This window comes from Nonomuraea helvata (assembly GCF_039535785.1).
GTDB classification, from domain to species: Bacteria; Actinomycetota; Actinomycetes; order Streptosporangiales; family Streptosporangiaceae; genus Nonomuraea; species Nonomuraea helvata.
Map to the genome: position 1 here is coordinate 56,013 of NZ_BAAAXV010000011.1, position 115,343 is coordinate 171,355.

98 protein-coding genes and 1 other RNA gene (2 of these 99 cut by a window edge) are annotated in these 115,343 nt (G+C 70.7%); 47 read left to right on the forward strand and 52 right to left on the reverse strand.

What is annotated here, in order from left to right; genetic code table 11:
* Both ABD830_RS48210 and ABD830_RS48215 read left to right on the forward strand, forming a co-directional pair.
* A protein-coding gene (locus ABD830_RS48210) for an RNA-guided endonuclease InsQ/TnpB family protein (protein ID WP_345002320.1) crosses the window boundary here: on the forward strand, positions 1–778 show its 3' portion. Its footprint begins 422 nt before the window's first position; 778 of the gene's 1,200 nt are visible here — the last part of the coding sequence; the start codon falls outside the window, past its left edge; its stop codon occupies positions 776–778.
* Positions 779–843: 65 nt separating this feature from the next.
* The gene (locus ABD830_RS48215) at positions 844–1,209 is read left to right on the forward strand and encodes a CocE/NonD family hydrolase C-terminal non-catalytic domain-containing protein (RefSeq protein WP_345002321.1); all 366 of its coding nucleotides are present in this window, start codon (positions 844–846) and stop codon (positions 1,207–1,209) included.
* A 55-nt stretch (positions 1,210–1,264) separates the two neighbouring features.
* Here ABD830_RS48215 and ABD830_RS48220 read toward each other — a convergent pair whose 3' ends face one another.
* From ABD830_RS48220 to ABD830_RS48245, 6 genes are all read right to left on the reverse strand, one after another.
* Positions 1,265–3,022, reverse strand: a complete 1,758-nt coding sequence (locus ABD830_RS48220; RefSeq protein WP_345002322.1) for an RNA polymerase sigma factor — start codon at positions 3,020–3,022, stop codon at positions 1,265–1,267.
* A 28-nt stretch (positions 3,023–3,050) separates the two neighbouring features.
* Positions 3,051–4,241, reverse strand: a complete 1,191-nt coding sequence (locus ABD830_RS48225) for an FAD-dependent oxidoreductase (RefSeq protein WP_345002323.1) — start codon at positions 4,239–4,241, stop codon at positions 3,051–3,053.
* Positions 4,238–4,960: a maleate cis-trans isomerase family protein gene (locus tag ABD830_RS48230; RefSeq protein WP_345002324.1), complete on the reverse strand. Its 723-nt coding sequence runs from the start codon at positions 4,958–4,960 to the stop codon at positions 4,238–4,240. The genes ABD830_RS48225 and ABD830_RS48230 overlap by 4 nt, the downstream gene beginning before the upstream one ends.
* 63 nt (positions 4,961–5,023) lie before the next feature.
* Positions 5,024–5,233 carry a hypothetical protein gene (locus ABD830_RS48235; protein WP_345002325.1) on the reverse strand — a complete coding sequence of 70 codons (210 nt, stop codon included), beginning with the start codon at positions 5,231–5,233 and terminating at the stop codon, positions 5,024–5,026.
* Positions 5,220–6,137 carry a hypothetical protein gene (locus ABD830_RS48240; protein ID WP_345002326.1) on the reverse strand — a complete coding sequence of 306 codons (918 nt, stop codon included), beginning with the start codon at positions 6,135–6,137 and terminating at the stop codon, positions 5,220–5,222. The genes ABD830_RS48235 and ABD830_RS48240 overlap by 14 nt, the downstream gene beginning before the upstream one ends.
* Positions 6,134–6,859 carry a hypothetical protein gene (locus ABD830_RS48245; RefSeq protein WP_345002327.1) on the reverse strand — a complete coding sequence of 242 codons (726 nt, stop codon included), beginning with the start codon at positions 6,857–6,859 and terminating at the stop codon, positions 6,134–6,136. The genes ABD830_RS48240 and ABD830_RS48245 overlap by 4 nt, the downstream gene beginning before the upstream one ends.
* A 203-nt stretch (positions 6,860–7,062) precedes the next feature.
* Between ABD830_RS48245 and ABD830_RS48250 the strand changes: the two genes are divergently transcribed.
* Positions 7,063–8,325, forward strand: a complete 1,263-nt coding sequence (locus ABD830_RS48250; RefSeq protein WP_345002328.1) for a helix-turn-helix domain-containing protein — start codon at positions 7,063–7,065, stop codon at positions 8,323–8,325.
* Positions 8,326–8,550: 225 nt separating this feature from the next.
* Positions 8,551–9,345, forward strand: coding sequence for an SAM-dependent methyltransferase (locus tag ABD830_RS48255; RefSeq protein ID WP_345002662.1), 795 nt, complete (start codon positions 8,551–8,553; stop codon positions 9,343–9,345).
* 45 nt (positions 9,346–9,390) lie between these two features.
* Here the strand turns inward: ABD830_RS48255 and ABD830_RS48260 are convergent, their stop codons facing one another.
* On the reverse strand, positions 9,391–10,209 hold the full coding sequence (locus ABD830_RS48260; RefSeq protein ID WP_345002329.1) for a DUF4253 domain-containing protein: 819 nt from the start codon (positions 10,207–10,209) through the stop codon (positions 9,391–9,393).
* 108 nt (positions 10,210–10,317) lie between these two features.
* On the opposite strand from ABD830_RS48260, the gene ABD830_RS48265 reads away from it, so the two are divergent.
* Positions 10,318–10,899 (forward strand): HAD family hydrolase, encoded by a 582-nt coding sequence (locus tag ABD830_RS48265; protein WP_345002330.1) that lies wholly within the window; start codon positions 10,318–10,320, stop codon positions 10,897–10,899.
* Here ABD830_RS48265 and ABD830_RS48270 read toward each other — a convergent pair.
* Together ABD830_RS48270 and ABD830_RS48275 are read right to left on the reverse strand one after the other, a co-directional pair.
* Positions 10,893–11,549, reverse strand: coding sequence for a TenA family protein (locus ABD830_RS48270; RefSeq protein ID WP_345002331.1), 657 nt, complete (start codon positions 11,547–11,549; stop codon positions 10,893–10,895). The two genes, ABD830_RS48265 and ABD830_RS48270, sit on opposite strands and share 7 nt — an antisense overlap.
* A 108-nt stretch (positions 11,550–11,657) precedes the next feature.
* Positions 11,658–12,797, reverse strand: coding sequence for a TIGR03118 family protein (locus tag ABD830_RS48275; protein WP_345002332.1), 1,140 nt, complete (start codon positions 12,795–12,797; stop codon positions 11,658–11,660).
* Positions 12,798–12,918: 121 nt separating this feature from the next.
* Here ABD830_RS48275 and ppgK point away from each other — a divergent pair, with 121 nt between their 5' ends.
* Entirely contained in the window at positions 12,919–13,644 is a 726-nt protein-coding gene (gene ppgK, locus ABD830_RS48280; protein WP_345002333.1) for a polyphosphate--glucose phosphotransferase, read from the forward strand.
* Positions 13,645–14,012: 368 nt separating this feature from the next.
* Here ppgK and ABD830_RS48285 read toward each other — a convergent pair whose 3' ends face one another.
* The gene (locus ABD830_RS48285; protein WP_345002334.1) at positions 14,013–14,444 is read right to left on the reverse strand and encodes a GbsR/MarR family transcriptional regulator; all 432 of its coding nucleotides are present in this window, start codon (positions 14,442–14,444) and stop codon (positions 14,013–14,015) included.
* 6 nt (positions 14,445–14,450) lie between these two features.
* Here ABD830_RS48285 and ABD830_RS48290 point away from each other — a divergent pair, with 6 nt between their 5' ends.
* A complete protein-coding gene (locus ABD830_RS48290; RefSeq protein WP_345002335.1) occupies positions 14,451–15,941 on the forward strand; it encodes a CocE/NonD family hydrolase in 1,491 nt (496 codons plus the stop codon).
* Positions 15,942–16,048: 107 nt separating this feature from the next.
* On the forward strand, positions 16,049–19,924 hold the full coding sequence (gene hrpA, locus ABD830_RS48295) for an ATP-dependent RNA helicase HrpA (RefSeq protein WP_345002336.1): 3,876 nt from the start codon (positions 16,049–16,051) through the stop codon (positions 19,922–19,924).
* Here hrpA and ABD830_RS48300 read toward each other — a convergent pair.
* Positions 19,914–20,516 carry a Uma2 family endonuclease gene (locus tag ABD830_RS48300; RefSeq protein WP_345002337.1) on the reverse strand — a complete coding sequence of 201 codons (603 nt, stop codon included), beginning with the start codon at positions 20,514–20,516 and terminating at the stop codon, positions 19,914–19,916. The genes hrpA and ABD830_RS48300 overlap by 11 nt on opposite strands.
* Positions 20,517–20,622: 106 nt before the next feature.
* Positions 20,623–22,626, reverse strand: a complete 2,004-nt coding sequence (locus ABD830_RS48305) for a catalase (RefSeq protein ID WP_345002338.1) — start codon at positions 22,624–22,626, stop codon at positions 20,623–20,625.
* Positions 22,627–22,702: 76 nt separating this feature from the next.
* On the opposite strand from ABD830_RS48305, the gene ABD830_RS48310 reads away from it, so the two are divergent.
* Complete coding sequence (locus ABD830_RS48310) at positions 22,703–23,356, forward strand: HAD family hydrolase (RefSeq protein WP_345002339.1); 654 nt, start codon at positions 22,703–22,705, stop codon at positions 23,354–23,356.
* 35 nt (positions 23,357–23,391) lie between these two features.
* Here the strand turns inward: ABD830_RS48310 and ABD830_RS48315 are convergent, their stop codons facing one another.
* The 4 genes from ABD830_RS48315 to ABD830_RS48330 all read right to left on the reverse strand — a co-directional run bounded on the left by ABD830_RS48315 (position 23,392) and on the right by ABD830_RS48330 (position 27,457).
* Positions 23,392–23,718, reverse strand: coding sequence for a DUF5709 domain-containing protein (locus tag ABD830_RS48315; RefSeq protein ID WP_345002340.1), 327 nt, complete (start codon positions 23,716–23,718; stop codon positions 23,392–23,394).
* Between the two features lie 36 nt (positions 23,719–23,754).
* A complete protein-coding gene (locus ABD830_RS48320; RefSeq protein WP_345002341.1) occupies positions 23,755–24,315 on the reverse strand; it encodes a hemerythrin domain-containing protein in 561 nt (186 codons plus the stop codon).
* A 50-nt stretch (positions 24,316–24,365) separates the two neighbouring features.
* Entirely contained in the window at positions 24,366–25,619 is a 1,254-nt protein-coding gene (locus tag ABD830_RS48325; protein WP_345002342.1) for an MFS transporter, read from the reverse strand.
* A gap of 104 nt (positions 25,620–25,723) precedes the next feature.
* The gene (locus ABD830_RS48330; protein ID WP_345002343.1) at positions 25,724–27,457 is read right to left on the reverse strand and encodes an ABC transporter ATP-binding protein; all 1,734 of its coding nucleotides are present in this window, start codon (positions 27,455–27,457) and stop codon (positions 25,724–25,726) included.
* A 71-nt stretch (positions 27,458–27,528) separates the two neighbouring features.
* Between ABD830_RS48330 and ABD830_RS48335 the strand changes: the two genes are divergently transcribed.
* Positions 27,529–27,948 (forward strand): MarR family winged helix-turn-helix transcriptional regulator, encoded by a 420-nt coding sequence (locus tag ABD830_RS48335; RefSeq protein ID WP_345002344.1) that lies wholly within the window; start codon positions 27,529–27,531, stop codon positions 27,946–27,948.
* A gap of 138 nt (positions 27,949–28,086) precedes the next feature.
* Here the strand turns inward: ABD830_RS48335 and ABD830_RS48340 are convergent, their stop codons facing one another.
* A complete protein-coding gene (locus ABD830_RS48340; protein ID WP_345002345.1) occupies positions 28,087–29,112 on the reverse strand; it encodes an amidohydrolase family protein in 1,026 nt (341 codons plus the stop codon).
* 165 nt (positions 29,113–29,277) lie between these two features.
* On the opposite strand from ABD830_RS48340, the gene ABD830_RS48345 reads away from it, so the two are divergent.
* Together ABD830_RS48345 and ABD830_RS48350 are read left to right on the forward strand one after the other, a co-directional pair.
* On the forward strand, positions 29,278–31,377 hold the full coding sequence (locus ABD830_RS48345) for a M6 family metalloprotease domain-containing protein (RefSeq protein WP_345002346.1): 2,100 nt from the start codon (positions 29,278–29,280) through the stop codon (positions 31,375–31,377).
* 70 nt (positions 31,378–31,447) lie between these two features.
* Positions 31,448–33,973 carry an ATP-binding protein gene (locus ABD830_RS48350; RefSeq protein WP_345002347.1) on the forward strand — a complete coding sequence of 842 codons (2,526 nt, stop codon included), beginning with the start codon at positions 31,448–31,450 and terminating at the stop codon, positions 33,971–33,973.
* 4 nt (positions 33,974–33,977) lie between these two features.
* Here ABD830_RS48350 and ABD830_RS48355 read toward each other — a convergent pair whose 3' ends face one another.
* Complete coding sequence (locus ABD830_RS48355; protein WP_345002348.1) at positions 33,978–34,850, reverse strand: hypothetical protein; 873 nt, start codon at positions 34,848–34,850, stop codon at positions 33,978–33,980.
* 73 nt (positions 34,851–34,923) lie between these two features.
* Between ABD830_RS48355 and ABD830_RS48360 the strand changes: the two genes are divergently transcribed.
* On the forward strand, positions 34,924–35,706 hold the full coding sequence (locus ABD830_RS48360) for a tyrosine-protein phosphatase (protein ID WP_345002349.1): 783 nt from the start codon (positions 34,924–34,926) through the stop codon (positions 35,704–35,706).
* Positions 35,707–35,720: 14 nt separating this feature from the next.
* On the opposite strand, the gene ABD830_RS48365 is transcribed toward ABD830_RS48360, so the two are convergent.
* Together ABD830_RS48365 and ABD830_RS48370 are read right to left on the reverse strand one after the other, a co-directional pair.
* Positions 35,721–36,761 carry a Gfo/Idh/MocA family oxidoreductase gene (locus tag ABD830_RS48365; protein ID WP_345002350.1) on the reverse strand — a complete coding sequence of 347 codons (1,041 nt, stop codon included), beginning with the start codon at positions 36,759–36,761 and terminating at the stop codon, positions 35,721–35,723.
* Between the two features lie 27 nt (positions 36,762–36,788).
* The gene (locus ABD830_RS48370; RefSeq protein WP_345002351.1) at positions 36,789–37,688 is read right to left on the reverse strand and encodes a proteasome assembly chaperone family protein; all 900 of its coding nucleotides are present in this window, start codon (positions 37,686–37,688) and stop codon (positions 36,789–36,791) included.
* A gap of 111 nt (positions 37,689–37,799) precedes the next feature.
* Between ABD830_RS48370 and ABD830_RS48375 the strand changes: the two genes are divergently transcribed.
* Positions 37,800–38,195 carry an ankyrin repeat domain-containing protein gene (locus tag ABD830_RS48375; RefSeq protein ID WP_378520750.1) on the forward strand — a complete coding sequence of 132 codons (396 nt, stop codon included), beginning with the start codon at positions 37,800–37,802 and terminating at the stop codon, positions 38,193–38,195.
* 182 nt (positions 38,196–38,377) lie between these two features.
* The gene (locus ABD830_RS48380) at positions 38,378–39,277 is read left to right on the forward strand and encodes a terpene synthase family protein (protein WP_345002353.1); all 900 of its coding nucleotides are present in this window, start codon (positions 38,378–38,380) and stop codon (positions 39,275–39,277) included.
* A 9-nt stretch (positions 39,278–39,286) separates the two neighbouring features.
* Here ABD830_RS48380 and ABD830_RS48385 read toward each other — a convergent pair whose 3' ends face one another.
* On the reverse strand, positions 39,287–41,395 hold the full coding sequence (locus ABD830_RS48385; RefSeq protein WP_345002354.1) for an ATP-binding protein: 2,109 nt from the start codon (positions 41,393–41,395) through the stop codon (positions 39,287–39,289).
* Positions 41,396–41,648: 253 nt separating this feature from the next.
* On the opposite strand from ABD830_RS48385, the gene ABD830_RS48390 reads away from it, so the two are divergent.
* Together ABD830_RS48390 and ABD830_RS48395 are read left to right on the forward strand one after the other, a co-directional pair.
* Positions 41,649–42,110 carry a GNAT family N-acetyltransferase gene (locus ABD830_RS48390; protein ID WP_345002355.1) on the forward strand — a complete coding sequence of 154 codons (462 nt, stop codon included), beginning with the start codon at positions 41,649–41,651 and terminating at the stop codon, positions 42,108–42,110.
* Between the two features lie 41 nt (positions 42,111–42,151).
* On the forward strand, positions 42,152–42,997 hold the full coding sequence (locus ABD830_RS48395) for an MIP/aquaporin family protein (RefSeq protein ID WP_345002356.1): 846 nt from the start codon (positions 42,152–42,154) through the stop codon (positions 42,995–42,997).
* A gap of 15 nt (positions 42,998–43,012) precedes the next feature.
* Here the strand turns inward: ABD830_RS48395 and ABD830_RS48400 are convergent, their stop codons facing one another.
* Together ABD830_RS48400 and ABD830_RS48405 are read right to left on the reverse strand one after the other, a co-directional pair.
* Entirely contained in the window at positions 43,013–43,861 is an 849-nt protein-coding gene (locus ABD830_RS48400) for an ABC transporter permease (RefSeq protein WP_345002357.1), read from the reverse strand.
* Positions 43,858–46,440: a CocE/NonD family hydrolase gene (locus ABD830_RS48405; protein ID WP_345002358.1), complete on the reverse strand. Its 2,583-nt coding sequence runs from the start codon at positions 46,438–46,440 to the stop codon at positions 43,858–43,860. Before ABD830_RS48405 ends, ABD830_RS48400 begins: the two co-directional genes overlap by 4 nt.
* 102 nt (positions 46,441–46,542) lie before the next feature.
* On the opposite strand from ABD830_RS48405, the gene ABD830_RS48410 reads away from it, so the two are divergent.
* Both ABD830_RS48410 and ABD830_RS48415 read left to right on the forward strand, forming a co-directional pair.
* A complete protein-coding gene (locus ABD830_RS48410; RefSeq protein WP_345002359.1) occupies positions 46,543–47,331 on the forward strand; it encodes a class I SAM-dependent methyltransferase in 789 nt (262 codons plus the stop codon).
* A 74-nt stretch (positions 47,332–47,405) separates the two neighbouring features.
* A complete protein-coding gene (locus ABD830_RS48415; RefSeq protein WP_345002360.1) occupies positions 47,406–48,584 on the forward strand; it encodes a hypothetical protein in 1,179 nt (392 codons plus the stop codon).
* On the opposite strand, the gene ABD830_RS48420 is transcribed toward ABD830_RS48415, so the two are convergent.
* Positions 48,542–49,573 (reverse strand): copper resistance D family protein, encoded by a 1,032-nt coding sequence (locus ABD830_RS48420; protein WP_345002361.1) that lies wholly within the window; start codon positions 49,571–49,573, stop codon positions 48,542–48,544. The two genes, ABD830_RS48415 and ABD830_RS48420, sit on opposite strands and share 43 nt — an antisense overlap.
* The gene (locus ABD830_RS48425) at positions 49,570–50,208 is read right to left on the reverse strand and encodes a copper resistance CopC family protein (RefSeq protein WP_345002362.1); all 639 of its coding nucleotides are present in this window, start codon (positions 50,206–50,208) and stop codon (positions 49,570–49,572) included. The genes ABD830_RS48420 and ABD830_RS48425 overlap by 4 nt, the downstream gene beginning before the upstream one ends.
* 49 nt (positions 50,209–50,257) lie before the next feature.
* Here ABD830_RS48425 and ABD830_RS48430 point away from each other — a divergent pair, with 49 nt between their 5' ends.
* On the forward strand, positions 50,258–51,022 hold the full coding sequence (locus tag ABD830_RS48430; protein WP_345002363.1) for a class I SAM-dependent methyltransferase: 765 nt from the start codon (positions 50,258–50,260) through the stop codon (positions 51,020–51,022).
* A gap of 90 nt (positions 51,023–51,112) precedes the next feature.
* On the opposite strand, the gene ABD830_RS48435 is transcribed toward ABD830_RS48430, so the two are convergent.
* The 3 genes from ABD830_RS48435 to ABD830_RS48445 all read right to left on the reverse strand — a co-directional run bounded on the left by ABD830_RS48435 (position 51,113) and on the right by ABD830_RS48445 (position 54,131).
* A complete protein-coding gene (locus ABD830_RS48435) occupies positions 51,113–52,072 on the reverse strand; it encodes an AurF N-oxygenase family protein (protein ID WP_345002364.1) in 960 nt (319 codons plus the stop codon).
* Positions 52,073–52,135: 63 nt separating this feature from the next.
* Positions 52,136–52,735 carry a TetR/AcrR family transcriptional regulator gene (locus tag ABD830_RS48440; protein WP_345002365.1) on the reverse strand — a complete coding sequence of 200 codons (600 nt, stop codon included), beginning with the start codon at positions 52,733–52,735 and terminating at the stop codon, positions 52,136–52,138.
* Between the two features lie 58 nt (positions 52,736–52,793).
* Positions 52,794–54,131: a sensor histidine kinase gene (locus tag ABD830_RS48445; protein WP_345002366.1), complete on the reverse strand. Its 1,338-nt coding sequence runs from the start codon at positions 54,129–54,131 to the stop codon at positions 52,794–52,796.
* Positions 54,132–54,304: 173 nt separating this feature from the next.
* Between ABD830_RS48445 and ABD830_RS48450 the strand changes: the two genes are divergently transcribed.
* From ABD830_RS48450 to ABD830_RS48460, 3 genes are read left to right on the forward strand one after another with little or no spacing between them, the layout of a single operon-like run.
* Positions 54,305–55,480 carry an acyl-CoA dehydrogenase family protein gene (locus tag ABD830_RS48450; RefSeq protein WP_345002367.1) on the forward strand — a complete coding sequence of 392 codons (1,176 nt, stop codon included), beginning with the start codon at positions 54,305–54,307 and terminating at the stop codon, positions 55,478–55,480.
* Positions 55,477–56,493 (forward strand): acyl-CoA dehydrogenase family protein, encoded by a 1,017-nt coding sequence (locus ABD830_RS48455; RefSeq protein ID WP_345002368.1) that lies wholly within the window; start codon positions 55,477–55,479, stop codon positions 56,491–56,493. Before ABD830_RS48450 ends, ABD830_RS48455 begins: the two co-directional genes overlap by 4 nt.
* Complete coding sequence (locus ABD830_RS48460; protein WP_345002369.1) at positions 56,493–57,980, forward strand: AMP-binding protein; 1,488 nt, start codon at positions 56,493–56,495, stop codon at positions 57,978–57,980. Before ABD830_RS48455 ends, ABD830_RS48460 begins: the two co-directional genes overlap by 1 nt.
* On the opposite strand, the gene ABD830_RS48465 is transcribed toward ABD830_RS48460, so the two are convergent.
* The 4 genes from ABD830_RS48465 to ABD830_RS48480 all read right to left on the reverse strand — a co-directional run bounded on the left by ABD830_RS48465 (position 57,962) and on the right by ABD830_RS48480 (position 63,030).
* Positions 57,962–58,936, reverse strand: a complete 975-nt coding sequence (locus tag ABD830_RS48465; RefSeq protein WP_345002370.1) for a helix-turn-helix transcriptional regulator — start codon at positions 58,934–58,936, stop codon at positions 57,962–57,964. The genes ABD830_RS48460 and ABD830_RS48465 overlap by 19 nt on opposite strands.
* A 17-nt stretch (positions 58,937–58,953) precedes the next feature.
* Positions 58,954–60,744 (reverse strand): alcohol dehydrogenase catalytic domain-containing protein, encoded by a 1,791-nt coding sequence (locus ABD830_RS48470; protein ID WP_345002371.1) that lies wholly within the window; start codon positions 60,742–60,744, stop codon positions 58,954–58,956.
* A gap of 51 nt (positions 60,745–60,795) precedes the next feature.
* Entirely contained in the window at positions 60,796–62,232 is a 1,437-nt protein-coding gene (locus tag ABD830_RS48475; RefSeq protein ID WP_345002372.1) for an Nramp family divalent metal transporter, read from the reverse strand.
* Between the two features lie 66 nt (positions 62,233–62,298).
* A complete protein-coding gene (locus ABD830_RS48480; protein ID WP_345002373.1) occupies positions 62,299–63,030 on the reverse strand; it encodes a GNAT family N-acetyltransferase in 732 nt (243 codons plus the stop codon).
* A 111-nt stretch (positions 63,031–63,141) separates the two neighbouring features.
* On the opposite strand from ABD830_RS48480, the gene ABD830_RS48485 reads away from it, so the two are divergent.
* Complete coding sequence (locus ABD830_RS48485) at positions 63,142–63,534, forward strand: SSI family serine proteinase inhibitor (RefSeq protein WP_345002374.1); 393 nt, start codon at positions 63,142–63,144, stop codon at positions 63,532–63,534.
* A gap of 216 nt (positions 63,535–63,750) precedes the next feature.
* Here ABD830_RS48485 and ABD830_RS48490 read toward each other — a convergent pair whose 3' ends face one another.
* The 4 genes from ABD830_RS48490 to ABD830_RS48505 all read right to left on the reverse strand — a co-directional run bounded on the left by ABD830_RS48490 (position 63,751) and on the right by ABD830_RS48505 (position 67,303).
* Complete coding sequence (locus ABD830_RS48490; RefSeq protein ID WP_345002375.1) at positions 63,751–63,972, reverse strand: hypothetical protein; 222 nt, start codon at positions 63,970–63,972, stop codon at positions 63,751–63,753.
* Positions 63,973–64,421: 449 nt separating this feature from the next.
* Positions 64,422–64,586, reverse strand: coding sequence for a hypothetical protein (locus ABD830_RS48495; RefSeq protein WP_175587364.1), 165 nt, complete (start codon positions 64,584–64,586; stop codon positions 64,422–64,424).
* A 211-nt stretch (positions 64,587–64,797) separates the two neighbouring features.
* Positions 64,798–65,826 carry a dipeptidase gene (locus ABD830_RS48500; RefSeq protein WP_345002376.1) on the reverse strand — a complete coding sequence of 343 codons (1,029 nt, stop codon included), beginning with the start codon at positions 65,824–65,826 and terminating at the stop codon, positions 64,798–64,800.
* Between the two features lie 10 nt (positions 65,827–65,836).
* Complete coding sequence (locus ABD830_RS48505; protein WP_345002377.1) at positions 65,837–67,303, reverse strand: flavin-containing monooxygenase; 1,467 nt, start codon at positions 67,301–67,303, stop codon at positions 65,837–65,839.
* 94 nt (positions 67,304–67,397) lie between these two features.
* Between ABD830_RS48505 and ABD830_RS48510 the strand changes: the two genes are divergently transcribed.
* The 4 genes from ABD830_RS48510 to rnpB all read left to right on the forward strand — a co-directional run bounded on the left by ABD830_RS48510 (position 67,398) and on the right by rnpB (position 70,692).
* Positions 67,398–68,198 (forward strand): Nif3-like dinuclear metal center hexameric protein, encoded by an 801-nt coding sequence (locus ABD830_RS48510; RefSeq protein WP_345002663.1) that lies wholly within the window; start codon positions 67,398–67,400, stop codon positions 68,196–68,198.
* 2 nt (positions 68,199–68,200) lie between these two features.
* Positions 68,201–68,941, forward strand: a complete 741-nt coding sequence (locus ABD830_RS48515; RefSeq protein ID WP_345002378.1) for a zinc ribbon domain-containing protein — start codon at positions 68,201–68,203, stop codon at positions 68,939–68,941.
* Positions 68,938–70,278, forward strand: coding sequence for a bifunctional RNase H/acid phosphatase (locus ABD830_RS48520; RefSeq protein ID WP_345002379.1), 1,341 nt, complete (start codon positions 68,938–68,940; stop codon positions 70,276–70,278). The genes ABD830_RS48515 and ABD830_RS48520 overlap by 4 nt, the downstream gene beginning before the upstream one ends.
* Before the next feature lie 26 nt (positions 70,279–70,304).
* An RNA gene (gene rnpB / locus ABD830_RS48525) (RNase P RNA component class A) lies at positions 70,305–70,692 on the forward strand.
* Here the strand turns inward: rnpB and ABD830_RS48530 are convergent.
* From ABD830_RS48530 to ABD830_RS48550, 5 genes are all read right to left on the reverse strand, one after another.
* A complete protein-coding gene (locus tag ABD830_RS48530) occupies positions 70,689–75,563 on the reverse strand; it encodes a DUF4132 domain-containing protein (protein WP_345002380.1) in 4,875 nt (1,624 codons plus the stop codon). The genes rnpB and ABD830_RS48530 overlap by 4 nt on opposite strands.
* Before the next feature lie 287 nt (positions 75,564–75,850).
* Positions 75,851–76,867, reverse strand: a complete 1,017-nt coding sequence (locus tag ABD830_RS48535; RefSeq protein ID WP_345002381.1) for an NAD-dependent epimerase/dehydratase family protein — start codon at positions 76,865–76,867, stop codon at positions 75,851–75,853.
* Positions 76,864–79,104 (reverse strand): SulP family inorganic anion transporter, encoded by a 2,241-nt coding sequence (locus tag ABD830_RS48540; protein ID WP_345002382.1) that lies wholly within the window; start codon positions 79,102–79,104, stop codon positions 76,864–76,866. The genes ABD830_RS48535 and ABD830_RS48540 overlap by 4 nt, the downstream gene beginning before the upstream one ends.
* A 78-nt stretch (positions 79,105–79,182) precedes the next feature.
* Positions 79,183–80,634, reverse strand: a complete 1,452-nt coding sequence (locus tag ABD830_RS48545) for a hypothetical protein (RefSeq protein ID WP_345002383.1) — start codon at positions 80,632–80,634, stop codon at positions 79,183–79,185.
* Between the two features lie 183 nt (positions 80,635–80,817).
* The gene (locus tag ABD830_RS48550) at positions 80,818–81,360 is read right to left on the reverse strand and encodes a YbhB/YbcL family Raf kinase inhibitor-like protein (protein WP_345002384.1); all 543 of its coding nucleotides are present in this window, start codon (positions 81,358–81,360) and stop codon (positions 80,818–80,820) included.
* 439 nt (positions 81,361–81,799) lie between these two features.
* Between ABD830_RS48550 and ABD830_RS48555 the strand changes: the two genes are divergently transcribed.
* Together ABD830_RS48555 and ABD830_RS48560 are read left to right on the forward strand one after the other, a co-directional pair.
* Positions 81,800–82,321, forward strand: coding sequence for a PH domain-containing protein (locus ABD830_RS48555; RefSeq protein ID WP_345002385.1), 522 nt, complete (start codon positions 81,800–81,802; stop codon positions 82,319–82,321).
* Positions 82,318–83,871 (forward strand): PH domain-containing protein, encoded by a 1,554-nt coding sequence (locus ABD830_RS48560; protein ID WP_345002386.1) that lies wholly within the window; start codon positions 82,318–82,320, stop codon positions 83,869–83,871. The genes ABD830_RS48555 and ABD830_RS48560 overlap by 4 nt, the downstream gene beginning before the upstream one ends.
* 240 nt (positions 83,872–84,111) lie before the next feature.
* Here the strand turns inward: ABD830_RS48560 and sepH are convergent, their stop codons facing one another.
* From sepH to ABD830_RS48585, 5 genes are all read right to left on the reverse strand, one after another.
* Positions 84,112–86,946 (reverse strand): septation protein SepH, encoded by a 2,835-nt coding sequence (gene sepH / locus ABD830_RS48565; protein ID WP_345002387.1) that lies wholly within the window; start codon positions 86,944–86,946, stop codon positions 84,112–84,114.
* A gap of 160 nt (positions 86,947–87,106) precedes the next feature.
* Positions 87,107–87,886, reverse strand: coding sequence for a S8 family serine peptidase (locus ABD830_RS48570; protein ID WP_345002388.1), 780 nt, complete (start codon positions 87,884–87,886; stop codon positions 87,107–87,109).
* A gap of 322 nt (positions 87,887–88,208) precedes the next feature.
* The gene (locus ABD830_RS48575) at positions 88,209–89,486 is read right to left on the reverse strand and encodes a D-arabinono-1,4-lactone oxidase (protein WP_345002664.1); all 1,278 of its coding nucleotides are present in this window, start codon (positions 89,484–89,486) and stop codon (positions 88,209–88,211) included.
* 43 nt (positions 89,487–89,529) lie between these two features.
* A complete protein-coding gene (locus ABD830_RS48580) occupies positions 89,530–90,258 on the reverse strand; it encodes a polysaccharide deacetylase family protein (protein ID WP_345002389.1) in 729 nt (242 codons plus the stop codon).
* 55 nt (positions 90,259–90,313) lie between these two features.
* Positions 90,314–91,516, reverse strand: a complete 1,203-nt coding sequence (locus tag ABD830_RS48585) for an MFS transporter (RefSeq protein WP_345002390.1) — start codon at positions 91,514–91,516, stop codon at positions 90,314–90,316.
* A gap of 92 nt (positions 91,517–91,608) precedes the next feature.
* Between ABD830_RS48585 and ABD830_RS48590 the strand changes: the two genes are divergently transcribed.
* Positions 91,609–92,781 carry a lytic transglycosylase domain-containing protein gene (locus tag ABD830_RS48590; RefSeq protein ID WP_345002391.1) on the forward strand — a complete coding sequence of 391 codons (1,173 nt, stop codon included), beginning with the start codon at positions 91,609–91,611 and terminating at the stop codon, positions 92,779–92,781.
* On the opposite strand, the gene ABD830_RS48595 is transcribed toward ABD830_RS48590, so the two are convergent.
* Entirely contained in the window at positions 92,772–93,722 is a 951-nt protein-coding gene (locus tag ABD830_RS48595) for a ferrochelatase (protein ID WP_345002392.1), read from the reverse strand. The genes ABD830_RS48590 and ABD830_RS48595 overlap by 10 nt on opposite strands.
* Positions 93,723–93,820: 98 nt before the next feature.
* Between ABD830_RS48595 and ABD830_RS48600 the strand changes: the two genes are divergently transcribed.
* Positions 93,821–95,797 (forward strand): prolyl oligopeptidase family serine peptidase, encoded by a 1,977-nt coding sequence (locus tag ABD830_RS48600; protein ID WP_345002393.1) that lies wholly within the window; start codon positions 93,821–93,823, stop codon positions 95,795–95,797.
* Positions 95,797–96,585 (forward strand): inositol monophosphatase family protein, encoded by a 789-nt coding sequence (locus ABD830_RS48605; protein WP_345002394.1) that lies wholly within the window; start codon positions 95,797–95,799, stop codon positions 96,583–96,585. Before ABD830_RS48600 ends, ABD830_RS48605 begins: the two co-directional genes overlap by 1 nt.
* Positions 96,586–96,649: 64 nt before the next feature.
* Here ABD830_RS48605 and ABD830_RS48610 read toward each other — a convergent pair whose 3' ends face one another.
* On the reverse strand, positions 96,650–96,814 hold the full coding sequence (locus ABD830_RS48610) for a hypothetical protein (protein WP_165969927.1): 165 nt from the start codon (positions 96,812–96,814) through the stop codon (positions 96,650–96,652).
* A gap of 223 nt (positions 96,815–97,037) precedes the next feature.
* On the opposite strand from ABD830_RS48610, the gene ABD830_RS48615 reads away from it, so the two are divergent.
* From ABD830_RS48615 to ABD830_RS48630, 4 genes are all read left to right on the forward strand, one after another.
* On the forward strand, positions 97,038–97,691 hold the full coding sequence (locus ABD830_RS48615) for a response regulator transcription factor (protein WP_138693059.1): 654 nt from the start codon (positions 97,038–97,040) through the stop codon (positions 97,689–97,691).
* Between the two features lie 38 nt (positions 97,692–97,729).
* Positions 97,730–98,980: a sensor histidine kinase gene (locus ABD830_RS48620; RefSeq protein ID WP_425567267.1), complete on the forward strand. Its 1,251-nt coding sequence runs from the start codon at positions 97,730–97,732 to the stop codon at positions 98,978–98,980.
* A gap of 309 nt (positions 98,981–99,289) precedes the next feature.
* Complete coding sequence (locus ABD830_RS48625) at positions 99,290–99,589, forward strand: DUF4193 domain-containing protein (RefSeq protein WP_020542847.1); 300 nt, start codon at positions 99,290–99,292, stop codon at positions 99,587–99,589.
* A gap of 77 nt (positions 99,590–99,666) precedes the next feature.
* Complete coding sequence (locus tag ABD830_RS48630; RefSeq protein ID WP_345002396.1) at positions 99,667–100,479, forward strand: hypothetical protein; 813 nt, start codon at positions 99,667–99,669, stop codon at positions 100,477–100,479.
* On the opposite strand, the gene ABD830_RS48635 is transcribed toward ABD830_RS48630, so the two are convergent.
* Both ABD830_RS48635 and paaK read right to left on the reverse strand, forming a co-directional pair.
* The gene (locus tag ABD830_RS48635) at positions 100,468–101,064 is read right to left on the reverse strand and encodes a TetR/AcrR family transcriptional regulator (RefSeq protein ID WP_345002397.1); all 597 of its coding nucleotides are present in this window, start codon (positions 101,062–101,064) and stop codon (positions 100,468–100,470) included. The genes ABD830_RS48630 and ABD830_RS48635 overlap by 12 nt on opposite strands.
* A gap of 3 nt (positions 101,065–101,067) precedes the next feature.
* Positions 101,068–102,381, reverse strand: a complete 1,314-nt coding sequence (gene paaK, locus ABD830_RS48640; RefSeq protein WP_425567262.1) for a phenylacetate--CoA ligase PaaK — start codon at positions 102,379–102,381, stop codon at positions 101,068–101,070.
* A gap of 63 nt (positions 102,382–102,444) precedes the next feature.
* Between paaK and paaN the strand changes: the two genes are divergently transcribed.
* The 4 genes from paaN to ABD830_RS48660 all read left to right on the forward strand — a co-directional run bounded on the left by paaN (position 102,445) and on the right by ABD830_RS48660 (position 108,088).
* Positions 102,445–104,091, forward strand: a complete 1,647-nt coding sequence (paaN, locus tag ABD830_RS48645) for a phenylacetic acid degradation protein PaaN (RefSeq protein ID WP_345002399.1) — start codon at positions 102,445–102,447, stop codon at positions 104,089–104,091.
* Positions 104,092–104,187: 96 nt separating this feature from the next.
* Positions 104,188–105,135 carry an MBL fold metallo-hydrolase gene (locus tag ABD830_RS48650; RefSeq protein WP_345002400.1) on the forward strand — a complete coding sequence of 316 codons (948 nt, stop codon included), beginning with the start codon at positions 104,188–104,190 and terminating at the stop codon, positions 105,133–105,135.
* Positions 105,132–106,658, forward strand: a complete 1,527-nt coding sequence (locus tag ABD830_RS48655) for an FAD-dependent monooxygenase (RefSeq protein WP_345002401.1) — start codon at positions 105,132–105,134, stop codon at positions 106,656–106,658. The genes ABD830_RS48650 and ABD830_RS48655 overlap by 4 nt, the downstream gene beginning before the upstream one ends.
* The gene (locus ABD830_RS48660; RefSeq protein ID WP_345002402.1) at positions 106,655–108,088 is read left to right on the forward strand and encodes an alpha,alpha-trehalose-phosphate synthase (UDP-forming); all 1,434 of its coding nucleotides are present in this window, start codon (positions 106,655–106,657) and stop codon (positions 108,086–108,088) included. The genes ABD830_RS48655 and ABD830_RS48660 overlap by 4 nt, the downstream gene beginning before the upstream one ends.
* Here ABD830_RS48660 and ABD830_RS48665 read toward each other — a convergent pair.
* On the reverse strand, positions 108,021–108,305 hold the full coding sequence (locus ABD830_RS48665) for a DUF4235 domain-containing protein (protein ID WP_345002403.1): 285 nt from the start codon (positions 108,303–108,305) through the stop codon (positions 108,021–108,023). The genes ABD830_RS48660 and ABD830_RS48665 overlap by 68 nt on opposite strands.
* A gap of 78 nt (positions 108,306–108,383) precedes the next feature.
* Between ABD830_RS48665 and valS the strand changes: the two genes are divergently transcribed.
* A complete protein-coding gene (gene valS / locus ABD830_RS48670) occupies positions 108,384–110,903 on the forward strand; it encodes a valine--tRNA ligase (RefSeq protein ID WP_345002404.1) in 2,520 nt (839 codons plus the stop codon).
* 60 nt (positions 110,904–110,963) lie between these two features.
* On the opposite strand, the gene ABD830_RS48675 is transcribed toward valS, so the two are convergent.
* On the reverse strand, positions 110,964–111,482 hold the full coding sequence (locus tag ABD830_RS48675) for an ArsR/SmtB family transcription factor (protein ID WP_345002405.1): 519 nt from the start codon (positions 111,480–111,482) through the stop codon (positions 110,964–110,966).
* 57 nt (positions 111,483–111,539) lie between these two features.
* On the opposite strand from ABD830_RS48675, the gene ABD830_RS48680 reads away from it, so the two are divergent.
* From ABD830_RS48680 to ABD830_RS48700, 5 genes are all read left to right on the forward strand, one after another.
* A complete protein-coding gene (locus ABD830_RS48680; RefSeq protein ID WP_345002406.1) occupies positions 111,540–112,772 on the forward strand; it encodes an MFS transporter in 1,233 nt (410 codons plus the stop codon).
* Positions 112,773–112,835: 63 nt separating this feature from the next.
* On the forward strand, positions 112,836–114,044 hold the full coding sequence (locus ABD830_RS48685) for an AI-2E family transporter (RefSeq protein ID WP_345002407.1): 1,209 nt from the start codon (positions 112,836–112,838) through the stop codon (positions 114,042–114,044).
* A gap of 11 nt (positions 114,045–114,055) precedes the next feature.
* Positions 114,056–114,229 (forward strand): hypothetical protein, encoded by a 174-nt coding sequence (locus tag ABD830_RS48690; RefSeq protein WP_345002408.1) that lies wholly within the window; start codon positions 114,056–114,058, stop codon positions 114,227–114,229.
* Positions 114,226–114,666 (forward strand): dUTP diphosphatase, encoded by a 441-nt coding sequence (gene dut / locus ABD830_RS48695; RefSeq protein ID WP_345002409.1) that lies wholly within the window; start codon positions 114,226–114,228, stop codon positions 114,664–114,666. Before ABD830_RS48690 ends, dut begins: the two co-directional genes overlap by 4 nt.
* 46 nt (positions 114,667–114,712) lie before the next feature.
* Positions 114,713–115,343 carry the 5' portion of a DUF3710 domain-containing protein gene (locus ABD830_RS48700; protein ID WP_345002410.1) on the forward strand. It continues 8 nt past the right edge of the window, so the window shows 631 of its 639 coding nt (coding positions 1–631); its start codon is at positions 114,713–114,715; its stop codon lies off the right edge, out of view.

Sequence of the window (115,343 nt, forward strand, 5' to 3'; positions counted from 1 at the left end):
TGGCGAGGTGGCGATGCGGTGGTCGCGTCAGCTGCCCGCCGAGCCGTCCAGCGTCACGGTCATCAAGGATGCCGCTGGGCGGTACTTCGCTTCGTTCGTGGTTCAGGTAACCGAGTCCGTCTTGCCCGAGGTGGATACCGAGACCGGGATCGACCTGGGGCTGGGCCACTTCGCTGTGCTGGCGGACGGCCGGAAGATCGATTCTCCGCGGTTTCTGCGCCGCGCGGAGAAGAAGCTCCGCAAGCTCCACAAGGCGCTGTCTCGCAAGGAGAAGGGTTCTGCCAACCGGGTCAAGGCCCAGCTCAAGGTCGCCAGGCAGCATGCCAAGGTCGCCGACGCGCGCCGCGAGTTCTGTCACCAGACCTCCACCCACATCGTTCGCGACAACCAAGCGATCTATGTGGAGGACCTGGCCATCAAGGGGCTCGCCCGGACCAGGCTGGCCAAGAGTGTGCATGACGCCGGATGGTCGATGTTCGTCGGCATGCTGGAGTACAAGGCCAGGCTGTATGGCAGGTATTTCGCCAAGGTCAGCCGGTTCTTCCCCTCCTCCAAGCTGTGCTCGGGGTGCGGGGCAGTGGCCGAGAGCATGCCGCTGTCTGTCCGGTCGTGGACCTGCTCGTGCGGGGCGGTCCACGATCGGGACGTCAACGCCGCGATCAACATCCTCGCCGCCGGACGGGCGGAGAGGCTAAACGCCTGTGGAGGGCCGGTAAGACCACTGCTTGCGGTGGCACAGCCCGGTGAAGCAGGAAGCCGCAGAGGTGCCGCCGCATGAGGCGACACGGACTGAATCTCTGGCGTTCACGCCGGGGAGCGTGTCAAAAGAAGGTTGTCACGAACGTGGCCACCCGCCCGCTGGAGATCGTCGCCCGCGGCTGGATCGACGTCCAGAACCGCGACTCGCCCAGCCAGGCCACGCCGCTGCCGCCGGACACGTACGGCACGGTCAAGTGGCTGACGCTGCCGCAGGACTACACGTTCAAGAAGGGCCACCGGATCGGTCTCGTCGTGGCGGGCACCGACTCGACCTACAGCGGGGAGACCGGCACCGGCGCGAACGTCACCATCGACCTGGCCAGGTCCGGCGTCGTCGTGCCGTTCGTCCTGGGCACCCCGCTGGCCGACGTGCCGAAGGACACGCGCACGTTCCGCGGCCCCGACCGGGTCGAGCTGCCGCGGCCCGAGCCCGAGTTCTCGTTCTTCTAGCAGCCTGAGAGGGCCTCGGGCACACGCCTGGGGCCCTCACTTGCAGCAGACGCCCTCACTTGCAGTAGACGACGCCGCGCTCCCTGTCGAGCATCGGCACGCCGTTCTTACCGGCGACCGTCCACGTCACGCGCATGGTCAGGGTGCCGCGCCCGGCGGTGGTGCCGCCGGTGGTCTTGCCGTCGCCCGTGGTCCTGCCCGCCCACCGTACGGTGATCCTGCCCTGCCGCACGGCCGGCCGCGCCGAGCAGCCGCGCTGGGAGAGCGGCGCACGCACCGTGAAGGCGGTCCCGGAGACGGCGATGCCGTTCGTGCCGGTGGCCGAGGTGATCTCGCAGTTCCCCGTGCACGACAGCGAGAACGTTCCGGTGCGCCCGGAGCCCAGCGACACCGACGACGGCGTCAGCCTCGCCACCGGCGGCGCGGGCCTGGGCAGCTCGGCCTTCCTGGCCTTGCTCGTCAGCACCGACCCTCCGACCGGGACGACCTCGGCCACCCAGGGCGAGCCGTTCACGTGGGGCTCCTCCAGCACGCCCGTCTGCGCGGCGGCCTTGGTGAGCGTCGCGGGATGCCGCTGGGCGTTCACGACGGCCCAGACCAGCCCCGCCACCAGCAGGCCCACACCCACGACGAGCCCGAGCCTGGCCACGGCCCTGATCGGCGGCCCGGCCTCCGGATCGTCGTCGTCCGGCCGCTCCCGCCAGAACTCCTGCACGTGCCCGTCGCGCAGCTCGACCAGGTCACCGTTCAGGGTGATCCCGCCGTACCGGATGATGGCCCCGTGATGGTGCTCGTGGCTGTGCCCGTTGCTCGAGCCCTTGACGGCGGTGCTGTAGACGAGCTTGTCGCCGTTGGCTCCGCCGCGGAAGGCCCGGGTGCGGCTCGGCGGCGTGAACGGATGCCGTCCCCGCACGACGTGCCCACTGGCTGGGGCCGCGGGAGGCTCCTGGTCGGCGGCAGCCGCGCCCGCCGCCGACCAGGGCTTTCCCGAGGTCGCCGTCGTGGGGTCGGCGACCGGGACTTGCGGCGTGGCGTCGGCGACCGGGGGAGCCGGGGAAGGGCCGGTCTCCACCAGGGTGCGAGCCTGCACCGGGAAGCCGTCAGCCCGCCAGAGTGGCCCCTCGCCGGGCAACGGCTGCGCCAACGCCAGCCGGTTGGGAAGCGTGCCGGGCAGCGTGGTGATCGGCAGCCGGCGCAGCAGCGCAGCCGCCGACACGGTCCTGGGCGCGGCCCGGCAGGTCGCACAGGACTGGATGTGCCGGCTGATCCTGGCTCTGGCCCGCCGGCCGGGTGCCGCGACCCACTCCGACACCCGCGCCGTCAGGTCGGGGCACCCGTCGTGTCCCCGAGCGGCGATGATCGCGGCGAACCACTCCTCCAGGGAGGCGGCCGCCCGGGTGACCACGGCCCGCACCTCGTCCTCGCGGAGCTCGAAGATCACGGCGAGCTCCGGGTCGGCCAGGCCGTGCCGCAGGGACAGGTCGAGCAGTTCGCGCTGCGGGCGGTCCAGGGAGAGCAGCGCCTCGGGCAGCAGCTCCGACATCCGGCCGGGCCGCGACCACGAGCCGATGCTCGCGGGCGCCGCCACGATCGCCCGGTGCGCGCGGGCCACCGCGTACAGCCAGGGCCGCCGCAGCGCCGGGTCGACCACGCGGTCGGCGTACAGGTGCGCCGTCAGTACCGTGCCGGCCACCGCCTGCTCGGCGTCGCCCGCGGCGAGCTCTGTGCGGCAGTAGTCGTAGAGGCGGGCTCCGTGCTTGTCGCACAGGTCCCGAATGGCCTGGCGAGCGTCGTCAGACAGGGTTCGCCACATCCGGCGCCACCTCCTCCACGGGTCGTCGTCACCTCTTCCCCGGCACGGTGGCCAGGGGTTTGCCAGGCACGGTGTCCAGGAGCGAGGCCTGCGCCAGGTAGGCGCGGGTCGCGTCCGGGTCGCCGGCGATGGCCCGCAGCCCAGCCATGGCCGCCGCCAGCCTGGCGCTGTCGTGCTCCCGCACGCCCGCCAGCCGGGTCTCGCCGCGCGGGACCACGCGTTGCAGCAGCACCGAGCGGCGCCGCCAGGCCCACGCCTCCAGCGCGGCGGGCGGGGCGAAGCCGCCGATCACGGCCGAGATCACCTGGCCCACCTCGGCGGCGTCGTGGATGCCCGCGTTCATGTTGAGTCCGCCGACCGTGGAGGTCAGGTGCGCGGCGTCGCCCACGAACAGCACCCGGCCGCACCGGTACGACGTCAGCACGCCCCTGGACAGCCCGAACCGGTCGGCGCCCGTCACGTGGATCGGCCCGCTCGCCCCCGGCAGGGCCCGGCGGACCAGCAGGGACAGGTTGGCGGGCGACAGCGGCTCGTGCGCGTCGCAGGGGATCTTGAAGATGATCCGCCAGTGGTCCGGCAGCCCGAGCAGGGTGCACGACTGCTGCACGTCCCGCACGTACGTCAGCGGCGCCAGGCTCGGCAGCAGCCGGTCCAGCGGCGAGTCGGTGAACACCCGCAGCGCCTGCGTCGGATAGGCGGACCTGGGGAACGGCAGCCCCAGCGAGCCGCGTACCGTGCTGTGCGCACCGTCGGCGGCGATCATGTACCGGGCCCGCGTCCAGGTGTGGCCGACGCGGACCCGGATCCCTGTGCCGCCTTCCGCCACGCCGTCCACGTGCGTGCCGAACCGCACGTCCACGTCCGGGTAGCCGCTCAGGGCGGCGAGCAGCAGCGGGGTCAGCGAGGCCTGGTCGGCGTGGATCCTGAACGGATGCCTGGTCAGGCCGTTGAGCCGGTTCATGCCCATCTCGGCCAGCACGATCCCGGACCGGTCGCGCCACTGCACGCGGTCGACGACGCGGCCCTTGGCGACGAGCTGGGAGGCCACGCCGAGGTCGTCGAGCAGGTCGAGCGTGGCCGGGTGGAACGTGCAGGCCCTGGTCTGCGTGCTGAGCTCGGTCCCGCGCTCCAGCACGGTGACCGGGATCCCCGCCCGGGCCAGCGAGAGCGCCGCGGTGAGCCCCGCGGGTCCCGCTCCCACCACGATGACGCCGCTCATGCCGCGCCTCCCATGTACCGGCGGTGCGGCACGCGGCCGAGTGTCACGTGCTGCCCGATGGCCCTGGACAGGGCCCACCAGGCAGTGCAGAGGTTGGAGGTCAGCAGGATCCGCTCGTTGCCGGCGCTGAGCCGCGACAGCACGGGCAGCGTGGCCATGCCGGTGCCGGTGAACAGCAGCGCCGCGTCACCGGGCAGCTCCGCCAGCTCGACCTGGCTGATCAGCTCGGGGGGAGTGACCGCGTACGAGGAGTAGCCGTTCTTCGCGCGTACCTGGACGACCTGGGTGACGTTGAGCCCGGCCGATTTCCAGAACCGTTCGGCCAGCTCCGTCAGCCACGGCTGGTACGGCGAGACCAGCACGATGTCGCTCACCTCGGCGTGCTCCATGGCCTCGCGCGTGGCCTGCGTGGCCGAGGCGAACGGCACTCCGGTCGCGGCCGTCAGCTCGGCGCACTGGTCGCGGTCCTCGTCGGGGGCGAGCAGGTAGCGGGGCTCGCTGCAGGCCATGACCATCGCGCTCAGCGGCAGGCCGTCGAACGCGTAGACCATGGTGGGCAGGGCCTCGTTGTAGCTCTCCAGCCGTTCGGCCAGGGACCCGGGACGTACCGGGAAGCGCGTGACGTGCATGTCGGCGCGCGACCCGAGCAGGCGGGTCAGCTCCGGCTCCGCCGAGGGGTTCGCGGGCGCCACGATCACGCCCACCCTCCCGCGGCTCACCGGATACTCCGGGCGAGGACGGTGCGCATATGGGTTCTCCTCCTGTGCGGGAAGGCTGGGGGTTCAGGAAGCGCGGTGCCGCAGTGCCTGGTCGATCTCGGTGATGGCCTCGACGGACACCTGCCGGATGCGGCGCAACCGGTGCACGGTGCGCGCCGGTGCCGGCGGCGGGGTGTCGTCCTGGTCCTCGCCCCAGGACGGCGGCGGCGCGTGCCGCGCCCCGCGCGCGTGAAACTCGTGCGGTTGTGACCTGTGCAGCTCATCGGTGAGCATGACGGCTCCTGTTCATCGCGGGTTGACGCGGCTCGGCGAGGAGCCGGCGACGCTCCGCCGGCTCCTCCTCCGCCGCATGTTGAGATCGAGATTCGGTCTCATGGCCCGACGCCCCGGCGACCCGCACCAGCGCCGCGGCGGCGAGCAGAACGGCGGCCAGGAGAACGGCCACCAGAACGGAGGCGCGCCCGGTCCCGGGCACCTCCAAGAACGGCCGGTCGATCAGCACCATGGCGCCCACCACGCTGATCGCCCCACCCAGCATCGCTCCTCCGCCCAGAGCGACGCCTCCGCAGTGGCCGGCCCGGACGAGCCCGACGCGGCGGGCGGCCACCAGGGCCGCCGCAGTCGCCGCGATCATGGCTGTCAGCAGCCCGGCCGTCTCCACATAAGGCGGCCCCATGACGAGCACGGCGAACGAGGCCGCGCCGGGCAGGCAGATCGTGCCCGCCACCCATGGGACACCGCGCCGCCGCCGGAGCCGCAGGTCGACCGCGTCGCCACGACGCCGCCACGAGGTCGCGGACGACCCCGCGGGCAGCACCGCGAACGCGGCCATCCGGCCCGGCGGACGCTGAGAAAGCCAGCCCCAGGCGCAACCCCTCGAGTCGGCCAGCACGCCAGCCGCTACCGCGCTGGCCGACAACACCGCGCCGACTGAGTCGGGCACGTGCCGCACGGTGCCGGGGGGGTGGGGAAGCGCCGGGGCCAGCCGCACACGCGCCGCCATCGGTCCCGCGGAAAAGGCGGGCCGGCCGTGCTCGGCCACCGGCCGAGCAGGGCCGCCTGATGGCAGCGCCGGCATTCCCGCCCCACCGCACGCGCACCGGAACGCGACGCCCCAGGGCCTGCGGCCGGTGGGCGGCGCGCCGAGCGGCAGCGCGAGCGAGGCGGGCAACATCATGACGACACCGAGGCCCTTCTGCTCACGTTGGGGACGCTGACGCAGACCATCCGCTCCGTCAGTCCGGCCCCTGGTGAGGACGATGTCGACGAACGCGCGCGCGACCTGGCCGGCACCGCACCACCGGCCACCGTACGCGCGACTTTGGAGGCGAGCGCGAGATGCTCGCCGCAGCGACGGCTCACCTTGGCCTCCAGCCCGGCCACCTGGGCCAGCCTGAGCCTCAGCGGCTCCAGCGACGACCGGCGTTCGAGGCCGTCGAGATCGGCCAGCCGGGCGGGCCAGCGCAGCGCGTCGCCACAGCGAGCTTCCACCTCGGCGGGGAGGTCGTCGACGGAGAACCCCTCGTGGCGCAGCCGGGTGGCGATCATGACGGCCATGAACGCCGTCTTGTCGAAGTCGGCCAGCCGTCCGGCCAGGGCCGCGCTCAGCATCCTGGCCCGATGGCTCAGGCAGACCGCACTCCACCCGAGCAGCACCAGCCGATCAGATCCCGTCTCCGTGTGCCATCCGGCCAGCCGCAGCTCGCGGGCCATCCGGTGATGGAAGCGCCAACGGTGGCGGGGGCTGTCCAGCCATACCTCGAGCCCGCCCAGCGGCAGGCTCGCGACGTGCACGCCGGCTCCCACCACCGGCCCCGCCACTCGCGCGCAGATCCGCTGGACCACCTGCTCCTGGCCGGTGGAGGCCGGACCTTCCTGGAACAAGGATTCCGCGGTCATGTCCGGTCACCTCCTCCCCGTCTGGCTGTTAAGCCTCAGTTACCACGCGCTCTGATAGTCCGCTTATATACAGGGCTATGTCAACTCACAGTTTGCGCATAAGTTGATACCTACGCGCGGGGCAGAGCTGGCCCGCATGGCAGGGGACAGTGCGGCCCGCGTCCCTTACGCTGGAAAAGTTCACGGGCGGTAGGAGGTGTGCCGTGGCGAACTTCGCCGAGCGGCTCGATCTCGCGCTGACCAAGCGCGGCTTCACCGGCGCGCAGGTTGCCTCCGCCCTGACGGAGGCGGGCATCCCCATCACCCGCGCCTACGTCAGCCAGCTGCGCACCGGCAAGCAGACCAACCCGACGCTCCAGGTGCTCAGGGCGCTGGCCTCTTGCCTCCAGGTGAGTGTGGGCTGGCTGGTCGGTGACGACTATCTGGAGTCCGGCGCCGTCGAGGACCTCCAGCTGCGCGCGGCCGCCGTCGGCCTGAACGCCTCGGGGCTGTCCGAGAGCTCACTGACCGTCCTGCGCGGCGTGGTCGAGCTGGCGCGCAAGGCCGAGGGCCTGTCCGAGGAGTCCGGGCCCGCCGCCGCCTCCGACATCCCCGACGCGGCCGCGCCGCTGAGCGGGCCGCAGCGCCGGGCGCTCGGCAAGCGGCTGCACGGCCTGCGCCTGGCCGCCGACCTCTCGGTCGAGCAGGTGGAGACCGCCATCGGGCGGGGGACCGCCGCGATCGCGGCCGTCGAGCAGGGCAGGATCGCCCCCGCTCCCATCTCCGTCGAGCGTCTGCTCACCCTCTACGGCGTCGTCGCGCCGCCCATCCGCGAATACGTGCTCTCGCTGGCCAGGGGCGAGCGCGAGGCCGCCTGGTACGACGCGCAGTCGGTGCCGGTCTGGCTGGCCGCCACGTACGCGCTCGAGCAGCGGGCCACCGTGATCCGCACGTACCAGCCCCAGTTCGTCCCGCCGCTGCTGCAGACCGAGGAGTACGCCAGGGCCGCCATCACCGCGGCCGGGCCGGGGACGCTCGGGCAGCAGACGGTCGATGAGGCGCTCGCCCTCGTGCTGGCCCGCCAGGAGGCCGTGGCCGGCGACAGCGGCATCGTGGTGTGGGCGGTGATCGACGAGAGCGTGCTGGCACGCTCGATCGTCGGGCCGCACGTCCAGCTCCGCCAGATCGAGCAGCTCCTCGACCATGCCAAGCGGCCCAACGTCTCGCTGCACGTGGTGCCGATGGAGGAGCCGGCCTACGTGCCGCGCACCGGCCCGTTCACGCTGTGGCGCTTCGCCGAGGCCTTCGAGCCGGACATCGCGTGCGCGCACGGCATCGAGTCGGACGAGATCGTCGCCGACACGGCCGCGGTGGAGGCGTACCACCAGGCTTTCACGAAGCTGTCGGTCACGACGACCACGCGCGAGGAGACCTTCGAGGTCCTGAATTTCCATCGCGAACGGCTTTCGCGTTCTCTCGGAAAGTGATCTCTTTCCCGAATGGGAGATCGTTATTCCCGGTAGAGGAGTTAGGCAGATATACCGAAAACTAATGGCTTTTCCGGTTGTCATCTCTCCCCGAAGGGGGATCATATGTTCTGGGTCATCGAGTGTGGGGTCCGAAAGGATCATCTTTTCCCGAGATAGTGGGCGAGGGGAAAGGGGCAACACTCAATGCGTCAGCGTGCCATCCGAAACCTGGCGAAGCTGGAGATGACCCAAGCAAGGATCACCCGGGTTCTCGACGCTGCCACGGGTGGAAAGAACAATTTCGCGGCGGACAGAGACACGGTGCGCCGCTACGATCAGGCCGCTCCGATCGTGACGACGGCCGCACGGGCCGTGCTGGACTATTTATGCCGTGTGGTCCGTCACCTCGCGACGGCGGGCGTGGACCAGTTCGTGATCGTCGGGAGTGGCGTGCCCAGCGGCCTGCCGGCGGGCAGACAGTTGCACGACGTGGCCCGTGACGCCCTGGGCGCCGCGGTCCCCCGTGTGGTCTACGTGGAGAACGACCCGATGGTGCTGGCCGGAGCCCGGGCGACCATCGAGCCCGTCACCGATCTCGTACGCGTCGTAGAGGGCGACGTACGCGAGATCGACGACCTCCTCGACGACCGGGTCATGCAGACGTTCCTCGACTGGGACCGGCCCATGGCCGTGCTGCTGCTGTCGACCCACAGCCTGAACGACGACGAGTACTTCCACTACGTGATCAAGCGGATCCGGCAGGTGGTGCCGGAAAGGAGCTACCTGTCGCTGCTGCAGACCACGTTCGACGCGATGCCACCGGAGCTGCTGCCGGCCGTTCACGATCTGCTGGCGATGACGCTGCCCGGTCACGCGATCCGGACCAGGGAGGAGGTTGCGGCGTTGCTCGAAGGTCTGGTGCTGCTGGATCCGGGACTGGTGTGGGTCCCGGAATGGCGGCCGAACGGCCTCGACACCGCCTGCGCCGATCAGCCGAGCTCCTCGGGGACGTACGGCGCCGTGGCCCACCTCCCGTGAGCGACGGCCCACCCCCTTTCCCTCAGGGGAGAGGGGGGCCGGGGTTCAGTCCCACCAGAACGACCAGGCGTGCTCGCCGATGATCTGCTCGGCGTAGCCCTCCAGGTCGCCGGGTCCCTGGACGATGTTGTCCGGGCAGAACGTCCAGTGCTCCGCGGCCACGTGTAACGCGTGCTCCGGATCGTCGGGCGGCGCGGCCACGCTCAGATCCAGCGTGTTGAACCCGACGCTCACCACCCGCGCCCCGAACCGCTCCTCCCAGCTGCGCACCACCGCCGCCATCGGAACCATCCACTCGTTGTGGTGCAGCGCGCCCTGCCAGCCCATCACGGCCAGCGCGTCGGCGCCCCGTGGCGCGGCAACCAGGCCGAGCGGCATCCCCTTGACGGACAGCTCCCGCGCGAGCCAGTCGGCGACCGCCTCGGGATCGGCCTTGAGCACGCCGGGCGGGGCAGGGCCGGGACAGATCGCCCCGTACGGCTCCAGCTCGTCCAGCGCGCCCTGCGGCATCTGGGCCACCCACTCCTGCCACACCTCGGTCATGAACCCCTCGGCGGTGAAGTGGCCGATCTGGCGTGGATCGTCCGGCACGATCTGCCCGATCCCCCAGGGCTGCGCCGACTCGTCCAGCAGCACCGGCCACAGGCCGCTGTGCGGGTGCCACTCGCGCACCCGCGCCCAGTCCTCGCCGCTCGCGGCCTCCTCACTCATCCAGAACGCCGGCCTGGCCGCCTCGCCCTGCCCGGTGTAGCCGGGGTCGGGCCAGACCACGTCCCCGGGCGGCAGCGCGACGGGCAGCCTGCGCCCCCCGCCGCCGTCGGCGAACAGCCGGCCCAGCTCGGGTGGCAGCCGGTGATCGTTCATGCCCTACCGTTCCGATACCGAATCCTGTCTCGGAGATGGTAGTGCCGCCGGTCGCCCCGGCACCTTGGGTGGCGCGCGAAAAGCGGATCGCTGTCAGAATGAGGGGCTGTGATCCCCTTTGACGCGGTTCTGTCTGATCTCGATGGAGTGCTCCGCCACTTCGACCACGCGGCCCAGGCGGACATCGAGGCCCGTTACGGCCTCCCGCTCATGAAGACGGCCCTCGACCCCGAGCTGATCATGCCTCCCACGCTCGGCCAGGTCACCGAGGACGAGTGGTTCGAGTCCATCGTGGCCGCGCTGGGCGGCGACGAGCGCGCCCGCCAGGCGGTCACCGAGTTCGCGCAGATCCGGTGCTGGGTGGACGAGGAGGTCAGGGCGCTGCTGGCCAAGGTGCAGCAGCACGTGCCGGTGGTGATCGTGACCAACGCCATGGACCGGCTGGAGGAGCAGCTCGACCAGCTGGGGCTCACGTACTTCGCGGACGACGTGGTGAGCAGCGCGAAAGTGGGCGTGGCCAAGCCCGATCGCCGGATCTACGAGATCGCGGCCGAGCGGGCCGGTGCCGCCCCCGAGCGCTGCCTGTTCGTGGACGACCGGCTGCACAACGTGGAGGCGGCCAGGGCGCTCGGCATGACGGGCGTCCACTACCGGACGTACCAGGACCTGGCGGCCGTACTGACCTACTGACGGGCCCTGCCGGTGGACATGTCGAAGAAGGCCCGCTCCAACTCGACCGCGCGGCGGAACACGTGGAGCACCTCCGTCCGCCGCTGCCCGTCCAGCTCCGCGCCCAGGCGGTCGAGTTCGCCACGCAGGAAGGCCACCCACGCGCGGAACTCCGCGCCCTCGTGCAGTTCGATCCACTCGCGGTGCACGAACCTCTCAGGAAGCGGCTCCCCGGCCCGCGACGCCCATCCCAGGTAGGACCACTCGGCCACGCAGAGCACGGCCACGATCAGCAGATAGTCCTGCGACGCCCGCACCTCGTCCATGAGCCGCCTGAACGCCGCCGTCACCGGCTCCAGCGGCACCTCGGTCCGCCCGCCCAGCTCGGCCAGCGCCCGGTGGAAGTACGTCTTCTCCTCGGTGGTGGCGACCTGCCCGAGGAACCTCCCGTACGGCACCCGCGCCTCGAACGTGTCGGCACTCGCCACGGCCGCCCCGAGCAAGGCCGTGAACGAGTCCACGAACTGGAAGTCCTGCTCCAGGTAGCGCCGCATGTCCTCATCGGCCGCCGCGCCCGTCGTGATCGCCATGGCGAACGGATGCGTCACCACCGCCGTCCACTCGGGCTCGCACTGCTCCCTGAGCCACTCGCTGAAGGTCGCTCCGCTCACACTCCGACCGTACCGAAGTCTTGTCACCGAGGATGACCGCCGCCCCCAGCCTCAAGTCGGCGAGCTGCGCATCCCGCCAGGCTGGGGGCGACGGCGAGCGAGCGCCGGTCAGTACCCGCCGTACGGGTTCTGGGAGGACGGCGAGCTGCTGGGCGCGCTCGACTGGTGGCCCGACGGGTGGTTCGTCGGGGTGCCCGACGGCGTGCCGGTGGACGTCGGCTTGGTGCCCTGCGGGGCGATGATGCCGATCAGGCCGTGCTTGGTGCCGTCGATCCCTGCGGAGAACCACAGGGAGTTCTCGCCGCCGGTGGCGGCCGTCCCGGGCTCCAGGTCCCAGAGGCCGGGCAGCACGATCGGCTTGCCGTCGGAGGTGCGCAACGCGCCCAGGTGCCGCGAGTGCTTGTACACGTGTACGGTGCCGTCACCGAAGTTGCCGACCAGCAGCGCGCCGGAGTACTGACCCCAGCCCTTCGGCGCCGCGGTGATCCCCCAGGGGGCGTTGAGCCCGACTCGGGAGATGCGGCCGGTGACGCGTCCGCCGGCGTTGAAACGGCTCACGAAGCCCTTGCCGGTGCCGAAGATCGGCTTGCCGGTGGACTCGTCACGCAGGGCATAGGCCACCCAGATGCTGCCGTTGGCGACCGCCACGTTGTAGGCCTTGTACGTCCGGGGGACGCCCGGGTCCCTGAACTGCCAGCTCTTCAGGTGGATGGGCTGGAAGTCATCGTCGAAGGCGTGGATGCGCCCACTGGCGAAGTCGGCGGCCAGCAGGAAGGCGCTGTCGTCGGTCTCGACGAGCTCCAGCCCCTTGTAGTCGGCGCCGCGCGTGAAGGCCGCGATGATCGCGTTGGCCGGGTCGACCTCCGCGTTCCAGCCGCTGATGGCGCCGCTCGGGCTGGAGAAGATGAACGTGGCGGGCTTGCCCTTGACGGTGAAGCCCTCGCCCGGGTTGAACACCTGGCCCGTCGGGGCTCCGCCCGGGATGGCCACCTCGGTCTGCTCCTTCTTGCCCGTGCCGGAGTAGACGGTGGCGCTGCCGGTGCCGGTGTTCGAGACCCACAAAGTCTTGCCCATGGCCAGGCCCCACGGGTTGACGACCTTGGGGTCGGTAACAGGGGCTTTGCCCTTGATATCCGACACAAGGTTGATGACGTCGAAACGGTTCCTGGTGGTGGCGTGTGCGGGAGTGGTGAGAGTCGCTCCCAGAACGACCGCAACAGCGCAGAGTGTGATGATGCGTGGCCGCATCCGGTGCCTCCTAGTTAGCGCTTGTGACGCGAGATACGCGGAGGCGTGTGAGACAGGTTCACTCCTTCTGGAAATATCAGGCCGGGAATTTTTCCCGTCCTGAAGGGCAGAAGGGATTGGCATGAACGTGTTGGGCATTGACATCGGCGGCTCGGGAATCAAGGGCGCGCCCGTCGACATCGAGGCAGGCGAGCTGGTCGAGGAGCGTTTGCGCATCCCCACGCCCCAGCCGTCCAAGCCCGATGAGGTCGCCGAGGCGGTAGAGACGATCATCAAGCATTTCGGCTGGAACGGTCCCGTCGGGGTCACGTTCCCCGGCGTGGTCAAGGACGGCGTCGTGCTGACGGCCGCCAATGTGGACCACTCGTGGATCGGCGTCGACGCGGCGAAGCTTTTCGGCGGGGCCACGGTGCTGAACGACGCCGACGCGGCCGGCGTGGCCGAGATGACCTTCGGGCGCGGGCGGGGGAAGCAGGGCACCGTCCTCATGCTGACGTTCGGCACGGGGATCGGGAGCGCGCTGTTCACCGACGGGACGCTCGTGCGCAACACGGAACTCGGGCATCTGGAGCTCCACGGCAAGGACGCCGAGCACCGGGCGTCGGCGCGGGCGCGGGAGGAGCACGACCTCAGCTGGGAGAAGTGGGCCGAGCGGGTGGAGGAGTACCTCCGGCACGTGGAGATGCTGCTGTCGCCCTCGCTGATCGTCATCGGCGGAGGTGCGAGCAAGAAGGCCGACAAGTTCCTGCCGCACGTCCACATCGACACGCCCGTGGTGCCCGCCGCCCTCCAGAACGAGGCCGGCATCATCGGCGCCGCCCTGGCCACGTTGGGCGCCTCCCGCTGACCTGCTCAGTCCGTGCGGGGCCGGCTGGGAGCCACCCACTCGAAGTCCTTGGCCGCGTCCGGCAGGGTGTCGCCGCGGTCAGCACCCTGTCGGCGGCGTTGGCCAGCCACCTCAGGTAGAGGCGGCCCTGGACGGCGCCCAGCGGCGACAGCGCCATGACCGTGAGCCCGTACACGGAGGCGGCGGCGATCACCAAGGAGAGCGTCGCCATCGCGCCTTTGAAGAGCCGGAAGGCGCTGGCCACCCCTTCCAGGACGTCCCCCATCTTGGCGAAAGAGTCCCGCGTGGCCTCGGTGCCGGTGTCCGGCCCGCCGACGCGGTGCGACGGAAGCGGCGGCCTATGGGGGTGGCCGCCCGCCTCGGCGTGCTCACGACTCGGCGGGCCGAGCGGCCGATAGGCCGCGGCGTCGATGCTCGGCCGCCTTGGCCATGTCGCGGCCGAGAAGCTGGAAGAACCGGCTCGTCGTGTCGAGCCGGGCGCCGGCGGGAGTGGCGGCGCCGAAGACGCTGACTCCCTCCTGGGCGGTGCCCGCCCACATCTGGATGGACCGCGCGCTCGCCGACCACGCCCGATACCAGACGTCGTCGTACACGATGTAGCGCTCGCGCCGGCCTTCGCGTTCGCGCTTGACCAGGCCGAGGCGTTCGAGATAGCCGACGGCCTTGGAGATCGACGCCGGGCTGACGCGCAGCCGCTGGACCAGCTCGGCCGCCGTCAGGCCGCCGGTGTCACTGGTGAACAGGTTGACGAGCACCTTCGCCATCATCGGCGGGAGCCCGGTCTGGACCATCATCGCCATGAACCGGTGCTCGAAGGCGCGTACCGCCTCCGGATCGCGGCCGTAAGGGGTGTCGGCGGCGATCGGCTCGGCCGGGGGCTGCTGATCGCCGAGCGCGGCTACCAGGTGATCATGCAGAACTGCCGGGGCACCTTCGGGTCGGGCGGGGAGTACCGGCCGTTCCGCGACGAACGCGAGGACGGGCTGGCCACGCTGGAGTGGCTGGCCGATCAGCCGTGGTTCAGCGGCAAGGTGGCGATGTTCGGCCTGAGCTACCACGGGTACGCGCAGCTCGCCGCCGGGCCGGGCGCGCCCGGGTTCGTCGGGGCGCTGGTGCCGCAGATGGCGGCATCCCGCGTGTACGGCGTGCAACACGGGCCGGCCCTGTGCCTCCAGGGCGTGCTCACCTGGGTCTACCAGCAGTACGTCCAGCACTTCGAGGAGTCGTTCTTCGGAAAGATGCGGGTGACGGCCCGCCGCACGGGGTCGTTGGACAAGGGGTTCGCACACCTGCCGGCCGGCGAGGCGGATCGGGTGATCGCCGGGCGGACCGTTCCCCACTTTCAGGAGATCCTGCGGAACGAGAGTCCCCAGGACGAGTTCTGGGCCGCGATGGACCACGCGAAGCGGGTGCCGGACATCCAGGCGCCCGTGCATCTGGTGGGAGGCTGGTACGACTTCTTCCTGGCCGACCAGCTCGCCGACTACCAGGCACTGCGAGAGGTGGGCAGGAACCCGTACCTCACCGTCGGGCCGTGGCCGCACGCCTCGCTGGACGGCCTCAAGGCCGGGTTCCAAGAGAGCCTCGCCTGGTACGACGCTCATCTGCGGGGCAACCCCGACGCGCTGCGGCCCTCCCCGGTGCGGGTGTGCGTGATGGGCGTCGACGAATGGGTCGACCTGCCATCGTGGCCGCCACCCGCGACGCCGGTCCGCTGGTATCTGCGGGCGGGCGGCGGGCTCTCGCGCGACCACGCCGATGCCGCCGAGGCGCCTTCGCGTTACCGCTACGATCCGGCCGACCCCACGCCCAGCGTCGGCGGGGCGGTGGTGCTCGGCGGCGGGCCCAAGGACAACCGCAGGCTCGAGACGCGGGCGGACGTGTTGATCTTCACCAGCGCGCCGATGAAGCGCCGCACCACCGTCATGGGAACGGTATCGGCAGTGCTGTACGTGCGTTCGTCCCTGGAACACACGGACTTCTTCGCCCGCCTGTGCGACGTGGCGCCCAACGGGAAGTCGATCAACATCTGCGACGGCATCGTCCGGCTCACGCCGGGATCGCCGGTGGACCAGGACGGCGTCCACCGCGTCACGGTGTCCCTGTCTCCCACCGCCCACTGCTTCCGCGCCGGTCACCGGATCCGGCTTCAGGTGTCCAGCGGGGCCCATCCTATGCACAACCGCAACCTGGGGACGGGAGAGCCGATCGCGACCGCGACAGCGATCCGGGTGGCTGACCAGGAGGTGCTCCACGACGAAGGCCACCCCTCGGCCGTCGTCCTTCCCGTCTCCTGAAAGCCTCCGGACGTTCGACCCGATATTCGGATGCGCGTCACCGACACGGTCGGGCAGCATGGGCGGTTGGCTCCGGGGAAGCCGGGCTCAAATATCCTGAAAGCAGTATGGGAACGCCTTCGTTGTCCTCTCCACTGGCCGAGCTCCACTCCCGCCTGCCCGAGCTCATGCCGCGCGACCAGCGGCGGCTGCAGCGCAGGCTTGACGGCATGCGCCGGGTGCGCTCCCGCGACGCCCGCGACAAGATCGTCGCGGAGATCCTCGCCGACGTCGAGCGGGCCGAGCAGCGCCTCGTCCGGCGCCGCGAAGCCGTTCCGGTGGTGACATATCCAGAAAACCTGCCGGTCTCCCAGCGCAAGGACGACATCCTGGCGGCCATCCGCGACCATCAGGTCGTGATCATCGCGGGCGAGACGGGCTCCGGCAAGACCACCCAGATCCCCAAGATCTGCCTGGAGCTCGGCCGCGGCGTGCGCGGGCTCATCGGCCACACCCAGCCCCGCCGCATCGCCGCCCGTACGGTCGCCGAGCGCATCGCCGAGGAGCTCGGCACCGGCCTCGGCGAGGTGGTCGGCTACAAGGTCCGCTTCACCGACCAGGCGAGCGACCGCACGCTGGTCAAGCTGATGACCGATGGCATCCTGCTGGCCGAGCTGCAGAACGACCGCATGCTCGACCAGTACGACACGCTGATCATCGACGAGGCCCACGAGCGCAGCCTCAACATCGACTTCATCCTCGGCTACCTCAAACAGCTCCTGCCCAAGCGGCCCGACCTCAAGGTCGTCATCACCAGCGCCACGATCGACCCCGAGCGGTTCTCGCGCCACTTCGACGACGCGCCGATCGTCGAGGTCTCCGGCCGCACGTACCCGGTCGAGGTGCGCTACCGGCCGCTCGACGAGGACGACGACCAGACCCAGGGCATCGTGAACGCGTGCAAGGAGCTGATCGGGGAGGGCCCCGGCGACATCCTCGTCTTCCTGTCGGGTGAGCGGGAGATCCGCGACGCCGCCGACGCGCTCGGCAAGGCCGAGTTCCGCAACACCGAGATCCTCCCGCTCTACGCCCGCCTGAGCGCCGCCGAGCAGCACCGCGTCTTCCAGAGTCACACCGGCCGCCGCGTCGTGCTGGCCACCAACGTGGCGGAGACGTCGCTCACGGTCCCCGGCATCAAGTACGTCGTGGACCCCGGCTACGCGCGCATCTCCCGCTACAGCCACCGCACCAAGGTGCAGCGGCTGCCCATCGAGCCCATCTCGCAGGCCAGCGCCAACCAGCGCAAGGGCCGCTCGGGCCGCACCTCCGACGGCATCTGCATCAGGCTGTACGAGGAGGAGGACTTCCTCAACCGGCCCGAGTTCACCGACCCCGAGATCCTGCGCACCAACCTGGCCTCGGTCATCCTGCAGATGACCTCGATCGGGCTGGGCGACATCGAGGCGTTCCCGTTCGTGGAGCCGCCGGACCGCCGCCAGGTCAAGGACGGCGTCAACCTGCTGCACGAGCTGGGCGCGTTCGACGGCCACGGCAAGCTCACCGGCACCGGCCGCAAGCTGGCCGGCCTGCCCGTCGACCCGCGCCTGGGCCGCATGGTGCTGGAGGCCGAGAAGAACGGGTGCCTGCGCGAGGTCATGGTGATCGCCGCGGCCCTGTCCATCCAGGACCCGCGCGAGCGCCCGTCCGACAAGCAGCAGCAGGCCGACGAGAAGCACCGGCGCTTCGCCGACCCCGAGTCCGACTTCATGGCCTACCTCAACCTGTGGAACTACCTGCGCGACAAGCAGAAGGAGCTGTCGTCCAGCGCGTTCAGGAGGCTGTGCAAGGCGGAGTTCCTCAACTACCTGCGGGTCCGCGAGTGGCAGGACATCTACAGCCAGCTCCGCCAGTCGCTCGGCGCGCAGCCCAACAGCCAGCCGGCGCAGCCGTACCACGTGCACGTCTCCCTGCTGGTCGGGCTGCTGTCGCACATCGGCGTCAAGGACGTCATCGACAAGCAGCAGCGCGGGCAGGACGGTCGCAGGCCGATGCAGGAATATCTCGGGGCCCGCAACGCCCGCTTCGCCATCTTCCCCGGCTCCGCGCTGGCCAAGAAGCAGCCGCAGTGGGTCATGTCGGCCGAGCTGGTCGAGACCTCCCGGCTCTGGGCGCGGGTCAACGCCAAGATCGAGCCCGACTGGGTCGAGCCCCTTGCCCAGCACCTGGTCAAACGGACCTACTCCGAGCCGCACTGGGAGAAGAACCAGGGCGCGGTGATCGCCCTGGAGAAGGTCACCCTGTACGGGGTGCCGCTCGTGGTGGGCCGCAAGGTCAACTACGGCCGCATCGACCCCGACCTGTCGCGGGAGCTGTTCATCAGGCACGGGCTGGTCGAGGGCGACTGGGACACCCACCACCGCTTCCTCAAGGACAACCGCAGGCTGCTCGACGAGGTCGAGGAGCTGGAGAACAGGGCGCGCCGCCGCGACATCATGGTGGACGACGAGGCGCTGTTCGACTTCTACGACCAGCGGGTGCCCGCCGACGTGGTCTCGGCCCGCCACTTCGACTCGTGGTGGAAGAAGGCCAGGCAGGAGACCCCCGACCTGCTCACGTTCTCGCCGGACATGCTGGTCAACGAGGGCGCCGACGTCAGCGCCCGCGACTATCCCGACACGTGGAAGCAGCTCGGCCAGCGGATGAAGCTGACCTACCAGTTCGAGCCCGGCGCGGACGCCGACGGCGTGACCGTCCACGTGCCGCTCCAGGTGCTCAACCAGGTCAGCTCCGACGGCTTCGACTGGCAGATCCCCGGCCTGCGCGAGGAGCTGATCACCGCGCTGATCCGCTCCCTGCCGAAGGCCCTGCGCCGCAACTTCGTCCCCGCCCCCAACTACGCCAAGCAGGTGCTGGCCGGGGTCAAGCAGGGCGGCGAGCCGCTGCTGGCCGCCGTGGAGCGCGAGTTGCTGCGGCTCACCGGCGTACGCGTGCCGCACGACGCCTGGCAGCTCGACCAGGTGCCCGACCACCTGCGCATCACGTACCGGGTGATCGACGAGCGCAGGCGCACGGTGGCCGAGGACAAGGACCTCGACGCGCTGAAACGCCGCCTCGCCCCGCGCCTGCGGCAGACGCTCTCGCAGGCGGGCGACGACCTGGAGCAGACGGGCCTGCACACGTGGAGCTTCGGGACGCTGCAGAAGGTGTTCGAGCAGGGCCGGATGAAGGGCTATCCGGCGCTGGTGGACGCGGGCGACTCGGTCTCGATCAAGATCTACGAGACGGAGGCCGAGCAGCGCCGCTCCCACTGGCCCGGCGTGCGCCGCCTGCTCCTCCTGAACGTCACCAACCCGGCCAAGTCGCTGCTCGGCGGCCTGTCCAACCAGGCCAAGCTGGCGCTGTCACGCAGCCCGCACGGCGGGGCGGTGGCGCTGTTCGACGACGTGGTGAACGCGGCGGTGGACAAGCTGATGCTCGACGCCGGGGGCCCGGTGTGGGACCCGGTGGGCTTCGACCGCCTCTACCAGCACGTACGGGCGAACCTCTACGACACGGCGGCCGACGTGCTGTCGAAGGTGGAGCAGATCCTGAGCGTGTGGCACGAGGCCGGGGCCCGGCTCGACGCCCTGCGGCCCGGCGCGGCCACGGACGACATCCGCGACCAGCTCGGCAAGCTCGTCTACCGGGGCTTCGTCACGGCCACGGGCTACCGCCGCCTTTCCGACCTTCTCCGATATATCCGGGCAATCGACCGCCGCCTTGCCAAGCTCCCGGAGGAGCCCTGGCGGGACCAGGAGTGGATGGACCGGGTGCACAAGGTCGAGGACGACTATCACGACGTGCTGCAGAAGCTTCCCCCGGCGCGGAGAGGGGATGCGGACGTGGTGGAGATCCGGTGGATGATCGAGGAGCTGAGGGTGAGCTTCTTCGCCCAGACCTTGGGGACGCCTACGCCGGTGTCGGAGAAGCGCATCGCCAAGGCGATGGAGAAGCTCACACCGTGAAGATCGAGGTGTCGAGCTCGAAGTCGATGGGCGCGGGCAGCTTGATCGGCGTGCCCATGAGCGTCGTGTTTCGCACCTGGTAGGCGCCGTGCTTGATCTCGCTGAACACGGTCACGGCCGGCTCGTCGGCGAGCGGATCGATCAGCAGGTAGACCGGCACCCGGCCCAGGGCGTAGAGGCGCACCTTCTCCTTGCGGTCGATGTCCACACTGCTGGGCGAGACCACCTCTGCGGCCATGATCACTCCAGGCGACAGCAGCTCGTTACCCCATCGTTTACAGTCGGGCGACCACATAACGTAGTCGGGTTGGACCGAGTCCCGGGGCCCATCGATGCAGATGTGCGGACCATACGCTCCGTGCCAGCCGCGCTCCCCGCGCAACGGACGCAGAGCGTAGGCCAGTTCGTCGCTTGTCAAGAAATGCTCAGGGGTGCCCGACGGGCTCATGATCAGCTTCCCTTCGATGACCTCAACCCGGAAGCCGGGGAGGGGGGGTAGGACATCGAACATCTCGCGAGCGGTCTGCGGTAGATGCGGAAAGCTCGCGTAGGTGGATTCCGTCTGGTGCTTCTCTTCCATCATGGCGACCATGGAATCTTTCCCTTCGTATTCGAACGGACACGCTAAGTATTCCATCACACGCGCCCTCACGCCACACGAATCGGCCGCCCCGGAGGACGGCCGATTCACGTGCCAGTCACGCCGGGACAGCGCTCACGTCCCGCTCGTAGAAGCGGTGTCCGGCCACCGCCGTAGCGAACTTCTCCGCGATGCCGTCCCCCATCACCACCCCCACGTCGTTGGGCAGCCGCGCGGCCTCGAGCAGCTCCCGCCCGGACCCCACCGCGCCGATGGCCTTGCCGTGCTTGAACGCCTCCTTGACGAAGAACTGCGCCCGCCCCACCGGCGCCAGCGCGGCGCCGTCCGCGGCCACCACCGCGTCGTAGATGACGGAGTTCGCCGCGCTGAGCTGGCGGTCCACCGGGATGCCGGCGACGGTGCCCTCCGCCGGTGCGACCACCTCGCAGATGGCGCCCTTGGCCTCCAGGGACTCGCGCAGGGCCGTGACCTCGCCGGCGTCCGTCCCGTCCGCCATGAGAATCGCGATCTTGCGGGTGGCGACGCTCTGCGGCTGGCCGGTCATGCTGAGCGCGGGTGAGGCGTTCGAGTGGACCTGGGCCATCGGCGGCTCGGGGAGGCCCAGCCCCGCCGCCACCTGCGCGGCCAGGTCCGGGTGGATCTGGCCGAGGTGCCGGACCATGCCCTCCTTGATGTGCGGGCGCTCCACGTGTCCCAGCTCGAACAGGAACGCGGCGACGATGTGCTGCTTCTCCCAGTCGGCCATGCTGTTCCAGAACAGGGTGGCCTGGCTGTAATGGTCGTCGAAGCTGGGGCTGCGCTTGCGGATCTTGGCGCCGTCCACCCGCTCCTGGTAGTGCCGGTAGCCGTCGGCCGCCGCGGGGTGGCCGCCGCTGATGGAGTTCGGCGCGTAGCTCGTGCGCGACTCGTGGATCATGTGCTGGTGGAAGCCGTCGCGCTGGTCGTTGCGCACCTCGTTCACCGGCCGGTTGATCGGGATCTGCGGGAAGTTCGGCCCGCCCAGGCGCAGCAGCTGGGTGTCGAGGTACGAGAAGTTCCTGGCCTGCAGCAGCGGGTCGTTGGAGAAGTCGATGCCGGGCACCACGTTGGCGGTGTGGAAGGCCACCTGCTCGGTCTCGGCGAAGAAGTTCTGCGGGTTGCGGTTGAGCGTCATCCTCCCGATGGGCCGCAGCGGCACCTGCTCCTCCGGGATGATCTTCGTGGGATCGAGCAGGTCGAAGTCGAAGTCGTGCTCCCGCGACTCCGGCACGAGCTGCACGCACAGCTCGTACTCGGGGTAGGCGCCGCGCTCGATGGCCTCCCACAGGTCCCGGCGGTTGAAGTCGGGGTCGTTGCCCTGGATGCGCAGCACCTCGTCCCACACCAGCGAGTACGTCCCCAGCACCGGCCGCCAGTGCCACTTGACGAACGTCCCCTGCCCCAAGGCGTTCACCAGCCGGAACGTGTGCACGCCGAACCCCTGCATGGTCCGGAAGCTGCGCGGGATCGCCCGGTCGGACATCAGCCACATGACCATGTGCAGCGACTCCGGCTGCAGCTGGATGAAGTCCCAGAACGTGTCGTGCGCCGACTGCGCCTGCGGGATCTCGTTGTGCGGCTCCGGCTTGACCGCGTGCACGAAGTCGGGGAACTTGATGCCGTCCTGGATGAAGAAGACCGGGAAGTTGTTGCCGACGAGGTCGAAGTTCCCCTGCGAGGTGTAGAACTTCGTGGCGAACCCGCGCACGTCACGCACGGTGTCGGCCGAGCCGCGCGAGCCGGCCACGGTCGAGAAGCGGACGAATGTCGGCGTCGGCTTCGACGTGTCGTTCAGGAAGGCCGCCGTGGTCAGGTCGCCGAGCGGCTCGTAGAGCTGGAAGATCCCGTACGCGCCGGCGCCCCTGGCGTGCACCACGCGCTCGGGGATGCGCTCGTGGTCGAAGCGCGTGAGCTTCTCCCGGAAGTGGAAGTCCTCCATGAGCGTCGGCCCGCGCTCGCCGGCCCGCAGCGAGTCGTCCGTGTGGTCGACCCCGACGCCTTGGTCCGTGGTCATGGTGAGGTCGTCCGCCGGGACGCGGTGGGCGTCGAGCTGGCGGTCCTTCGTGTCGCGCTCTGATGGCATGAGAAAATCCCCCTTTGTAGGTGTTTGTCAGGCTTTACACCAGTGCCCCTATGGGCAGGTCGAAACAGGGGGATCGATGATCAAGGCTGTGGTGTTCGACGTCGGGGAGACGCTGATCAGTGAGGAGCGGATCTGGGCACGCTGGGCCGAGCGGCTGGGCGTGAGCGGGTTCGTGCTGATGGGCGCGCTCGGCGGGATGGCCGCGCTGGATCGTCCCCACGGCGACGCCTTCGAGCTCATCCGGCCCGGCTTCGACCTCCTCGCGGAGGAGGCCGCATGGGAGCGCGACGACCCCCACGGCCTGCGCAGCGGCTTCGACGCCGACGACCTCTATCCCGACGTGCGCGACGCGCTGGCCGCCATCCGCGCCGCCGGCCACCAGGTGATCATCGCGGGCAACCAGCCGAGCCGCGCCTACGACGCGCTGGTCGCCATGGACCTGCCCGCCGACTCCGTGCACACTTCCGAGGGATGGGGCGTCTCCAAGCCGGCCCCCGGTTTCTTCGCCAAGGTGGCGGCTGTCGCGGGGCGGGAGCCCGCCGAGATCCTCTACGTCGGCGACCGGCTGGACAACGACGTGCTGCCCGCCGCCGCGGCGGGCATGCGCACCGCGCTGCTGCGCCGCGGGCCGTGGGGATACCTGCACGCCGAGCGCCCGCAGGCGGAGGCCGCCGACGCGATCGTCGACGGCCTGCACGCACTGCTGCCCGTGCTCGAACGCCTCGCGTGAGGCGGCCACGGGCCTGACGCCCGCGCCGGGACCTCTCACGGAAGGTTCTCGTCGGGGTCGATGCGGATGGCACGCTCTTCCGCCGACAGGTCGTTGCCGTCGTCGTCGCCCCAGTCCGAGGCGATCTCCTCGCTCTCGGTGTCGGGCTCCAGCCCCTCGTCCGGCTGCGTCAGCCGGTGCTTGGGCCGGGGCTCGTGGAGCCGGTCCCTGGCCTCCCGGCGCAGGCGTTCGTCGAGCGTGTCTCTGTGCTGGGGGTCGTCCTCGACGACTTCGTGGTAGAAGCCGAGGTCGTCGGTCCACTCCTCGACCTCGATCTCCTGTTCGTCGCTGAGGCCGAACCGGTCCGGAGGTTTTTCGGTCATACGCGCCCCCTACCCAGCGATGAGCCCGAAATCCTCCTATGTGGAGTGCCGTAGCGCCTCGGCCAACTCCTTCTTGTCCATGTGGGATCGGCCGGGGATGTCGGCCTTCTTGGCCTTCTCGTACAGCTCGGCCTTGCTGGCCCCCTCGCGCGAGCCGGCCGGGGCCGCCTGCTTGGGGACGCCGAGCGCCTTGAGCTCCTCCGCCCTGCGCTCCTTGAACGCCTTGCCGAGCTCCTTCAGCTGCTTCTCGCCGACCGACTTCGCGAGGGTGGGCAGGATCTTGCTCTCTTCTTCCTTGACGTGGTGCGTGACGGACTCGACCAGCTGATCGAGCGTCTTGCGGAACTCCGGCGTGCCGGGCCTGGCCCGTACGAGCGCGTCGAGGAGGATCTCGGCCTCTTTGTGCTCCTCGACGCTGTGGTGGGCGTCGATGAGCGGATAGACCCGGTCCTCCTCGGCCCGCGAGTGGGCGACCAGGAGGGCGTGCAACTCCGCCACGGTGGCCGACGGGTCGCCTTCCTGCTTCTTGAGCCGCTCGAAGAGCCTCTCCACGGTCCGGTGGTCACTGGTGATCAGAGTGATGACGTCGGTTGCCATGGTGGCCACTGCTACCCAGGTGAACAGCGGCCAATCAAGGGGGAAGCCGGTCAGGCGTTCTCCAGGCGCGGGCGCAGCCGTACGGCCTGCCTGAAGGTCCGGCCGGTCAGGCGGGCCAGCCCGGCGGCGGCCAGGAGCGCGGCCGCCACGCAGGACACGCCGCCGATCTCCAGCGCGATCCGCGGTCCGAGCCCGTCGCTGAGCCAGCCGAGCAGCGGCCCGCCGAGCGCGCCCGATCCCGCGCTGACGATGGACAGTGCCGCGATGACCCGGCCGCGCATGGGCTCGGGGCTGTCGAGCTGGGCGCGCGCCGAGACGGTGGTGTCGAGGGCCACCGCGCCGGCCGCGATCGGCAGCAGCACGGCCCCGAACGTCCACAGCTCCGGCATCAGGCCGCTCACCGCCTGCGCCACCCCGGTCGCGAACGCCGTGATCAGCAGCAGCCGGATCGTCAGGTGGGGCCTGGCGGCGACCAGGAAGCCGCCGAGCACGGTGCCGACGGCGAAGACCGTGGACAGCAGGCCGTACCCGCCGGCGCCCGCCTCCAGCGGGCCGGCGCTCATGGCGGCCATGGTGACCTGATAGTTGCGCCCCACGCTGCCCGACACGAACCAGAGCGCCAGCACGACCAGCAGCCACGGGGTACGCAGCACGTACCCCAGGCCCTCGCGCACGGAGCCGCGCTGCCGCTCGGCGGGCGCGAGCCGGTGGAACTCCTCACGGCGCATGGCCAGCACCGCCGCGACCACCGCGAAGAAGCTGGCGGCGTTGATCACGAACAGCCCCTCGTTCCCCGTGAACGGCAGCAGCACGCCCGCCAGGCTCATGCCCATGATGCGGCCCGCGGAGCTGAGGATCGAGCCGAGCGCCATCGCGTTCGGCAGGTCGGCGGGCGGCACCACCTGCGCGCCGAACCGCCCGAGAGCGGGGCCGCCCAGCGCGGTGATCACGCCGCCGGCCAGCGCGACCCCGTAGATCGGCAGCACCGACCCGACGCCGCTCATCGTGATCAGCGCCAGTACGGCGGCGAGCGCGGCCTGCGCGAGCTGCGCCGCGATCACGACGGGGCGGCTCGGCAGGCGGTCGGCCAGCGCGCCGCCCCACATGCCCAGCAGCAGCGTCGGCAGCGCCTGCATGACGAGGCTCAGCCCGACGCTGGTCGCCGAGCCCGTCAGCGTCAGGATGAGCCAGTTGACACCGAGCACCTGCATCCAGGTGCCGGTGACGGAGACGAGGTCAGCTCCCGCCCAGAGCCGGTAGTTGTGGTGCCGGAGAGCCCTGAACGTGGAGGAAGAGAGAGACAAAACGGGTCCTAGCCTTGAAGATTCACCGGGGGGTCAAACACGGTGATCTCAGAGGCGGATTCCGGTCTGACCGGAATGTGAGGCAAGACACGTCTAATTGATGTTTAAACAAGCTCGAGCGGTTCGTCCCGACTCACCAGCGCCGCGTAGTGGCCGCCGCGCGCCATCAGCTCGTCGTGGGTGCCGCGCTCGACGATCTTCCCGTCGTCCAGCACGGCGATCTGGTCCGCGTCGCGGACGGTGGACAGCCGGTGCGCGATCATGATCGTGGTACGGCCCTGCGCCAGGCTGTCGAGCGCCTCCTGCACGGCCCGCTCGGTCTGGGTGTCCAGCGCGCTGGTGGCCTCGTCGAGGACCAGCACCGGCGGGTTGCGCAGCAGCGTGCGCGCGATGGCCAGGCGCTGCTTCTCGCCGCCCGAGAACCGGTAGCCGCGCTCGCCCACCAGGGTGTCGTAGCCGTCGGGCAGCGAGGCGATGTGGTCGTGGATGCGCGCCGCCCGCGCCGCCGCCTCCAGCTCCTCGTCGGTGGCCGACGGCCTGGCGAAGCGGAGGTTGTCCGCGATCGAGGCGTGGAACAGGTACGTCTCCTGCGACACGACGCCGACCGCCTCGCTCAGCGTCTCGAACGTCAGCTCCCGCACGTCCACCCCGTCGATCGTGACCCGGCCGCCGGTGACGTCGTAGAGCCTGGGCAGCAGGTAGCTGAGTGTGGTCTTGCCCGATCCGGTCTCGCCCACGATGGCCAGGCTGGAGCCGGGAGGGACCGTGAGCTCCACGCCGGTGAGCGTGGGGGCCTCGCCGTACGAGAAGTCGACGTCCTCGAAGCGGACCTCGCCGCGCACGTCGCGCAGCTCCCGCGTGCCGGGGTGGATGTCGACCGGCAGGTCGAGGTACTCGAAGATCCGCGCGAACAGCGCCAGCGAGGTCTGCACGTCCACGCCCAGCCGCAGCAGCGACACCATCGGCCGGAACAGGCTGGTCTGCAACGTCGTGAACGCCACCAGCGTGCCGACCGAGATCGCGCCCGTGTAGCCGACGGCCCAGTAGATCAGCGCGGGCATCGCGGCCATGACGAGCTGGATCGACGACTGCCGCCAGCGTCCGGCCATGCTCACCCGCACGCCGACGTCGGCCAGCTCGCCGGAGGCCCGCCCGAAGCCCTCGGTCAGCTCGCCGGAGCGGCCCATGGTGCGGCCCAGCAGGATGCCGCTGATCGACAGCGACTCCTGGACCATGGACGCGATGCCGGCCAGCTTGCGCTGCTGCTCGGCGGTGATGCGCTTGCGTTCGCGGCCGACGTTGCGGCTGATCCACACGAACACCGGCATCAGCAGCAGCGAGATCACCGTCAGCCGCCACTCGAGCGCGACCATGGCGACGATGGTGGCGATCACCGTGGTGAGGTTGGAGACGAGGGAGGCGGCGGTCGTGGTGACGACCGACTGCATGCCGCCGATGTCGTTGGCGATGCGCGACTGCACCTCGCCGGTCCTGGTGCGGGTGAAGAACGCCAGCGACATGCGCTGCAGGTGACCGTAGACGGCGAGGCGCAGGTCGTGCATCACGCGCTGGCCCACGGTGGTGGAGATCAGTGTCTGCAGCACGTCGAACACGTTGGTGGTGACCGCCACCGCGATCATGCCCAGGGCCAGCAGTGTGAGCAGGCCGGCGTCCCTGGCCGGGATCGCCACGTCCAGCACCTCGCGCAGCAGGAACGGCGAGGCCAGCGCCACCAGGGACGACAGGAGGATGAGGACGCCCACCAGGGCCAGGCGGCCACGGTAGGGGCGGAACAGTTTGATGATGCGCCCGAGAGGCGCGCGTGGTTCCTCCGCCAAGTGGGGCCTCCTTTCAGATGTCCACTCAAACAGAGGTTAACTCATATTTGTTCCGGCTAAACTTCGGGAGTATGGAAGAGACGGAGCTCGCCGAGCTCTTGCACCTGGTGGGGCGGCGGTTGCGGCACGGGTACATCCAGCGGCTGGGGCCGCTCGGGCTCAACCCCGGCCAGGCGCGCGCCCTGCGTGCGCTCGCCGACGCCGCGCAGCCGCTGCGCATGGTGCAGCTGGCCGACCACCTGCGGATCGTGCCACGCTCGCTCACGCCGGTGGTGGACGCCCTGGAGTCGGCGGGGCTCGTACGCCGGGAGGTCGATCCCGCCAGCCGCCGCTCCACGCTGCTGCTGATCACCCCGGAGGGCCGCCGCCTCGCCGCCCGCGCCCGCGACGCCCGCCGCGAGGAGGGGCAGGAGCTCTTCGCCGTGCTGTCGGAGGAGCAACGCGACCAGCTCCGGAACCTGCTGAGTTTGGTGGAGGAGCAATTCCGCTGACCCGCGCCGGGGGTTCCGGACGCTCCCGCCCGGCGTTCCTGCGCACGCCCAACACGGGGCCGGCGCGTTTCGGGGCGCGGCGTGGCGACGCGACGGGTGGGCGCGGGTGTGCCGAGACGCCGTGAGAGGGGCGGGGGTTCAGGCGGCGGGCGGGGTGATGACGGTGCCGCCGAGGACCGTGCCGAGCCAGGGTGGCTGGGCCACAAGAGCCGAGTACGGGTATCGGCCGCGGGCGTCGAAGACGGCGAAGTCGGCCCGGGTGCCGGGCGCCAGTGATCCGATCCGCCCCTCGCCCCGGTCCATCCCCAGCGCGCGAGCCCCGCCCAGCGTGGCCGCCTCCACCAGCTTGCCGTCCAGCCCCCGGGAAATGCGCAGCCCGAGCTCACGGGCGTTCCGCTTGATCGCCCCCGCGACCCCGAGCACGCCGCCGGGACCGGGGTGGGGGCCGGTGGCGAGGGCGAACGGGTTGCCCTCGTCGAGGAGCGCCGGCACGTCGGCCCCAGGCGAAGGGCCGGCCGGGTGGACGGCCACCACGGTCCGGCGCAGCCGCAGCAGCTTGCGCTCCCCGGGGTCCAGGGGCCGGGCGCAGGCGACGTGGCAGAGCCGCCCCAGCACCCCCGCCTCGTCCAGGGCCGCGGGGGAGTGCCGGTCCAGATCCGCCAGCAGTCGCAGCCCGAACGTCCTGGCCAGCACCGCCACGTCCTCCAGCACCTGCGGATCCGGCGTGTGCGCCGCGATCCCCACCGTGCACGGCCGCTCGACCTCGCGAATGGTCGTGATCAGGGCGTTCCGCCCGTACGCCTCCCACTCCTCCTCGCTCCGGCTGGTCACCTCGACGTACGAGATGCCGGGAACCCCGACGGGATCGGCCAGGTCGGACATCACGCCGGCCCGAGCGGTCACGCCGGCGGCGGGGGCGGCGCCGCAGGCGTCCACCAGTCCGGCCACGATCATCCCCGTCCACCGCACTTCGGTGGCGCGCCGGAAGGACGAGAGCACCGAGGCCCGCGTGCCGACCTTGACCACTCGGTCACCCCTGACCGCCACCGCACCGTCACGGATCGGATCGGTGCAGACAGGAAGGACGAGCGGGGCGGAATGGACGACGACGGGCGCAGGCGCGCGCCTGCCCAGAGCCGGGCCGGCGCGCATCGCAGACGGCATGAGATCTCCCGTCGGACTTCTCTTCAGGGCATTAAACGTGAGCCAGGACAAGTACGCAATCAGGACGAACAAGGCAATTTCCCGGTACGGATAAGTCACGACAGGGCGCTCATTTCACAGCACCTGATCGTTGATCTCCTTCAATAACGTCTATACCGTCAATCCGTGATTGTCCCGAAGAAGCTGTTGAAGGGGGTGCTGGCGGCCATCGTGCTGATCCCGGTGAGCCTCATGGCGACCCCCGCTTCCGCAGCACCCCCCACAGACCCCGAGTATCCGTGGCGGCAGAACCACTGGCCGCAAACGCAGCCCTGGCAGCTCGACGCACCCGCCGACGCCCAGGCCCTGCGCACCCGCCCGCCCGGCGGCATCAAGCCCATCGACCCGCAGAACTGGGCGAACCCCGACAGCATGACGTGGGCGGACTACAAGCAGCCGCCCGGCACCAAGTGGAACGACCCGGCCGTCAAGGGGTCGAAGCGCACGTTCAAGGGCGCCCTCGTGCTGCTCGACTACCCGAACCAGCCGTTCGTGGTCACGCAGCCCAAGGGCTCGACCATCTACGCGAACCCGAGCGCCGAGGCCCACGACATCCCGCGCGACCAGGTGGCCAGGTTCTACCAGGACTTCCTCAACACCCCGAACGCCCTCAACAAGGGGCACACGATCCACGAGTACTGGATGGAGGACTCAGGCGGCAGGTACGGGGTGGAGCTGACCGGGTTCGGGCCCTACACGCTGTCGGGCAAGGACCACGAGTACGCGATGGAGTTCCAGGGGGGCACCGGCTGCCCGTCCGGCGACAACTGCACCAAGAACCTGCGTACCGAGGGCAACGCCGCCTGGATCTCCGCCGTCGGCGAGGAGACGGCCAAGCAGTTCGACTTCGTCTTCTACCTGAGCGCCGGCCAGGACGAGTCGTCCACCTGGCAGGAGTTCGGGATGATGAAGTTCCCGACCAAGGAGGACGTGCCGGACGAGTGGGGCCCGCCGGACCCGGCGCTGCCCAACTGGGTGGCCACCCGCTACGTCGACTGGACCTCCTGGCAGGCCGGCTCCAACTTCTGGCCGAACGCCCGCTTCGGCATCGACTCGGTGCAGGCCGAGAGCTCCGGCATGGCCGTCTACGCCCACGAGCTGAGCCACATCATGGGCATCGCCGACAACTACAACAATCCGTACGGCGTACCGCCCAAACGGGCGTACACCGGCGTCTGGGAGATGCTGAGCCGCGGCAGCTTCAACGGCCCGGGCGGCCCGCACTCCCGCTGGCTGATCCCGCCGACGGCCGGCGCGTCCATGGGCGCCCAGCACATGCTCCGCAACAAGATCAAGCTGGAGATGGTGGACGAGCAGAACGTCTTACGCCTGTCGCGCGCGGCGCTCGACGAGTCGGGCCTGGTCACCGCCAGGGTCCTGGCCCGCGTGGCCCAGCCGGGCAAGAACGAGCTGGCCGGCGTCAACATCTCGTTCGACACCGACGGCGACAAGAGCTCGTGCGACAAGGCCGACCCGCTCTGCGACGGCGGCGGCTACGACAACTACACGGTCGAGGTGGTCGACCGCATGGGCACCGACTCGTTCACCCCTGACTCCGGCGTCCTGCTGGCCAAGACCAAGAACCAGGACAAGGCCCCGTTCGAGTGGGTGATCGACGCGAACCCGCAGGACATCAACATGACCGACTACGTCATGCCCGACGGGACCAGGGTGCCGATCACGATCGGCGACTACCGCCAGCTCGCCGACGCCCTCTTCCACGCCGGCACCGACTCCGGCAGCGAGTACGAGTACGTCGACCAGGCCAACCGCCTGCACTTCTACATCACCGACGTCAAGCGCGACCGCGACGGCCTCCTCTCCTACACGGTCGCCATCCGCTCCCTCGACGGCGCGGGCCCGCAGAAGCGCGGCGTCAAGGTGCTCCCGGCGGCCGGCCTGCCGACCGGCAAGGGCATCTCCAGCTGCAAGTTCCCGCTGTTCAACACCGGGAGGTCCGCGCCGGCGCAGGGTCAGCACCCGGAGGACGTCAGCGCCTACCTCAACTCCGACGTCTACCGCCTCAAGGCTGAGGTCCAGGGCAAGGGCTGGACCGCCCAGCTCCCGAACGCGCTGGCCTCCGTCGCGTTCGGCAAGGAGGATCTGGTCACCGTGAACGCCGTGCGCGCGTCCGGCGGCGACCGGCTGGCCAGGGTCAAGCTCACCGCCACCTCGGAGAGCGACCCCAGCAAGACGGCGACGGCCACCTGTCATGTGATCGGCTAGTGGATGAACGATGGGGTACGGCTGGCGCAAGCCGTACCCCATCGGTTTGAATCACCCCAGGGGGTGTTCGTTGACAGGCGAGCTGCCGGACAAGCCGAAACCACGACGGAGAAGGGTACGGTGGGCCGCGCCGGTCTCCGCGGGACTGGCGGCCGCCGCGGCGAGTGTGCTGACGGCGTCCATGGAGTGGGAGATCCCGGCGGGGGCCAAGATCGCCGTCACCGGGGCGGCGGCCGCCCTCGTGGGGCTAACCACCTGGGCCACCACCGAGCCGCGCGGGCCCAAGCGCCCGGCGCTGCCCGGCCCCGCCTCGCTCTCGCCCGACCAGTGGCCGCCCGTCCCCGAGCACTTCACCGGGCGCGCGGAGTCGCTCGCCGAGTTACGCGAGGTCTTCACCGAGCGCAGGAAGTCCTCGGACCTGTCGCCGCCCCTCGTGGTCTCGGTGTACGGCCGGGGCGGCGTCGGCAAGTCGGCGCTGATGACCAGGTTCGGGCAGGAGGTGGCCGGCTGGTTCCCCGACGGCAGGCTCTACGCCGACCTGCGCGGCGGCGTGGACGCCCCGGTCCGCCCGGACGAGGTGCTGATGGGGTTTCTGCGCGCGCTGGACGTGCGCCTGACCACCGACCCCGGCGGCCTCGACGAGTTACGCAAGCTCTGGCTGACCTGGACCAAGGGCCGCAGGATCCTCGTCGGCCTGGACAACGCCCACGACGCCGACCAGGTCAAAGCGCTGATCCCGGCCGAGCCCGGGTGTGCGGTGCTGGTCACGTCGCGTGCGCCGCTGTTCCTGAACGGCACCCATGACACGCGGCTCGCCGTGTTCAGCGAGGCGCACGGCGTGGAACTGCTGGCCCGGCTGGCCGGCGGCGCCAGGGTCGTCGAGGACCTCGACGCCGCCAAGGAGGTCGTGCGGATGTGCGACTACCTGCCGCTGGCGATCAACATCTGCGGCGCCCGGCTGGCCACCCGCGAGCAGTGGACCATGCGCGAGATGGCGGGGCGCCTGGCCGACACCCGCCGCCGCCTCGACCAGCTCGAAGTGGCCCCGACGGTCGACAAGAGCGTGCGCGCCTCCGTACAGCTGAGCTACGACGACTGCACGGGGATGCAGCGCCGCCTGCTGCGCCTGCTCAGCGCGCTCACCGCGCCGGACGTGCCCGGATGGGTGGCCGGCGAGCTCCTCGACATCTCCGGGCTCGACGGCGCCGACCAGCTCGAGGCCCTCATCGACGCCCAGCTCGCCGAGTGCTCGGGCACCGACCAGACCGGCGCGATGCGTTACCGCCTGCACGACCTGGTCAGGGTGTTCGCCGCGGAGCTGGCCGAGCAGGACGAGGCAGGACGGCGCAGGGCCGCCGTCGAACGCGTGCTCTACGGCTACCGCCGCCGCGCCGAGGAGGCCGCGCAGGACCGCTGGCCGCAGGACTGGAGCCGTGGCGGCCGCCGCGCCACGCCCGACGGGCAGGTACGGGCCGCCGACTGGCTCAACGCCGAGCGGCTGTCGCTGATCGCCATGATCCACCTGGCCCGCCAGCTCGAGCTGTGGGAGCTGACGTGGGGGCTGACCAGGGCGTTCTGCTCGCTGTGCCACTCGCTGCGCGCGTACTGGACCGACTGGGTGGCCGTGGCGGAGATCGGCTGCGAGGCCGCCGCGCAGAGCGGCGACCGGCGCGCGCTGGCCATCGCGCTGCTCGACAGCGCCTCCGTGCACGGCGGCCTGGGCCTGCGCGAGCGGGCGCTGGAGGAGGCGGAACAGGCGCTGGAGGCGTTCGCCGGACTGGGGGAGTCGTGGTGGGCGGCCAGGGCCATGCGCACGATCGGGATGACGCTGTTCAGCGACGGCCACCTGGACCGGGCGCAGGATTACCTCATCGGGGCCATCACCGCGTTCAAGGGCGAGGACGACCTGTGGTGGATGGCCCGCACCCAGCGCAACCTGGCCGAGATGCGCATGGCGGAACGCCGTCCGGACGAGGCCAGGGAGCTGCTGGAGGACGCCCTGGAAATCTTCAAACGGGAGGGCAACCGCTACTCGGAGGCCCAGACGCTGCGCGTCTACGGCGAGGTGCTGGCCGCGCAGGCGCGCGCCGAGCACGGGGACGGCGACCACCGGCTGGCCGTCAACCTGTTCACCAGGGCCGGGTTCAGCCTCGACCGGGCCGCAGAGATGTTCAAGCAGCGCGGTGAGCTGTGGGAGGAGGCGCGCTGCCTGCGGGCCGCCGGAGAGGTGGGCGATCCGGACAACGGGCTGCGCGAGCTCGAGTACGTACGGCGGGCCGATCAGATCCTCGCTGCGCTGGGCGACTCGTGGGGGGTGGCCAGGACCGCCGTGTCGGCCGGTCGGGCGCTGGCGAGGCTGGGACGGACCCAGGAGTCGGAACGGGAGCTGCGGCGGGCCGTGCGGGGGTTCGAGGAGCTCGAGGACCGGTGGTGGATGGCCAGGAGCCTGCGTTACCTCGGCGAGGCGCATCTGGACGCGGGAAGCAGCGGGGCCGCGGTGGAGCCGCTGGAGCAGGCCAGGGAGATCTACCGCAGCCTCGGCAACGAGGCCGGCATGCGCCGTACCCTGGAGCTGCTGAGACGCGCCGCGCGCTGATCCTTCAGGTGAGCGGGCTCCTGATCAGCTCGCCCGCCGCCTGCCTCGCCTGGAGGATGCTCTCCTCGAACAGCTTGCGCACGTGCGCCGCCTGATCGGCCAGCTCCCTGATGCGCTGGTGGGCCAGGTCGTCCCGCACGGTGTCGGCGATCAGCTGCTGGTACTCGGGGGTCTTGGCGGCCAGCGCCTCGAGCCGCCGGTGCGCGTGGTAGACCCGGTCCGCCTTGATCACCTGCTTGGCGTACTTCTCCAGGTGGCGTACGCGCCGCGACAGCGACGTCCAGGCGGCGTCCAGCGCGCTGGAGTAGGGCTTGAACGCGTCCTCCAGGCCCGGCGGCAGCTCGCGGGGGACGAGCTTGCCGTGCTCGGAGTGCATGGACGACAGCCGCCGCAGCCGCTGGGCGATCTGCCAGATCTCCTCGGGCAGCGACACCTGGTTCTCGATGCTGTCGATCAGGCCGTCCTTGTGGACGCGGGAGGCCATGATCGCGTCGACCGCGTTCTGGGCCCTGCGCAGCAGCATCTGGCAGGGGTAGTCCAGGTCCTCCGGGATGACGTAGTAGTTGGCATGGACCTGGGCCAGGCTGAGTTTCCGCCGAGTCGAGCGATAGGTGCTGTCCATCGCCATCCAGCGGATCAGGACGATCAGGCCGACTCCCATGCCCGCGATCAGTAGACCCTCCATTCCGGTCATCAGGCCGAGCATCGCCAGGAAGCCGGGGAGGATGAAGAGGACGGCGGGGTTCTTCGTGGTGTCCATGCGTGCACCCGATCGGGCCTTGCGGAGGATGTGCGGGGTCGACCGCAGCTCGACCGAGATCTCCGGGGGCAGCGATGGATCGATCACCAGCCGTGGAGGCAGAGCTCGTGGATCCATACGTTCATGCTGCGTTATGAACCTCGAATTCGCTCATATTTGGCGGACATATAGGGTCGCAATAATGGATGAGATGACGAGGTGGATAGACCTGGAAGGCGCGGTCAACGCGCGTGACCTGGGCGGACTGCCCACTCGCGACGGCGGCCGCACCCGTCGCGGGCGGATCTTCCGTGCCGACAATCTGCAGGGCCTCTCGCCCGCCGACGTGACGCTGCTGGTCAACGAGCTGAACCTGCGGCATGTCGTGGACCTCCGCTCGAACGCCGAGGTCTCTTTGGAGGGCCCCGGCCCGCTCACCCATGTGCCCGAGGTGCGGCACCACCATCTGACGTTGTTCGCGGAGGGCGGCACGTACACCGACGTCGAGGCGGACACCATCGACGGCGACCGGGTGCTGCCCTGGGCCGAGCGCGGCCTGGACGAGGAACTGCGGGTGACCGGCTTCTACTTCGGCTACCTGCGCGACCGTCCGGACGCCGTGGTCGCGGCGCTGCGCGCGATGTCGCTGGACGACGGGGCGGCGCTGGTGCACTGCGCCGCCGGCAAGGACCGCACCGGCGTGCTGGTGGCGCTGGCCCTTGAGGTCGCCGGGGCGACCCGGGAGGCGATCGTCGAGGACTACGAGGCCACGGGTGAGCGGCTGGAGCTGATCCTCAAGCGGCTGCGGGGCAGCGAGACGTACCGGGGCGACCTGGACTCGCGCCCGGCCGACGACCACATGCCTCGGGCGCGGTACATCGAGCAGTTCCTCGGGGTGCTCGACGACCGGTTCGGCGGGCCGATGGGGTGGCTGACGCGCCACGGCTGGACCGACGCCGACACGACCGTGCTGCGCGCCCGCCTGCGCGACTGACGCCGGCGGGGGCGTCAGGTCAGGTGGGCGACGATGCGCTGAGTGGCTGAGAGGCGGGCGGCCTCGATGACGGTCAGCGTGTCGATCACGCTCTCCGGGTCCACGGGCGGTGGCGCGCCCTCGCGCAGCGCCGCCGCCACACCCCGGTAGAAGTCCAGGTACGACCCTGTCTCGGTCCGCACGGCGCGATGGGCGTCCTCCGTGCCGAGCAGGCCCCAGCTCCCCTCGTCGTCCTCTCCGAACTCGGGCGAGTCGGGCGCCATCCCCGCCCGCAGCCGCTCCTCCTGCGGGTCCATCCCGAGCTTCACGTACGCCGCCGAAGATCCCAGCACCCGGAACCGGGGCCCGCGAAAGGCGGACACCGAGCTCATCCACAGGTGCGACCGCGCGCCGCCCGCGTGCGTCAGCGCGATGAACGTGTCGTCGTCGGAGGCCACGCCCGCACGCCGCACGTCACTCTCGCAGTAGACCTCACGGACGGGCCCGAGCAGCTGCAGGGCCTGGTCGACGAGGTGGCTGCCCAGGTCGTAGAGCAGCCCGCCGATCTCCTCCGCGCCCCCGGTCTCCCGCCAGCCGCCCTTGGGCGCCGGCCGCCACCGCTCGAACCTCGACTCGAACCGCAGCACCTCACCCAGCCGCCCCTCCTCGACCAGGCTCCGCACGGTCCGGAAGTCGCCGTCCCACCGGCGGTTCTGGTAGACGGTCAGCATGAGGCCGCGCTCCTTGGCCAGCCAGACCAGCTCGCGCCCCTCCTCGGCGGTCCTGGCCAGGGGCTTGTCCACGACGACGGGGAGACCGTGGGTGAGCGCGGCCGTGGCCGTGGTCACGTGGGTCCTGTTGGGCGAGGCGACCACGACGAGGTCACACCGGCCCCACAGCTCCTCCACGTCGGGCACCGGGGCCGCGCCGTACTTCTCGGCCACCTCGGCCTGCCGGGCGGCGTTCCTGGTCACGACGGCCGCCAGGCAGAGCCCTGGGGTGGCATGGATGAGAGGGGCGTGGAAGTACGCCCCCGCGGTGCCATAGCCGACCAGCCCGACCCGGAGTTCGCTCATTTGCCCAGGCTATCCCCGGGACGGGGGTCAGTCCTCGTCCCGCTCGGCGAGGAAGGCCTCGAACTGGGCGGCGAGCTCGTCACCCGTAGGCATCGGCGTGGTCTCGGCCATGAGGTTCTCGCGTTCGGCGCCCGCGGCGAAGGCGTCGTACTGCTGCTCCAGCCCCGTGATCGCCGTGGAGAGCTCGGTGGAGGCGCTGATCTGCTCCTCGATCTCCGTCGTCGTACGGCGGGCCGCGTCGCGCAGCGACTCCATCGGGAACACCAGCCCCGTCCCCCTCGTCACGGCCTCCAGGCCGGTCACGGCGGCGGTCGGGTATTCGGCCTGCGACAGATAGTGCGGCACGTGGATCGCATACCCCAGCGCGTCGCGGCCCTGCGCCCCCAGTCGCAGCTCCAGCAGCGCCGCCACGCTCCCCGGCACCTGGACGCGCCCGAACGCGCTCGTCTGGGCGTTGATCAGCTCAGGCCGGCTGGCGTGCATCGTGATGCCGAGCGGCCGGGTGTGCGGAACCGCCATCGGGATGCCGTGCAGCGTCACCAGCTTGCTCACGCCCAGCCGCGCCACCAGGTCCGACACGGCCCGGGTGAACAGCTCCCACTCCCGGTCCGGCTCGGGCCCGCTCATCACCAGGAACTCCGTCCCTGTCGCGTCTTTGGCGACGTGAACGGCCAACTCCGGGCTCTCGCACTCGACCCAGCGATCGGTGTCGAAGGTCATGATGGGCCGGCGAGAGCGGTAGTCGAGCAGCCGGTCCACGTCGAACGTCGCCACGACCCGGTGCTCCAGCTCGGCCAGCACATGGCCCAGCGCGAGGTGTCCGGCGCTCCCCGCGTCGACAAAACCGTCGAAGTGGTACAACAACACCGGATCGGGTAGCTCGGGCACGTCATCGGCGAGCTTGTAGAGATCCGTCGGGTCGAACACGGTTGGACAGCCTTTCCCTAGGTACTCATCTCCAGAACCTACGGCGCGTCGGAACGATTCCGCGTAGAGACGGACGGAACGATTCCGTGCAGGGCACCCTATCGAGGCACAATGGGACGCATGGACCGGGACCCGGAACTCGATGAGTCGGTGACCAGGATGTTCGACCTGGCCAGGGCGGGCGACACGGAGGCGCTGCGCGCGTGTGTGGAGGCCGGGGGGCCGGTCAACCTGACCAACGGCAAAGGTGACACTTTGCTGATGCTGGCGGCTTACTACGGTCACGCCGAGACTGTACGGATGCTTGTCACGTGCGGCGCCGATCCCAACGTGATCAACGGCCGCGGGCAGACACCGCTCGCGGGCGCGGTCTTCAAGAAGGAGTCCGCAGTGGTCAGAGCGCTGCTGGACGCGGGCGCCGATCCGAACGCGGGTGCGCCGTCGGCTTTGGACACGGCGCGAATGTTCGCAAATGACCAATTTATCCAGTGGTTCACGGCATCGTGATTCATAATATGAAATAAGCTTCAATGGTATTGAAGTTGTCGACTGTGGCCTTACGGGCAGTCTGTAGTCATGCTGGGGACGTGGTGAATTCTGCGCACCCCTTCAGTAGGCGACCACTCCACATTCCTCCGCTGCCGTGCCCGTTCCCCAATGAGATCAACGTCCATGCGGCGGAGGTCACCGTGGAGAGTCAGGCATGGGTGGCCGCCTCCAACATGCTTCCCAGCGCCGACTCCATCGAACACTTCAGCCGCTCGGAGCTCGGCCACCTTCCGGCACGGACCAACCCCACCGTTCCGCGCGACAGTCTCCGGCTGATCACCGACTGGTACTTCTGGCTCTGGGCCTTCGACGACGGGTTCTGCGAGAGCGAGCTCATGGGCCGTCGGACCGCCGCGGTCGCCCGCGCGCTGCCGTCGCTCCTGGAGAGCCTCGAGGGAAACAGAGGCCCGGAGCCCGGCGACGCGTTCGGCCTCGCCCTCAAGCAGCTCATGGACCGCATCTCCGCGATAGCCACCCCCGAACAGCTGGACCGGTGGAGGAGCGCGGTGAAGGAGTACTTATTCGCCCAGATCTGGGAGGCGGCGAACCGCGAGGCCGATCTGATCCCGACTCCCGAGGATTATCTCCTGATGCGCCGCACCACCGGCGCCACGTACACCTGCTTCGCGCTCATCGACATCGGCGGCGGCTACCGGATCGAGACCGAGGACTGGTACCACCCCGACGTGCGCGCCCTCTCCGACCTGGCATGCGACCTCGTCGGCTGGGACAACGACCTGCTCTCGTATGCCAAGGAGCGCCGCGCCGACAAGGCCCGGCACAACCTCGTGACCGTGCTGGCGACCCACAAGTCGCTCTCCCTGCAGGACGCGCTGCTCGAGGTCGCCCGCATGCACGACGAGGCGATCGCCGCGTTCGTCGACCGGCGCGCGGCCATGATGAGGTGGGCTCCGCCGCCGGTGCTCAACTATGTGCGCGGTCTCGAACACTGGGTCCGCGGCCACATCGAGTTCTCGTTCGGCAGCGCACGCTTCGTGCACGCCTGGCCGGACGACACCCGCTGGCCGCAGGCCGGCTGAGGCCCCAGGTCATTTGCTGTCGAGGGCGTCCAGCTCGCCCAGCGCGAGCGCGGACGCCTCCTCGAGGTCGAACCGGGCGCCCTCTTCGAAAGCGCTCTTGTAGGCGAGCTCACCCATCCGCCGCACGCACTCTCTGATGCACGCGTTGTGGTCGTCGGACAGGAACGGCGCGCCCAACTGCGGCAGGCCGGCCGATCTCCAATTCTGCTGCAGCGCCCCCAGCAGCCGGGCGGCCTGCGGTAGCCGGTCCAGGGTCACGAAGATCCGTGCCGCGGACTCCAGCGCCAGCAAGGTACCGAGAGTGTCGTGGAAGTGCAGTTTGATGCGCAGCCCCTCCCTGACGCTCTGCAGCGCCTCCTCGGGCCGGTTGGTCGCGAGCTTGGCGCCCGCCAGCGCCCACTGCGCGTGCGAGCTCAACCAGAGCTCGCCGCGCTCCCTGCATACCAGCAGGCAGTCCTGCAGCAGCGACTCGGCTTCGTAGAACTCCCCCTGGGCGGTCAGCACGATGGACAATTCGACGATGGCGGGCAGCAGGCCGGGGTTGAGCTCCTTGTTGTCGGTGTTGAACTCGATCGCCACGCCCAGCAGCGCGCTCGCCTTCTGCATGTCGCCCTGGAGCATGGCCGCGGTGCCCTGCATCTTGGAGGCCAGGATCACTGCCCGGGAGTCGCCCACCTGGACGGCCTCGGAGCTGCACTTCTCCGCGGCCGATTGGCCTCCGACGCTGTCGCCCTGGGAGTTGCGCACGTAGGCGAGCACCCAGAGCGCCTTGCACCGTTCTCTGCTCGGGCCGGGGTTGGCTTCCAGCGCCCGCTCGAGGTAGAGACGCCCCTCGCGGGCGAATCCGCAGCAGACCCACATGAACCAGAGGGACGACAGCAGCGTCAGGGCCAGCGACTGCTTGCCTGGCGTCTTCAGAGCGTAATCGAGGGCGATCCGGACGTTGTGGTGCTCCTGGCGCATGCGGACGAACCAGTAGATCTGCCGCGGCCCCGACCAGGCCTCCTCACCGCGCTTGGCCAGGCTGAGGTAGTACTCCAGATGCCGCTGGCGCATCTGCTCGGTCTGCCCGAGCTTGTCGAGCCACTCCTCGCCGTACTCGGCCAGGGTGTCGATCAGCTTGTAGCGCAAACCGGCTTCGTGGTTCCTGATCAGCAGGACGGACTTCTCGACCAGGTTCGAGATGAGCTCGGTGATGCGCTCGGCTGACAGGCGCCCGTCAGAGCAGACGAACCGGGCCGCGTCCAGCTCGAAGTCGCCCGCGAACACCGACAGGCGCGCCCACAGCAGCCGTTCCGCGGGCTCGCACAGCTCGTGACTCCACCCGATGGCCGCCCGCAGCGTCTGGTGCCTCGGCAGCGCCGTCCGGCTCGCGCCCGCCAGCAGGCTGAACCGGTCGGCCAGCAGCCCGAGTATCTGCTCCACGGACAGCGCCCGCAGCCGAACGGCCGCCAGCTCGATCGCGAGCGGGATCCCGTCGAGCCTGCGGCACAGCTCGGCCACGGGGCCGATGTTGTTCTCGTCGAGCACGAAGTCCGGCACGCTGGCCCCGGCCCGCGCCGCGAACAGCTGCACGGACTCGTTCGTGAACAGGCTCTCGCCCGGGTCGTCGCCCGGCACCTGAAGCGGCGGCACCGGCATGACGTGCTCGTACGGCAGGTTCAGCGACTGCCGGCTGGTGGCCAGCACCTTCAGGTTGGGCGCCGCCTCCAGCAGCTCGTGGACCAGCTCGGCGCACCCGGACACCAGGTGCTCGCAGGTGTCGATGATGAGCAGCATGTCGCGCTCGCCCACCCACTCGGCCAGCGACTCCGACTCCGCGCGCGAGGACTGGTCGGCGATGCCGAGCGCGGAGGCGATGGTCTGCTTGACCATGCCCGCGTCCTGCAGCCGCCCGAGATCGGCGAACCACACGCCGTCGGGATAATGCGAGCGCACCTGATGCGCCAGCCGCAGCACCGTGCGGGACTTGCCGACACCCCCGATGCCCGTCACGGTCACCAGGCGGGACTCGCTGAGGTGCCGTTTGAGGGTGGCGAGGAGACGCGTCCGGCCCACGAAGCTGGTGAGCTCCGCCGGCAGATTGCCTTCTCGCCGCCAGCCTGTCGGGGTGGACATGGGCAGCCTCACGGGGGGTAGGCGACACCTGCCTTCGCATCGTACCGCCGCAGCAATCGCCTGTCTTTGGACCTGTGAACACGCTCGGTGCAGGTTTGTGCGCCTGGGTAGCATGTTGGGCGTGAGCGAATTTCTACCGGAGCAGACGGCGGACGACACGGACGAGGGCTGGGGCGACTGGCGCGAGGCCGACCCGGACGCCTTCTACCTGGACAACAAGCCCCCGCACTGGGCCTAGGCCCCCCGGGCGACCATGACACGATCCCCCGAGCACGTCCTGCGCACCGCCACCCCCGCCGACTACGACGCCATAGCCGCCGTCGTCGACGACTGGTGGGGCCGCCCGGTCCTGCCGTCCCTGCCCAGGCTCTTCCTCGATCACTTCCACCGGACGAGCCTGATCGCGGAGAGCCCGGCGGGCATGGCGGGGTTCCTGATCGGCTTCCTCTCCCCCTCGGAGCCGGACGAGGCGTACATCCACTTCGTCGGCGTCTCGCCCGAGGCCAGGCACGCCGGCGTCGCCCGCACCATGTACGAGCGCTTCTTCGAGCTGGCCCGCCGGCACGACCGGCGCGTCGTGAAAGCCATCACCGCGCCCGTCAATCAGGCGTCCATCGCGTTCCACCGCCGCATGGGGTTCGAGGCCGGCGACCCGGTGCCCGGCTACAACGGCCCCGGGACGAGCCTGGTGACCTTCGTGCGTCACTTTGCGTGACGCTTAGCGCACGATCGGTATGCGTTCCCGGAATTGGGGGAATGGCAGACCACGATCACGTGCGCAAGGAGGATCGGGTGGCCGAACGTCCCCAGCAGTTGCGGCTGGCCGGTGAGCTGGTCGCCGAGTTCGCCGGGACCATGGTGCTCATCCTGTTCGGCGTCGGCGTGGTCGCGCAGGTGGTCGCCGCCAAGCTCGGCGACCACGACAGCATCGCCTGGGCCTGGGGGATCGGGGTCGCGCTCGGCGTCTACGTGGCGGGCCGGACCACGGGCGCGCACCTCAATCCGGCCGTCACGCTGGGGTTCGCGGTCTTCCGCGGGTTCGACTGGGGCAAGGTCGTCCCGTTCGCGCTGGCGCAGACGGCCGGGGCCTTCGCCGGGGCGCTCATCGTGCGGTGGAACTACACCGAGGCGCTGGCCATGGTGGACCCCGGGCACACGATCAAGACCCAGGGCGTCTTCTCCACCCTGCCGGGCAACGGCACGCTGCCGGTGACCCAGCTGGGCGCGCTCCGCGACCAGATCATCGGCACCGCCATCCTCCTCTTCGTCATTTTCGCCCTGTCGGACACCGCCAACATGGCCCCCAGCGCCAACCTCGGCCCCGTCGTCATCGGCCTGCTCATCGTCGGCATCGGCATGGCCTTCGGCGCCGACGCCGGTTACGCGATCAACCCGGCGCGCGACTTCGGGCCGCGCCTGGCGAGCTTCATCACCGGGTACGGCACCGCGTGGCGAGACCAGCGCGGCGGCCTGTACTTCTGGGTGCCGATCGTGGGCCCGCTGATCGGCGGGGTCATCGGGGCCGGCCTGTATCAGGTGTGCATCGCCCGGTTCCTCCCGCCGGGCATGGACCGCGACACCGTGAAGCCGTCGGACGCCTGAGCAGAAGCCCTGGGTCTAGCTCACCACGTCCTTGCGCCGGAACCGCCGGAAGGCGATCGCGATGAGGATGGCCGCGTACGTCACCGACACCGCCGCGCCCTTGGTCATGCCGCTCCAGTCCAGCTCCGGCGCCAGGGCGTCGAGCCAGGCGTTGTTCCAGAACGTGGGCAGGAACTCGCGCAACCCCCCGAGCGCCTCGACGGCCTGCAGGATGTTGGAGACGATCCAGAGGCCGACCGCGCCGCCCACCGCGCCCAGCGGCGAGTCGGTCATGGTGGAGATCAGAAAGGCCAGGGCGGCCACCACGAGCTGGCTGACGAGGGCGTACCCGATGACGATGCCGAAGCGCGGCAGCACGTCCAGCGCCGGGATCGTCTCGCCCGTGCCGGGCACCTGGATGTCGTTCCAGCCGAAGGCCAGCGTCCCCGCGAGCAGCGCCATCAGCGGCAGGCAGATCACCGCCGCGGCCGAGTAGCCCAGCGCCACGATCAGCTTCTGCCGCAGCAGCCGGTCGCGGGGGACCGGCGCGGCCAGCAGGTAACGCAGTGACGACCAGTTGGCCTCGCTCGCCACGGTGTCGCCGCAGAACAGCGCGACCGCCACCACCAGCAGGAAACTGGCCGACAGCGACAGGACGAAGGCGGCGAAGTTCAGGCCGCTCGCCGCCGCCAGGTCGTAGATGCGCAGCGACGACCGCTCCTGCTCGCTGGGCTCCGGCCCGAACTGGAACGCGATCACCAGGATCCACGGCAGCGCCAGCAGCAGCCCGAACATGACCACCGTCCGCCGCCGCTTGAACTGCCTGACGATCTCCACGCGCAGCGGCAGCGTGCGGTGGGCCGCGTAGCCCGTGGCGGCGGTCATGACTTGTCTCCGATGAGGTCGAGGAACACGTCTTCCAGGCGCGGCCCGTGCCCGTTCCCGTTCCCGGCGATCGTGGCCGCCGTGAGCAGCTGCGACACCGGGCCGGTGGAGACCAGCCGTCCCCGGTGCATGACCACCACGTGGCTGCAGGTCTGCTCCACCTCGGCGAGCATGTGGCTGGAGACGATCACGGTACGGCCGTCGCGCGCGTAGCGCTTGAGCACCTCGCGCATCTCCCGGATCTGGGGCGGGTCGAGCCCGTTCGTGGGCTCGTCGAGCACCAGCAGGTCCGGCAGCCCCAGCATGGCCTGGGCGATGGCGAGCCGCTGGCGCATGCCCTGCGAGTACGTGCGGACGGCCCGGTCCAGGGCCTTGCCGAGGCCGGCGATCTCCAGCGCCTCGTCGAAGTGCGCGTCGGCGGCCGGTCGCCCGGTGGCGGCCCAGTACAGCTTGATGTTGTCCCGCCCGGACAGGTGCGGCAGGAACCCGGGCCCCTCGACGAAGGACCCCAGCCTGGACAGCACGGGCGCCCCGGGCGTGACGAGGTCGCCGAAGATGCGGATCTCGCCGCCGTCCGGCTGGATGAGGCCCATCATCATGCGCATGGTGGTCGTCTTGCCCGCGCCGTTCGGCCCCAGGAGGCCGAGGACCTGGCCCTGCTCGACGCGGAACGACAGCCCGTCGACGGCCAGCTCACCGTTCCGGTACGCCTTGGTCAGCCCCGTGATCTCCAGCGGGACGTCCTTGTCGCCGATCGCCCGGCCCGGCTGCGGCTGCCCGTCGGTCACCGGAGCGAGGGGTGCCCGGGTGCGGCGGCCGGTGACCAGCAGGACGGCGGCGACGACCAGGGCGGCCAGCGGCATGGCCCACACCCACCACGCCACCCCGGTCGGGGGAGCGGCGAGCGTGCGCACCGTCGGCACGGCCAGCGCGGGAGAGGCGAGTGAGACCTGGTACGTGGCCGGCGCGGCGGGGGTCGCGTAGCCCATGTCCGTCGTGGTCACCACCAGGCGGAGCCGGTGGCCCGCGGCGAAGCGGTAGTCGACGGCGGGCAGGGTGACCGTGGCCGCCACGCTGCCCGCGCCGTCGGGGATGGTCACCCTGATCGGCGCCACCAGCCCGGCGGGCAGGATCGGCAACTGGGTGCCGTCGGCCACGTCGTAGAGCTTGGCGAACAGCGTCGCGTCGCCCTTGCCCGACACCTTGATCCTGACCGTGGAGCTGCCGGTGAGCTGGAGCGGGGTGGTGAGCGGCCGCGACTCGAACGCGGCGCTCTGACCAGGCATGTCGATCGACACGCCGGCGCCGCCCTGGCCGCCGCCGGTCAGCAGGCCGCCGACGCCGGGCACCGTCGAGATCGAGGCGGGCGAGCCGCCCGGCGGGTTGACGACGTTCTGCTCGGGGCCGTTCAGCTGCACGGTGGTGGTGTCGGTGCCCCCCAGGCCGGGGTAGGAGCCGGCCTCCGGGTGCAGGCGGACGCGCTGGCGGGTGCCGGGGTCACGGCCGCCGTCACGGGTGACCGTGAACGGGCTCACCGCCGGAGCCGACTTGTCGCCCTTGAGATAGCGCGCGAACCAGGCCGAGGACTGCTCGGACACCCAGTCGGCCTCGCCGTTGCCGCCGTCGTGCCCGCCGTCGAACCAGGCCAGGCTCACCGGGGTGCCCGTCGCGGCGATCGCCTTGGCGGTGGCGTCGGCGTGGCCCAAGGGGAACAGCGAGTCGCGCTGGCCCTGGATGAGCAGGGTCGGCGCCTTGATCCGGCCGGCCACGGTGATCGGGCTCGACTTGCGCAGAAGGTCGACGGCCTCGGGCGTGGCCCGGCCGTCCTTGGCGACCTGCTGGTAGACGTCGCAGATGGCGGGCAGGAACCGGCCGCAGCGCGCCTGCTCAGGGGTCAACGGCCCGGCGGCGGCCTGCCGCTGCCCCTGCAGCGCGAAGGTGTCCAGGGAGACGCCCTGGCCGAAGAAGATCCCTGCCCACATGCGCTTGAAGACCCCGCTCGTGGCGGTCGTGGCCCCGGCGGGGGCCGCGTTGGGGAAGAGCGCGTCGGACAGGTCGGACCAGGTGATCTGGGGCACGATCGCGTCGACCCGCTGGTCCAGGGCCGCCGTCATCAGCGCGATGGCGCCGCCGTACGAGCCGCCCGCGATGCCCACGCGCGGGTCGTTCGCGGCGTCGAGCTGGACCTCCGGCCGCTTGGCCAGCCAGTCGATCAGCTGCTTGACGTCCTTGACCTCGTAGTCGGGGGAGTTGAGCGCGATCTCGCCGGTCGAACGGCCGAAGCCGCGCGCCGACCAGGTCAGCACCGCGTAGCCCTGCCGGGCGACGCGGAGGGCCTGCTCCCGCACGCTCTGCTTGCTGCCGCCGAAACCGTGGGCGATCAGCACGGCCGGCGCCTTCCCGCCCCCCGGGGGCGGGAAGAAGCTCGTATCGAGCTCCACCCGTTGGTCGTCGGCGGGTCCGTCGACGACGGTTATCCTCTGGTCCTGGGCCCGCACCGCAGGAGCCGACGGCCACACCAGCCACGCCGTCACCCCGATGAGGGCGAGTGCCGCAACCAGCGCGGCCACACGCTTCATGACGGTGAGCCTACTTTCCGCACCCTGAGAGATCCCTGAGATCGGCGGCCCCGGCCGGAAAACCAGCGGCGGTAAGATCAGGAGCCCGCCTACGCTCCCTTCATGGACTATCTGGACGTCAATCGGGCCAACTGGAACGCGCGGGTCCCCATCCACATCGCCAGCGACTTCTACGACGTCGAAGGCTTCAAGGCGGGCAAGATCGTGATCAGGTCGTTCGAGCGGGACGAGGTCGGCGACGTGTCCGGCCGCAGCCTGGTGCACCTGCAGTGCCACTTCGGCCTGGACACCCTCTCCTGGGCCAGGCTCGGCGCCGAGGTGACCGGCCTCGACTTCTCGGAGGCCGCCATCGAGCAGGCCAGGGGCATCGCCGCCGAATGCGGCATCCCCGCCCGGTTCGTCACCGCCGACGTCTACGACGCGGTCGAGGCGCTCGGCGGGGCCACGTACGACATCGTCTACACCGGCATCGGCGCGCTGGTGTGGCTGCCCGACCTCACCCGCTGGGCCCGGACCGTGGCCCGCCTGCTCAAGCCGGGCGGGTTCCTCTACCTCGCAGAGCTGCACCCGTACGCCGACATCCTGGACGACGAGACGGGCACCACCGTCACCCATGACTACTTCGAGAAGGGACCCCACGTCTGGGAGTACCCGCACACCTACACCGGCAGCGAGGTCCTCGAACACCAGACCTCCGTGCAGTTCCAGCACGGCCTGGGCGAGGTGGTCAGCGCGGTGACGGCGGCCGGGCTGCGGGTGGAGTTCCTGCATGAGCACGACCACACCTTCTTCCGGCGCTTCGCCGGCCTGGTCGCGAGCGAGGGGATATACCGGTTCCCGGAGGGCGCCCCCAGGATCCCGCTCGTCTACTCCCTGCGAGCGTCGGCGTAGAGCGGATCTTCGATGACATAGCCCTGCATTGCCCGAGCAACGGCGCAACGCGCGGAACCGTAAGATGCACTCCCGTGAAGTCTCCAGCATCGTTCAAGAAGGCCGCCGCCTGGGCACTGCCGTACTGGACCAGAGGTCAGGCGGGGCGCGAGACGCCGCAGGACCTGTTCAGGGTGCTCTATTTCGGCTGGCTGGTGGCGCTCACGCTCAAGCTGCTCGGCTCGGCGTGGGACGTCTCGTGGCACTTCAAGTGGCTGCGCGACGATCTCGCCCCGCCCCACCTGCTCAACTCCGCCGGCACGGCCGTCGCCCTCGCCCTGACCGTGATCCACGGCTACACGGGCTACGGCGTGGACAAGGCGGCGCTCCGGCTGATCCAGTGGGGGACCGGGATCTTCCTCGTCGCCGTGCCGCTCGACCTGATCAACCATCGCGTCAACGGGCTCGACATCACGTCATGGAGCCCGTCGCACATCATGCTCTACCTCGGCACGTTCTTCATGATCGCGGGCGTGATCCGCGGCTGGTTCATGGGCGCGCCCCCGGGCAGGGAGCGGACCGTGGTGCTGGGCGCGTTCTTCGCGTTCTTCCTGGAGAACGTGCACTTCCCCGAGCAGCACCAGGAGTACGGCACCCTGTCGATCGGCGCCTGGGACAACCACGCGACCTACGCCGAGCCGATCCTGCTGCGGTTCGCGGCCGACCAGATGGGGCGGCCGGTGGACCGTACCATGATGGTGGGCTTCTCCCTGCCGGTGCCCGACTACCTCTATCCCGTCTACGCGGTGGTCGTCGGGCTGGCGGTGCTGGTGGTGGCCAGGCTGATGATCGGCAGGTTCGGCGCCGCGACCCTGGTGGCGGCCGGCTACGTGGGCTTCCGCACGGTGATCTGGCCGCTGCTGACGGTCACCGGGTTCCCGCCGTCGGCGGTGCCGTTCTTCCTGGTCGTCGCGGGGCTCCTGGTTGACCTCGCGTTCCTGGTGCGGATGCCCTACGTACGGGCCGTGCTGGGGTCGATCGGCGGGACGGCCGCCGTCTACGGCGCGCTGGCGGCGCAGAACGCGATCATGGGCGGCGTGTACGGCGCGATCAAGGGCCAGGAAGGGCTGCTCGGCGCGCCCCCGCAGGCCATGTCGTCGGCCGTCTGGGCAGGGCTCGGCCTGCTGATCGTCTGGCTGGCCGTGGAGTGGATCGCGGACAAGCGCGGACATCAGACGATGGAGGCCCGGGTGATCGCGACAGCCACGCCGTAGGCCAGTCCCATCACTCCCACCTCGGCCGCCGCCCATCCCACCAGGGCGGTGGCCCGCCCCCGGCGCACGGCCGGCATCAGGCGGAAGCGGATGTGCGCGGCCAGCGGCACCAGGGCCGCCACCAGCGCCGTCTTGACCAGCACCAGCACGCCGTAGTGGCTGGTCAGGACCGAGTCGGGGAGCGTCACGCCGGGGGTGAGCGCCATCGTGCCGAGCCCGGTGATCAGCCCGGACAGGCCCACCATGAGCAGGCAGACGGTGGCGATCCTGGAGAACCTGGGCAGCACCCGGGCCAGCAGGTCGCCGTGCGGCGCCACGAACACGGCCGTCGCCGCCAGCCCGCCCGCCCACGCCGCCGCGCCCATCACGTGGATCTCCATCGAGATCATGATGGGGTCGTGCCAGACGGAGTTCACGGCGTGCCCGGTGACGGGGATGGGCAGCAGCCCGAACAGCCCCACGATCACCCGCAGCTCGGCGGGCACCTTCTCGCCGAACCGCACGGCCATCAGCCCGATGCCCGCCGCCGCGAGCGCGCACGCCGCGCTGAACAGCAGGCCCTGGCCGGTGCCGACGTCCTCGACGTACGCGGTGATCATCCCGAACGTCGGCACGCGGCCCGGGTTGAGCTCGGCCGTCTGGAACACGATGGTGAGCAGCGCGCAGATCGCCCACGCCCAGGCGGCGATCACCGCCAGCGGCCGCACCCTGAGCATGACGGGCTCCGTACGCTCCGGATCGTCGAACCCGAGCAGCTTGGGCAGCAGGCTCAGGCCGACCACGGCGACGGCCGACAGGTCGAGCAGCACGCGGACGACGGGCAGCCCGACGGAGACCAGCGGGCCCGGCATGGGGATGCCGGGCACGGTCTGCTGCGCGGCGAACGAGCTCGCCGCCACGGCGGAGACGACGGCGCACACGCCGAACGCCCCGACCACCAGCCGACCGCCGATCCGCTGCCGGGGGACGGGAGGCGCGGAAAGGCTCACGCCCGCACTCCTTCGGTGCCGGAGGCGGGCTCCGAGTCCTCGGTGGGGTGCGGGTCCGAGTCGGGCTGGGCGGCCGGGGTGGGGGACGGGGTGGGGGACGGGCCGGAGCGGCGCAGGGCCACGGCCGTGCCCGCCGCCAGCAGTAGCAGCGCGCCCACGATCCACACCACCGCCATGCCCGCCCCGCCGTTGGCGGCCGCCTCGGCGGCCTCCGCGCTGGTGCCCTGAGCCGCCTGCCCGGTGGTGGCGGCGGCGGCCGGAGCCCCGGCGGCGCCGGGGGCGAGGGTGAAGGTGATCTTGCCGGTGACCGGGTGGCCGTCGGACGACAGGATCCGGTAGCCCACCACGTACGACCCTCCGGCCGGCAGCGGCTTGACCCGTACGGAGACCCGCTCGGCCGCCACCACGGCGGACCCGTCCGCCCATGAGGACCCGTCCGCGCCCGTCACGCCCACCTGGGCGTACCCCTGACGCACCGCCTGGTCGAACACCAGCGTCACCGTCGAGGGCGCGGCCGACAGCGTGGCCCCGTCCTTGGGGTCGCTGCTGACCAGCACGTTGTGTGCCTGGGCCGCGGGCGCCGCCAGCCAGGCGGTGGCGAAGGCGAGCAGGAGGATCGTGAGTAGCCGCCTCAAGGGTCAGAACCTTCCAACGAAGACAACGAACCTGTATATGGTCCCATTCATGAAGGACCTGTTCGGCGGCGCGGCCCCCTACTACGCGAAATACCGATCCGGCCACGGCGACCCCGCCATTGAGCACCTGGCCATGACGTTCGGCCGCGACAGCACCGTGCTCGACCTCGGCTGCGGCCCCGGCACGATCGCGATCCCCCTCGCGCGGAGCGTGCGGGAGGTCCTCGCGGTCGATCCCGACGAGGAGATGCTGGCGGAGGGCAGGCGGCTGGCGGCGGACGTCCCGAACGTCCGCTGGATCCGGGGCGACTCCACCAGGCTGCGCGAGCTGCCGGCGTTCGACCACATCGTCATGGGCAGGTCGTTCCACTGGATGGACCGCCGTACGGTGCTGGCCGAGCTGGACGAGCTGCTGCCGCCCGGCGGCGTCGTGGCGATCGTCGGCCCCACCCGCGATCCTCAGGAGGAGCCGTGGGAGCCCGCCATGCGGCGGGTGCGTGACGAGTTCGACGTGAACACGTTCACGGCGAGCAACTCCTACCAGGCCACGGGGGAGCACCCCCACGACGTCCTGGCCGTCTCGCCGTTCAGCGACATGGACTCCACCATGTACGAGGACCGCCTGGTGTACGACCTGAACGCCGTCATCGGCCTGCAGCTCTCCTACTCCTACACGGCCCCCGCCCGCCTCGGCACCCGGGTGGAGTCGTTCAAGGAGGCGGCCAGGAAGGCGCTGGCCGGGCTCAACCGCACAGGCAGATGGGAGCACGTGGCGGTCACCGAGGTGCTGATCGCCCGGCGCCCCCAGAAGTAGGCCCGCAGAAGTAGGCCCGCAGAAGTAGGCCCGCAGAATAGGCCCGCAGAATAGGCCCGCAGAAGTAGGCCCGCGGAAGCAGAGCGCGGGCTAGATGCCCATGGCCCGCCAGATCCGCCCGGTGAACGCGTTGATCAGCCCGATCTCGGCGCACAGCTCCCGCGTCCTGGCCACCGAGTCCCGAATCTCCCGCTTGGCCGCGGGATTGCGCAGGTAGACCTCGGCGACCACGTGGGCGGGGATCCGGAAGCGCCTGATCATCGGCCCTGGTGGGGCCAGCATGATCCGCGCCATCACCCCCAGGACGATCGGGGCCAGCACGCCCAGCATGAGCCGCCGGTACGCGGGCATCCGGGGCACCCGGTCACGCAGGTAATGCCGGGCGAAGGAGATGTGCCGGGCCTCCTCCGCGATGTGGATCCGCATGATGGTCTCTTCCAGCGGATGGTGCGCCCGCCCGTCCTTCAGCACCTTGCGCTGCACGTGATCGATCGGATCCTCGCCGCCCAGCACGAACACGAAGAACAGCTCGGTCGAGACCAGCGGTATCCACGGCGCCACCTGCGCGATCACGGACAGCGGCCCCGGCATCCCCCGGATCGGCATCCGGGTACGGTTCACGAACTCCTGGAACATCATCCCGTGATGTCCCTCTTCGATCGTCTCGTGGTAGACGTACCGGAACTCCGGTGACCCGTTCGGCAGCCGGTAGGCGTAGTTGAGCAGCCCGCGCTTGAGCAGGTTCTCGAACTGCAGCCCGATCTTCATGGCCGTGGCCACCCGCCACAGCCCGATCGCCGCGCGCATCTCGGGCGGGCGGCTGCGGTACCACGGGTGGCCGCCCAGCTTGTCGACCTCGGGCAGTTCCCAGCGCGGGTCGGCCGGGTCCACCCGGAACCCGGGGTCGTCCCACGGGATGTCCCGGTACGGCTCCCAGTGCTTGTCGACCGACGCCTTCGAGAGGCGTTCGATGACCGCATGGTAGGTGCCCCTGCCGGCGACCTGCTGGTCGCGTTCGCGGGCGGCGGTAGAGCGCGGTGCCGATGCCATCGCGTGCTCCTCTCCTCGCCCTCTAATTGTACGGAGCATCCAATAGCGCCGGAAGGGGAAGAGTCACAGCTTTTCGGGGGATATCCCGAGCTCGGCGGCGGCGGCCGTCCGGATCAGCACGTTCACCCGGCGCCTGGACAGCACCTTGGCGTGCACGTGCGTCTGGATCGCGAGCCCGTCGACGAGCGAGAGGATCCGCCACGTGGCGTCGTCGGAGTCGTCGCACTTGAACTCGCCGCACGCCACGCCGGCCTCGATGATCCCGCGTAAGAGCATCCGGCCCTGGTGGTCGATGCGCCGTGAGATCTCCTCGACCTCCGCGTTGCGCATCGCCTCGGACCACGCGTCGATCCACAGCCGCCATCCCTCGGTGGGGATCGCCGGGGAGCAGAGCCTGAGCAGGGTACGCAGGCGTTCGAGCGGCGTGCCCGTGGACTGCTCGATGTCGGCGAGCGCGTTGAGATGCAGACGTGCGGCGTAGGTGAAAGCCTGGGCGAAAAGGCGTTCCTTGGTCTCGAAGTGGTAGAAGAGCAGCGCCTGACTGACGCCGGCAGCTCTTGCGATGTCAATTGTCCGGGTACGCCCGAACCCCTGCTCTGCGATGACCTCGCAGGCGGTCTTGAGTAAATCCTCGCGCCTTAATCGGCTGAACCCTGATGACACAGCGCGTAGCTCACCTCCGGTAGCTCGAACAAGGTCAAAAAGCCTGTCATACCCAGGTTCAGTCCTGCCGTATCGGTATGCGCAGAACGAAGCGGGCCCCGACGTCCGAATCCTCGATCTTGAGAGTGCCCTGGTGGAGCCGGGCGATCTCGCGGGCGATCGACAGGCCGAGTCCGGTGCCGCCGGCGTCGCGGCTGCGCGAGGCGTCCAGCCTGGTGAAGCGCCTGAAGACGACCTCGCGCTGCTCGGGCGCGATGCCCGCGCCGTCGTCGAGGACCTCCAGCACGGCCTTGCCGTTCCGTCGCACGGTCACGAGGATCGTGCTGTCGGCGTGCCGCTCGGCGTTGTCCAGCAGGTTCGTCAGCAGTCGCGCCAGCCTGAGCCGGTCGCCCATGACGACCACGCCGGGCTGCAGGCTCGTGATGACCTTCTTCGAGCGCGGCCTGGTGGTCTCGCCGGCGACCAGCTCTGCCAGGTCAACGGGTTCGAACGCCGCGGGGGCGCCCGCGTCGAGCTTGGCCAGCGTCAGCAGGTCGGTGACGATGTTCTGCAGCCGGTTGAGGCTGGCCATCAGCCTGTTGCCGGTGTCGCACCAATCGGTCTCCTGAGGGGCGAGCATGGCCGCCTCGAGCTCGGCCCGCATGGCCGTGATCGGGCTGCGCAGGTCGTGGGAGGCATCGGAGGCGAACCTGCGCTGCTGCTCGATCGCGGCCTCCATCTGCGCCAGCATCCGGTTGGCGGCCTCCGCGAGCGCCTTGACCTCGTCGGCGTTCTCCGGGACCGGCACGCGCATGGTCTCCTCACGCTGGGTGATCTCGATCAGCCGCTCGGTGATCTCGTTCACCGGCGCGAGTGTCCTGGCCACGACCTTGGACACGCCGAACCAGGTGATCATGACCAGCAGCACGGACATGCCGGCCGCGGATCCGATGGCGGCCGGGCTGACGTACCAGGGCACGGTGGAGTTGAAGGCATAGACGAGCCACGCGCCATCGGCCCGGTCGACGCGGGAGACGACCATGATCTGGCACTCGCCGTGGAACTGCGGCAGGCCGCACACCTCGTCGATCCGTTCGCTCCTGACTGGGTCCGGCAGCGTCCGGGACAGGCGCGGCGACCCGGCCAGGTTGGGCGTCGAGGCCGCCACCTGCCCGGCCGGGCCGATGACCTGGACGCCCTTCAGGGGGAGGTCGACGACGGGGGTCAGCTCGTACTGCTTGATCCAGTGGATCGGGCGCCGTGAGGTGGCGACCAGCTCTCTCGTACGGATGTCGGTCGCCGCGTCGTGTGCCACCCACAAGATGGCCGCGCCGGCCATCAGGCACAGCAGAGCCATCGCGACGCTGGCCCACAGAGCCAGCCGCGCGCGAATGGACTTACCCAGCCGTGCGATCACCTCAATCCCCCCGTAATCAGGTGATCACAGTACGTGCCTCTATCTCCAATTATGGGAGATACGACGGCAAATCACGCTATGGATCCCTAGAACGGCGCTCTATGCGCCGTTCCAGGGGTCTGGTTAGAGTAAGTGGGCCAAAAGTAAGTGGGCGCTGATGCCAAGGAGCCGATGTGAACCTTGCTGACTACCGGCGCGCCGCCAGGGCCTGGCTGCAGGAGAACGCTCCGACGGACGACGCGCCGGAGACGGACGCGATCGCCAGGGCCAAGGAGTTCATGGCCAGGCTCCACGACGCCGGCTACTCCGGCATCACCTGGCCCCGGCAGTGGGGCGGCCAGGGGCTGACGCAGGCGGAGGAGCGCGCGTTCGCCGCCGAGGCCCGGGGCTACGCGCTCCCCACGTACGTCTTCTCGATCGGCCTCGGCATGACCGGGCCGACGCTGGTCGACCGGGGCACCGACGCGCAGCGCGAGCGGTTCCTCAGGCCGCTGCTGCGCGGCGAGGAGATCTGGTGCCAGCTGTTCTCCGAGCCTGGTGCCGGCAGTGACGTGGCCAGTCTGCAGACGAAGGCCGAGCGCGACGGAGCTCGCGGCGACCACTGGATCGTCAACGGGCAGAAGGTGTGGACCTCGGTCGCCCATCACGCCGACTGGGGCCTGCTGCTGGCCCGCACCGACGTGGACGTGCCCAAGCACAAGGGCCTGACCATGTTCGTGGTGGACATGCACCACCCGGGGGTGACGGTCAGGCCGCTCAAGGACATGAGCGGCAGGTCCAGCTTCAACGAGATCTTCTTCGACGACGTCCCCATCCCCGACGAGCACCGCGTCGGCGAGGTGAACGACGGCTGGAGCGTGGCCGTCACGACGCTGCTGCACGAGCGGCTGTCGATCTCGGCGGGCGTCGGCATGGGCGGCGAGAAGGACGACCCGACCGCGCTGGAGGCGCTGCGCCAGGTGGTCGACACCGAGGATCCGCTGGTCCGCGACGAGCTCGTGGAGCTGCACATCCGCAGCCGCGCCCTGGCGCTGTTCAACCAGCGGCTGGCGCAGGAGACCGAGGCGGGGATCTTCCCCGGCGCGCGGGGCAGCGCGGCGAAGCTGCTGCTGGCCGAGCTGACCATGTTCCGGGCCGACCTGGCCACCCGGCTCGTGGGGCCGGAGGCCGTGCTGGGCGACCACCCGCTCGCGCACGCGATCTCCCTGGCCCCCGCCATGTCGCTGGGCGGCGGCACCAACGAGATCATGCGTAACATCGTGGGCGACCGCGTGCTCAACCTGCCGCCGGAGCCGAGGGTGGACAAGAACGTGCCGTTCAAGGAGCTGAAGGTGGGGACGCAGGGGTGAAGCTCGTACTCGATGAGGAGCAGCGGCAGCTCCGCGACGCCGTGCGTGACTTCCTGCGCACCGCCTCGCCGCTGCCCAAGGTGCGCGACGGCTACGACCCGCAGGTGTACGCCAGGCTCAACGGCGAGCTCGGCCTGTCAGGGTTGATCATCCCCGAGGAGTACGGCGGCGCGGGCGCGGGCATGGCCGAGCTGGCGGTCGCCCTGGAGGAGACGGGCGCGGCACTGCTGCCGGGGCCGTTCCTGGCCACCGCCTTCGCCACGATCGCCCTGACGGGCACGCCCGACAAGGAGCTGCTCGCCGCGATCGCCGAGGGCCGGATCACGGCCACGCTCGCCCGAGACACCCTCGACCACGACGGCGCGACCGTGCGCGGCACGCCGGCGCAGGTGCTCAGCGGCATGGAGGCGGACGTGCTGGTGGCGCCCGCGCGCAGCGGCGAGGAGATGGTCCTCGTGGCCGTGGAGCTGGCCAGGCCCGGCGTCACCAGGACCGCGCTGGAGACGCTCGACCTGACGCGCGGCCAGGCGCGAGTGGCGCTGGAGGGGGCGCCCGCCCGCGTGCTGGGCCCGGCGCCGCAGGCCGGCGACCGGCTGTGCGTCGCGCTGGCGGCCGAGCAACTCGGCGTGATGCGGGCGGCGCTGGACGCCATCGTGGCCTACGCCAAGATCCGCGTCGCGTTCGGCCGGTACATAGGCTCGTACCAGGGCGTCAAGCACAAGCTCGCCGACATGCACGCCAAGCTCGAACAGGCCGAGTCCATCGTCAGATACGCGGCCTGGGCCGCCGACGAATCGCCGGACGACCTGCCCGAGGCCGCCGCCCTCGCCCAGGCGTACGTCGGCCGCGCCTGCTTCGAGGTGGCCCGCGACCACCTGCTGCTGCACGGCGGCGTCGGTTTCACCTGGGAGCACGACGCGCACCTCTACTACAAGCGGGCCAAAGCGGACGAGGTACTGCTCGGCCCGCCCCGCATCCACCGCGCCCGCCTCGCGCAGCTGTTGGAGCTCTAATGGATGTCGATCAGTTGCCGGGCTTCTACGCCATTGCCGCCGCCGATCCCGGTCGCCGTGCGTTGATCGACTCCGACGGCACGGAGACGTCCTACGGCGAGCTGCTCGCCCGGGTCAACCAGGTGTCGCACGGCCTCAGGGCGCGCGGGCTCGTCGCCGGCGACGTGGTGGCGGGCGTGCTGCCCAACGGCATCGACGCCATCGTCATGATCACGGCGACCGCGCAGATCGGCCTCTACTACGTGCCGATCAACTGGCATCTGACGGCGTCCGAGGTGGCGTACATCCTGGACGACTGCGACGCCAAACTCGTGGTCACCGGCCCCGGCTTCGCCGTGCCGGGAGCGGAGACCGGGACGGCGGGGCTGGCCGAAGGGCAGCCCACTGACGCGCCCGGCGAGCGGACGTCCGGGGCGGTCATGTGGTACACCTCCGGCACCACGGGCTTCCCCAAGGGCGTGCAGCGGCCGCTGTCCGGCATGGTGCCCGAGCAGATGATCCCGGCGTACAGGTGGTTCCTCGGCGAGGTCGTGGACCTGCGGCCGGGCGACGACGTGCATCTCGTGACCTCGCCGATGTACCACTCGGCGCCGTGCGCGCACACCCAGTTCGCGCTCCACCTCGGGCACACCGTGGTCATCGCGCCCAAGTTCGACCCGGTGACCATCCTCGAGCTCATCGAGCGGCATCGGGTGACCAACGCGATGATGGTGCCGACCATGTTCCACCGCATGCTGCAGCTGCCGGAGGAGGTCAGGACCAAGTACGACGTGTCGAGCCTGCGCCAGGTCATCCACACCGGCGCCGCCTGCCCGGTCTCGGTCAAGCAGCAGATCATGGACTGGTGGGGCCCGGTGCTGTACGAGTACTACGGCTCCACCGAGTCGGCCATCGCGTTCGCGGTCAAGCCGCAGGAGTGGCTCGCCAGGCCGGGCACCGTGGGCAGGCCCGTGCCCATGTTCGAGGCCAAGATCGTCGATGAGGCGGGCGTGGAGCTGCCGCCCCGCGAGCCGGGCATGATCTACGTCAAGTCCGGCATGGGCACGTTCGAGTACCACAAGGACCCGGAGAAGACCGCGGCCAGCATGCTGGGGGAGTGGTATTCGCCGGGTGACATCGGCTTCATGGACGAGGACGGCTATCTCTTCCTGTGCGACCGGCGGACCGACCTGATCGTCTCCGGCGGGGTCAACATCTACCCCGCCGAGATCGAGGCCGCCCTGCTCGAGCACCAGGCGGTGGCGGACGTGGCCGTCATCGGCGTGCCCGACGAGGAGTGGGGCCACAACGTGGTCGCCCTCGTCCAGCCCGCCGAAGGCGTCACGCCCGGTCCGCAGCTCACCGCCGAGCTGCTGGAGCACTGCGGGCCGCGCATCGCCAGGTTCAAGCATCCGAAGGTGATCGAATACCGCTCACCGCTGCCGCGCACGCCCACGGGCAAGATGTCGCGCACCAAGGTGCGGGAGGACTACCTGTCGGAGCTGTGAAGGCGGGGACCCGCCGCCCGCCGGTAGCGCTCGGACAGCTTCAGCACGGCCTCGGCCAGCTCCGGCGGGTCGAGCACCTCGAAGTCCACGCCGACCATCCCGATCCACACGGCCATCCCCTCCAGGTCGTCGCCGCCCAGCCTGAGCAGGCAGGTGGCCTCGTCCACCGGCTCCACCTCCAGCCCCAGCGGCAGCGCCTTCACCTGCCCGGCCGGGGCGTGCAGCAGCACCGTGCCGCGGTGGCGCCACATCGCCGTGTTGACGCCCCGCTCCACGAACGTCGCCACGTCGCCGTTCCCGGGCAGCTCGCGCGGGGTGAACCTGGGCCCGGCCGGTGTGCGCGGACGCACCCTGTCCACCCTGAACGTGCGCCAGCCCTGCCGCTCGACGTCGTATCCCACGAGGTACCAGCGACCGCGCCGGTGCACCAGGCGGTGCGGCTCCACGTTCCGCACGGTCGTCTCACCCTCGTGGCCGGTGTAGTCGAAGCGGAGCCGCTCGTGGTCGCGGGCCGCGTTCGCGATCGTGGTCAGCACCTCGGGCGGCACCGACGGGACGTTGCCGGGGATCTGCACGGTGTAGGAGTTGAGCGCGCTCACCCGGCGGCGCAGCCGGGACGGGAGCACCTGCTCGAGCTTGGCCAGGGCGCGTACGGAGGTCTCCTCGATGCCCTCCACGCCGCCGCCCGCCGCCCTGCCGAGCCCGACCGCGACGGCGACGGCCTCCTCGTCGTCGAGCAGCAGCGGCGGCAGCGCGGCCCCCGCGCCCAGCCGGTAGCCGCCCGCGACCCCCGGCGTGGCGTGCACGGGATAGCCGAGCGAGCGCAGGCGCTCGACGTCGTTACGGATCGTCCTGGTGGAGACCCCGAGCCGGGCGGACAGCTCGGGGCCCGTCCATTCCCGGTGCGCTTGGAGGAGGGAGAGGAGCTTCAGCAGGCGGGCCGAGGTTTCCAGCATGGAGACCAGTGTGCCCGCTATCGCGGCAAGGTTGCTTCCGTGTTCACCACGATCTTGCCGAGCAGGTGGCCTTCCTCGCTGCGCCGGTGCGCGTCGGCGATCCGCTCCAAGGGGAACACCTCCGCGATCGGGATGCGTACCGCATGGGCCGGCAGGGGGCCTCTCGTGCCGCCGCGCGAGAACCGTACGCCCAGCTTCGCCGCGTTGACCGGGTCCGCGATGGAGACCACCTTGGCCGGGTCGCCGGTGAGCCGCACGGACAGCTCCAGCTCGCCCCTGCCCGAGGCGTCCAGCACCCGGTCGACGGGCCCCTGCAGGCGCTCCTCCAGGCCCTCGCCGTAGGTGACCGGGTGGACGCCGAGGTCGCGGAGGTAGGGGTGGTGGCGTTCGCTCGCCGTGCCGACGACCTTGGCTCCCCTGGCGATGGCGAGCTGCGCGGCGGCCAGCCCCACGCCGCCCGCGACCGCGTGGATCAGCAGCGTCTGTCCTGGCTGGAGGCCGAGCAGACGGAGCGTGCGCTCGGCCGTCTCGATGGCGACCGGCAGCGCGGCGGCCTCCTCGTACGTCAGCTCGTCCGGCTTCGGCGTCAGCGCGGCGGCGTCGGCGATCGCGTGCGTGGCCGCCGCCCCCGACTCGATCTGCCCGAACACCGGCTGGCCGAGCCGCCACCCGGTGACCTCCGGGCCGATCGCGTCGATCGTCCCGGCCAGCTCGAGGCCGGTGCCTCGGGGGCCGTCGACGGGGGCGCCGCGGCGGAGCTTCCAGTCGATGGGGTTCACCCCGGCCGCCCTGACCGCGACCCGCACCTGTCCGGGGCCCGGCTGGGGGAGGGGGATCTCGTCCAACGTCAGCACCTCGGGGCCGCCGTTGGCCCGATAGCGGGCGGCCTGGGCGGTGACGAGCAGGAGTGCCTTGCCGACCAGCTCGCGCCTGTCCAGCGCCGCGTGCGCCTCGCTCGCCCGCTCCAGCGGCACGGCCAGCCCGACGACGGTGGCGAGCCGGTCATCCGCCATGACTCTCCGGGCCAGCCGCCCGAACTCGTCCGGGGCGAACTGGACCTGCTCCATGCCGACCACCCGCGCGGTCCCGGGCTGGATCTGGGCGGTCGAACCGCTGGGCGCGCCGTAGGCGAAGAACGTCCCGCCGGGCTCGACCAGTTCGTACGCGGCGCCGCCGACCTCCCCGCCGATCCCGTCGAACACCACGTCGAACCGCCCGCCGAGCTCGGCGTAGTCGACGGCCTGCGCCGCTCCCATGTCCAGGGCCGCCTGCCGCTTCGCCGCGCCGTGGGCCGCGGCCGTCACGTGGGCGCCGGCCGCGCTCGCGAGCCGCACGATCGGCAGTCCCAGCGCGCCTCCCGCCCCGGTGACCAGCACGCGGGTCCCGGCCGTCAGCCCGGCCGCCTCCACCAGGCTCAGCGCGGCGGGTCCCACCTGGATGAGCGAGGCCGCCCGCCACAAGGGCACCTCGTCAGGCACCTCGACCACCGTCTCGGCGCCGGTCACGACCTGTTCGGCGTACCCGCCGCCGCCGGGGAGGAACGCGGCCACCCGCCGCCCTGCCCACCCGGGATCCACGCCTTCGCCCACCGACAGCACCCGCCCGGCCACGCCGGTGCCAGGTACGAACGGCGGCTCGTTCGGGAACCACTCGCGCCCCCACCCGGTCCGCAACTGGGCGTCCAGCGACATCACGTCCACCACGGACACGCCGATGAGCACCTGGCCGGGACCTGGCTGGGGCTCCGGCGCCTGCCGGAGCTCCAGCACCTCGGGACCACCGAACTTCGTCACCTCGATCACGTTCATGCGACCGAGTCTGTTACCTCAAGTGCGGTTGAGGTCAATGCGGCGCTCTTCTCACGAGCCGCCGAAGAGCTTCTGCGCCTGCTGGATGACGACCATCACGGTCAGCGCGCCGAAGAAGGCCACCGACCACACCAGCGCGCCCAGCCGGTACGAGCGCACCTTGATGGCCTCGGGCAGCGACCGCCGGTTGAGGATGATCAGCAGGATCGAGTACACGAACATCATCACGGCCGCGAAGCACGCGGAGAACACCAGCAGGATGAGCGGCTGGTCGAAGCCCGCCAGCAGGACCGCGATCCCGATCAGGGCCATGGCCCAGACCGTGTAGAAGTAGACCCGGTTCACCGAGACGGGCTTGTCACGCAGGTAGACCGTCTTGATCGTGTCGGAGGCCAGCCGCGAGGTGTAGTCGACGATGCCCATGGCCGAGGCGAACAGGGCCAGCGCCCCGATCACCCAGAACAGCACGCCGAACCACGGGGCGACGACGTCCTGCAGCACCTTGCCCTCGACCTGCAGGAACTGGATGCTGTTGGCCAGCCCCTCCCGGCCGTTCACGGTGGAGTAGGCCAGCATCGACATGAACGCGATGGTCAGGAACGACACCACGGCGAACGTCCAGGCCTGCTCGATGTTCGCGAAGCGCCACCACTGCTTCCACCGGGCGAGGTTCTCCTTGGTGGGCGGGAACTGGAAGCCCGTCGAAGCGGCCGCCTCCTCCTGGCCGGTCACGGGGCTGACCAGGCGCGGCACGTACTGGCCCATGCCGAAGCCCTTGTCACGGATCCAGTTGCTCTGGCAGAGGTTCTGGCCGCCGCCCGCGCCGGCGTACGCGATGGCGCCCATCAGCACCGAGAACTCCAGCGGCGGCACGGGGAACCTGGCCCCGACCGTCATGCCCTTGCCCAGCTCGACCCAGCTGTCGGCATTGATCGCGAACAGGACCGCGACCACGATCAGCGTCACCACCAGGGCGATCTTCACGAAGATGACCCGTTCGAGCATGGTGTAGATCACCGGCGCCAGCGTCAGGCCGAGCGCGATCACGAGAAGCATGCCGATGGCGATCCACCGCACGCTGCCCGCACCCGACCCGGTCAGGTACGTCACCATGGTCGCGGACGTGGTGACCCAGCCCGGCCAGAGGTTCGAGCAGAGCGTCATCACGACGAAGACCAGGCCCCAGTGTTTCCACATCCGGCTGAACCCGGTGAGCGCGGTCTCGCCGGTGGCCAGCGTGTAGCGCTCGATCTCCATGTTCAGGAACCACTGCGTGATGATCCCGATCGCGGCTCCCCAGATGAAGATGAGCCCCACTTGGGAGGCGATGTACGGCCAGAGGATGAACTCGCCCGACGCCAGCCCCACCCCCGCGCCCACCAGCCCAGGGCCGATGATGCGCCATTTAGATCGAGGAGGTTCGGGCAGGTCGCGGACGGTGACGGACGGTAGGACTCGCGCAGGAACGGTCGGGGTGTACTCCGCCATGCGGATCTCCTTGCTCAGTGTTGCCTGACCGCCACATTACAGAGACATGAAACGCTGGTGGAATAGCTAGTAAATTCGCTTTACTACGTATTCGCCCCGGTCGGTGAACCCCACGACCCGCCCGCCGTCCTTCATCGACCCGCCAAGGGCCTCGCGTACGGCCAGCCGCCACGCCTTGGCCGCCGCCGGATCCTCCCGCCGCAGCCGTTCGACGTCGGCCGGCGTCCCCACCAGCACCGCGTCGCCCCGCGCGGCCCTGGTCACCGGCCACCCGCGCTCGCCGGCGAGCAGGACCTCGCCGGGCGGCGGCTCCTCACGCCGCTCGGGCTCGGTTATCCGCCACATCGCCAGCAACCGGTCTGAGGCGTCCCCCTCGTTGATCGCGTCGGCCATGTCCCCGTAGAAGTCCTCCAGGTACTCCTCCGGCAGGGCGCCCAGCTTGACCAGGTTGAACCGGGCGTTCCTGCGTACGAGCGGGTCGAACGTCCACGTGATCCGCTCCAGCCCCCGCGTCAGGCACCAGTCCCGCTGATGCGACTTCAACGCGTACCCGATGCCCCGCCCGACGGCGGCGCCGGTCACGTGCGAGTGCAGCGCCCCGCCGGCCGCCCTGAACCCGACGGAGGCACCCACCAGCGTGCCTGCCTCGTACGCGCCCACGACGTAGTTGCCCGTGTGCGCGAAGCCGATCATCAGCTCCATGGTCACGGGCGGGTTGTGCGGCGCGGGATGCCAGATGTCGTCGAAGAGCCGGTAGACCTCCTGGAACTCGTCGATCTCCCGCAACTCCCTGATCACCAAACCACCACTCACCCCTCCATTTACGCACGGCGGGGCGCAGCACGTTACGGGTGCCTTCGCGGCTACTCTCAGTAGTCAATCGGATGTCCGTTGATCTCGGAGGTTCCCATGTCGCTCGTGCTCACCGCCGCTCGCGGGCTGGCCGTGCTCGGACTGTGCGCGACGCCGTTCCTCGCCCCGCCGCCCGCCACCGCCGACGACGACGAGCCGGGCGCGGAGCTGTTCATCACCGTCAGACCGGCGTCGGGCGGCGAGTACGCGAGGACCCTCACCTGCGACCCGGACGGGGGCCTCCATCCGCGACCGGTGGAGGCGTGCGACGCGCTGCGCGAGGTGGACGGGCACGTCGAGGACCTCGACGTGGATCCCGGACCGTGCCCGATGATCTGGGACCCGGTGACGGTCGACATCGCCGGCCACTGGCACGGCGAGGACGTCTCGTTCCACCGGCAGTTCTCCAACAGCTGCGTCGCGGAGCGGAAGCTCGGCCCCCTCGTGTAGGCGTACGGCCCCCCGGTCGGCGCCATCCGTACGTGGCCCGTGGCGGGTGGCCGCTGTAATGCGATCGAGGTGGGTGGATGCAACGGAGAGACAAGGAACTCTGAGAATCGCACCGGACGCCACTCGACGCGCAACGGAATCAACCCGACCCGTTGAGAGCGTCCGGCTCAGCCTTGATTGCGGACGGCGTGCAAAAGGAATGCCGTCAGCGGACGGTCAGGCCCACAATGCCCATTTCGGCCCGTAGGTTTCCGTGTAGACACAGTTGTAGGAGGTCCACCATCCCCACTGGATGCCGAGGTTCCCCCCATTGAGGCAGTCGGAGTAGAGGTAGTAGACGTACCTGATGCTGTCGGCCTGAGCAGGGGCGGCCCCCACCGATACTGTCAGACCAGCGGCCAGCGCGGCGGCGACGGCCAACGATCGAGCTTTGCCCATGGACTCTCCTTTGGGATCCGCGACGGACATCCCAGAAATCATGGCAGCGCCGCCCGTCTCCGACGAGCCCCGAAGTTCTCAAGGCGCTCTTGAGCAATCGTGAGCTTGCCAGAGAACGCAATACGCTTCGGAGATCTCTGAAACTTTCACGTGCATGACGCCGATTCGCCACGACGGGCACCCGAGCCAATGACCGCAATCAAGGATCCGACCGACGCCGATCCGGGAGGGCGCCATTCCCGGCACGATCGTCTGCACCGCATCGCTGTCCGCCCAGCTGACGGCCGCCTGCGCGGCTGTACTCGTGCGACAGGGCCGGCCGGCCACCGAATCGACTTTGGCGCCTGCGGGGTGGGGGCGCGGCAGGCGCCGCACTTGATGGTGATCTCACACCTGGCCGCGGAGAGCAGGCCGGCTCGCCGGCTGCCGTCCGCGGCCGATCATGTGCGCTAGATGTGCTCGGCCGGGTTCGCCGGGAGGTAGAAGTTCCAGCTCCCGTGTCCCTCGTGCGCGCCGCCCCCGGCGCAGTGGCCGTTGTCGGGCCGGCCGTTCCACCAGAGGCAGTAGCACTTGTTGCAGAACCGCCAGTTGTCCTGCTGCGTCGTCGGCGCCATGTCTCCTCCTGCGATGTCGAGACCGGTGTGCTGTCCGGCCACAGTCAGTGTCGGACGGGACGCAGAGCGTGCGTATCCCTAGAAGTGGGGGATGACGCCGACCGGTTTTCGTGCGTACCAGACGAGTGGGACGCCGGTACGCGGACAGGCTTCCCCCGCAACTCGCGGCGCGGGGAGCACGAGATCCGGGTAGCCCTCGATCCGCCGGCGGTCATACCAGTCGTTCGCCCAGGAAGCGGTGCACGTTGCCGCCGATGATCTTCAGGACGTCCTTCTCCGGGACGCCGCGGGCGACCAGGCCCTCGGTGACCATGGGCAGCCCCGACGGCCCCTCCAGGCCGGCGACGGCCAGCTTCGGGTTGACGCCTCTCGCGTTGACGCCCTCGCAGCACGGCGGCGTCAGGTCGTCCATGACCTCCCGGATGAAGTCCGGACCCAGGCCGACGTGGTCGATCCCGGCCACGGACGCGATGTGCTCGATGTGGTCGAGCAGGCGGTCGAGCGTCATGTCCTCCTCGCGCTCGGCGAGGAAGGGGGCCAGGAAGTTGACGCAGATCACGCCGCCCGTGGCGGCCACCCCGCGAAGCTGGTCGTCGGTGAGGTTGCGGTGGTGGTCGCGCAGCGCCCGGGCGGAGGAGTGGGTGGCCATGACCGGTTTGGTGGCCAGCTCCAGGACGTGCGCCACGCCGGAGGCTCCCAGATGGGAGATGTCGAAGACGATGCCGAGCCGCTCCATCTCCTGCAGCGCCGCCACGCCGTGGGACGTCAGGCCGCTGCCCGTGGCGTCCTCACCGCTGCCGTCGGCCAGCGGCGTACGGCCGAAGTGGGCGATGGACGCCACCCGCACGCCCAGCCGGTGGACGGTAGAGATCAGCTCCACGTTCGCGTCGATCCCCGGCATGCTCTCCAGCGCGATCACCAGTGCGATCTTGCCCTCGTCGATTGCCCGGTCGATGTCGGCGGCGTCCAGACAGATGCGGACGTAGTCAGAGTTTCCCTCGGCCAGCACGTGCGCGCACTCGATCATGCGCAGCGTCTGCCGCAGCGCGCCCTCCGGCCGGTACTGGTCGTCGATGAAGACCGGCAGGATCTGCAGATTCACCCCGCCGTCGATGAGCTGGGGCAGCCACCTCTGGCGGAAGAACGAGGCCCACTGCTCAGGCGGCCGCGCGGAGACGGCCATGAGCAGGTCGTTGTGGGTGTCGGCCACGACCGCGCGCCGGTGCAGGGAAAGGGTCATGAGTTGGACGTTATCGCGCGGGCCGGACTGCTCCAATGCCCCCGGGCTGGACGGGGCGGTAGGCGGGAGCAGGAGGCCTGGAGGTGAGTTTGCGGTAGAGCGTGGTGGTGCCGGGCCAGTTGTTCGTCACGCGGCCCTCCGGCGTCTTGTACCAGCTCTGGCACCCGCCGCCCCACACCATCCGCGTCATCGCCGCGTCGAGCTGCCGGCGCCACGCCGCCATGACCTCGGGGCGCACCTCCATCGGCCCGGTGGCCGACAGGTGCGGCAGGCAGGACATGACATGCCGCACCTGGCACTCGATCATGAACACGATGGAGTTGTGGCCGAGGTTCGTGTTGGGGCCGTACAGGAGGAAGAGGTTCGGGAAGTTCGGCATGGATATGCCCAGGTACGCCGCGGCCCCGCCCTTCCACTGCTCCTCGAGCGTCCGTTCGTCGCGGCCCACGACCTCCATCGGCGCCAGGAACTCGGTGCTCCTGAAGCCGGTGGCGTAAACGATCGTGTCGGCCTCGTACCGGCCCTCGGTGGTCTCGATGCCCTTCGGCGTGATCCGCACGATCCCGTCCGTCACGACATCGACATCGGCCCTGGTCAGTGCCGGATAGAAGGTGCTGTCGATGACGACCCGCTTGCAGCCCGGCGGGTAGTCGGGGGTGAGCTTGGCCCGCAGCGCGGGGTCGGGCACCTGGTCGTGCAGGTGCCGCAGGGCACGCTTCTTGAGCAGCTCCGCGCTCCACCCCTGGGCGAGTGCGGGGTAGAGAGTGGCCTCGGCGTACCGGTAGATCCACTCGCGGTAGACGCGCTGGAGGCCGGGGACGAAGCGGAACGCGAGCCTGGCCAGCGGCCCGAACGCGGTGTCCGGCTTCGGGATCACCCAGTTGGGCGTGCGCTGGAAGACGTGCAGATGGCCGGCCTGCTCGGCGACGCGCGGGATGAACTGGGCCGCCGACGACCCGTTCCCGATCACGGCGACGCGCCGGCCGGTGAGGTCGTGATCGTGGTTCCAGCGCGCGGAGTGGAAGGAGGTGCCTTCGAAATCCGACATTCCGGGAATGTCAGGGAGGCGGGGGCGGTTGAGCTGGCCCACGCTCATGACCACCACGTCGAACGCCTCGGTACGGCCGCCGCTCGTCACCTGCCACGTCGTGCCGTCGAAGGCGGCGCGCTCGACCTCGGCGCCGAACCGGATTTTTCGCCTGACGTCGTATTTATCGGCGCAATGTTCAAGATATTCAAGAATTTCGGGCTGCTCCGGGTAACGACGCGTCCAGCTCGCGTACTTCTCGAATGAGTACGAGTAGAGATGCGAGGGAATGTCGCACCCCGCCCCCGGATAGCTGTTGTCCCGCCACGTGCCCCCGAGGCCGTCGGCCTTCTCGAAGACCGTGTACGAGCGGATCCCGGCGCGTTCGAGCTGGATCGCCATGCACAGTCCGCCGAACCCCGCTCCGATGATCGCCACGCTCGGTGACATGCCGCCCTCCGCAGGTCAGGGTCCACTTACAGTACGCCGAACGCCGTTCCGACGACACCCTCCCCGAGGCCGATAGTCTGCGCACGTGGCTGCTGTGACGTTGACGAACGTGATCGAGGTGCTGGAGGCGGCCTACCCGCCCGCCCGGGCCGAGTCGTGGGACGCCGTGGGGCTGGTGAGCGGAGACCCGGCGCAGGAGGTGCGGCGGGTGCTGTTCGCGGTCGACCCGCTCGCGGCCGTGGCCGACGAGGCCCTGGAGTGGGAGGCCGACCTGATCGTCACCCACCATCCGCTCTACCTGCGCGGCACCACCAGCGTGGCCGCGACCACGCCCAAGGGCCGCCTGATCCACACCCTGATAAAGAACGACATCGCCCTCTACACCGCCCACACCAACGCCGACGTGGCCAACCCCGGCGTGTCCGACGCCCTGGCCCGAGCCGTCGGCCTGGTCGACGACCTGGTGCCGCTCCAGCCGTTCCCCGACGACCCGTGGCGCGGGCTGGGCCGCATCGGCGAACTGCCCTCGGAGATGACGCTGGGCGAGTTCGCCGCGCAGGCGGCCAAGGGCCTGCCCCGCACGCCAGGTGGCATCCGCGTGGCGGGTGACCTGTCCCGCCCCGTGACGCGCGTGGCGGTCAGCGGGGGCGCGGGCGATTCGCTCCTCGGTACGGCGAAGGCCGCGGGGGTCGATGTGTTCCTCACGGCGGACCTGCGGCATCATCCGGCGAGTGAGTTCGTGGAGTCGGGCGGTCCCGCGCTGATGGACGCCGCGCACTGGGCGACGGAGTGGCCCTGGCTGGAGAGCGCGGCGTCCATCCTGCGCTCCAGTGGCGTTACCGTTGAAACGCGTGTCTCCGCCACGGTCACCGATGCTTGGACAAGAGGATATTGATCATGAAAGCAGCCCCTGAGGCCCAGAAGAGACTGCTCGACCTGGCAGAGCTCGACTCCGTGATTGATCGGCTGGCGCACCGCCGCCGCACCCTGCCCGAGCTTGCCGAGATCGACGAGCGGTCCAAGTCGTACGCCAGGCTCGCGACGCAGGTGATCGAGGCCGAGACCGAGGCCGGTGACCTGGCTCGCGAGCAGGCCAAGGCCGAGAGCGACGTCGACGCCGTGCGCACCCGTGCCGACCGTGACCAGAAGCGCCTCGACTCCGGCGCCGTGACCTCGCCGCGCGACCTGGCCGGTCTGCAGTCGGAGATCGCCTCGCTGCACAAGCGCCAGGGAGACCTGGAAGAGGTCGTTCTGGAGATCATGGAGCGCAAGGAGGCGGCCGACACCAAGGTCACCGACCTGATCGCCCAGCGCGACGAGATCGCCGCCGCCCTCGCCACCGCCGAGGCCCGCCGCGACGAGGCGCTCAAGGAGATCGACAAGGAGTCGGGCGAGGTCCAGGCCCGCCGCGCCACCACCACCGGCGACATCCCCGCCGACCTCCTGGGGCTCTACGAGAAGCTCAAGGGCCAGTACGGCGTGGGCGCCGCGATGCTGCGCGGCGGCCGGTGCCAGGGCTGCAAGGTGGCCCTGTCCATCGCCGAGATGAACCGCATCAAGGCCGCGCCCCACGACGAGGTGCTCCGTTGCGACGAGTGCCGCCGCATCCTCGTACGTACGGCAGAGTCAGGGCTGTGACCTCCTACATCATCGAGGCGGACGGCGGCTCGCGCGGCAACCCGGGGCCCGCCGGCTACGGCGCGGTGGTCAAGGACGCCTCCGACGGACAGGTTCTGGCGGAGGCGGCCGAGGCCATCGGCGTCACGACCAACAACGTCGCCGAATACCGCGGCCTGATCGCCGGCCTCCAGGCCGCGCTCCGGCTGGGCGGCGAGGGGGCGTCGGTCGCCGTCCGGATGGACTCCAAGCTGGTCGTCGAGCAGATGGCGGGCCGCTGGAAGATCAAGAACGAGGGGCTGCGCCCGCTCGCCATGGAGGCCGGGTCGCTGGTCAGGCGGCTGCGCGTGACGGAGTGGACCTGGATCCCCCGCGAGCGCAACAAGCACGCCGACCGCCTGGCCAACGAGGCCATGGACGCCGCCGCCAAGGGCCTGACCTGGAAGGCCGGCGGGACGACCGAGCCGGGCGCACCCGGGGCCGCACCGGCGCGATCGGGAGCCTTGGAGGACTCGGAGGCCTCGCGGGCCTCGGGAGTTTCGCGAGCAGAAAGGCCGGCCCCGAAGGCCTCTGGGGCGACGGCCCGCTCCGCCGCCGTGGCCCCTCCGGGCGTCGCCCAGCAGACGGACCTCCTCGACGCGGGGAGCGCCATCTCCGAAATATCCGCCCCCACCGCCTCCATCGCCGCCGCCCAGCAGCGCACCGGCAAGGGCACCGGCTGGCGCCCGCCCACCCGTGTGGCCACGTCACTGCTCCTGCTTCGGCACGGCGAGACCGAGCTCTCCCTCGAACGCAGGTTCTCGGGCAGGGGCGACGTCGAGCTCACGCCCAACGGCCTGGCCCAGGCTGCGGCCGCCGCCGAGAGGCTGTCGCGCGAGCCGTACCGGCCGGATGCGATCATCTCCTCGCCGCTCGAGCGCGCCAGGCAGACCGCGCAGGCGGTCGCCCAGCGGACCGGGCTCGACGTCGAGGTGGACGAAGATCTCAGGGAGCTCGATTTCGGTGCCTGGGAGGGCCACACGTTCACGGAGGTGCAGCGCCGCTGGCCGGCCGAGCTCACCGCCTGGCTCGCCGACCCCGAGACCGCGCCACCGGGCGGCGAGAGCTTCGCCTCGGCCGCGCGCCGCGTCCAGGCTGCGGGAGAGCGGCTGATCGAGCGGTACGAGGGCAAGACCATCCTCGCGGTCTCGCACGTGACGCCCATCAAGATACTGCTGAGACTGGCCCTCATGGCCCCTCTGGAGTCCCTCTACCGCATGCACCTCGACCTGGCGTGCCTGTCGCTGATCGAGTACTACGCGGACGGCCCGGCCGTGGTGAAGTCGTTCAACGACACCGGACACCTGCGCCGGGGATAACGTAGGTCTTGGTAGAGTTTTGCAGACGAGTCGGCCGGGCGACCGCGTCGGGCCACACGGCCCGCCGAGGAAGGTCCGGGCTCCACAGGGCAGGGTGGTCGGTAACGCCGACCCGGGGTGACCCGCGGGATAGTGCCACAGAAAGCAGACCGCCTCCCGGTTGACGGGAGGTAAGGGTGAAAGGGTGGTGTAAGAGACCACCAGCGCCCACGGCGACGTGGGCGGCTAGGTAAACCCCACCCGGAGCAAGGTCAAGAAGGGACGCTCTCCGGAGCGTTCCGCGCGCGACGTTCGAGGGCTGCCCGCCCGAGCCGCGCGGGTAGACCGCTCGAGGCCGCCGGCAACGGCGGCCCTAGATGGATGGTCGCCCCTTCTCACGAAGGACAGAACCCGGCCTACAGGCCGACTCGTCACTTCCACCCCTCTGACCAGGGGGTGAGGGCCGCGGCCTCCAGCGGCTCGGAGGAACGGAGGAAGCGCAGGTCCTCTATGGCCAGGGCGACATCGGTGGCGCCGCCGCGGCGGAGGGCCGTGGTCAGGGCGTCCAGGTCGGACCAGCGGGACGGACGGAGGTGGACGCGGTAGCCGTCTCCGGCGGGCTCCAGGGTGAGGGCTTCGCCGATGGCGAGCCTGCTCTCCGGGAGGTGGGCCGCGCTCGCTCCGGCGGCCCGTTCCAGGGCGGTGACCGAGGTGAGCCCGGCGGCGATGGGCAGGGTCGTGTCCGGGCCGGTGACGTATTCGTGCAAGTCACGCAGGCGGGCGGCGGCGGTCGTACGGGCGGGGTAGTCCTTGGGCAGGCGGTCGGCCAGGAGCCGCACAGCGCGGGCGACGTGACCCAGCGGCGGCACGGACGGACGCGTGCCGAGCAGGGCGATCAGCGCCTCCAGGGCGTCCTCGGCCCCGGAGACGAGGGTGACCCACTGCCCGGTGGTGAGCGGGGTGAGCCTGGGATGGCGTTCCGTCCAGTACGCGACCGCCCGGTCCAGGTCGGGGCCCGTACGCCAGAGGTCGGCAGGGTCGTCGGGCATGAGCAGTTCGACGACTTCGACGGCCTCGTCGGTGGTGGTGAGCGCCTCCAGGGAGAGCGCGGCGATGCGCAGTTCGATCTCGGTCAGGTCGAGTTCGCGGGCGCGGGCGGCGTCGCCCTTGCCGAAGGCGGCGACGCGGCCCCGCGCCCAGCCGTCCGGCCAGGAGAGCGTGCGGGCAGAGGTGGACAGCAGGATCAGGCACTGGGCCGGTGACAGGCCGGTGGCCTCCGCGAACGCCCGTACGGTCGCCTCCCGGTCCACGGGCGGCGGGCCGTTCTCGGCGATCAGGTCGAGCGCCCGCCGGAGCCGGTCCTGGTCGCCCCAGCCGCGGCAGGTCCGCAGCTCGACGACGCGGTTGCGGGTGAACAGGAGCGGGTCGGGGCCGTCCGGGGTGTGGAGGAGCGCCGTGACCACGTACCCGTGCCCCACCTGCTCGTAGTCGGCGACGGCGGCGGCCATGATGGGGCCGCGGCCCGAGCGGATCTGCCCGAGGTCGTACTCCGGGCGCAGCCGGGCGACGTGCCACGTTCCGTCGGTACGGAGGAGTTCGGGGACGGCGGCCAGTTCCAGAAGTCGCGCGCGCCCGCCGCCGCCCCACGCGGCCTCCAGGACGGCGGCGCCGAGGCGGCCCAGCGTGTTCTCGACCCCCTTGACGGCAGAGGCGTCGAATATCGCAATCTCCTTCTCGTACGGCACATCGACGGCGGCACGGGCGAAGTGGATGATCCTCTCGTACGCGGACTCGGGCCCCGGATCGTCCGGCTCGGGGGACTTCTCGGACCGGACGGCGGGCGCCGCGGAGGCGGGCGCCGGGCGCAGGTGGGGCGGCGGGGTCAGCGCCAGGCGTTCCAGCAGGGCGAACGCGCGCTCGCGGCATTCGACGGCTGTCCACACCAGGAAGGTGACGCCCGTCCAGAGCGACTCGTCGGTGATCTCCGGCAGGAGCGGGCGGAGCCGTCCCGCCAGCTCGTAGCGGGCGGCGTCCTTCTCCCTGTACCCGCTGCCGGGGTCCAGCACCCGCATGAGGTCGGCGGCGAGCGCGGCGTCCGCGACGTCGATCAGGGCCTGCGCCTTCTTGTCGTCGACGGCGCGCAGCGCCCTGGATCCTTCGGGGTCGCGCGGCCGCATCGCCGACCACCATCCGGGAGGCGCGACCAGACGGGTCCCGGAGGCGTAGCGGTGGCGCTTGACGGTGCCGATGTTCTCGGCACCGTCGTGCTCGGGCACCCTGCTCCAGCCGCGGACGTAGCGGCCGATGGTCCGCCCGGCCGGGTCCCGCAGCTCGATGATCCGGCCCTGGCCGCGCCACACGGTGGCCTCCGCGCCACCGGGGAAGGCGACCCGTTCGCCGTCGGCCGGTACGACGTGGCGGGCGGCGGGGTGCGCGCTGCCGTGCGGGCAGTGCGGGCCACCGTGGTCCAGTACGGTCACCCGGCCGTTCGCGGCGATCAGGCAGCGGTCGTAGAGGTCGCGTGCCTCAGTCCGTTCGTGGGACCGGCTGGAGATGGGCTCGTACGTGCCGAAGCCGTGGGACGGGCCGACTCCGTCCGGGGTGACGACGGAGGCGCGGAACTGGTGCTCCCAGAGCCGGCCGGACTCGATCAGGAGCAGGTCGGCGCCGCTCTCTTCCAGGTAGTCGGTGATGGTGTTGACGTGGCCGGGGACGAAGGCGGGCAACTCCAGTTCGTCGAGGACGCCGCCGCTCAGCGTGGCGGCGAGGGCGCGGGCCGGGTCCGTCCCGGTCGCGATCGTCCGGACGCTGTCCAGGAGAGGGCCGGGGATTCCGGCGATGGTGAACCGGTCGGCGTCGCACAGGGCGGCGTGCGCGTCCGGAAGCCCTTGATCGGGGACCCGCTCGGCATGCTCGGCCAGGATGGCGGCGACAATCTGCGCCGTTCCCGGTGTCGCGGTCAGAGCCCGTACGGTCTCGGGGGCGGTCTGCTTCGGGACGGCGGGCTCGGTGACGTTGAGCTGGTTGGTCACGTTGCCCACGATCGCGTCGCGCAGCAGCGGAGCCCAGTCCGGGTCGGCGGCGACGGCGGCCAGGTCGGTGCCCGCTCCGGAGGCGAGCCGGTCGTACAGCTTGAACGTGTGCAGCAGCCGGGGCCGCGCGAGCGGGACGCCGCGGTCCAGGAGGAGGTCGAGGAGCGGGAGGTCGGCGGCGGTCTCCTCCCAGCGGTTGACCTCGTCCTCGTCCGCTCCCAGCACCGCCTCATGGTCGTCGCAGGTGAGACCCTCCGCGCGCAGCCGCGTACCGGCGTCGTGCAGGAGGTCGCCGAGACCGGCGACGGGGAGTGCGAGCCCCGCGTACCGCTTCAGGAAGCGGCCGAGCCAGTCCTTCGCCGCCGCCCCCGCCAGTCCGGGGGATGTGGTGAACGGGGCGGTCAGACCCGCGCCCGCGAGGTTGCCAAGGAGGAGCGACACTGCCGCGCTCTTCGCCCTGGGGGTGTCCTTGGCGGGCAGCGGCAGGATGCCGAGGAGCGCGCGGCCGATGCCCGCGTCCGCCCGTGCCATCGGGCCGAGCAGCGGAAGGACGAACGTCCAGAGGGCCTGCGGTGCCGACTCCATGCAGCCGCTCTCCAGCAAGGCACGTACGGCGCGTTCGTCCTCGGACCCGCCGAGCGTGTGCCCGGCGGCCTTCGCCAGCGCGGCCCAGCCGTCGGCCAGGGCCAGCGCGCCGTCCGCGCCGTCCGAGCCTTGCTCGCACCACTCGGTGAGCAGGCTGCGGTGCCAGCGGTACGCGCCGGGGGCGGGATGGCGGGCGGCGAGCCGCTTGCCGTGCTTCTTGAGCGTGGCCGTTCCGGCGGCGTCCGGTCCTGCGGCGAGGTGCGCCGCGACGAGCGCGGCCTCGTCGACCGGCAGCGCGTGCGCGTCCTCGGCGGCGCGGGCCTTCTCGAAGAAGGCGGCGGCGAAGCGGGCGCTGCCCGCGGCGGCCAGGATCCGCGCGCACTCCTCGTAGAACGGCGGCAGCAGCTCGGGCGCGTGCGTCTCCAGGTCGTCGCCGGAACGGGTGAGCGCGGTGCGCGCGAGGCCGGGCTTGCGGGCGGCCAGGCCGTGGACGGCCCGCAGGTCGGTGTGCGCGGCCAGGATGCGGGCGCGGTGCGCCGGGTACCGGTGCAGGGCGGAGGCGAGGAAGCCGAGTGGGCCCGCGTGCACGGTGCCGACGCCGGTCTCCGCCACCGGGTCCAGGTCGTACAGCGACTTCTCGGCCTTGTCGCCGTCGACGGCCGCGCGCCGGACGAGTTCGACGACCGGCTCGTCCAGGACGGAGTGCTCGTAGCGGACGGCGACGCAGGCGTCCTCGTCGGGGCCGGCGGGCGTGCCCGGCAGCACCGCCCCTGCGCGCAGCAGCACGTCGCGGGTTGGTCCGGAGATGCCGGAGGGCAGCACTGTGCCGGGCTCGCCCTGGTGGGCGTCGCAGTAGCAGGAGTACGCCTCGGCTGCCTCCACCACCGGCTCCGTCTCGTCCACGGTGCGGTCCGCGTACAGAGCCATGAGAATGCGGACGCCCTCGGACCAGGCGATGTCGCCGATCTCCCGGCCGCCCGCGGTGAAGCTCAGCCCCGCCAGGTAGGCCGGGCTCATCGGCCCGCTCCAGTGCAGGTCGATCTCGATGCCGAGCGGCTCGGGCGCGTGCACGGTGAACCGCGCCCTGTCCCCCTTGATGCGCCCGCCCAGCTCGTGCACGCGGCGCTCGAACGCGGCGCCGCTCTCGTACCGGGCGTCCATGTATCCGAAGGTGTCGACCACGCCGAACGTACGGTCCATGCTCGCGGGACGCGTCCACACCTCGCGGCGTACCTGCTCGACAACCTGCGTGAGGTTCCGTCCCCGCCAGATGGGCAGCTCGTCGCCGAGCAGCAGCGGGTGCGGGATCGCGAAGGCGTCCGCGCCCGCCCACGCGCCCTCGCGCAGGAGCGCGCAGCGGCCGAGATCGGGCTCGCCGTCGACGATCGGGGCGATGACCAGGTCGGTGAGCGTCTCACGCCACACCGGGTCGTCCCACACGGCCGCGAACACCGCGGCCGGGACGGGCAGTGACCGCACCATCCAGGACTCGACCCGGTCGTGTACCGCCCGCGCGCGCTCGCCGAGCCGGTCGCAGAGGGCGGCGAGCCGTACCGCGGTCGGATCCTTCCTGACGTTGGCGGGCACCTTGGCCGGCACGTGGCCCGCGGCCGTCCGGCAGGCGAGCACCGGCCGCCGCGTCCCCTCGACGGTGAGCTCGTGGCCCGTCCCGATCCCGATCCATCCCATGGCACGCCATTCTTGATCATCCCTACGACATCCGGCGGGAAACAGATGATTTGCCCGCAGCGACGGGCGGCCGCTGCTGACGTTCGCGTCGGATGCGAACTTGGGGACGTCCGGGATGAGGCTTCTTCGGCGTGGGTGAACCCGGGAACCGCGACTCCGGGCGTGAGGGGCGGAAGCACCTGCGCAGCCTCCGCCCCTCCGGCCCCTGGGAGTCAGGACCGTCGCCGCGAGAACCTCGCCGGCGCCCGCGACACTAATCCGCTCCCATGCACCACGTCTGCGGAGGATTACTCAGAACGGGCGGCCCAGGCCGCGAGGATGGCGGCCTCCTTCTCCGGCGCCATCCCGTGCGTGCTCTTGACGCCGTAAACGCGCTGCTCCTCCGGGATCTCCCGGAGCCAGGCCCACGTGTCGCGCACGGTCTCCGCCACCGGACGGGTGCGCAGCCCCGCCGCCTGCGCCTTGGCCGTCGGCACGCTCCAGAAGTTGTCGGTCTCCGCGGACGGCGGCCCGCCCCACAGCGGCAGCTCCACCCACAACCCCGCCCCCTGCTCCACCAGGAACTCGCTCTCCAGCCAGACGAACTCCGCGTCCGAGCCCGTCACCTCCTTGCAGAGACCGAGCCACTCGCCGTAGGTGGTGTTGCCCGCGGGCCCTGTCACCACATGGGTGCCGGACGCGCCCTGCTCCGCCTGGTCGAGGGTGAAGATCGCCACGTCGCGCACGTCCACGAGCTGCATCGGCGTGGCCGGGTCGCCGGGCGCGAGAACCCGGCCGCCGCGCGCGATCCGGCTCAGCCACCACGGCAGCCTGCCCACCTCCTCGTACGGCCCCAGGATCAGGCCGGGGCGGACGATCAGCGCGCTGCCGTCGAACCCCTGCTCGACCGCCCGCTCGCACCCCGCCTTCAGCACGCCGTAGTCGCCGTCGTCCGGCCCGGCGTCCGGCGCGCACGCCCACCCTGGCTTGTCCTCGGTGGCCGGCTCGCCGGGAAAGCCGTCGATCGCCGAGACGCTGGAGACGAAGGCGTACGTGCCGGCATGCCCGGACAGCGCCCGCACCGACTCGCCCACGACCCGCGGCACGTAGCCGCACGTGTCGACCACGGCGTCCCACGACCGGCCGGCGGCCAGCCGGTCGAGGTCGGCGCGCACCTCACGGTCGCCGCGCACGACCTCGACGCCGGGCAGGTCGGCGTGGCTCAGCCCCCTGTTGAACGTCGTCACCTCATGCCCCCGGGCCAGCGCCTCGACGGCGACGGCACGTCCCAGGAACCTCGAACCACCAATGACCAGAATCTTCATGCACTCATTGTTCGCCCATCGCCGGCCTGCGAGCCGCGTTCTTCACCCAGAGCGGAGAACGGGGGGCGCAGCGGCGGCACGATGTGCACCCTCGCCGCGCCGATGTCGAAGAAGAGCCCCACCAGCGCCAGTTTCCCGGCGCGGACCTGTTCGTCGACCTTGCGGTAGGTGCGCAGGTTCTCCAGCTGCTGCTGCACGTTGACGCGGCACAGCACGTCCAGAGCGCCGCTGTGGAGCCGGTCGCCCTCGGTCTCGATGAACCTGGCCAGGCTGTGGTCTCCGTGCCGCAGCCACCGTCTCAGCCCCGGCAGGCTGCCTGCCTGCACGCCCGCGCTGAGCACCCCGGCCATCGCGCCGCACCCGGAATGGCCGCAGACCGTGATCGTGTGCACGCCGAGGACCTGCGTGGCGTACTCGATCGCCGCCACCACCGAGTCGTCGTGCGGCTCGGAGCCCCTGCGCGGCACCAGATTGCCGATGTTGCGCACGGTGAACAGGTCGCCGGGGCCGCTCGCGGTGATCAGGCTGGGCACGATCCGGGAGTCGGCGCACGTGATGAACAGGTGCGACGGCTGCTGCTTGCGGGCCAGCTCGGTGAAGATGGGCCGGACCAGCGGCGCCGTACGCCGGTGGAACTCCCGCGCGCCGGCCGTCAGCCGGCACTCCGCCCCGGCCGTGTCCGGAGCCGCGGGGGGACGGCGCCGATGGGCCCACGGCAGCCACCAGCGGTCCGGTGCCTTGGGCGGCGACTTGACCGGGAACATGCGCGCCCCGCTGGCCGCCAGCGAGTACCACTCGTCGTGCAGCTCGTCGATGTCGACCGTGCCGCCCATGCGCTCGTGGTCGAGCCGCCAGGAGTGGATGGCCTCGAAGGCGGCGTTGTCCATGAAGTCGATGTTCAGGTCGAGGTCCACGGCGGCGCCCGAGGCGATGGTCCGCAGCTCGCGCGTCAGCCTGGGCACGCCCAGGAACGTCAGCGAGCCGGAGATCGTCACGTGTACCCGGCCGTCGTGGTCCTGCCGCTTGGCCACCGTGACCCAGGTCAGGCGGCGCAGCGCGAGCAGCGCGGCCAGCGCCAGTCCCGCCAGCACGCCTTCGGCGAGTCCGAGCAGGATCACGGCGAGCATCGTCACCACGTAGACGGGCACCTCGCCGTGGCCGTGCACCTTCCTGATGTGACCCAGGTTCACCATCTGCACGCCGATGAACACCAGCAACGCCGCCAGGGCCTCCAGCGGGATCAGCTTGATCGTCCAGCCGAACCCGATCGCGAACACCAGCACCCACACCCCGTGCAGGATCGCCGACCAGCGGGTACGCGCGCCCGCCTGCACGTTCGTGGTGCTGCGCACGATCACGCCCGCCACCGGCAGGCCGCCGAGCGCGCCGCTGACCATGTTCGCGACGCCCTGGCCGGTCAGCTCCTGGTCGAGGTCGGCGCGGCGGCCCGCGTGCTGTCCCTCGACCGCCACACAGCACAGCAGCGACTCGCACCCGGCCAGCAGCGCCACGAGCAGGACCGACGCCACCACCATGTGCCAGTCGCCCTGCGGCAGCACGGGGAACGCCCACGAGACGACGCTGCCGGACAGGTCCACGCGCGTGACATCCCAGCCGAACGCCCAGGCCGTGAGCGCCGCCACGAGCAGCGCCACCAGCGGCGCGGGCACGGTCCTGACCTGCTTGGGCATCCGCGTCCACAACGCGAGCACGGTGATCGTGAGGACTCCGACGGCGACCTTGTGCCCGTGCAGGTCGGCGATCTGGCCGGGCAGCTCGATCAGGTTCGCCACGGCCGAGCGCTGCGAGCTGCCGCCGAGGACCACGTGGAGCTGGGAGAGCGCGATGATGATGCCGACGGCCGCCAGCATCCCGTGGATGACCGCCGGCGACACCGCGAGCGCCGCCCTGGCCGCCTTGAAGACGCCGAGCAGCAACTGCACGATCCCCGCCAGCAGGGTGATCATGCAGGTGGCCCGCCACCCGTACGTCTGCACGAGATCCACGACCACCAGCGACAACCCGGCGGCGGGCCCGCTCACCTGAACGGCGGAGCCGCCCAGCGAGCCGGCCACGATCCCGCCCACCACGGCGGCGATCAGCCCGGCGGCCAGCGGGGCGCCCGAGGCCATCGCGATGCCCAGCGAGAGGGGCACCGCGACGAGGAAAACCACGAGCGAGGCGGGCACATCGTGCCTGAGTGTGCCCAGCCAGTTACTCTTCGTGTCGGGGATCATGGAGCAAACCCTATTGCTCCGTCGACCCCGCTTTAAGGGTGTGTCACGCGGGTTTTACCCATTAATGGGCGCCTGAGATCACCGGTAGTAGTCGTGCGGGTAGTCCTGGTCGGCGGGCGAGCGGCGGTGGCTGCCGCTGTTGCCGTTCTGGGAGCCGTACGTCGGCCGCTGGGTCGCGCTCGACGGTGGCTCCGGCCAGGCGGCGGAGGCGAAGTCGCCGGTCTCGTACGCGAACGAGGCAGGCGCCGGGGCCGGGGCCGGCTTCGGCGTGGGGGCCGACAGCACGTCGTCGTAGGCCGAGACCGCCCTGCTGGGCGCGGTCGGGGTGCCGGTGGCGGGGGACGGACCGGTGAGCGGGTCGGTGTCGTCGGCGACCGCCCAGCCGGAGCGCACCTCGTACGAGGCGGGGTACGACGAGCGCGCGGCGGGCTGCTCGAAGGCGGGCCAGGAGGGGCCCGAGACGGGGGAGGGGTCGTCGAGGATGTCGGGCTGGGCGGGCCAGGAGCCGGACGACGACGGCGTCGCGGGCGGGTTGTTGTTGACCCAGGTGGTCTCGGCGGCGTTGGTGTAGGCGGGGAACGGGTCGCTCGTGGGCGCGCCGTGGATGGCGGCGGGCTGGACGGGGAAGGAACCGCTGGAGTTCGCCGCAGGGGTCGCCGGGTAGGAGCCGCTGCCGAACGATCCGCCGCTCGGCGGGCTCAGGGGGTTGGGCTGGGTCACGGGGGTCGCGGAGTAGGAGCCGCCGGCGGCGGGAGCGGCCGGGAAGGAGCCCGAGGCGTTGCCGGTCCCGTTGGACGACAGGGGGTCGGGGCGGGAGGGGGGCACCGGCTTGGCGCCCGCGCCGAGGATGCTCATCACGTCGGCCGTAGGCGCCGCGAACGTCATCGTACGCTGGTCGGCCATGTCCGCCTGGGACGGAGTGGCGCGCTTGGCCGGCTCCACCAGGTCGGCGAGGTTGGCGGCCGCGGCGGCCGGCTGGCGCTGCGGCAGGGGGGACTGGACAGTGGTCGCGTTGGGGTCGGCCGAGGCCGAGGCCGCGGCGGCGGCGGCGGCGGGCTGCGCGGTGCGTTCCCGGCGCTTGGCGGCGGGCCGCTCGGCGGGCTGCTCGGCAGGCCGCTCACGCTCGACGGGGCGGGAGGCGCCCTTCCTGGCCGCGACGGTGCCACCCGCACCGAAACCGCCCTCTTCCGCATCGCTGCGGATGTTGGCCCAGAACTCCTCGTCCTCGTCGTCGGAGGTCGGGTTGCCCCACTCGTCGACGCCACGCCTGCCACGCTGACCGGTGCGCACCGGTTTGGGCTGGCGCTCGCCGATGGGGCTGAAGTCAGGGGTGAAGTTGGTCATGCGAGGCTCGTGCGAGGCGAACTCGTCAGTGGAGCGCGTCTGGGTCCTCTCCTCCTTCTCGGCCATCTCCTTCAGCCGTTCCGGAGGGAGAGAGCTCTCCCTGCGGCTCATCGAACGCATGCCCAGTGCCACGACGACGAGCACGAGGAGCACGACGGCGACCAAGCTCACTACAACCGCAGTCATTGCACCACCCTCAAAGCCATGGCCTCCCTTCGGCACCGGTGAGATCGCGCGGCCATCGACGCGACCTGCCCCCTTTGATCACCAGTACCTAACAATTGGATCTGATTGTGTCGGACCACTATGAGCGTTGTCACACCCTACGTGAAGAATTGGTACACCGTATTACCTGCTGTGTTCGGGGTCTCACTGAATGTTGACCGCCGTGAGTCTGCCCCGGGCGATGGTCTTGTTGGCGATGTCCTTGAGGATGTCGGGGAGCCCGCCATCCTTCGGGACGACCACCTTGTCGTTCAGCGTGTAGACGGTGAAGCGGTAGGTGCCGCCGTCCTTGCAGGGAGGGTCGTAGCCCACCTTGCCGCTGGTCACCTTCGCCTGGCTGGAGCCCGCAGGGGGCTCGGCCGCGGCGTTGGGTCCCAGCTCGGTCGTGGTCGCCGGGATGTTGTAGAGCACCCAGTTGACGGCCGACTCCGACGGTGTATGAGAATCGACCACTATCGCGATCGACTTCGCCTGGGTCAGCGGCTGGCTCGACCAGCGCAGCGGCGGACTGCCCTGGTCACCTCGGCAGGAGTAGTCGGCGGGCAGCGGCTTGCCCTCGCCCAGGTCCGGGCTCGAGACGTTGATCTCCGAGATGTCCTGGGCCTGAGATTTACCGATGAGGCTGCCGCAACCCGCCAAAGCGAGCGCGGCGGTCACCACCGTCACAGTGACGGTGATGCGTCGCATGCGTGATGCCGCGTTACACAGCCCCATGCCGGATGATGCTACGCGGCTCCCGGCGATGCGCAGACCGTTTCTCGATGGTCGGTCCTCGGTAAAGGATCCGAAACGAGGCAGAATCGCGGGATCCGGGTAGTGAGCTTCGACACATCTCTGTCCTTGCCGATGGCGGGGGCCCGAATGGCGTCGTACTGGTGGACCCTTTGTGGCCTGCTGGTTCGCAGCGGTCGGACTTCTGGCGGGATCTCGTACGGCGCCCTGACAAAACGGACATGGGTTTCGGTCGCGGCCCTTCGGCGCGACCGTAAAAATCATGCGCGCCGGATGCGACGGGACCCGGAGGGGGACGGCAGGCGGGCATGCCGGGCGTCCGGCGTCAGAGCCGACGGATCCGGGCCGTCCGCTGACAGATCGCCTTCAGCGGTTCGCGCCCTAAGCTGGCCTTGTGACGTCAACTGGCCCGCTGCGCGATCCGGCGAATCGCGTCTCCCCCAAGGCCGTCCGCCTCTGGCTGCTCGAGTCACTGGTCGCGTTCGTGCTCTTCCTCGGCGGCTCGCTCCTGGTGGCGCGGTGGGTCGGCGGGAGCGGATGGTCGTGGGTGCCAGGCTGGTTCGCGGACCACTCCTGGATGCTGCCTGCCGCGGTCGTGGTCCTGATGGGGCCGTTCCTGGTGGCCGAGCCCTTCATACGGTACGCCGTGCATCGCTGGGAGCTCTCTGGGGACGTCGTCTACGCCAGGTCGGGGTTCCTGACCAGGGAGTGGGTGTTCGTGCCTGTGAGCCGCATCCAGACGGTGGACAAGGCGCAGGGCTGGATCGAACGGATGCTCGGCCTGGCCACCCTGGAGATCCGCACGGCGTCCCACGCGGGATCCTCGACGATCAAGGGCCTCGACTACCAGGTCGCGGCCGGGCTGGCCGAGCAGCTCGCGCACCGCGCCGAGGCCCTCAGGGACGACGCCACATGACCGGCCCCGTGCCGCCCCAGGGCGACGGCGCCTCCCAGGCAGGCCCCGAGCCGCGGGGCGAGGCCCCGCCTCAGAGCGGTCCTCCGGTGCGGGCGCCGCTGCGGTTGCACCCGAAGGTGCTGCTCATCGATCCCGTACGCATGCTGCCCTCGCTCCTGCTGCCCCTCGTCGGCGTGCTCTTCGTGGGCGGCTTCTCGGCCAGGTCGTACATCTGGGCGGCGCTCGGCGTGGCGGGCACCGTGGCGTTCGCCGTCATCAGGTGGGCCACCTTCACGTACGAGATCGCCGGCGACCGGCTGGAGACCAAGCGGTCGTTGATCAGCCGCTCCGTCCGCACCATCCCGCTGGAGCGGATCCGCGGCGTCGACGTGTCCACGCCGCCCATGCACCGCCTGCTCGGGCTGGCCGTACTCAAGATCGACACGGGCGCGAGCGGGGACGACGAGGAGGCCGAGCTCGACGGGGTGACGCTGGAGGAGGCCGAACGGCTCAAGTCGGTGCTCCTGCGGCGCGCGGCCCGGCCTGAGGTGCACGTGCCCCATCCGGCCGGCCCCCAGGAGCGGGTGATCGCCAGCGTGCCGCGCAGGTGGCTGCTGTACGGTCCGCTGTCGGGCGCGTACCTGCTCACCCCCTTCGCCCTCGCCGGCGGCGCCATCGGGCTGGCGTTCCAGTGGGGCGACGACCTGGGGCTCGACCAGGACGCCGCCTGGAGCGCCGGAGAGTGGCTGTGGGGCCATCCCTACCTGCTGCTGGTCGCGGTGCTGCTGCTCGTGGTGGCGATGCCGTTCACGGGCGGGCTGATGTACGCGATCTTCAACTGGGACTTCCGGCTCAAGCGCCGCGACGGCTACCTGGTGGCCGAGCGCGGTCTGATCAACCGGCGCAGCGTGTCGCTGGAGTCCGCCCGCGTACGCGGCTACGAGATCGTGGACGGTCTCGCCGAGCGGTGGGCCGGGGTCGTACGTGTCTGGGCCATCGTGACAGGCCTGGGCGACTCTGAGACGCGCGGCCAACTCCTGCCCGACGTGCCCCGGCTCGTGGCGTACCAGGTGACCGGAGAGGCCATCGGCCCCTACCTGGCCCCTCTCCGCGCCCACCCTCCCGTGGCGCGCAACCGCCGCCTGTTCCGCGCCGTCTTTCCCTGGGCCGTGCTCGCGGTGGCGAGCGTCCTCGCGGCCTGGGCCACGGGGTCGGCGCTGTGGTGGGTGCTGCTGGTGCCGGCGCTGCTGCTGGCCGGGGCCGGGGTCCCGCTGGGCCTCGACCGGTACGCGTCGCTGGGGCACGGCTACGACGGGGTGCGGCTGGCGGTGCGCTCGGGGTCGCTCCGGCGTTCCCAGGCCGTGGTCGAACGCCGGGCCGTGGTGGGGTGGCGGCTGCGGCAGACGTGGTTCCAGCGGCGGGCGGGGGTGCTCACGCTGATCGCCGGGGTCGGGGCGGGCAAGGGCGGCTACTCGGCGATCGACGTGTCGGAGGCTCAGGGGGCGGCGTTCCCCGCCGAGGTGACGCCGGAGTGGCTCGCCCCCTTCCTCGAGTCCCCGACCCCACGCTGACCCCTTCCTGCGGGCCTTGAACGGCGTCCACAGGCTGACTTCCGGGGCTTTCTCGGGCCTGGAAGGTGCCTACAGGGCTGACCCGCGCTTCCGGCACGGCCGCCACCGGGGCTGATCCCGGCGGTGGCGGCCCTGACGGTGGCCGTGGGCTGGTGGGTCCGGTCCTGGTGGCGGGCTCTGACGACGGCTGTGGGTCGGTGGAGTGCGGGTCCTTGCGCGGCGGCCGTGGCTGGTACGCGGTCAGTCCTGGCGGCGGGCGCCGAACATGATCTCGTCCCAGGTCGGGACCGAAGCCCTGCGTCCCCTCGAGCCCTTGCGCGCCTGGCGGGCGGCCGGGGCGGGCGGCGGGGACGGCACGGGCACGGCCGGCTCCTCCTTGGCCGCGGCCTTGCCCGAACGCGCCGCCGGGACGGCGGGCTTGGGCTTGGGAGCGGGCGCCGGCGGCTTGGCCTCCTCGGCAGGCTTGGCCTCTTCGGCAGCCTGAGCCGGGGCAGGCTCGGCCTCCTGGGCAGGCTCGCTCTCCTGAGCAGGCTCGCTCTCCTGGGCAGGCTGCTCCGCCTTGGGCGGCTGGGCCTCCGACGTGGCGGGCCGGGTAGCACTCTCGGCCTCCGGCGCGGCGGCCTGCTCGGCACTGCTCTCGGCCGCCACCGCAGCGGGCTGGGCTGTGCTGCTCCCGGCCTCCGGCGCGACGGATTGCGCGACGTCCTTGACCTCCGCCGCGACTGGTTGCGCGGGGCTCTCGGTCTGCGGCGTGGCGGGCTGTGCGGTGTCCTCGGCTTCCGGCACGGCAGCCTGTGCGGCGTCCTTGGTCTCTGCCACGGCAGCCTGTGTGACGCTCTCGGTCTGCGGCGCGGCGGGCTGTGCGGGGCTCTCCGGCTGTGGCTTGGCGTCCGGTACGGTCTGGGCCGTCGCGTTGTCCTTCGGCGCGGCCGCCGCCGACTCGGACGAGGCCGCGTCTGCCACGACCTCCGCAGCCTTGGCGGCTTCGGCCTCCACGACGCCGGGCGTCTGAACGTCCACGGCGTCCACCTTCTGAGCGTCCCCGGTGCCGGGCGCCTGCGTGTCCACGGCAGTGGGCGGCGTGGCGTCCGCTCCGGCAGCCGCCTTGGCGTCCGAGGCGTCAGGCGTGCCGGCCTGCGCGGTGCCGGTGGTCGCCGCACTCGCTTCCGCCGATGCGGGCGTCGGGGTGCTGGGCGTCGTCGTGGAGTCCGGTTCCGTGGCGTCGCCGGACACGGTGGTGGGCGCGGCGGCCACGGGCTCGGGAGCGGGCTCGGCGTTCGCGGGCGAGGCCACGTCCGGCCCGGCGCTTGCCGTGGATTCGGCGGTGGCCGCTCGCTCGGTGGATGGCGCGGGCTCGGCGGATGCCGCGGGCGCGACGGGCGTGGGTGAGGGCACGTCGGGCGCGGCCGGGGCGGCGGCGGGCTCGGCAGGTGCTGAGGTGGCACCCTGCTGGCCGGCCGTCTCCGGACGGGCATCCTGAGCCGACGCGGTGGCCGCTTCCGGTGCGGAAGGCGACTCCACCGCAACGGGCACCTGGGCCACGGCCTCCGCCTGAGCAGGCGTCTGGGCGATGGCGTCCGCCTGGGCAGGCGTCTGGGCGGACGCCTGGATGGCTGCCTCTGCCTGGGCAGGGAGCTGGGCGGTGGCTTCCACCTGGGCGGACGCCTGGGCGGCTGCCTCTGCCTGGGCGGGCGCCTGAGTGGTGGCCTCTGGCTGGGCAGGCGCCTGAGTGGTGGCCTCTGGCTGAACGGGTGTCCGGGTGGTGGCTTCCGCATGGGCAGGAGGCTGCGTGGTCGCGGCGCCGAGGCCCGGAGCCTGGACCGGCCCCGGCTCGCGCGCGACGAAGGGGTCCCGGACGGGCGGTTCCGCAGCGGCGGGCGGCGGAGCCGTGCGGGAGTCCGGGAATGAGGACGGCAAGGACGGCGGCACCGGAGACGACGGCGAAATCGGAGACGAGGGTGACGACGGCGGCGTGGGGGTGGGCGCCGGGTCGGTGGCGGGGGCGTAGATCGCGTCCTGGTCGTGGTCGCCCGGACGGCCGGAGCCGAAGTCGGGCAGCCAGGTCGAGGACTCGCCACGGCGGGACGAGGTGTCGCCGGGCCGGGCGTAGCCGGTCTCACGCGCAGGGGGTTCCTGGCGGAAGGGCTCGCGGAACGGCGGCTCGTCCCAGGGGCCGGCCTCCCTGGAGAGGTCACGCCGCAGGGACGCGGGGTCCTGGCCCGCGCCCGTGTCCCGGCGCTCGTCGGCGTCGAGCGCGTCGAACGACGCCTCCCTGCCGGCAGGGGCGGCGCGGTCGAAAGGCGGTGAGGCGTCCTGGGCGCGGCCGTACGCCGGCTCCGACGGCCTGGGCGGCGGGTTGTAGCCGACCGCCGGCTCCTCGGCGGCCTCGCGGCGCACCACCGAAGGGACGGAAGAGAGCGGCGGCACCGGCTGCAGCTTGGCCACCCGCGGCGTGAACGGCGTCACCGTGGTGTCCTCCACCACGGTCGGCTCCGGGTCGAAGTCGGCCGACGACAGCCGCATGGCCTCGTCGTCGTGGGGTGTCACGTGGCGCTTGCGCGGGTCGAAGAGCCACTCGGCGTGGCGCGTGTGACCGTTCCACACGTAGCCGAGCTTCACCCGCCACAGGCCGTCGTCGCGCTTGGCGGAGTCCCAGTCGATCTCGTCCGTGGGCACGCCGCGCCTGTTCAGGCGCTCCGCCACGAGGTCGCCGAGGGTGGGTCCGGGCGCCGTCTCCCCAGGCATGCGTACGGCCACGCGCTGCGCCTGCTGGGCGACGTACTCCCGCTCCTGGAGCACCGGACCCTCGAACCAGCGGACACGTTCGACCGGGATCCCGGCGGTCGCGGCGATTTGCTCCGCCGTCTCTCCGGCACGGATACGTGCCTGGATCTCCTTGGGACGCAACGGGCTCTCCACTTCGATCTCGTACTGACCGAGACGGGAGAAATTGCCGCGGACGGCAGCACGGAGCCGGTCGTCCACGGGAAGCGTGAAGCGCGTACCTCGCCCGGCAGTAGCCAGCACGAGATAGGTGCCGTCCTCACTCACCGCGACGAGTCGGAGCTCCTGCATGCGAGTCCCTTCGTCAGCGTCGCCATTCTTCCCCCGGACCCTTGAGTCTCTCGCGTGTGCCGGTTGCCTGCCAGCACCGTACCCGGCATGTCCGAACATCGCCTTCCTGGGATACTCCCGGGACGGTGTGACGCCGGTCACATTCGTAAGATCCATCACTCTAGAGCCCGCCGTTGCGTATTTGGAGGCTAGATGCCGCCGACGGGTTCTGGCGAATCGCGTCGTCGCGGACGACGGATACACCAGAGCGCAGCAGCGACCGTACGGCCGCGTCGAGCGCGGGCGAGCCGGAGCCGTCGAGGGACAGGTGGGCGACGGACTGGCCGCGCGCGTGCCGGTGGATCCAGTCCAGCCCGGCCAGCACGTCGGCCAGGGCGCCCGAGCCGCCGCAGCCGAGCACCCGTACCGAGGCGATCCGGGCGCCCGGCGCCGCGGTGTGGACGCGCCGGGCGACCTCCGTGCCATGGCCGAGGCAGTCGTGCCCGGTGCCGCCGGTGGCGTCGAAGGCGCGCCAGGCCCGGTCGCCGAACTCGGCCCTGCCCGTGTCCACGCCGCTGTCCACGACGTAGAACGTGGTGGCCGTGCGCGGGAGCGGGCGGGTCTTGCCGGCGGGCGCGGGAAGGATCCGGCGGTCGGGCTCGATCGCGCGCACGCGTGGGTCGGCCCGGAGCTCGGCCAGTTCCGCGGCGGTGAGGAAGGTGGCGAATCCGGGCAGCGCCGCGGTGTAGAAGCGCCGCACCCGCCATCTCACCTCGCCGACGAGATCGCGGGCGGCCGTCCGGCTGCGCGCGGTGACGATGTAGGGCCGGGTGGGCTCCGAGGGGGCGGGGCGCAGAGCGAGTCCGGAGGCGGGCGTCATGGCGAGAGGCACGGCGGTCGTGGCGGCCGTGGCCACCGCCGCGGCGAGGTACACGGAGGGCAGGCCGAGTCGTCGGGGCACGAGTTAGGAGGATGCCCGGCCCACGGCTGCCAGGGATGCCAGGACACGTTTCCGAGGAAGCTTCTTTACCGAAGGGCGGGCCGTGGGCTCAGAGCCTTTGCTAGCCTGACCGTGCGGAAGGTAACCAAGTCCGCACGGAACGCAAACGGAGGGCGGCCGGGCCGGTCGTCTCAGGGCGTGGAGACCTCCAGACGGTAGTCGGGTCTGTGAAATGCCAAGCACCCTGTTCCACAACTTGCGGTGTCCTCGCCGCGAGTTCCCGTCGAAGGCGGGACGGGAATCCTCGCCGTTCAGGGCGAGGTGCAGGTCAACTAAGGATGCGTTAGCCGAGCACTCGATCCAGGTAGTCGTTGCCGAACAGGCGTCCTGGGTCGAGCCGGTCGCGCAGGGCGGTGAAGTCCGCGAAGCGGGGATAGACCTTGCTCAGGTACGAGGCGTCCCTGGTGTGGAGCTTGCCCCAGTGCGGCCGCCCGCCCAGCCGAGTCATGATCTCTTCCACGCCCTCGAAGTACGCGGGGCTGGGCGTCGGCCGGTAGATGTGGCACGCGATGTACGCCGACGGCCGCCCGTACGCGGTGGACAGCCAGGCGTCGCTGGGCGGTGTGACGCGCACCTCGACCGGAAAGGTGATCTTCCAGTCCATCCGCTCGATCAGGTCCCGCGTCTCGCGCAGCGCCTGGGCGAGGCGCTCGCGCGGCACCGCGTACTCCATCTCGAGGAAGCGCACGTCCCGCCGCGCCGTGAAGATCTTGTACGAGGTGTCGACCGACTCCGAGTCCCCGAGCGCCGCCGCGCTGACGGCGTTGATCCGCGGGATCAGATCGGGGGAGCGGGCGCCGATGGCGCAGGCCGCGCCGAAGACGGTGTTCTCCAGGAACACGTTGTCCAGCCAGTGCCTGAACGCGCCCGGCGGCCGGGCCGGACCCGCGCTGCGGTTGTTGGTCTTGACCAGGCAGGCGTCGGTGTGCGGCAGCCAGAAGAAGTCGAGGTGCTCGTTCTCGGAGGTCAGCGCGTCGAGGGAGTCGAGGATCTCGCCGAGCGGCAGCTTGCGCCGCCGGTTGTGCAGCAGGAACGCGGGCTCGACCCGGAACGTGACGGCCGTCAGCACTCCGAGTGCCCCGAGCCCGACCCTGGCCGCGTCGAACAGGTCCTCGCCGGGACCGACGGTCTCCACGGAGCCGTCGGCCAGCACCAGCTCCACCTCGACGACCTGGTCCGCGAGGCCGCCGCTGTCGCGCCCGGTGCCGTGCGTGCCGGTCTGGATCGCGCCCGCGACGGTCTGCTCAGTGATGTCGCCCATGTTCGCCAGGGCCAGGCCGCGCTCGTCGAGCAGCTCGTTCAGCACGCGGAGCGGGGTGCCCGCCAGCACGGTCACACGATCGCCGGTCCATGACCTGATGCCGGTGAGCGCGCCGGGGCGCAGCATGATCCCGTCGGTGAGGGCCACCCCGGTGAAGGAGTGGCCCGTGCCGATCATGCGGACCCGCCGCCCTGAGGCGGCGGCGTCCCGCACGGCGCGTACGACGTCCTCGACCGAGGCGGGCACGCGCACCTCGGCAGGAGTGGCCGACTGGTTGCGCGCCCAGTTCGCGAACGCCATGCGCACCCTTTCAGAGTGTCGTCCGATTAGACGCGAACGATACTCATCTCTCCCAGCCGGCGGGAACCGGGAAGGTGTCGCCGGGCTGGAGGTTCGCGTTCTCCCCCTTGAGCACCTCGGACACCGTCACGAGGTGGTAGCCCTTCTTCTGCAGGGTCTTGATGAGGGAGGGCATGCCGTCGACGGTCTGCTTCACCCAGTCGTGCATGAGGATGATGCCGTTGGGCTGGGCGACCTCGAGCGTCTTCTTCTGAATGGCCTCGACGTTCTTGGTCTTCCAGTCCTCGGAGCCGGCGGTCCAGAGGATCATCGGCATGTCGAACGAGGCGGCGATCTCGGAGACCTGCAGGTCGGCGAGCCCGTACGGCGGGCGCAGCAGCTTGGGTTCGACGCCCGCGGCCTTCTTCACCGCGTCCTGGGTCTTCTGGATCTCGGTCCTGATGGTGGCGGCCTCGGACTTGGTGAAGTCGGGGTGGCTGTAGCTGTGGTTGCCGAGCTCGTGGCCCTCGGCGGCCATCCGCTTGACGAACGCGGGCCGGCTGTTGACGTACTGGCCCTCGAGGAAGAACGTCGCCTTCGCGTCGTACTTCTTCAGTGTGTCGAGCAGCGTCCCCGCGTACTGGCCCGGCCCGTCGTCGAAGGTCAGCGCGAGGCACTTGACCTCTGCGCAGTCGACGGGCGCCTTCTTGGGCGTCTGTGCGAAGGCGGGCGCCGGGGCCAGTGTGACGCAGACAGCCGCGATAGCTAGAAGTGAACTGATCTGTCGGGACATAAGTAAAGCTTCCATTGTGATGGGTGTTGCGAGGGATGTCCCTGACGGTAGCGGATCAGCTCTTGGCGGGTGAAGAAGCCTCGGGAAGTCTCAGCAAACCCGAACCTGCGACTCCCACGACCGCGGCGAGGACCGCCGAGCCCCAGGAGAAGACGTACGCGTCGGAGGCGCCGAACGCCTCGGTGAGCCGCCCGCCGGCCCAGGCGCCGATCGCCACGCCGAACCCGATCGAGGTCGAGATCCACGCCATTCCCTCAGTGAGCAGGGACGGCGGCACCAGCCGCTCGGTCAGGGAGAAGCCCGTGATGAGCGTCGGCGAGATCGCGAAGCCGGCCAGGAACAGCGCCCCCGCCATGATCCACGCGTCGCCGATGAACATGATCGGCACCAGCCCCACCACGAACAGCCCGAGCGCCCGGACGAACCGCCCGCGCAGCGAGATCTTCCAGTGTCTCGACCCGAACCACAGCCCCGACACCATCGAGCCGCCCGCGAACGCGGCCAGCAGGAAGCCGGCGGACCCCTTCACGCCGTGCTCCTCCGCGAACGCCACCGAGATCAGGTCCACGGAGCCGAACACCGAGCCCAGCGCCAGGTCGACACAGGCCAGCAGGGCGATGCCGGGGATCAGGATGGGCGTGCCTGACGCCGATCTGACCGGCTGCACGGGCGGCTGGGTGCGCCGCTGCGCCGCCAGCGCCAGGCAGCCGAGGAGCATGAAGATCAGGGCCACGACCAGCCCCGCGTACGGGTTCACGGCGGTGGCCAGCACCGTGACCAGCGCGGGCCCGGTGACGAAGACCACCTCGTCCACGACCGACTCGAAGGCGAACGCGGCGTGCAGCTTGCCCGAACCGCCGAGGATGGCCGACCAGCGGGCCCGCACCATCGACCCGATGGACATCGAGGTGGCGCCGACGAGCAGGCCTGAGGCGTACAGCGTCCAGTCGGGCAGCCCGAACCCGGCGCAGAGCATCAGCGAGACCAGCGCGAGCGCGTTGACGACGGAGAACGGCGGGATGATCTTGCTCTGCCCGAACCTGTCCACGAGCCGGCCCGACAGGGGAGCGGCGACGGCGAAGGCCACGTTGGTCATGGCGGCGACCCCGCCCGCGGTGGCGTAGGACGTGGTGAGCGTGGAGATCAGGAGCACGATCCCGATGCCCTGCATGGACATCGGCATGCGGCCGACGAAACCCGCCAGCGCGAACCCCTTGACGCCGGACCCGTCGAACAACCCCCGGTAAGGCCCGACCACGCCTTTTCCTCCTTACTTGAGCCAGCTAACCATTGCGCACCGTATGTCCGGATGGCAAGTGATTTATCGGCGGGGTGGGTTAACGTGGCCCGGTGTCCGGTCTTCCCTCCTTTCGTGCGGTCATGCTCATGGTCATCGCCGTCCTCGCGGTCACGGCCGCGGCCGGCGGCATCGTCGTGATCATGGGCGACGACGTGGTCAGGACCGCGCACGAACCCGTACGCAGGCAGGTCTCGCCGCGCCAGTCGCAACCGGCGCCCCGCCTCGACAAGCTCGTTCCCACGGCCGAGCCGGTCAAGGAGTTCGGCAAGGGGGGACCCGGGATCACCTCGACCCCGCCGCGCGTGCTGGCCATCGCCGCGGGCACCGTGCCCAAGAGGACCAGGTTCGCCCTCGGGACCCTCAAGCACGTGCAGAAGGTGATCGTGGTGGACGCGGGCGCGGTCAAGGTGTCGGGCACCGCGCTCAACCTGCTGGCCGTCGACCCCGCCGACTTCCGCTCCTGGACGCCGCAGCCGGTCGCCGACCAGCCCGCCGTGTGGAGCGCGCTGGCGCGGGGCGAACTGGTGGCCGACGCGGGCTCGATGCGCAAGTTCGGGATGATCCTGGGCGCCATGTACCAGGTGGACGGCGGGCCCAGGCTGCGCGTCGCGGCCTCGGCCACGCTCGGGCTCACGGGCGTGGACGGGCTGGTCGGCGCGGACCTGGGCAAGGCGCTGGGGTTCGCGCCGGGGGTCGCGGTGCTGCTGCACGGCAAGGCCGGCAAGATCAGTGAGGCGGGGGTGCGCAAGCTGCTCGGCAAGGGCTCGCAGGTGGTCGTGCTGGACGCGGCGCACCGTACCGTCAAGCAGCAGCAGAAGCCGCAGAACACGGTGACCGTGGGCCGCCCCGGCAGCTACCTCGACCTGTACAAGGCCGCGGCCACCCGCTGCCCGGGGCTGTCGTGGACGGTGCTGGCGGCCATCGGGCAGGTGGAGAGCGGGCACGGGCGCAACAACGGCCCGTCCAGCGCGGGCGCGCTCGGGCCGATGCAGTTCATGCCCGCGACCTGGAAGCACTACGGCGTGGACGGCGACGGCGACGGCAAGACGGACATCTGGAGCCCGTACGACGCGGTGCCGGGCGCGGCCAACTACCTGTGCGCCAACGGCGCGGGCCAGGGCGGCGAGAAGTTACGCAAGGCGATCTGGTTCTACAACCACTCCTGGGACTACGTGAACAAGGTCATGGGGATCGCCGAGGCGTACGCCAGAACCTATACCTGAGGACGCCTGCGAGGCGCGGGGCAGCAGGTCGGCGCGCATGGGACAGGCTCCGGCTCGTCCATCAGCTCGCGCACCATCTGGACGAAGCGCGGGTGCGTGCCGGCCGTCGCCGCCCGCTCCAGGGGCAGGCCCAGCTCGGCGGCCACCTGCCTGGCCTCCGTGTCGAGGTCGTAGACGACCTCCATGTGGTCGGAGACGAACCCGATCGGCACCAGCACGACCGAACGGGCGTCCGTCTTGCGCAGGAAGTCGCAGACATCCGGCTCCAGCCACGGCACCTGGGGCGGGCCGCTGCGCGACTGCCAGACCAGGTCCCACGGCTGGGTGCGGCCGAGCGCCTGGCTGACCAGCTCGGCGCTCCTGCGGAGCTGCGCCTCGTACAGCCCGCCCGACGGCCCCGCGGTCTCGGCCATGGAGACGGGGATGCTGTGGGCGGTGAACACCAGCCGGGCGTCGTCACGGCCGAGCCGCTCCAGCGCCGCCCGCGTGTGGTCGGCCATCGCGGCCACGAACCCCGGGTGGTCGCCGAAGTGCCGCATCTTGACCAGCTCGGGGCCGCCCTCGACGGAGATCCTGGCGATGTCCTCGTAGTACTGGCGGCAGCTCGAGTAGCCCGCGAACGCCGACGTCGCGAACACGGCCGCCTTCCTGATCCCGTCGTCCTTCATCCGGCGCACGGTGTCCTCGCCGAACGGGTGCCAGTTGCGGTTGCCCCAGTAGACCGGCACGCCCGCCACCGGGCGCAGCGCCTCGACCAGCTCGCGGTTCTGCTGGTTGATCGGGCTGACCCCGCCGAAGCCCTGGTAGTGCTCGGCCACCTCGAGCAGCCGCTCGCGCGGCACGCCCCGGCCGCGCACGACGTTCTCCAGGAACGGGATCACGTCGTCCGGCCCCTCGGGACCGCCGAACGACAGGACGAGCAGCGCGTCGTAATTTCCCACGTGACCACAGTAGGGGGAAGTGCGGGCGCCCCTCGCGGCGGATCTCCGGGACCGAGCCGCCTCACGAGGAGAGGCCATGGACAGGTAGGTTCGATTGAGTGAGCGCATTTAACGACATACGCGACTATGTGGCCATCCCTCGGGTTCTCTCGCTGAGGCTCTCGCCCGACGGCTCCAGGCTGATCTCGACGGTCCAGTCACTCAACCCCGACGGCAAGTCCTTCGGCACCGCGCTCTGGGCGATCCCGGTCGACGGCGAGCCGTACCGGCTGACCCGCTCGGCGAAGGGCGAGTCCGCCGCCGTCTTCACGGACGCGGGCGACGTGCTGTTCACCTCCGCCCGCCCCGACCCCACCGTCAAGGACTCCACCGACGAGGTGCCCTCGCTCTGGCTGCTGCCCCGTACGGGCGGTGAGGCCCGCCAGGTGGCCACGCGCCCGGGCGGCATCGGCGCGGTCCGTACGGCCGGTGACGTCGTCGTGTTCGCCGCCGACGTGCTCGACGGCGAGGAGGCGGCCGATGAGGCCAGGCGCAAGGCCCGCAAGGATGCCGGGATCAGCGCCGTCCTGCACGAGGGCTACCCGGTCCGCTACTGGGACCACGACCTCGGCCCGGGCCGCACCCGGCTGTTCGCCGCCAGGCTCGGCGCCGACCGCCTGGAGGACGTGCGCGACCTCACCCCCGACGCGGGCGAGGCGCTGCGCGACGCCGCGTTCGAGCTGACCCCCGACGGCGCCACGATCATCACGACCTGGCGCACGTACCTGCCGAAGGGTGAGAACCGCACCGACCTGGTGGCCGTGGACGTGGCCACCGGCGAGCGGCGCACCGTGCTCACCGAGGACCGCCACGACTACACCGGCCCCATCGCGATCTCGCCCGACGGAGGCAAGGTCGCCTGCTCGCGTGAGCGGTTCACCGGGCTGGACGTCTCGGCGCGCAGCGAGCTCTGGATCGCCGACCTGGCCACCGGCGAGGGCCGCGCGTACGCGCCCGACCTGTTCCCCTCGGACATCGAGTGGGCGCCGGACTCTACGGCCGTCTACCTCGTGGCCGACCACCAGGGCCGCCGGCCGGTCTTCCGCGTCCCGCTGGAGGGTGAGGCCGCCCGGCTGACCCAGGACGACGCCGCCTACGCCGGGCTGAACGCCTCCTCCGACGGCGCCTTCATCTACGCCCTGCGCAGCGGCATCGCCCTCGCGCCCGCTCCGGCCAGGATCGACGTCGCGACCGGCGAGATCACCGACCTGCCCTCGCCCGCGCCGCGCCCCGAGGTGCCCGGCACGCTGACCGAGATCTCCGCCACCGCCGACGACGGCGCCACGATCCGCGGCTGGCTCGCGCTGCCCGAGGGCGCCTCCGCCGACTCGCCCGCGCCGTTCCTGCTGTGGATCCACGGCGGCCCGGTCGCCTCGTGGAACGACTGGCAGTGGCGCTGGCAGGTGTGGCTCATGACCCAGCGCGGGTACGCCGTACTCATGCCGGACCCGTGCCTGTCCACCGGCTACGGGCAGGAGATGATCGACCGCGGCTGGGGCAACTGGGGCCCGCGCACCCAGGCCGACCTCGACGCGATCGTCGACGTGGCCCTGGCCAGGGACGACATCGACAGTGAGCGCATCGGCGCGATGGGCGGCTCGTACGGCGGCTACATGGCCAACTGGCTCGCCGGCCACAGCGACCGCTACAAGGCCATCGTCACCCACGCGTCCCTGTGGAACCTCGACCAGTTCGCCGGCACCACCGACGCCTCCATGTACTGGCAGCGCGAGTTCGGCGAGCCCGGCTCCGAGCGGTACGCGCTCCTGTCGCCGCACCACTCCCTCGAGAAGATCACCACCCCGCTCCTCGTCATCCACGGCGACAAGGACTACCGCGTGCCGATCGGCGAGGGTCTGCGGCTCTGGTGGGACCTGCAGCGCACCGAGGTCGAGTCGAAGTTCCTGTACTTCCCCGACGAGAACCACTGGATCCTCAAGCCGGGCAACGCGATCGCCTGGTACGAGACCGTGTTCGCGTTCCTGGCCCAGCACGTGCTCGGCGAGGAGTGGAAGCGCCCGGACTCGGTGGCCTGATGACGGATTTCCTGCGACTGGCCGAGGACATCGCACGCGAGGCGGGCGACATGCTGCTCGCCAAGCGGCCCACGATGTCCGAGGAGGTCGAGACCAAGTCCAGCCCCACCGACGTGGTCACCGCGCTCGACACGGCCTCGGAGGAGCTCATCCGCGAGCGCATCCTGGCCGCCAGGCCCGATGACAGGATCCTCGGGGAGGAGGGCGGGGAGGAGCCCGGCGAATCGGACGTGCGCTGGGTCGTCGACCCGATCGACGGCACCGTCAACTTCCTGTACGGCCTGCCCGACTGGGCGGTGTCGATAGCCGTCGAGGTGAACGGCCGGGTCGTGGCCGGGGTCGTCAACGTGCCCACACGCGGCGAGGTCTACACCGCCGCGCTCGGCGAGGGCGCCTGGCTCGGCGGTGAGCGGCTGCGCTGCAACACGGGAGTGCCGCTCGCGCAGGCGCTGGTGGCGACCGGGTTCGGCTACTCGGTGGCCAAGCGCGCGGTCCAGGGGCAGGTCGTCGCGGCGGTGCTGCCCCGGGTGCGCGACATCAGGCGCGGCGGCTCGTGCGCGATCGACCTGTGCTCGCTCGCGGCCGGCCGCGTGGACGCCTATTACGAGCGCGGCATCAACCCGTGGGACTTCGGCGCGGCCGGCCTGGTGGCGACCGAGTCGGGGGCCCGCCTCGAAGGACTGCACGGCAAGCCGGTCAGCCCGGAGTTCGCGCTGTGCGCGGCGCCGGGCCTCTTCGAGGAGCTGCACGACCTCCTGGCGCCGCTCGACCCGGAACGCGACGCCTGACCGCCGTACCTCATGATGAGACGCGAAACGGCCGGAGCCCTGGGCTCCGGCCGTTTCCGGGTGGCTAGCGCGGCAACGGGATGCCGTGATCGTCGGCCAGCCGTCGTAGGTCCTCGATCTCGGCGGTGAGCGTGTCGGCGAGGTAGTCGTCGCCGGTGCTGCGGGCCTCCCGAAGGCCCTTATAAGCCTGGTCGAGGCGGTGTTCGATCGTGGTCGTGAACTCGCCCATCTCACCTTCTCTCTGGGGTCCGGTCCGTGCCTGGGGCGAAGTACGCCCATTGCCGGGAAATGGGTGTCCCGCAGGCATACCCCGGCTTGTCGCCCCCCGAAACATGAATTTCTCTCTCCCGTGCCTGACCACGGGGTCACCCACCCCTGAACATGGCTTACCGTGCGCTTATCGACACTGTGAGCAGAATGAGTGACCACAATCGGAGAGAGGTGCATCAGGCGTGCGGGTGCTGGTGGTTGAGGATGAGCGGGTGCTCGCCGACGCGATCGCGACCGGCCTGCGGCGCGAGGCCATGGCGGTCGACGTCGCCTACGACGGGGGCGGCGCCCTCGAGCGGACCTCGTACATCGACTACGACGTGATCGTGCTGGACCGCGACCTGCCGGTCGTCCACGGCGACGAGGTGTGCCGCCGGCTGGTGGAGCAGCGGACCGCCTCGCGGATCCTGATGCTGACCGCGTCGGGCGACGTGGACGACAAGGTGGAGGGTCTCGGCCTGGGCGCCGACGACTACCTGGCCAAGCCGTTCGTGTTCATCGAGCTGGTCGCCAGGGTGCGCGCGCTCGGCCGCCGCTCCGCCCCCGCCCTGCCGCCCGTCCTGGAGCGCGCCGGGATCCGGCTCGACCCGGGCAAGCGGCTGGTGGAGCGCGACGGCAAGGAGGTCGTGCTGACCAAGAAGGAGTTCGCGGTGCTCGAGGAGCTGATGCGGGCCGAAGGCGCCGTGGTCAGCCAGGAGGACCTGCTGGACAAGGCGTGGGACGAGAACATCGACCCGTTCACGAACGTGGTCCGCGTGACCATGATGACGCTGCGGAAGAAGCTGGGCGAGCCTCAGGTGATCGAGACTGTGCCCGGGGTTGGGTACAAACTGTGACTGAAAGGCCAGAGCGCGAAGCCGGGCCGACGCATCCGATGATCAGCCCGCATTCGGCGAGGAAGGCGACGCGCGTGCAGGAGGCGCCGCCGCCCAGCGGGCCGCCCGCCTGGGACGGCCCGCCTCCGCCGGCGCACGCTCCGGTGCAACGGACGACGATGGAGCGTATGAGGGCGCTCCCCGCAAAGGTCAGCATCCGCTGGCGGCTGACGCTCACCTACGGCGCGCTGGTCTTCGCGGCCTCCGTGGTGCTGTTGTTCTCCGTCTACTCGATCGTCGCCCAGGCCATCGACAACAACTGGCCGACGCTCAACTTCGGGGGCTTGCAGGACCAGCTCGTCTGGCAGGACGCGCAGCGGCAGGCCGTGACGGCCGCTCAGAACGCGTTGCTGCGCAACTCCTTGCTGGCGCTGGTCGGCGTGGGCATCCTGTCGCTCATCATCGGCTACTTCGTCGCGGACCGGGCGCTGCGGCCGGTGGCGAAGATGACCGCCACGGCGCGCAAGCTCTCCGAGAGCACGCTCGCCCACCAGCGCATCGCCCTCGAAGGCCCCAATGACGAGCTGAAGGAGCTGGCCGACACGTTCGACGCCATGCTCACGCGCCTCAACGTCGCCTTCGACACCCAGCGCAGATTCGTGGCCAACGCCTCCCACGAGTTGCGCACCCCGCTCACGATCAACCGTACGGTCCTCGAGATCGCCCTCTCCGATCCCGAGGCCTCTGAAGATCTCAAAGCGCTCGGCCGTACCCTCCTCGAGGTCAACGCGCGTAACGAGAAACTCATCGAAGGGCTGCTGCTACTGGCGAGGAGCGAGCGCGAGCTCGCCGTGCGCAAGCCCGTCGACGTTCAGGAGGTCGCACAGACGGCCGTGGAACAGGTCCAGCCATTCGCCCAGGAACACGGGGTGACGGTGGTGACCGATCTGGTCAGCGCGCCTACCATCGGCGATCCCGTGCTGTTGGAGCGGTCCGTCAGCAACCTGCTGGAGAACGCGGTCAAGTACAACATTCCCGAAAACGGAAAAGTCTGGATCCGGACGGGAATGGTGGACGGTGCCTTGGTTGTTCAGGTGGCCAACACAGGGCAACATGTCCCGGCGTACGAGGTGAACAGCCTGTTCGAGCCGTTCAGGAGGCTCCATGCGGACCGCGTGGAATCAGCCAAGGGAGCAGGGCTCGGGCTGTCCATCGTTCGTGCGGTGGTGCAGGCGCACGGTGGAGATGTGGCTGCCGTGCCTCGCGATGGTGGAGGGCTGGTCGTGACGATTCGGCTACCGAGACGCTGAGGCTCGTGTTGCTCGGGTGCGTTCATCCGCGTGTTGATGTACGGGGGGCGTCTCGTTCTGGCCACACATGTGGTTGGATGTGCCGTCGAACACGGTGGTGCATGGCGCCAAGGCTGTGGGTTTCGCCATATTTGGCTAACCATTGCCGACGGCAGCAGGCACTGACGTGTTGGGAGGTTCGTTGTCTGTTCCCGCGGGGTACCGATGGGAAATCTCCTCGACGGAACGGGCACAAGATGGGCTTCCTGGACGTTAGAAGACGCGCGATGAGCGCGAAGACATATAGATGAGGGGGATGGAGTAAGCACAATGGCTACCGACTACGACAGCCCGCGCAAGACAGACGACGACCTGGGTGAGGACAGCCTCCAGGAGCTGCAGGCGCGCCGCACGGACAAGTCGTCGGGCAGCATCGACATCGACGAGACCGACCTGGCCGAGTCGCTCGAGCTGCCCGGTGCGGACTTGTCGAACGAAGAGCTCTCCCTGCGGGTCATTCCCCGCCAGGCCGACGAGTTCACCTGCTCGCGCTGCTTCCTGGTGCACCACCGCAGCCAGCTGGCCTCCGAGAAGAACGGCCAGCAGGTCTGCCGGGAGTGCGCCGCCTGATCGACTGGAGCGAAATGCTCGGGGTAAGGACACGTACCGGCCCTGAGCGGTCGCGACCATGAGGACGGAGGCATCGCGTGGCCCAGCCTGAGAAGGACAAGCACACGGAGAACGAGATCGCCGGCCCCGACAACGAGGTCGGCGAACTCGTAGGCAAGCTCACGGCGCCCGGCGAGCTGGAGCCGGCCGAGCGGCGCAGGCTGCTCGGCCGACTAGCCCAGGCACTGGCCAACGGGGCGAAGAAGGCGCGAGCCAACGGAGCGGGCCGGGGGCGCTGGCTGGCCGACGTCTTCCTCAACATCGCGCCCCGCATCCCGATCAGGGACCTGCACACCCTTTCCGAGCACCACCACGGCCTGACCGGCGAGCAACTCGCCGACGATCTTGTACGCACCGCCCAGAAGGCCACGATGACCGTCGGGGCCATCGGCGGAGCGCTCGCGGCGGCGGAGTTCGCCGCACCGCCTCTTCTGCTCTCAGCCCCCGCGCAGCTCGTCGCCGAGACCATCGTGGTCGCCGCCATCGAGGTCAAGCTTCTGGCCGAGCTGCACGAGGTCTACGGTGTCCGCGTCCAGGGCTCCGGCGCCCAGCGCGCGGTCGCCTTCACGGCGGCCTGGGCCAAGCAACGTGGCATCGACCCCCTCACGCCCACGTCCGTCTCGCTCGCGCTCGGCGCGGCCACCAAGACCGCCCTGCGCAACCGCCTCCTCCGGACTCTCGGCCGCCACCTGACCACGCTCGGCCCCTTCCTCACGGGAGCGATCGCGGGCGGCGCGCTCAACCGGATGGCCACCAAGAAACTCGGCGAAGCCGTACGCAATGACCTGCGGGTCAAGCGGCCGGCCGTGCCTCCTGCTCCTGAAAGGCCGCGCCCCGAGTTAGACGCGTAGGCCGCTGAAGGTCATCTTGAGCAGCGCGTCGGCCAGGTCGTCCGCCGAGGCGCCGCGCGCCGGTTGATACCACTCGGTGATCGAGTTCACCGTGCCGAACAGCAGCCGGGTGACCAGGGCCGGGTCCACGTCCGGCCGGATGCTCCCCTCCACCGCCGCCTCCTTGACCAGGTGGCTGATGAACTTGTCGAACTCCCGCCGCCGCTCGAGCGCCGCCTGCTCGGTGCCGCTGTTGCCGCGCACCCGCAGCAGCAGCGTCACGTACGGGAGTCGCTCGACGAGGATCCGCACGCTCTCCCGTACGGCCCACTCCAGCCGGTCGATCGCAGGGCCTGAAGCGGCTCGCTCGTCGGACACCACCGCGAACAGCCCGTCGAGCGCCCGGTCGAGCGCCCGCGCCAGCAGCTGCTCCTTGCCCGGCACGTGGTAGTAGATGGCCGACTTGGTGACGCCGAGCGCCCGCGCGAGATCCTCCATGCTCGTCCCGTCATAGCCGCGCTCGTTGAAGACGTCGACGGCGATGGCCAGCACGGACTCGGGATCGTGTCCGCGTTTGCGCTGACGGGTGGGGGTCGGAGGGGCCATGCGCTAATTATCCCGCTTGTCGATGACTCGTTTGAGCTTGCCGACCGAGCGCTCCAGCGTCTCCGGGTCCACGACCTCGACCTCCACGCTCACGCCGACGGTGTCCTTGACGGCCTTGCGCAGCCGCTCGCCGGCCTCTGCCCGGCTCGCGAAGCCGGGGCGGGCCTCGACCCGCACCGTCATCACGTCGAGCCGGTGCGGGCGCGTCAGGTGGAGCTGGAAGTGCGGTGACAGGCCCTCGGTACGCAGCACGAGCTCCTCGATCTGGGTCGGGAACACGTTCACGCCGCGCAGGATGATCATGTCGTCCGTACGGCCCGTCACCCTCTCCATGCGCCGGAACGCGGGCCGGGCGGTGCCGGGCAGCAGCCTGGTCAGGTCGCCCGTGCGGTAGCGGATCACCGGCATGGCCTCCTTGGTGAGGCTGGTGAAGACCAGCTCGCCCGCCTCCGACGGCTCGCCGGTGAAGGGATCGACCGTCTCCGGGTAGAAATGGTCCTCCCAGACGTGCAGGCCGTCCTTGCTCTCGACGCACTCGCTAGCCACGCCGGGGCCGATCACCTCGGACAGGCCGTAGATGTCCACGGCATGCAGGTCGAAGCGGTCCTCGAGCTCCTCGCGCATCCGCTCGGTCCACGGCTCCGCGCCGAAGATCCCGATCCGCGGCGACGACGCGCGGGGGTCGAGCCCCTGCCGCTCGAACTCGTCCAGCAGGGCCAGCATGTACGACGGCGTGATCATGACGATGTCGGGCCGCAGGTCCGTGATGAGCTGGACCTGGCGGGGCGTCATGCCGCCCGAGACCGGCACCACCGTGCAGCCCAGCCGCTCGGCCCCGTAGTGGGCGCCCAGACCGCCGGTGAACAGGCCGTACCCGTAGGCCACGTGCACGATGTCGCCGGGCCGGCCGCCGGAGGCGCGGATCGAGCGGGCCATGACGTCCGCCCAGAGGTCCACGTCGTGCCCGGTGTAGCCCACGACGGTCGGTCTGCCCGTGGTGCCGCTGGAGGCGTGGATCCTGGCCACCTGCTCACGCGGGACGGCGAACATGCCGAACGGGTAGCAGTCGCGGAGATCCTGCTTCGTGGTGAAAGGAAATTTCGCCAGATCGCCGAGCTCTTTACAATCGCTCGGATGAATGCCCGCATTATCGAATTTTTGCCGATAAATCGGGACATTTTGGTAAGCGTGGCTAAGTGTCCGTTGGAGTCGGTCGAGCTGGAGTGAATTGAGCTCGTCGCGGGAGGCCCGCTCAATGGGATCAAGCTCGTCCGGCGCGGGGGATTCGCCGAGTCTCACGCAAGTCTCCCTTGTCAACTGACCGAATGTTCGGTAAACACTTCACCGTCCGGACTTATCTGTGTCAAGAGGGTGGACACCATGTTCGAGCAGCACCGCGAGACTCTGGAGAAGGCGCTGTCCGCCATCGCCGAGCGGGGATACTGGAGCGCTTTCCCCGAGTCGCCGAGTCCCCGGGTTTATGGCGAGGGGGCGGCCGAGCGGGGCAAGGAGGCGTTCGAGTCCTACCTCGGCAAGCCGTTCCCCCTCGACCAGCCGGGCACCGGGTCCTGGATCGGGGCGGAGCGTTCGCCGTACGGGATCGATCTCGGCGTCACCTACCCGGAGCCGCTCGTGGACGACCTGATCGCGGCGGCGAAGGCGGCGCTGCCGGCCTGGCGGGACGCGGGGCCGGAGGCCCGCGCGCTGGCCTGCGTCGAGATCGTCCACCGGATCAACCAGCGCAGCTTCGAGCTGGCCAACGCGGTGCAGCACACGACCGGGCAGGCGTTCGTGATGGCCTTCCAGGCGGGCGGGCCGCACGCGCAGGACCGCGCCCTCGAGGCCGTCGCGTACGGCTACGCCGCCATGACGTCCTCGGCCTCGGCGGCCCGCTGGGAGAAGCCCGCCAAGGGCGACCCGCTGGTCATGGAGAAGCGCTTCACGGTCGTCCCCAGGGGCGTCGCGCTGGTGATCGGCTGCAACACGTTCCCGACCTGGAACGCGTACCCGGGGCTGTTCGCCTCGCTCGTCACCGGCAACCCGGTGATCGTCAAGCCGCACCCGCGCGCGGTGCTGCCGCTCGCGATCACCGTGCAGATCGCCCGCGAGGTGCTGGCCGAGGCGGGCTTCGACCCCGCGCTGGTCTCGCTGGCGGTGGAGGAGGGCCGGGGGCTGGCCAGGACGCTCGCCACCCATCCCGACATCCGCGTCGTCGACTTCACCGGCTCGACGGAGTTCGGCGGCTGGCTGGAGGAGAACGCCCGCCAGGCGCTCGTGCACACCGAGAAGGCGGGGGTCAACACGATCGTCGTCGACTCCACCGACTCGTGGCGCGGCATGCTGGGCAACCTGGCGTTCTCGCTGGCGCTCTACAGCGGCCAGATGTGCACGGCGCCGCAGAACATCCTGGTGCCTGCGGGCGGCATCGAGACCGACGAGGGGCACAAGAGCTTCGACGACGTCTGCGCCGGGCTCGCGGGCGCCGTCGGCAAGCTGCTCGGGGACGACGCCCGGGCCGTCGAGCTGACCGGGGCCATCGTCAACCCGGACGTGCTGGCCCGGGTGGAGGACGCGTCGTCTCTCGGCGAGGTGGTGCTGGAGTCGCGCGCCCTGAAGCACCCGTCGTTCCCGGACGCGGTGGTGCGGACGCCGGTGATCGTGAAGGTCTCCCCGGACGAGGCCGAGGTCTACGGACGCGAGCACTTCGGGCCGATCTCGTTCGTCATCCCGACGGGATCGACGCAGGAGAGCCTCGACGTGCTGCGCCGCACCATCAAGGCCAGGGGCGCGCTCACCGCCGCCGCCTACTCGACCTCCTCCGACGTGCTCGACGAGGCCGAACGGGCCGCCATCGACGCGGGCGTCAACCTGTCGTGCAACCTGACGGGCGGGATCTTCGTCAACCAGTCGGCCGCCTTCAGCGACTACCACGGCACCGGCGCCAACCCGGCCGCCACCGCCTCGCTCACCGACCCCGGCTACGTGGCGGGCCGCTTCCACATGGTCCAGTCCCGCCGCCCGGCATGACCTCACCCGCGCTTGCCCGCCGCCTGGAGTGCGCCGGGACGTGTGGGGCAGTGGGTCGCGCGGAGGAGGGGTGACCGCTTTCCTGGAGGAGGGGTGATGGCCAAGCCGTTCGCTTCGTCGGCGGATCTCGCGGAGAAGGAGCAGTCGCTGGAGGTGCTCGCCGAGGGCGTGTACGCGCTCACGGCCGAGGGCGACCCGAACGTGGGCGCCGTCGAGGGCGAGGACTTCCTCGTGTGCTTCGAGGCGCTGGCGACGCCCGTGGCCGCTCGCCAGTGGCTGGCCAGGCTGCGCGAGCACACCGCCAAGCCGGTCAGGTACCTGGTGCTGTCGCACTACCACGCGGTCAGGGTGCTGGGCGCGTCGGCGTTCGGCGCGGACGTGATCGTGACGCACGACAAGACCCGCGAGCTGATCGCCGAGCGCGGCGAGCAGGACTGGGCCAGCGAGTACGCCAGGATGCCCCGCCTGTTCAAGGAGCCCGGGTCGATCCCGGGGCTGACGTGGCCGACGGCGACGTTCAGCGACGCGTTCACCATCGACCTGGGCGGCGACAGGGGCGACCTGGTGCTGGCCCACTGCGGCCGGGGGCACACCGAGGGCGACCTGGTGGCCTGGCTGCCCAGGCAGCGCGTCATGTTCGCCGGCGACCTCGTCGAGTCCCAGGCCGCCCTCTACACCGGCGACGCCTTCCACCGCGACTGGGCTGCGGCGACCCTCGACAAGGTGGCGTCGTTCGGGGCGGAGACGCTGGTCGGCGGCAGGGGGGCGGTGGCGCGCGGCAAGGAGGGCGTGGACGCGGCCATCGCTCAGACGCGCGACTTCCTGACGGTGATGCTGCGCGAGGTGGGCGCGGCGGGAACGCTCAAGGAGGCGTTCGAGCGCACGCACGCGGCGCTGGAGCCGAGATACGGGTCCTGGCCGATCTTCGAGCACTGCCTGCCGTTCAACGTCTCCAGGCTCTGGGACGAGCTGCACGGCGTCGAGCGGCCGCGCATCTGGACCGCCGAGCGCGACCGCGAGGTCTGGGACCAGCTGCAGTCATGAACGCCCAGGTCATCGTCGTCGGAGCGGGTCCGGTCGGGCAGAGCGCCGCGCTGCTGCTGGCCCGCTGGGGCATCCAGGTGCTCGTGCTCGACGCGCGGGCGAAGCGCGACTCCACCGGGTCGAAGTCCATCTGCCAGCAGCGCGACGTGCTCGACATCTGGGCCGCCGCCGGCGCGGGCAAGATCGCGGACGAGGGCCTGGCCTGGACCACCGCCCGCACGTACTACCGCGACCGCGAGCTGTTCTCCTGGCAGTTCGAGCGCGAGGGGCCGTTGCCGGCCTGCGTGAACATCTCGCAGACCCGCACCGAGCAGATCCTGGACGAGGCCGTCGCTGCGCAGCCGCTCATCGAGGTGCGCTGGAACCACGAGGTCACCGGGCTCACCCAGGACGGCTCGGGTGTGACGGTCCAGTGCGGCCAGCGGCTGCTGCGCGCGCCCTACGTGCTCGTCTGCGCCGGCGCGAGGGCCCAGCGGGTACGCCAGGCGCTCGGCGTCACGTTCGACGGGGAGACGTTCGACGACCAGTTCCTGATCTGCGACATCAAGGCGGACCTGCCCGGCTGGGAGAACGAGCGCCGCTTCTACTTCGACCCCGTCTGGAACCCGGGCCGCCAGGTGCTGATCCATCCCTGTCCGGGAGGCACGTTCAGGATCGACTGGCAGATCGCGCCCGACTTCATCCCAACAAAAGTCGATATTTCGCGAAAAGTCCGGCAGATCATCGGCGACCGGCCGTACGAGCTGCTCTGGCACAGCACGTACCGCTTCCACTCCCGCCTCGCCTCCCGCATGCGCGTCGGCCGGGTCCTGCTGGCCGGTGACTGCGCCCACCTGGTGGCCCCGTTCGGCGCCCGGGGGCTCAACTCCGGCGTGCCCGACGCCGAGAACGCGGCCTGGAAGCTGGCCTTCGCGCTCAACGGCTGGGCCGGGCCGGGGCTGCTGGAGTCGTACCACGCCGAGCGGCACGCGGCCGCGCTGGAGAACCTCGAGATCACCGCCGCGACCATGCGCTTCCTCGTGCCGAGGACCGTGGAGGAGCGCATGCGCAGGCGGGCCGCGCTGGAGGGCGGCCTGATGGCGGAGGTGGACTCGGGGCGGTTCGCGGAGCCGTACTGGTACGTGGACTCGCCGCTGACAACGCCCGAGCCGACGCGGCCGTTCGGGGGCAGGCCGCCGAAGGGAGCGCCGTGCGGGCCCGCGCCCGGTGTGATCCTGCCTGACATGCGGCTTCCCGGCGGGAGGCTGCGGGAGCTCTGCCGTGACGGTTTCCTGCTCCTACTGGGTGAAATGTGCGATTCGCGTTTGTTTGTGCAGGTCCTGGGCAAGGTCACTACGGCGCCCCTCGCTGTGCGCGGGCTCGCCGAGATCGACGGGCTCGCCGAGAGGCTCGGCGCCGGACCGGATGAGGCATGGCTCATCCGGCCCGATTCTCACATCGCTGCGATCATCCCCCATGCGGGTCCGGAGTCGGTGACGGACGCGTTCCGCCGCGCGCTCGGTGAAGAGGAGGAGACTGCGTGACTGGCCGTAGTTCGTTTCTGATCGTCGCGAACCGCTTGCCGGTGGACCGGACGATCGAGCCTGACGGAACGGCCTCGTGGCGCAGGAGCCCAGGAGGGCTCGTCACCGCGATCGCACCGGTGATGCAGCGCCGCCACGGGGCCTGGCTCGGCTGGCACGGAGCCGCCGACGAGAAGCTGGAGCCGTTGGAACAGGGCGGCATGAACCTCATCCCGATCCCGCTCTCGGCCGAGGAGGTGGAGCTCTACTACGAGGGCTTCTCCAACGCCACCCTGTGGCCGCTCTACCACGACGTGGTCGCGCCGCCCGTCTACCACCGGCCGATGTGGGACGCGTACCGCGCCGTCAACGAGCGCTTCGCGAACGCCGCCGCCGAGGTCGCCGAGAAGGGGGCGGTGGTCTGGGTGCAGGACTACCAGCTCCAGCTCGTCCCGGCCATGCTCCGCAAGCTGAGGCCCGACCTGCGGATCGGGTTCTTCCTGCACATCCCGTTCCCGCCGACCGAGCTGTTCTGGCGGCTGCCGTGGCGCAAGGAGCTCGTCGAAGGGCTGCTCGGGGCCGACCTGGTGGGCTTCCAGCTGCCCGGTGGGGCCTCCAACTTCCGCCGGCTGTGCCGGAGGCTGCTCGGGCTGCCGTACAAGGGGAACGAGATCTTCCTCGACGACCGGGTCGTGACCACGCAGGCCTTCCCCATCTCCGTGGACTTCGGGCAGCTCGACGCGCTGGTGCGCGACCCGCAGATCATGGCGCGGGCCAAGGAGATCAGGGTGGAGCTGGGCGACCCCGAGCACGTGCTGCTCGGCGTCGACAGGCTCGACTACACCAAGGGGATCGGGCAGCGGCTGGAGGCGTTCGGCGAGCTGCTCAACGACGGGCAGCTGAAGACGAACGAGGCCGTGTTCGTGCAGATCGCCACGCCCAGCAGGGAGCGGGTGGAGGAGTACAAGCGGCTGCGTGACGACATCGAGCTGCAGGTCGGGCGGATCAACGGCGAGCACGCGCAGCTCGGCTACCAGCCGGTCCAGTATTTCCACCAGTCGTACGACCACTCCGAGCTGGCCGCGCTCTACCTCGCCGCCGACGTCATGGTCGTGACCCCGCTGCGCGACGGCATGAACCTGGTGGCCAAGGAGTACGTCTCCTGCCACCACGACCTGCACGGCGCGCTGGTGCTCAGCGAGTTCGCCGGGGCCGCCGACGAGCTGCGCCAGGCCTACCTGGTCAACCCGTACGACGTGGAGGACGTCAAGCGGCAGATGCTGGCCGCGATGCGGGCCACGCCGCACGAGCTGGCCCGGCGGATGCGCACGATGCGCCGCCGGGTGGCCACCTACGACGTGGACCGCTGGGCCAGCGAGTTCCTCAGTGCCCTGGAGTCACCTGCTTCACAGACTTCCATGCGTCATAGCGCTTCTTGGCGGTCCGGTTGACCACGATCTGCGCCACGGACATGCCGACACCCATGAGGACGGCGTAGCCGATCGCCTCGCCCATGCTGACCTCGGGCGAGTCTGTGTCGAGAGGCGGCTCCTTGCCGGTCGCCTTCACCCAGACGAACCCGAGGATCTTCCTCGCCGCCCAGGCGGTCGCCAGCCCCGTCAGACCGCCGATGACGCGCCAGGCGATATCGGGCTTGTCCTCCGCCATGCCGATCTCCCTTCCCCTTTGTAACGAACACTAGTCTGTACCGCTTGTCACGCCTGCGAAGCCGTACCATAAGGAGGCATGACTCAACAGCGACTACGCCATGCCTCCATGCCGGAAAAACCGTCTCTCGACGGCTTGGAGCAGGTATGGGTAGCGCGCTGGGAGGAGCAGGGCACCTACCGCTTCGACCGCTCCAAGTCGCGCGAGCAGGTCTACGCCATCGACACGCCGCCGCCGACCGTCTCCGGTTCGCTGCACGTCGGTCATGTCTTCTCCTTCACCCACACCGACATCATGGCCCGCTACCGGCGGATGACCGGCAAGGCGGTCTTCTACCCGATCGGCTGGGACGACAACGGCCTGCCCACCGAGCGCCGGGTGCAGAACGTCTACGGTGTGCGCTGTGATCCGTCGCTGCCTTACGATCCGGACTTCGTTCCACCAGACAAGCCCGGCAAACGCGAGGTCTCCATTTCGCGGCGCAATTTCGTGGAGCTGTGCCACAAGCTGACCGCCCTGGACGAGCAGGCGTTCGAGGAGGTCTGGCGGCGGGTCGGCCTGTCGGTCGACTGGTCGCTGCTCTACACCACGATCAGCGACGAGGCGCGGGCGGTCTCGCAGCGTGCGTTCCTGCGCAACCTGCTGCGCGGCGAGGCCTACCTCTCCGAGGCGCCGACGCTGTGGGACGTGACCTTCCGCACCGCCGTCGCCCAGGCGGAGCTGGAGGACCGCGAGTGGCCCGGCGCGTTCCACAAGATCTCGTTCTACGGCGAGAAGGGCCCGGTCTTCATCGAGACGACCAGGCCCGAGCTGATCCCCGCGTGCGTGGCGCTGGTCGCCCACCCTGACGACGAGCGCTACCAGCCGCTGTTCGGCACCTCGGTGCTGACGCCGCTGTTCGGGGTCGAGGTGCCGGTGCTGGCCCACCGGCTGGCCGAGCCCGACAAGGGCACCGGCATCGCGATGATCTGTACGTTCGGCGACATCACCGACGTCACCTGGTGGCGGGAGCTGCACCTGCCGACCCGGCCGGTCATCGGCTGGGACGGCCGGCTGCTGCCCGAGCCGCCCGAGGGCGTGGAGGCGGAGCCGTACAAGGAGCTGGCCGGCAAGACCGTGCACAGCGCGCGCGAGCGGATCGTGGAGCTGCTGCGCGAGTCCGGCGACCTCGAGGGCGACCCGAGGCCCGTCTCCCGCACGGTGAAGTTCTACGAGAAGGGCGACAAGCCGCTCGAGATCGTCACCACCCGCCAGTGGTACATCCGCAACGGCGGGCGCGACGAGGAGCTGCGCGCGCGCCTGCTCGGGCGCGGGAGCGAGCTGAGGTGGCACCCGCCGCACATGCGGGTGCGCTACGACAACTGGGTCGAGGGGCTCACCAGCGACTGGCTGATCTCGCGCCAGCGCTTCTTCGGCGTGCCGTTCCCGGTGTGGTATCCGATCGACGAGTCGGGCCAGCCCGTCCACGACGCGCCGATCGTGCCGTCGGAGGACATGCTGCCGGTCGATCCGTCCTCCGACGTGCCGCCCGGCTACACCGAGGACCAGCGCGGCGTGCCCGGCGGGTTCATGGCCGACCCCGACGTGATGGACACCTGGGCCACCTCGTCGCTGACGCCGCAGATCGCGGGCCGCTGGGGGACCGACGACGACCTGTTCAAGCGGGTCTTCCCGGCCGACCTGCGGCCGCAGGCCCACGAGATCATCCGCACCTGGCTGTTCTCGACCGTGGTCAGGTCGCACTACGAGTTCGGCGACCTGCCGTGGAGCGACGTCGCGATCTCCGGGTGGATCCTCGACCCCGACCGCAAGAAGATGTCCAAGTCCAAGGGCAACGTCGTCACCCCGCTCGCCCTGCTGGAGCAGCACGGCTCCGACGCGGTGCGCTACTGGGCGGCCAACGGCCGCTACGGCGTGGACACCGCGTTCGACGCCGGTCAGCTCAAGATCGGGCGGCGGCTGGCCATCAAGATCCTCAACGCGTCCAAGTTCGTGCTCGGGCTGGCCGAGAGCGAGGGCTCGGGATCGGGCAGGGTCACCGAGCCGCTCGACCTGTCCATGCTCGCGGCCCTGTCAGGCGTCGTACGCGAGGCCACGGAGGCGTTCGAGTCCTACGACCACACCAGGGTGCTGGAGGCCGTGGAGCGCTTCTTCTGGGCGTTCTGCGACGACTACCTGGAGCTGGTCAAGGCCCGGGCCTACGAGTCCGGCCCGGCCGCCGCCTCGGCCCACGCGGCGCTGCGGCAGGCGCTCGACGTGCTGCTGCGGCTGTTCGCGCCGTTCCTGCCCTTCGTCACAGAAGAGGTGTGGTCGTGGTGGCGCGAGGGCTCGGTGCACGGGGCCCCGTGGCCCGCTCTTCCGCCCGGGGCCGGGGACCCGGCCGTGCTGGCCGTGGCCTCCGAGGTGCTCGGCCAGGTGCGCAAGGCCAAGTCGGAGGCCAAGCTGTCCATGCGGGCCGAGGTCTCCAGGCTCACCGTCTCCGCGCCCGACGTCGGGCTTGTCCGCCAGGCTCAGGACGACCTTTGTGCCGCGGGCAACGTGGAGGAGTTCGTCCTGGAGTATGGTGACGAGCTGAGAACCGAGGTCCACCTGGGCTGACGTCCGGATGGCAGGACGCCGGGCCACCCCTTCCACGGGGCGGCCCGGCGTCCGTGCGTTTCACACGTCTCGGCTGATGTCTCGGTGGATGGTGAGGAAGAGCGAGTACGCCTGGCCGCCCGGATCCGGCTGCCGCTCGCGGAACTCGTCGAACAGCTCCTCCAACCGCCGGCGCAGCTCCGCGTGCCCCTCCTCGGTGAGCCTGAGCCCCAGCCTGGTGAGATTCGCCTCCTCGAGATCGACGAGCCGGACCTCCTCCAGGAACGCGTCCAGCATCGCCGCCCTGCTCCCTGTCACGCCGCTCTCGCGGACGTCCATCTCCCAGGACTTGCCGGTGGCCCGGTAGGGGATCTCGGTGGAGCCGCGCGGCCCCGGACGGCTGGGCTCGGCCGCGAGGAACCCCGTCTCGACCAGTTTGCGCACGTGGTGGAGCGTGGTGGCGGGGTTCGCGTCGAGGCGGCCGGCGATCTCCTTGTTGGTGAGCGCCTGGTCGAGGCAGAGCCGCAGGATGCGCAGTCGTACGGCTGAGGCGAGCGCGCGGGCCTCGGCCTCGGTGGCGGGGCGGCGTTTGGTGCCCATGGACCGCCAGCCTATAACCGGTTGATTTTTCTCAATGGGTCATGGATGCTGTGGCGGGTGAGCCTGCTCCGCGATCGTGACTTCCGTCTGCTGTTCCTCGCCGACACCGCCAGCCAGGCGGGCAGCCAGATCCTCCTGCTGGCCCTGCCGCTGGTGGCCGTGTTGGCGCTGCGGGCCTCGGAGGTCGAGGTGGGCGTGCTGGCGGCGTGCCAGACGCTGGCGTTCGTGGTGATCGGGCTGCCTGCCGGGGCTCTCGTCGACCGGCTGCGCAAGCGCGTGGTGATGGTGGTCGCCGACTGGGCGCGGGCGCTGGCGCTGGCCTCCGTGCCGGTGGCGTGGTGGCTGGACGTGCTCTCCATCTACCAGCTGTACGCGGTGGCGGTCGTGCTGGGCGTGTTCACCGTGTTCTTCGACGTCGCGTACCAGAGCTACCTGCCCCGCCTGGTCGAGCGCGAGCGGCTCGTCGAGGGCAACTCCACGCTGGAGATCGTCCGTACGGTGGCGCAGGTCGGCGGGCCCAGCGCGGGCGGCTACCTGATCCAGCTCCTCACCGCGCCCTTCGCGCTGGTCGCCACGGTGGCCGGGTTCGCTTGGTCGGCGCTGTGCCTTGGCACGATCCGCAGGCGCGAGGCCCGGCAGGAGGCGCGCCGCGCCCGCCTGGGCACGGAGATCGCCGAAGGCGTCAGGTTCGTGCTCGGCCACCCGCTGCTGCGACGCATCGCGGGCTGCACCGCCACCGCGAACCTGTTCGTGTCCGTCTCCCAGCCGATGATCCTGCTCCTCCTGGCCAGGGAGCTCGGCCTGGACGCGGGCGCGATCGGGCTGCTCATGGCCGCGGGCGGGTTCGGCGGGATCGCCGGCGCGCTGGCCAACGCCAGGATCGCCAGGCGGCTCGGGCAGGGGCCGGCAATGTGGCTGGGCATCGCCGTGCCGGCGCCGCTGGCGTTCGTGCTGCCGTGGATGGAGGCCGACTGGCGGCTCGGGCTCTTCGCGCTGTACGAGTTCAGCACCGGGGCCGGGGTGGTGCTGTACAACGTCACGCAGCTCAGCTTCCGCCAGGCCATCACGCCCGAGCCGCTGCTCGGCCGGATGAACGCCACCATGCGCTTCCTCGTCTGGGGCACCCTGCCGCTGGGCGGGCTGATCGGCGGCGCGCTGGGCGGGGCGATCGGGGTGCGCGACACGCTCATGGTCGCCGCGATCGGATCCTGCCTGGCGTTCCTGTGGCTGATCACTTCACCCCTGCGTACGATGCGTGAGCTGCCCGCCAGTAGTCACACCCTGGTGTAGGTAAGGTCTGCTCCTGGCTTTATCGGCGCGCATCCTGGGCGCGGACGTGCCAGTCTTGAACACGTGTTGTCCGACCGCCCCACCAAGCTCGTGCCGCCCGCGCTCGCCAAGATGGCCGCGTGGTGCGTGTGCCTGATCCTCGTCGGCGTGGTCGTCTACTTCTTCGCGCAGATCATCGCCCGGCTCACGTTCGTGGCGCTGCCCGTGGCGATCGCGCTGCTGCTGACCGCGCTGCTGTTCCCGCTGACCAACAGCCTTCGCCAGGCGGGCATGCGGCCCATCTACGCCACCTGGATCACCATGCTGGTGGCCCTGGCCATCCTCGTCGGCACGGGGTGGCTGGTCGGGGCGCGGGCCAGCGACGAGTTCCCCAACCTGGTCCAGCAGGTGCAGGCGACCGCGAGGTCGGTCCAGGACTGGCTGATCACGGGCCCGATCCACCTCAAAGAGGCGCAGATCACGAGCTACGTCGACGAGATCGCCAATATGGTCAACCAGCAGCGCACCGCCATCACCGGCACCGTGCTGACGGCCGGGGCGGTCGCCTTCGAGGTGCTCGCCTCCATCGTGCTGCTGCTGTTCGTGACGTTCTTCCTGCTCAAGGACGGCGACCGGATCTGGTCGTGGATCCTGAGGGGGTTCGGCGAGGTCGCGCCGCGCGTGGACCGGGCCGGGCGGGCCGCCTGGGCGACGCTCTCCCACTACGTGCAGGGCACGGTCGCCGTGGCCGCCGTGCACGGGCTGATCATGGGCATCGTGCTGGCGGGCATGGGCGTGCCGCTGTGGGCGCCGCTGGCCGTGCTGATCTTCTTCGCCAGCTTCATCCCCATCGTCGGCATCTTCTTCGCCGGTACGATCGCCACCCTCGTCACCCTGGGCGCCAAGGGCCTCGTCTACGCGCTGATCTTCCTGGGCATCCTCATCGTCGAGCAGCAGCTGGAGAACCACGTGCTCCAGCCCTTGATCGTAGGGCGGGCGCTCAACTTCCACCCGCTGGCGATCATCCTCGTGCTGGCCATCGGCGGCATCCTCGCGGGCATCGCGGGGGCCGCGGTGGCGGTGCCGGTGGCCGCGGTGATCTACCGGGCACTGCCTGAGCTCCGGCACAAACCCCCCGCCCTGCCACCGCCGCCCCATGAACACGCCCCTCCTGGGGAAGGGGGCGGCGAGGGCGGCGCACCTCCTGCGGGCGAGGCCGGTGAGCCGGGCGAGGAGAAGAACGCGAACGCCCCTGCCCGCCGCGAGGACGGCCGCGGGGTGGACACGGAGTAACCTCGTCACCCGTGACTCGTTCCTCCCTCACCGCCCCGCCGCCGCCCGGCATCCCCGTTCGCATGGGCACGACACTCCACCTGGGTGCCTGGTGCAACGGCATCACGGGCGGAAAGGCGTACCTTGAGGCTGAGAGGCGCATCGGCGCCCCCGACGAACACCAGGACTACGAGGTGACCCTTTGAGCGACGTCGAGGTCCTCATCCACCGGCTCGACGCGGAGCTGCCGATGCCCTCCTACGCCCATCCGGGAGACGCGGGCGCCGACCTCTACGCGGCCGAGGACGTCGAGCTGCTGCCCGGCGAGCGAGCCGTGGTCGGCACGGGGGTCGCGATCGCCCTGCCCGACGGCTACGCCGCGTTCGTGCACCCGCGCTCGGGGCTGGCGGCCAGGCATGGTGTCACGCTGGTCAACGCGCCCGGCACCGTGGACGCGGGATACCGCGGCGAGATCAAGGTGACGCTCATCAACACCGACGCCAAGGAGCCGTTCCGCCTCCAGCGCGGTGACCGCGTGGCGCAGCTCGTGGTCCAGCGCGTGGAGCGCGCGGCCTTCTACGAGGTCGAGCGGCTGCCGGGTTCGGTGCGCGGCGCCAACGGGTTCGGATCGACAGGACGATGATCAATGGGCCGCGCTGACGGTCCCGCGAGCAAGGAGAGTGAGGAACGTGTTCCGACGTCGCCGTCGTGAGCAGCCGGAACAGGTGGCCGAGCAGGAGCCTGCCGCCCCCGTGCGAGAGTACGGCCCGTGGGACGCCGACGAGCCCCACCCGGAGAGCGACAGGATCGACCTCGGCGGCCTGCGGCTGCCGCACAACCCCGACTTCGACGTACGCCTGGCCTCCGTCGGAGACCAGCACGTCGGCGTCGTCGTCCTCTACGAGGAGAGCTCGCTGCAGCTGCAGGCGCTGGCGGCGCCACGGAGCTCGGGCCTGTGGGACGAGGTCAAGACCAAGATCGTGTCGCAGGCCAAGCATCTGGAGGAGCAGGAAGGCCCGTTCGGCAGGGAGCTGGCCGGAGAGATGAGGGTGGAGAGCACCACCCGTCCCGCCCGTTACATCGGCGTCGACGGGCCCCGCTGGTTCCTGCTCGCGGTGATCTCCGGCCCGGCGGCGCTCGACGAGACGGTCGCGGCGCCGTACATAGACTTCTTGAAGGACGTCGTGGTGGTACGCGGCGACGAGCCGATGGCCCGCGAGGAGCCGATTCCGCTGCGCCGCCCCAACGAGCAGACGAGCGAGAAATCGGACGAGCGGCCCGGGCTCAACCCGTTCAAGCGGGGGCCGGAAATAAGCGAGA

Coding starts and splice junctions, on each gene's coding strand:
- ABD830_RS48220 (WP_345002322.1), bottom strand. CDS start 3,022: ATGTGGCGAACCCTGTCTGACGACGCTCGCCAGGCCATTCGGGACCTG.
- ABD830_RS48225 (WP_345002323.1), bottom strand. CDS start 4,241: ATGAGCGGCGTCATCGTGGTGGGAGCGGGACCCGCGGGGCTCACCGCG.
- ABD830_RS48235 (WP_345002325.1), bottom strand. CDS start 5,233: ATGCTCACCGATGAGCTGCACAGGTCACAACCGCACGAGTTTCACGCG.
- ABD830_RS48240 (WP_345002326.1), bottom strand. CDS start 6,137: ATGATGTTGCCCGCCTCGCTCGCGCTGCCGCTCGGCGCGCCGCCCACC.
- ABD830_RS48245 (WP_345002327.1), bottom strand. CDS start 6,859: ATGACCGCGGAATCCTTGTTCCAGGAAGGTCCGGCCTCCACCGGCCAG.
- ABD830_RS48255 (WP_345002662.1), top strand. CDS start 8,551: ATGACCCAAGCAAGGATCACCCGGGTTCTCGACGCTGCCACGGGTGGA.
- ABD830_RS48260 (WP_345002329.1), bottom strand. CDS start 10,209: ATGAACGATCACCGGCTGCCACCCGAGCTGGGCCGGCTGTTCGCCGAC.
- ABD830_RS48275 (WP_345002332.1), bottom strand. CDS start 12,797: ATGCGGCCACGCATCATCACACTCTGCGCTGTTGCGGTCGTTCTGGGA.
- ppgK (WP_345002333.1), top strand. CDS start 12,919: ATGAACGTGTTGGGCATTGACATCGGCGGCTCGGGAATCAAGGGCGCG.
- ABD830_RS48285 (WP_345002334.1), bottom strand. CDS start 14,444: ATGGCGATGATGGTCCAGACCGGGCTCCCGCCGATGATGGCGAAGGTG.
- hrpA (WP_345002336.1), top strand. CDS start 16,049: ATGGGAACGCCTTCGTTGTCCTCTCCACTGGCCGAGCTCCACTCCCGC.
- ABD830_RS48300 (WP_345002337.1), bottom strand. CDS start 20,516: ATGGTCGCCATGATGGAAGAGAAGCACCAGACGGAATCCACCTACGCG.
- ABD830_RS48305 (WP_345002338.1), bottom strand. CDS start 22,626: ATGCCATCAGAGCGCGACACGAAGGACCGCCAGCTCGACGCCCACCGC.
- ABD830_RS48310 (WP_345002339.1), top strand. CDS start 22,703: ATGATCAAGGCTGTGGTGTTCGACGTCGGGGAGACGCTGATCAGTGAG.
- ABD830_RS48315 (WP_345002340.1), bottom strand. CDS start 23,718: ATGACCGAAAAACCTCCGGACCGGTTCGGCCTCAGCGACGAACAGGAG.
- ABD830_RS48320 (WP_345002341.1), bottom strand. CDS start 24,315: ATGGCAACCGACGTCATCACTCTGATCACCAGTGACCACCGGACCGTG.
- ABD830_RS48335 (WP_345002344.1), top strand. CDS start 27,529: ATGGAAGAGACGGAGCTCGCCGAGCTCTTGCACCTGGTGGGGCGGCGG.
- ABD830_RS48340 (WP_345002345.1), bottom strand. CDS start 29,112: ATGCCGTCTGCGATGCGCGCCGGCCCGGCTCTGGGCAGGCGCGCGCCT.
- ABD830_RS48355 (WP_345002348.1), bottom strand. CDS start 34,850: ATGGATCCACGAGCTCTGCCTCCACGGCTGGTGATCGATCCATCGCTG.
- ABD830_RS48360 (WP_345002349.1), top strand. CDS start 34,924: ATGACGAGGTGGATAGACCTGGAAGGCGCGGTCAACGCGCGTGACCTG.
- ABD830_RS48365 (WP_345002350.1), bottom strand. CDS start 36,761: ATGAGCGAACTCCGGGTCGGGCTGGTCGGCTATGGCACCGCGGGGGCG.
- ABD830_RS48375 (WP_378520750.1), top strand. CDS start 37,800: ATGGGACGCATGGACCGGGACCCGGAACTCGATGAGTCGGTGACCAGG.
- ABD830_RS48385 (WP_345002354.1), bottom strand. CDS start 41,395: ATGTCCACCCCGACAGGCTGGCGGCGAGAAGGCAATCTGCCGGCGGAG.
- ABD830_RS48390 (WP_345002355.1), top strand. CDS start 41,649: ATGACACGATCCCCCGAGCACGTCCTGCGCACCGCCACCCCCGCCGAC.
- ABD830_RS48395 (WP_345002356.1), top strand. CDS start 42,152: ATGGCAGACCACGATCACGTGCGCAAGGAGGATCGGGTGGCCGAACGT.
- ABD830_RS48400 (WP_345002357.1), bottom strand. CDS start 43,861: ATGACCGCCGCCACGGGCTACGCGGCCCACCGCACGCTGCCGCTGCGC.
- ABD830_RS48405 (WP_345002358.1), bottom strand. CDS start 46,440: ATGAAGCGTGTGGCCGCGCTGGTTGCGGCACTCGCCCTCATCGGGGTG.
- ABD830_RS48410 (WP_345002359.1), top strand. CDS start 46,543: ATGGACTATCTGGACGTCAATCGGGCCAACTGGAACGCGCGGGTCCCC.
- ABD830_RS48430 (WP_345002363.1), top strand. CDS start 50,258: ATGAAGGACCTGTTCGGCGGCGCGGCCCCCTACTACGCGAAATACCGA.
- ABD830_RS48435 (WP_345002364.1), bottom strand. CDS start 52,072: ATGGCATCGGCACCGCGCTCTACCGCCGCCCGCGAACGCGACCAGCAG.
- ABD830_RS48460 (WP_345002369.1), top strand. CDS start 56,493: ATGGATGTCGATCAGTTGCCGGGCTTCTACGCCATTGCCGCCGCCGAT.
- ABD830_RS48465 (WP_345002370.1), bottom strand. CDS start 58,936: ATGCTGGAAACCTCGGCCCGCCTGCTGAAGCTCCTCTCCCTCCTCCAA.
- ABD830_RS48470 (WP_345002371.1), bottom strand. CDS start 60,744: ATGAACGTGATCGAGGTGACGAAGTTCGGTGGTCCCGAGGTGCTGGAG.
- ABD830_RS48475 (WP_345002372.1), bottom strand. CDS start 62,232: ATGGCGGAGTACACCCCGACCGTTCCTGCGCGAGTCCTACCGTCCGTC.
- ABD830_RS48485 (WP_345002374.1), top strand. CDS start 63,142: ATGTCGCTCGTGCTCACCGCCGCTCGCGGGCTGGCCGTGCTCGGACTG.
- ABD830_RS48490 (WP_345002375.1), bottom strand. CDS start 63,972: ATGGGCAAAGCTCGATCGTTGGCCGTCGCCGCCGCGCTGGCCGCTGGT.
- ABD830_RS48495 (WP_175587364.1), bottom strand. CDS start 64,586: ATGGCGCCGACGACGCAGCAGGACAACTGGCGGTTCTGCAACAAGTGC.
- ABD830_RS48500 (WP_345002376.1), bottom strand. CDS start 65,826: ATGACCCTTTCCCTGCACCGGCGCGCGGTCGTGGCCGACACCCACAAC.
- ABD830_RS48505 (WP_345002377.1), bottom strand. CDS start 67,303: ATGTCACCGAGCGTGGCGATCATCGGAGCGGGGTTCGGCGGACTGTGC.
- ABD830_RS48515 (WP_345002378.1), top strand. CDS start 68,201: ATGAAAGCAGCCCCTGAGGCCCAGAAGAGACTGCTCGACCTGGCAGAG.
- ABD830_RS48530 (WP_345002380.1), bottom strand. CDS start 75,563: ATGGGATGGATCGGGATCGGGACGGGCCACGAGCTCACCGTCGAGGGG.
- ABD830_RS48535 (WP_345002381.1), bottom strand. CDS start 76,867: ATGAAGATTCTGGTCATTGGTGGTTCGAGGTTCCTGGGACGTGCCGTC.
- ABD830_RS48540 (WP_345002382.1), bottom strand. CDS start 79,104: ATGATCCCCGACACGAAGAGTAACTGGCTGGGCACACTCAGGCACGAT.
- ABD830_RS48545 (WP_345002383.1), bottom strand. CDS start 80,634: ATGACTGCGGTTGTAGTGAGCTTGGTCGCCGTCGTGCTCCTCGTGCTC.
- ABD830_RS48550 (WP_345002384.1), bottom strand. CDS start 81,360: ATGCGACGCATCACCGTCACTGTGACGGTGGTGACCGCCGCGCTCGCT.
- ABD830_RS48560 (WP_345002386.1), top strand. CDS start 82,318: ATGACCGGCCCCGTGCCGCCCCAGGGCGACGGCGCCTCCCAGGCAGGC.
- sepH (WP_345002387.1), bottom strand. CDS start 86,946: ATGCAGGAGCTCCGACTCGTCGCGGTGAGTGAGGACGGCACCTATCTC.
- ABD830_RS48575 (WP_345002664.1), bottom strand. CDS start 89,486: ATGGCGTTCGCGAACTGGGCGCGCAACCAGTCGGCCACTCCTGCCGAG.
- ABD830_RS48580 (WP_345002389.1), bottom strand. CDS start 90,258: ATGTCCCGACAGATCAGTTCACTTCTAGCTATCGCGGCTGTCTGCGTC.
- ABD830_RS48605 (WP_345002394.1), top strand. CDS start 95,797: ATGACGGATTTCCTGCGACTGGCCGAGGACATCGCACGCGAGGCGGGC.
- ABD830_RS48610 (WP_165969927.1), bottom strand. CDS start 96,814: ATGGGCGAGTTCACGACCACGATCGAACACCGCCTCGACCAGGCTTAT.
- ABD830_RS48620 (WP_425567267.1), top strand. CDS start 97,730: ATGATCAGCCCGCATTCGGCGAGGAAGGCGACGCGCGTGCAGGAGGCG.
- ABD830_RS48625 (WP_020542847.1), top strand. CDS start 99,290: ATGGCTACCGACTACGACAGCCCGCGCAAGACAGACGACGACCTGGGT.
- ABD830_RS48635 (WP_345002397.1), bottom strand. CDS start 101,064: ATGGCCCCTCCGACCCCCACCCGTCAGCGCAAACGCGGACACGATCCC.
- paaN (WP_345002399.1), top strand. CDS start 102,445: ATGTTCGAGCAGCACCGCGAGACTCTGGAGAAGGCGCTGTCCGCCATC.
- ABD830_RS48650 (WP_345002400.1), top strand. CDS start 104,188: ATGGCCAAGCCGTTCGCTTCGTCGGCGGATCTCGCGGAGAAGGAGCAG.
- ABD830_RS48655 (WP_345002401.1), top strand. CDS start 105,132: ATGAACGCCCAGGTCATCGTCGTCGGAGCGGGTCCGGTCGGGCAGAGC.
- ABD830_RS48665 (WP_345002403.1), bottom strand. CDS start 108,305: ATGGCGGAGGACAAGCCCGATATCGCCTGGCGCGTCATCGGCGGTCTG.
- valS (WP_345002404.1), top strand. CDS start 108,384: ATGACTCAACAGCGACTACGCCATGCCTCCATGCCGGAAAAACCGTCT.
- ABD830_RS48675 (WP_345002405.1), bottom strand. CDS start 111,482: ATGGGCACCAAACGCCGCCCCGCCACCGAGGCCGAGGCCCGCGCGCTC.